Annotated in this window: 102 protein-coding genes (2 of these 102 cut by a window edge); 36 read left to right on the forward strand and 66 right to left on the reverse strand. The window is 70.3% G+C overall.

Annotated features, from left to right (window positions below):
- Together ypfH and HPF_RS22220 are read right to left on the reverse strand one after the other, a co-directional pair.
- Nucleotides 1-43: the beginning of an esterase gene (gene ypfH / locus HPF_RS22215; RefSeq protein ID WP_133157851.1), read on the reverse strand. Its footprint begins 602 nt before the window's first position; the window shows 43 of its 645 coding nt (coding positions 1-43); it begins with the start codon at nt 41-43; the stop codon falls past the left edge of the window.
- A 2-nt stretch (nt 44-45) separates the two neighbouring features.
- The gene (locus HPF_RS22220; RefSeq protein ID WP_133157852.1) at nt 46-864 is read right to left on the reverse strand and encodes a dioxygenase family protein; all 819 of its coding nucleotides are present in this window, start codon (nt 862-864) and stop codon (nt 46-48) included.
- Between the two features lie 149 nt (nt 865-1013).
- Here HPF_RS22220 and mnmA point away from each other — a divergent pair, with 149 nt between their 5' ends.
- Entirely contained in the window at nt 1014-2135 is a 1122-nt protein-coding gene (gene mnmA / locus HPF_RS22225) for a tRNA 2-thiouridine(34) synthase MnmA (RefSeq protein ID WP_133157853.1), read from the forward strand.
- 21 nt (nt 2136-2156) lie between these two features.
- Here mnmA and HPF_RS22230 read toward each other — a convergent pair whose 3' ends face one another.
- From HPF_RS22230 to HPF_RS22245, 4 genes are all read right to left on the reverse strand, one after another.
- Nucleotides 2157-3134 (reverse strand): Bug family tripartite tricarboxylate transporter substrate binding protein, encoded by a 978-nt coding sequence (locus HPF_RS22230; protein ID WP_133157854.1) that lies wholly within the window; start codon nt 3132-3134, stop codon nt 2157-2159.
- 90 nt (nt 3135-3224) lie between these two features.
- On the reverse strand, nt 3225-4406 hold the full coding sequence (gene tcuB / locus HPF_RS22235; protein ID WP_133157855.1) for a tricarballylate utilization 4Fe-4S protein TcuB: 1182 nt from the start codon (nt 4404-4406) through the stop codon (nt 3225-3227).
- Complete coding sequence (tcuA, locus tag HPF_RS22240) at nt 4393-5805, reverse strand: FAD-dependent tricarballylate dehydrogenase TcuA (protein WP_133157856.1); 1413 nt, start codon at nt 5803-5805, stop codon at nt 4393-4395. The genes tcuB and tcuA overlap by 14 nt, the downstream gene beginning before the upstream one ends.
- Before the next feature lie 105 nt (nt 5806-5910).
- Nucleotides 5911-6885: a LysR family transcriptional regulator gene (locus HPF_RS22245; protein WP_133157857.1), complete on the reverse strand. Its 975-nt coding sequence runs from the start codon at nt 6883-6885 to the stop codon at nt 5911-5913.
- 114 nt (nt 6886-6999) lie between these two features.
- Here HPF_RS22245 and HPF_RS22250 point away from each other — a divergent pair, with 114 nt between their 5' ends.
- Entirely contained in the window at nt 7000-8748 is a 1749-nt protein-coding gene (locus tag HPF_RS22250) for a SulP family inorganic anion transporter (protein ID WP_133157858.1), read from the forward strand.
- Between the two features lie 15 nt (nt 8749-8763).
- On the opposite strand, the gene HPF_RS22255 is transcribed toward HPF_RS22250, so the two are convergent.
- A complete protein-coding gene (locus tag HPF_RS22255; protein WP_207959240.1) occupies nt 8764-9498 on the reverse strand; it encodes a class I SAM-dependent methyltransferase in 735 nt (244 codons plus the stop codon).
- Nucleotides 9495-10130 carry an MBL fold metallo-hydrolase gene (locus tag HPF_RS22260; protein ID WP_133157859.1) on the reverse strand — a complete coding sequence of 212 codons (636 nt, stop codon included), beginning with the start codon at nt 10128-10130 and terminating at the stop codon, nt 9495-9497. Before HPF_RS22260 ends, HPF_RS22255 begins: the two co-directional genes overlap by 4 nt.
- Nucleotides 10131-10327: 197 nt before the next feature.
- Between HPF_RS22260 and HPF_RS22265 the strand changes: the two genes are divergently transcribed.
- From HPF_RS22265 to HPF_RS22280, 4 genes are all read left to right on the forward strand, one after another.
- Nucleotides 10328-11638, forward strand: coding sequence for a sigma-54 interaction domain-containing protein (locus tag HPF_RS22265; protein ID WP_133157860.1), 1311 nt, complete (start codon nt 10328-10330; stop codon nt 11636-11638).
- 90 nt (nt 11639-11728) lie between these two features.
- Nucleotides 11729-17704, forward strand: coding sequence for an alpha-2-macroglobulin family protein (locus HPF_RS22270; protein WP_133157861.1), 5976 nt, complete (start codon nt 11729-11731; stop codon nt 17702-17704).
- Complete coding sequence (gene pbpC / locus HPF_RS22275) at nt 17701-19920, forward strand: penicillin-binding protein 1C (RefSeq protein WP_207959242.1); 2220 nt, start codon at nt 17701-17703, stop codon at nt 19918-19920. Before HPF_RS22270 ends, pbpC begins: the two co-directional genes overlap by 4 nt.
- A gap of 45 nt (nt 19921-19965) precedes the next feature.
- Complete coding sequence (locus tag HPF_RS22280; RefSeq protein ID WP_066156953.1) at nt 19966-20745, forward strand: DUF4395 domain-containing protein; 780 nt, start codon at nt 19966-19968, stop codon at nt 20743-20745.
- A gap of 33 nt (nt 20746-20778) precedes the next feature.
- Here the strand turns inward: HPF_RS22280 and HPF_RS22285 are convergent, their stop codons facing one another.
- The 3 genes from HPF_RS22285 to ssb form a co-directional block, all read right to left on the reverse strand.
- On the reverse strand, nt 20779-22098 hold the full coding sequence (locus HPF_RS22285) for a DUF3422 family protein (RefSeq protein ID WP_066156957.1): 1320 nt from the start codon (nt 22096-22098) through the stop codon (nt 20779-20781).
- 49 nt (nt 22099-22147) lie between these two features.
- On the reverse strand, nt 22148-23392 hold the full coding sequence (locus tag HPF_RS22290; RefSeq protein WP_133157862.1) for a sensor histidine kinase: 1245 nt from the start codon (nt 23390-23392) through the stop codon (nt 22148-22150).
- Nucleotides 23393-23529: 137 nt separating this feature from the next.
- Nucleotides 23530-24030 carry a single-stranded DNA-binding protein gene (gene ssb / locus HPF_RS22295; protein WP_066156964.1) on the reverse strand — a complete coding sequence of 167 codons (501 nt, stop codon included), beginning with the start codon at nt 24028-24030 and terminating at the stop codon, nt 23530-23532.
- 161 nt (nt 24031-24191) lie between these two features.
- Here ssb and HPF_RS22300 point away from each other — a divergent pair, with 161 nt between their 5' ends.
- Nucleotides 24192-25571, forward strand: coding sequence for a chloride channel protein (locus HPF_RS22300; protein ID WP_084397366.1), 1380 nt, complete (start codon nt 24192-24194; stop codon nt 25569-25571).
- A 15-nt stretch (nt 25572-25586) separates the two neighbouring features.
- On the opposite strand, the gene HPF_RS22305 is transcribed toward HPF_RS22300, so the two are convergent.
- Entirely contained in the window at nt 25587-26771 is a 1185-nt protein-coding gene (locus HPF_RS22305) for an MFS transporter (protein WP_066157172.1), read from the reverse strand.
- Nucleotides 26772-26901: 130 nt separating this feature from the next.
- Here HPF_RS22305 and uvrA point away from each other — a divergent pair, with 130 nt between their 5' ends.
- Entirely contained in the window at nt 26902-29958 is a 3057-nt protein-coding gene (uvrA, locus tag HPF_RS22310; RefSeq protein ID WP_133157863.1) for an excinuclease ABC subunit UvrA, read from the forward strand.
- 3 nt (nt 29959-29961) lie between these two features.
- Here uvrA and HPF_RS22315 read toward each other — a convergent pair whose 3' ends face one another.
- The 6 genes from HPF_RS22315 to HPF_RS22340 all read right to left on the reverse strand — a co-directional run bounded on the left by HPF_RS22315 (nt 29962) and on the right by HPF_RS22340 (nt 35920).
- Nucleotides 29962-30786, reverse strand: coding sequence for a MipA/OmpV family protein (locus HPF_RS22315; RefSeq protein ID WP_066156969.1), 825 nt, complete (start codon nt 30784-30786; stop codon nt 29962-29964).
- 69 nt (nt 30787-30855) lie between these two features.
- Entirely contained in the window at nt 30856-31485 is a 630-nt protein-coding gene (locus HPF_RS22320) for a glutathione S-transferase family protein (protein WP_066156971.1), read from the reverse strand.
- A 13-nt stretch (nt 31486-31498) separates the two neighbouring features.
- On the reverse strand, nt 31499-32338 hold the full coding sequence (gene pyrF, locus HPF_RS22325; protein WP_207959244.1) for an orotidine-5'-phosphate decarboxylase: 840 nt from the start codon (nt 32336-32338) through the stop codon (nt 31499-31501).
- 9 nt (nt 32339-32347) lie between these two features.
- Entirely contained in the window at nt 32348-34546 is a 2199-nt protein-coding gene (locus tag HPF_RS22330; protein ID WP_133157864.1) for a CotH kinase family protein, read from the reverse strand.
- Nucleotides 34543-35367 carry a polyphosphate polymerase domain-containing protein gene (locus HPF_RS22335; RefSeq protein WP_133157865.1) on the reverse strand — a complete coding sequence of 275 codons (825 nt, stop codon included), beginning with the start codon at nt 35365-35367 and terminating at the stop codon, nt 34543-34545. Before HPF_RS22335 ends, HPF_RS22330 begins: the two co-directional genes overlap by 4 nt.
- On the reverse strand, nt 35357-35920 hold the full coding sequence (locus HPF_RS22340; RefSeq protein ID WP_127805747.1) for a DUF4956 domain-containing protein: 564 nt from the start codon (nt 35918-35920) through the stop codon (nt 35357-35359). Before HPF_RS22340 ends, HPF_RS22335 begins: the two co-directional genes overlap by 11 nt.
- Nucleotides 35921-36061: 141 nt before the next feature.
- Between HPF_RS22340 and HPF_RS22345 the strand changes: the two genes are divergently transcribed.
- The gene (locus tag HPF_RS22345) at nt 36062-36949 is read left to right on the forward strand and encodes a DMT family transporter (protein WP_127805746.1); all 888 of its coding nucleotides are present in this window, start codon (nt 36062-36064) and stop codon (nt 36947-36949) included.
- 1 nt (nt 36950) lies between these two features.
- Here the strand turns inward: HPF_RS22345 and HPF_RS22350 are convergent, their stop codons facing one another.
- From HPF_RS22350 to tsaB, 4 genes are all read right to left on the reverse strand, one after another.
- Nucleotides 36951-37718 carry an alpha/beta fold hydrolase gene (locus HPF_RS22350; protein ID WP_066156988.1) on the reverse strand — a complete coding sequence of 256 codons (768 nt, stop codon included), beginning with the start codon at nt 37716-37718 and terminating at the stop codon, nt 36951-36953.
- An 85-nt stretch (nt 37719-37803) separates the two neighbouring features.
- Nucleotides 37804-38670: a uracil-DNA glycosylase gene (locus HPF_RS22355; protein WP_133157866.1), complete on the reverse strand. Its 867-nt coding sequence runs from the start codon at nt 38668-38670 to the stop codon at nt 37804-37806.
- Complete coding sequence (rimI, locus tag HPF_RS22360) at nt 38667-39236, reverse strand: ribosomal protein S18-alanine N-acetyltransferase (RefSeq protein WP_133157867.1); 570 nt, start codon at nt 39234-39236, stop codon at nt 38667-38669. Before rimI ends, HPF_RS22355 begins: the two co-directional genes overlap by 4 nt.
- Entirely contained in the window at nt 39233-39985 is a 753-nt protein-coding gene (gene tsaB / locus HPF_RS22365) for a tRNA (adenosine(37)-N6)-threonylcarbamoyltransferase complex dimerization subunit type 1 TsaB (protein WP_207959246.1), read from the reverse strand. Before tsaB ends, rimI begins: the two co-directional genes overlap by 4 nt.
- A 45-nt stretch (nt 39986-40030) precedes the next feature.
- Between tsaB and dacB the strand changes: the two genes are divergently transcribed.
- Nucleotides 40031-41659 (forward strand): D-alanyl-D-alanine carboxypeptidase/D-alanyl-D-alanine endopeptidase, encoded by a 1629-nt coding sequence (dacB, locus tag HPF_RS22370; RefSeq protein ID WP_133157868.1) that lies wholly within the window; start codon nt 40031-40033, stop codon nt 41657-41659.
- 19 nt (nt 41660-41678) lie between these two features.
- On the opposite strand, the gene HPF_RS22375 is transcribed toward dacB, so the two are convergent.
- The 4 genes from HPF_RS22375 to purE form a co-directional block, all read right to left on the reverse strand.
- Nucleotides 41679-41924 (reverse strand): hypothetical protein, encoded by a 246-nt coding sequence (locus HPF_RS22375; protein ID WP_066157000.1) that lies wholly within the window; start codon nt 41922-41924, stop codon nt 41679-41681.
- A gap of 108 nt (nt 41925-42032) precedes the next feature.
- Entirely contained in the window at nt 42033-43037 is a 1005-nt protein-coding gene (locus HPF_RS22380) for an L-threonylcarbamoyladenylate synthase (RefSeq protein WP_133158213.1), read from the reverse strand.
- A gap of 11 nt (nt 43038-43048) precedes the next feature.
- Entirely contained in the window at nt 43049-44284 is a 1236-nt protein-coding gene (locus tag HPF_RS22385) for a 5-(carboxyamino)imidazole ribonucleotide synthase (protein WP_133157869.1), read from the reverse strand.
- 4 nt (nt 44285-44288) lie between these two features.
- A complete protein-coding gene (purE, locus tag HPF_RS22390) occupies nt 44289-44777 on the reverse strand; it encodes a 5-(carboxyamino)imidazole ribonucleotide mutase (protein ID WP_066157005.1) in 489 nt (162 codons plus the stop codon).
- A 153-nt stretch (nt 44778-44930) separates the two neighbouring features.
- Between purE and trxA the strand changes: the two genes are divergently transcribed.
- On the forward strand, nt 44931-45899 hold the full coding sequence (trxA, locus tag HPF_RS22395; RefSeq protein ID WP_133157870.1) for a thioredoxin: 969 nt from the start codon (nt 44931-44933) through the stop codon (nt 45897-45899).
- Nucleotides 45900-45905: 6 nt separating this feature from the next.
- On the opposite strand, the gene HPF_RS22400 is transcribed toward trxA, so the two are convergent.
- Nucleotides 45906-46874, reverse strand: a complete 969-nt coding sequence (locus HPF_RS22400) for a Bug family tripartite tricarboxylate transporter substrate binding protein (RefSeq protein ID WP_133157871.1) — start codon at nt 46872-46874, stop codon at nt 45906-45908.
- A 57-nt stretch (nt 46875-46931) separates the two neighbouring features.
- Complete coding sequence (locus tag HPF_RS22405; protein ID WP_133157872.1) at nt 46932-47861, reverse strand: dihydrodipicolinate synthase family protein; 930 nt, start codon at nt 47859-47861, stop codon at nt 46932-46934.
- Nucleotides 47862-48038: 177 nt separating this feature from the next.
- On the opposite strand from HPF_RS22405, the gene HPF_RS22410 reads away from it, so the two are divergent.
- Nucleotides 48039-48998 (forward strand): LysR family transcriptional regulator, encoded by a 960-nt coding sequence (locus HPF_RS22410; protein ID WP_133157873.1) that lies wholly within the window; start codon nt 48039-48041, stop codon nt 48996-48998.
- Here HPF_RS22410 and mgrA read toward each other — a convergent pair.
- From mgrA to HPF_RS22460, 10 genes are all read right to left on the reverse strand, one after another.
- Nucleotides 48958-49998 (reverse strand): L-glyceraldehyde 3-phosphate reductase, encoded by a 1041-nt coding sequence (mgrA, locus tag HPF_RS22415; RefSeq protein ID WP_127805736.1) that lies wholly within the window; start codon nt 49996-49998, stop codon nt 48958-48960. The two genes, HPF_RS22410 and mgrA, sit on opposite strands and share 41 nt — an antisense overlap.
- 109 nt (nt 49999-50107) lie before the next feature.
- Nucleotides 50108-51016, reverse strand: a complete 909-nt coding sequence (locus tag HPF_RS22420) for a phosphoribosylaminoimidazolesuccinocarboxamide synthase (RefSeq protein WP_133157874.1) — start codon at nt 51014-51016, stop codon at nt 50108-50110.
- 105 nt (nt 51017-51121) lie between these two features.
- On the reverse strand, nt 51122-52186 hold the full coding sequence (gene fba / locus HPF_RS22425; RefSeq protein WP_066157026.1) for a class II fructose-bisphosphate aldolase: 1065 nt from the start codon (nt 52184-52186) through the stop codon (nt 51122-51124).
- A gap of 85 nt (nt 52187-52271) precedes the next feature.
- Nucleotides 52272-53705, reverse strand: a complete 1434-nt coding sequence (gene pyk / locus HPF_RS22430) for a pyruvate kinase (RefSeq protein WP_079367332.1) — start codon at nt 53703-53705, stop codon at nt 52272-52274.
- A 47-nt stretch (nt 53706-53752) separates the two neighbouring features.
- Nucleotides 53753-54973, reverse strand: a complete 1221-nt coding sequence (locus HPF_RS22435) for an alginate O-acetyltransferase AlgX-related protein (protein WP_133157875.1) — start codon at nt 54971-54973, stop codon at nt 53753-53755.
- A 2-nt stretch (nt 54974-54975) separates the two neighbouring features.
- Complete coding sequence (locus HPF_RS22440) at nt 54976-56379, reverse strand: MBOAT family O-acyltransferase (RefSeq protein WP_133157876.1); 1404 nt, start codon at nt 56377-56379, stop codon at nt 54976-54978.
- Nucleotides 56376-60845, reverse strand: a complete 4470-nt coding sequence (locus HPF_RS22445) for a class I SAM-dependent methyltransferase (RefSeq protein WP_165961758.1) — start codon at nt 60843-60845, stop codon at nt 56376-56378. The genes HPF_RS22440 and HPF_RS22445 overlap by 4 nt, the downstream gene beginning before the upstream one ends.
- Nucleotides 60832-62298: a methyltransferase domain-containing protein gene (locus tag HPF_RS22450; RefSeq protein WP_133157878.1), complete on the reverse strand. Its 1467-nt coding sequence runs from the start codon at nt 62296-62298 to the stop codon at nt 60832-60834. Before HPF_RS22450 ends, HPF_RS22445 begins: the two co-directional genes overlap by 14 nt.
- Nucleotides 62299-62302: 4 nt before the next feature.
- Complete coding sequence (locus tag HPF_RS22455; RefSeq protein ID WP_133157879.1) at nt 62303-63085, reverse strand: CmcI family methyltransferase; 783 nt, start codon at nt 63083-63085, stop codon at nt 62303-62305.
- 81 nt (nt 63086-63166) lie between these two features.
- A complete protein-coding gene (locus HPF_RS22460; RefSeq protein ID WP_164868382.1) occupies nt 63167-63604 on the reverse strand; it encodes a MarR family winged helix-turn-helix transcriptional regulator in 438 nt (145 codons plus the stop codon).
- Between the two features lie 65 nt (nt 63605-63669).
- Here HPF_RS22460 and HPF_RS22465 point away from each other — a divergent pair, with 65 nt between their 5' ends.
- Complete coding sequence (locus HPF_RS22465; RefSeq protein ID WP_133157880.1) at nt 63670-64419, forward strand: siderophore-interacting protein; 750 nt, start codon at nt 63670-63672, stop codon at nt 64417-64419.
- A 14-nt stretch (nt 64420-64433) separates the two neighbouring features.
- Here HPF_RS22465 and HPF_RS22470 read toward each other — a convergent pair whose 3' ends face one another.
- Nucleotides 64434-64913, reverse strand: a complete 480-nt coding sequence (locus tag HPF_RS22470; RefSeq protein ID WP_066157184.1) for a MarR family winged helix-turn-helix transcriptional regulator — start codon at nt 64911-64913, stop codon at nt 64434-64436.
- A 126-nt stretch (nt 64914-65039) separates the two neighbouring features.
- Here HPF_RS22470 and HPF_RS22475 point away from each other — a divergent pair, with 126 nt between their 5' ends.
- The gene (locus tag HPF_RS22475; RefSeq protein ID WP_133157881.1) at nt 65040-66077 is read left to right on the forward strand and encodes a cupin domain-containing protein; all 1038 of its coding nucleotides are present in this window, start codon (nt 65040-65042) and stop codon (nt 66075-66077) included.
- A 19-nt stretch (nt 66078-66096) separates the two neighbouring features.
- Nucleotides 66097-66798 carry a fumarylacetoacetate hydrolase family protein gene (locus HPF_RS22480; protein WP_133157882.1) on the forward strand — a complete coding sequence of 234 codons (702 nt, stop codon included), beginning with the start codon at nt 66097-66099 and terminating at the stop codon, nt 66796-66798.
- A 48-nt stretch (nt 66799-66846) separates the two neighbouring features.
- Here HPF_RS22480 and HPF_RS22485 read toward each other — a convergent pair whose 3' ends face one another.
- From HPF_RS22485 to HPF_RS22515, 7 genes are read right to left on the reverse strand one after another with little or no spacing between them, the layout of a single operon-like run.
- The gene (locus HPF_RS22485; RefSeq protein WP_133157883.1) at nt 66847-67284 is read right to left on the reverse strand and encodes a bacteriohemerythrin; all 438 of its coding nucleotides are present in this window, start codon (nt 67282-67284) and stop codon (nt 66847-66849) included.
- Complete coding sequence (locus tag HPF_RS22490) at nt 67281-67865, reverse strand: hemerythrin domain-containing protein (RefSeq protein WP_133157884.1); 585 nt, start codon at nt 67863-67865, stop codon at nt 67281-67283. The genes HPF_RS22485 and HPF_RS22490 overlap by 4 nt, the downstream gene beginning before the upstream one ends.
- Before the next feature lie 4 nt (nt 67866-67869).
- A complete protein-coding gene (locus tag HPF_RS22495) occupies nt 67870-68274 on the reverse strand; it encodes a ribonucleotide reductase subunit alpha (protein ID WP_133157885.1) in 405 nt (134 codons plus the stop codon).
- Nucleotides 68275-68299: 25 nt separating this feature from the next.
- Nucleotides 68300-68926 (reverse strand): nitroreductase family protein, encoded by a 627-nt coding sequence (locus HPF_RS22500; RefSeq protein ID WP_243721647.1) that lies wholly within the window; start codon nt 68924-68926, stop codon nt 68300-68302.
- A 3-nt stretch (nt 68927-68929) separates the two neighbouring features.
- Nucleotides 68930-70192 carry an NnrS family protein gene (locus tag HPF_RS22505; protein ID WP_243721648.1) on the reverse strand — a complete coding sequence of 421 codons (1263 nt, stop codon included), beginning with the start codon at nt 70190-70192 and terminating at the stop codon, nt 68930-68932.
- 26 nt (nt 70193-70218) lie between these two features.
- Nucleotides 70219-72666, reverse strand: a complete 2448-nt coding sequence (locus HPF_RS22510) for an adenosylcobalamin-dependent ribonucleoside-diphosphate reductase (RefSeq protein ID WP_133157887.1) — start codon at nt 72664-72666, stop codon at nt 70219-70221.
- Nucleotides 72663-73859, reverse strand: a complete 1197-nt coding sequence (locus HPF_RS22515) for an NAD(P)H-dependent flavin oxidoreductase (RefSeq protein ID WP_241559792.1) — start codon at nt 73857-73859, stop codon at nt 72663-72665. The genes HPF_RS22510 and HPF_RS22515 overlap by 4 nt, the downstream gene beginning before the upstream one ends.
- A 356-nt stretch (nt 73860-74215) precedes the next feature.
- Between HPF_RS22515 and ubiU the strand changes: the two genes are divergently transcribed.
- The 10 genes from ubiU to HPF_RS22565 all read left to right on the forward strand — a co-directional run bounded on the left by ubiU (nt 74216) and on the right by HPF_RS22565 (nt 82720).
- Nucleotides 74216-75214, forward strand: a complete 999-nt coding sequence (gene ubiU, locus HPF_RS22520) for a ubiquinone anaerobic biosynthesis protein UbiU (RefSeq protein WP_133157888.1) — start codon at nt 74216-74218, stop codon at nt 75212-75214.
- Between the two features lie 2 nt (nt 75215-75216).
- Entirely contained in the window at nt 75217-76140 is a 924-nt protein-coding gene (gene ubiV, locus HPF_RS22525) for a ubiquinone anaerobic biosynthesis protein UbiV (RefSeq protein WP_133157889.1), read from the forward strand.
- A gap of 4 nt (nt 76141-76144) precedes the next feature.
- Nucleotides 76145-76762, forward strand: coding sequence for a PAQR family membrane homeostasis protein TrhA (gene trhA, locus HPF_RS22530; RefSeq protein ID WP_133157890.1), 618 nt, complete (start codon nt 76145-76147; stop codon nt 76760-76762).
- A 16-nt stretch (nt 76763-76778) separates the two neighbouring features.
- Nucleotides 76779-77282 (forward strand): ubiquinone anaerobic biosynthesis accessory factor UbiT, encoded by a 504-nt coding sequence (ubiT, locus tag HPF_RS22535; protein WP_079367432.1) that lies wholly within the window; start codon nt 76779-76781, stop codon nt 77280-77282.
- Nucleotides 77269-77673 (forward strand): putative zinc-binding protein, encoded by a 405-nt coding sequence (locus tag HPF_RS22540; protein ID WP_133157891.1) that lies wholly within the window; start codon nt 77269-77271, stop codon nt 77671-77673. The genes ubiT and HPF_RS22540 overlap by 14 nt, the downstream gene beginning before the upstream one ends.
- The gene (locus HPF_RS22545) at nt 77654-78253 is read left to right on the forward strand and encodes a UbiX family flavin prenyltransferase (protein WP_079367315.1); all 600 of its coding nucleotides are present in this window, start codon (nt 77654-77656) and stop codon (nt 78251-78253) included. The genes HPF_RS22540 and HPF_RS22545 overlap by 20 nt, the downstream gene beginning before the upstream one ends.
- Nucleotides 78250-79734: a 4-hydroxy-3-polyprenylbenzoate decarboxylase gene (ubiD, locus tag HPF_RS22550; RefSeq protein WP_133157892.1), complete on the forward strand. Its 1485-nt coding sequence runs from the start codon at nt 78250-78252 to the stop codon at nt 79732-79734. Before HPF_RS22545 ends, ubiD begins: the two co-directional genes overlap by 4 nt.
- A gap of 28 nt (nt 79735-79762) precedes the next feature.
- The gene (locus tag HPF_RS22555) at nt 79763-80566 is read left to right on the forward strand and encodes a type IV pili methyl-accepting chemotaxis transducer N-terminal domain-containing protein (RefSeq protein ID WP_066157089.1); all 804 of its coding nucleotides are present in this window, start codon (nt 79763-79765) and stop codon (nt 80564-80566) included.
- A 176-nt stretch (nt 80567-80742) separates the two neighbouring features.
- Nucleotides 80743-81690, forward strand: a complete 948-nt coding sequence (locus tag HPF_RS22560) for a radical SAM/SPASM domain-containing protein (protein WP_133157893.1) — start codon at nt 80743-80745, stop codon at nt 81688-81690.
- A 7-nt stretch (nt 81691-81697) separates the two neighbouring features.
- Nucleotides 81698-82720 (forward strand): phosphopantetheine-binding protein, encoded by a 1023-nt coding sequence (locus HPF_RS22565; protein WP_133157894.1) that lies wholly within the window; start codon nt 81698-81700, stop codon nt 82718-82720.
- A gap of 17 nt (nt 82721-82737) precedes the next feature.
- Here the strand turns inward: HPF_RS22565 and HPF_RS22570 are convergent, their stop codons facing one another.
- The 3 genes from HPF_RS22570 to HPF_RS22580 are packed head-to-tail and all read right to left on the reverse strand — an operon-like array spanning nt 82738 to nt 85678.
- Nucleotides 82738-83439, reverse strand: a complete 702-nt coding sequence (locus HPF_RS22570) for an anaerobic ribonucleoside-triphosphate reductase activating protein (RefSeq protein ID WP_241559754.1) — start codon at nt 83437-83439, stop codon at nt 82738-82740.
- A complete protein-coding gene (gene nrdD, locus HPF_RS22575; protein WP_133157895.1) occupies nt 83429-83620 on the reverse strand; it encodes an anaerobic ribonucleoside-triphosphate reductase in 192 nt (63 codons plus the stop codon). The genes HPF_RS22570 and nrdD overlap by 11 nt, the downstream gene beginning before the upstream one ends.
- A gap of 36 nt (nt 83621-83656) precedes the next feature.
- Complete coding sequence (locus HPF_RS22580; RefSeq protein WP_133157896.1) at nt 83657-85678, reverse strand: ribonucleoside triphosphate reductase; 2022 nt, start codon at nt 85676-85678, stop codon at nt 83657-83659.
- A 215-nt stretch (nt 85679-85893) separates the two neighbouring features.
- Between HPF_RS22580 and HPF_RS22585 the strand changes: the two genes are divergently transcribed.
- The gene (locus tag HPF_RS22585; RefSeq protein ID WP_133157897.1) at nt 85894-87186 is read left to right on the forward strand and encodes an acyl-CoA dehydrogenase family protein; all 1293 of its coding nucleotides are present in this window, start codon (nt 85894-85896) and stop codon (nt 87184-87186) included.
- Between the two features lie 12 nt (nt 87187-87198).
- Here the strand turns inward: HPF_RS22585 and HPF_RS22590 are convergent, their stop codons facing one another.
- Complete coding sequence (locus HPF_RS22590; protein WP_133157898.1) at nt 87199-87966, reverse strand: hypothetical protein; 768 nt, start codon at nt 87964-87966, stop codon at nt 87199-87201.
- A 130-nt stretch (nt 87967-88096) separates the two neighbouring features.
- On the opposite strand from HPF_RS22590, the gene HPF_RS22595 reads away from it, so the two are divergent.
- Nucleotides 88097-88981, forward strand: a complete 885-nt coding sequence (locus HPF_RS22595) for an AraC family transcriptional regulator (RefSeq protein ID WP_133157899.1) — start codon at nt 88097-88099, stop codon at nt 88979-88981.
- Here the strand turns inward: HPF_RS22595 and HPF_RS22600 are convergent.
- Nucleotides 88944-89978 (reverse strand): LLM class flavin-dependent oxidoreductase, encoded by a 1035-nt coding sequence (locus tag HPF_RS22600; protein ID WP_133157900.1) that lies wholly within the window; start codon nt 89976-89978, stop codon nt 88944-88946. The genes HPF_RS22595 and HPF_RS22600 overlap by 38 nt on opposite strands.
- A 149-nt stretch (nt 89979-90127) precedes the next feature.
- Here HPF_RS22600 and HPF_RS22605 point away from each other — a divergent pair, with 149 nt between their 5' ends.
- The 3 genes from HPF_RS22605 to HPF_RS22615 are packed head-to-tail and all read left to right on the forward strand — an operon-like array spanning nt 90128 to nt 92090.
- Nucleotides 90128-91228, forward strand: a complete 1101-nt coding sequence (locus HPF_RS22605; protein WP_133157901.1) for an alkene reductase — start codon at nt 90128-90130, stop codon at nt 91226-91228.
- 44 nt (nt 91229-91272) lie between these two features.
- Complete coding sequence (locus tag HPF_RS22610) at nt 91273-91683, forward strand: SirB2 family protein (RefSeq protein ID WP_079367306.1); 411 nt, start codon at nt 91273-91275, stop codon at nt 91681-91683.
- Nucleotides 91680-92090 carry a YbaN family protein gene (locus tag HPF_RS22615; protein WP_133157902.1) on the forward strand — a complete coding sequence of 137 codons (411 nt, stop codon included), beginning with the start codon at nt 91680-91682 and terminating at the stop codon, nt 92088-92090. The genes HPF_RS22610 and HPF_RS22615 overlap by 4 nt, the downstream gene beginning before the upstream one ends.
- A gap of 33 nt (nt 92091-92123) precedes the next feature.
- Here the strand turns inward: HPF_RS22615 and HPF_RS22620 are convergent, their stop codons facing one another.
- Complete coding sequence (locus HPF_RS22620) at nt 92124-93053, reverse strand: LysR family transcriptional regulator (RefSeq protein WP_066157125.1); 930 nt, start codon at nt 93051-93053, stop codon at nt 92124-92126.
- Nucleotides 93054-93181: 128 nt separating this feature from the next.
- Between HPF_RS22620 and HPF_RS22625 the strand changes: the two genes are divergently transcribed.
- On the forward strand, nt 93182-94138 hold the full coding sequence (locus tag HPF_RS22625) for a Bug family tripartite tricarboxylate transporter substrate binding protein (RefSeq protein ID WP_079367304.1): 957 nt from the start codon (nt 93182-93184) through the stop codon (nt 94136-94138).
- Between the two features lie 7 nt (nt 94139-94145).
- The gene (locus HPF_RS22630; RefSeq protein WP_133157903.1) at nt 94146-96182 is read left to right on the forward strand and encodes a 4-oxalomesaconate tautomerase; all 2037 of its coding nucleotides are present in this window, start codon (nt 94146-94148) and stop codon (nt 96180-96182) included.
- A gap of 5 nt (nt 96183-96187) precedes the next feature.
- Here HPF_RS22630 and HPF_RS22635 read toward each other — a convergent pair whose 3' ends face one another.
- The 5 genes from HPF_RS22635 to HPF_RS22655 form a co-directional block, all read right to left on the reverse strand.
- Complete coding sequence (locus HPF_RS22635) at nt 96188-97381, reverse strand: phosphoglycerate kinase (protein ID WP_133157904.1); 1194 nt, start codon at nt 97379-97381, stop codon at nt 96188-96190.
- A 103-nt stretch (nt 97382-97484) separates the two neighbouring features.
- Nucleotides 97485-97649 (reverse strand): rubredoxin, encoded by a 165-nt coding sequence (locus tag HPF_RS22640; RefSeq protein WP_133157905.1) that lies wholly within the window; start codon nt 97647-97649, stop codon nt 97485-97487.
- A gap of 33 nt (nt 97650-97682) precedes the next feature.
- On the reverse strand, nt 97683-98438 hold the full coding sequence (locus tag HPF_RS22645) for a cytochrome b/b6 domain-containing protein (protein ID WP_133157906.1): 756 nt from the start codon (nt 98436-98438) through the stop codon (nt 97683-97685).
- A 16-nt stretch (nt 98439-98454) separates the two neighbouring features.
- The gene (locus HPF_RS22650; RefSeq protein WP_133157907.1) at nt 98455-98973 is read right to left on the reverse strand and encodes a diheme cytochrome c; all 519 of its coding nucleotides are present in this window, start codon (nt 98971-98973) and stop codon (nt 98455-98457) included.
- A 23-nt stretch (nt 98974-98996) separates the two neighbouring features.
- The gene (locus HPF_RS22655; RefSeq protein WP_133157908.1) at nt 98997-99410 is read right to left on the reverse strand and encodes a DUF1924 domain-containing protein; all 414 of its coding nucleotides are present in this window, start codon (nt 99408-99410) and stop codon (nt 98997-98999) included.
- Nucleotides 99411-99516: 106 nt separating this feature from the next.
- Here HPF_RS22655 and HPF_RS22660 point away from each other — a divergent pair, with 106 nt between their 5' ends.
- The 3 genes from HPF_RS22660 to HPF_RS22670 are packed head-to-tail and all read left to right on the forward strand — an operon-like array spanning nt 99517 to nt 101922.
- Entirely contained in the window at nt 99517-99870 is a 354-nt protein-coding gene (locus tag HPF_RS22660) for a PepSY domain-containing protein (protein ID WP_066159234.1), read from the forward strand.
- Nucleotides 99867-100529 carry a response regulator transcription factor gene (locus HPF_RS22665; RefSeq protein WP_079364861.1) on the forward strand — a complete coding sequence of 221 codons (663 nt, stop codon included), beginning with the start codon at nt 99867-99869 and terminating at the stop codon, nt 100527-100529. The genes HPF_RS22660 and HPF_RS22665 overlap by 4 nt, the downstream gene beginning before the upstream one ends.
- Nucleotides 100530-100536: 7 nt before the next feature.
- A complete protein-coding gene (locus HPF_RS22670; RefSeq protein WP_133157909.1) occupies nt 100537-101922 on the forward strand; it encodes a sensor histidine kinase in 1386 nt (461 codons plus the stop codon).
- Here HPF_RS22670 and HPF_RS22675 read toward each other — a convergent pair.
- From HPF_RS22675 to HPF_RS22685, 3 genes are all read right to left on the reverse strand, one after another.
- Nucleotides 101844-103658 carry a phosphoethanolamine transferase gene (locus HPF_RS22675; RefSeq protein ID WP_243721649.1) on the reverse strand — a complete coding sequence of 605 codons (1815 nt, stop codon included), beginning with the start codon at nt 103656-103658 and terminating at the stop codon, nt 101844-101846. The two genes, HPF_RS22670 and HPF_RS22675, sit on opposite strands and share 79 nt — an antisense overlap.
- 78 nt (nt 103659-103736) lie before the next feature.
- Nucleotides 103737-105092 carry a sensor histidine kinase gene (locus tag HPF_RS22680; RefSeq protein WP_084397502.1) on the reverse strand — a complete coding sequence of 452 codons (1356 nt, stop codon included), beginning with the start codon at nt 105090-105092 and terminating at the stop codon, nt 103737-103739.
- Nucleotides 105089-105820, reverse strand: coding sequence for a response regulator (locus HPF_RS22685; RefSeq protein WP_133157910.1), 732 nt, complete (start codon nt 105818-105820; stop codon nt 105089-105091). The genes HPF_RS22680 and HPF_RS22685 overlap by 4 nt, the downstream gene beginning before the upstream one ends.
- 98 nt (nt 105821-105918) lie before the next feature.
- On the opposite strand from HPF_RS22685, the gene HPF_RS22690 reads away from it, so the two are divergent.
- The gene (locus tag HPF_RS22690) at nt 105919-106641 is read left to right on the forward strand and encodes a phosphatase PAP2 family protein (RefSeq protein ID WP_066159246.1); all 723 of its coding nucleotides are present in this window, start codon (nt 105919-105921) and stop codon (nt 106639-106641) included.
- Here HPF_RS22690 and HPF_RS22695 read toward each other — a convergent pair.
- The 6 genes from HPF_RS22695 to HPF_RS22720 all read right to left on the reverse strand — a co-directional run.
- On the reverse strand, nt 106620-107630 hold the full coding sequence (locus HPF_RS22695) for an NAD-dependent epimerase/dehydratase family protein (protein WP_133157911.1): 1011 nt from the start codon (nt 107628-107630) through the stop codon (nt 106620-106622). The two genes, HPF_RS22690 and HPF_RS22695, sit on opposite strands and share 22 nt — an antisense overlap.
- Complete coding sequence (locus HPF_RS22700; RefSeq protein WP_133157912.1) at nt 107627-109348, reverse strand: ArnT family glycosyltransferase; 1722 nt, start codon at nt 109346-109348, stop codon at nt 107627-107629. The genes HPF_RS22695 and HPF_RS22700 overlap by 4 nt, the downstream gene beginning before the upstream one ends.
- Nucleotides 109332-110015, reverse strand: a complete 684-nt coding sequence (locus HPF_RS22705) for a TVP38/TMEM64 family protein (protein WP_133157913.1) — start codon at nt 110013-110015, stop codon at nt 109332-109334. The genes HPF_RS22700 and HPF_RS22705 overlap by 17 nt, the downstream gene beginning before the upstream one ends.
- Nucleotides 109999-110790, reverse strand: a complete 792-nt coding sequence (locus HPF_RS22710; protein WP_207959248.1) for a glycosyltransferase family 2 protein — start codon at nt 110788-110790, stop codon at nt 109999-110001. The genes HPF_RS22705 and HPF_RS22710 overlap by 17 nt, the downstream gene beginning before the upstream one ends.
- 111 nt (nt 110791-110901) lie before the next feature.
- The gene (locus tag HPF_RS22715) at nt 110902-111237 is read right to left on the reverse strand and encodes an AzlD domain-containing protein (protein ID WP_066159257.1); all 336 of its coding nucleotides are present in this window, start codon (nt 111235-111237) and stop codon (nt 110902-110904) included.
- Nucleotides 111224-111315, reverse strand: partial view of an AzlC family ABC transporter permease gene (locus HPF_RS22720; protein ID WP_066159260.1) — the 3' portion only. 646 nt of this gene lie beyond the right edge of the window; 92 of the gene's 738 nt are visible here — the last part of the coding sequence; the start codon falls outside the window, past its right edge — the gene reads right to left on this strand; it ends in the stop codon at nt 111224-111226. The genes HPF_RS22715 and HPF_RS22720 overlap by 14 nt, the downstream gene beginning before the upstream one ends.

Consider the following 111315-nt stretch of genomic DNA (forward strand, 5'->3'; position numbering starts at 1 on the left):
GCAGGACGAGGTCGCCCGCGGGCGCTTCGGTTCGGGTGTTCATGTTCAGGCCTCCACAGCGTCGGGCGCACCGGCAGGGAGGTTGCCGAACTGGAAGGCATCCATCGACAGCACACCGTGCGTGATGCCCCCTTCGATGCGCGTGGCCGGCACCTCGGCGCCCGCCGCACCGGCGGCCACCATCAGCGGCCACAGGTGTTCGGCCGTGGGGTGGGCGCGCTGGGCGTGCGGCGCCATCGCCATGGTCTGCTGCAGGCGCGCGTGGTCGCGGCCGGTCACCACGCCATTGATCCAGTGCGCGAACTCGAGCGCGTAGGTCTCGGCGTTCGCATCGGGCGCGTCGAAGCGCACCTCGTAGAGGTTGTGTGTCAGGCTGCCGGAGCCGATCACCAGCACGCCCTCCTCGGCCAGCGGTGCCAGCGCCTGGCCGTAGGCGTAGGCGCGCTCGCCGTCCAGCCGCGCGGGCAGCGAGACCTGGAACACCGGCACGTCGGCATCGGGCAGCAGGTGCATCAGCGGCACCCAGGCACCGTGGTCCAGGCCCCACTGCGGGTCGGCCTCGGCTTTGTGCCCGGCGGCGCGCAGCAGCTCGATGGCGCGCTGCGCCACGTCGGGCGCGCCAGGTGCCGGGTACTGCAGCTGGTAGAGCGCGGGCGGGAAGCCGCCGAAGTCGTGGATGGTCTGCGGGCGCGGCGTGGTGGCAACGCGCGGCTCGCGCGTCATCCAGTGCGGCGAGACGATGAGGATGGCCTTGGGCCGCGGCAGGGTCTGGCCCAGCGCGGTCAGCGCCGGCCCAGCCTGACCGGGGTCGATGGCGAAGGTGGGCGAACCGTGGGAGATGAAGAGCGTGGGCAGGCGGGACATCGCGGATTCCTGGTGGGTGGCGCCGGGAGTGGCGGCATGGGTTTCACTGTAGGACCGGCACCCGCCGCCATCGTTCGATGCCCTCGCCGGTCACGTTCCAATTTTTTGAAGCCGGGGTCGGCCGGAACACCCGCTGGGATAATCCACCCATGGCAAACAAGCAACGTGTGGTGGTCGGGTTGAGCGGGGGCGTGGACTCCGCGGTGAGCGCGCACCTGCTCAAGGAGCAGGGCTACGAGGTCATCGGCATCTTCATGAAGAACTGGGAGGACGACGACAACAGCGAATACTGTTCGTCCAACATCGACTTCGTGGACGCCGCCTCGGTGGCCGACGTGCTGGGCATCGAGATCGAACACGTGAACTTCGCGGCCGAATACAAGGACCGCGTGTTCGCCGAGTTCCTGCGCGAGTACCAGGCCGGCCGCACGCCCAACCCCGACATCCTCTGCAACGCCGAGATCAAGTTCAAGGCCTTCCTGGACCACGCCATGCGCCTGGGCGCCGAGAAGATCGCCACCGGCCACTACGCCCGCGTGCGCCTGAACGAAGCGACCGGCAAACACGAGCTGCTCAAGGGCCTGGACCCGCTGAAGGACCAGAGCTACTTTCTGCACCGGTTGAACCAGGCGCAACTCTCCAGGACCCTGTTCCCGGTCGGCGAGCTGCCCAAGACCGAGGTGCGCCGCATCGCGGCCGAGATCGGCCTGCCCAACGCGAAGAAGAAGGACAGCACCGGCATCTGCTTCATCGGCGAGCGGCCGTTCCGCGATTTCCTCAACCGCTACATCGCCAAAGAGCCGGGGCCGATCAAGGACCCGACGGGCCGCACGATTGGCCAGCACGTGGGCCTCTCGTTCTACACGCTGGGCCAGCGCCAGGGCCTGGGCATCGGCGGCGTGAAGGCCAAGGGTGCGCAGAAGGGCGGCAATGAGCACGAGCCCTGGTTCGTCGCGCGCAAGGACGTCGAGAAGAACATCCTGTGGGTGGTGCAGGGCCACGACCACCCCTGGCTGCTGGCGCCCAGCCTGCGCGCCGAGGATGTGAGCTGGGTGGCGGGCGAGGCGCCGGCGGTGTCGGCCATCGCCGCCAAGACGCGCTACCGCCAGAGCGACGCGCCCTGCTCGCTGGTCGTGGACGACACCGGCTTCACGCTGCGCTTTGCCGACCCGCAATGGGCGGTGACGCCCGGCCAGAGCGCCGTGCTGTACGACGGCGAGGTCTGCCTGGGCGGGGGCGTGATCCACACCGAGGCCGCGAACGCCCCCTGAGCGCGGCGGCCCGCGGCGTGATCAGTCCGCGGTGATCTTGCGGGCCTGGATGGTGGCGGCCCACTGGGCCGATTCCTTCTTCATGAAGGCCGCGAAATCGGCCCGCGTGGTGGGCTGGGGGGTCAACCCGTGGTGCATCAGGGCCTCTTTCACGCCCGGGTCGTTGAGCACCTTCACGATTTCCTGGTTCCAGCGGTCCAGCAGCGGCACCGGCGTCTTGGCAGGCGCCACGAAGGCGTACCAGTTCAGCGCCTCGAAGCCCGGGTAGCCGGCCTCGGCCACGGTGGGGATGTTGGGCAGGTAGGCCGGGCGCGTGAGACCGGTGGTGGCCAGGGGCACCAGCTTGCCGCTCTCGATGTGCGGCATGGCCGTGGGCGGCGCCGAGAAGTAGGCGGCGATGCGGCCGCCCAGCAGGTCCTGCAGCGCGGGCGCGCCGCCCTTGTAGGGCACGTGGACCATGTCGATGGCGGCGCGCTGGTTGAACAGCTCACCCGCCAGGTGCGAGGCCGAGCCGGGACCGGTGGAGGCGTAGTCCACGCTGCCGGGTTTCTTCTTTTCCAGCTGCACGAATTCAGCCAGCGTCTTCACGCCCACGCCCTTGTGCACGACCAGCACGTTGGGGAAGTTCACGCCGCCCGAAATAGGGGCCAGGTCGGTGAAGGGATCGTAGGCCAGCTTCATCAGGTGGGGCGCGATGGTCAGCGGACCGACCGAGCCGAACAGCAGCACCGAGCCGTCGGTCGCCGCCTTGGCAACGTACTGGTGCGCGATGTTGCCGCCCGCACCGCCCTTGTTCTCCACGATCACCGACTGGCCGATGTTCTCGCCCAGCTTCTTGGCGATCAGGCGCGCGGCGGCATCGGCCGCGCCGCCGGCCGCAAACCCCACCACCAGCGTGACCGGCTTCTTGGGCGGGAAGTCCTGCGCCTGGGCAAGGCCCGCCAGCGACAGGGTGGACAGGGCGAGCGCGGTGGCGCGCAGGAAGGCTCGTTTGTGCATGGCAAGGTCTCCTCGGTGAGGTTCGTGGGGTGGGGGAAAAGGGTGGGTGGCCGCGGCGGACCCGCCGCAGAGAGGGAACGAGGCGCCGGTTCAGTCGGCGCCCAGACCGATGGGGTTGGGCTGGCGCTTCTCGACCGCGTGGCGCAGCAGCGCGGCGGTGCGGAAGATGCCGTGGCCGAACTTGCCGTAGGGCATGGTGGCGAACAGGGCCATCACCGCGCCCAGGTGCAGGCACAGCGTCAGCGCCAGGGCGGGGGTGCCGCGCGCGGCCCACAGGGCCAGGCCGCTGGTGGCGGTGAGGAACAGCAGGGCGATGAAGCCGCGGTCCATGGGCTTCTGCGCGGCGTCGCCGTGCAGCGGGTGGCGGCGCAGGTTCAGCCGCCACAGGCCCGCCGTGCCGATGGCCAGGCTCAGGCCGCCCACGGCGCCCAGCAGCTTGGGCAGGCTGGGCAGGTCGTAGGGCGCGGGCAGGCCCAGCAGGTAGTGGTAGAGCGTGCCCACGCTGGTGGCGGCGAAACACAGCAGGAAGCCGTAGAAGGTGAGGTGGTGGTAGCGCCGGCGCGCCAGCGTGTGGGCGTCGTCCTCGTTGTGGCAGCCGTCGCCATGGCCACCGTCCAGGTACTTCAGACGCAGCACAGCACCGGTCGCCTCGGCCGTGGCGGGCGCCGACAGCGGCGCGCCGCTGGTGGCGGGCGTGATCTCACGCCAGAAGCGGCGCACACCCAAGCCCAGCGCCAGCGTGGCGAACCCGAACACCGGTGCGAACAGGCCCACCAGCAGGTTGTGCGGGAACAGGCCGTAGAAGTCGCTGCCCGGCGCGCTCCACAGCGCGCCCAGGCCCTGCCCCTGCAGCACCACGGCCAGCACCAGGAACAGCGCGAGGCCGGCGGCCAGCGCCAGCGACAGCGTGAGGCCCTGGCGCTGGTAGAGCCGGCCCAGCGCGGGCGGCCAGGCGTAGTCCGCATAGGTCTGGCCGCGCACCTGCGCCATGGCCTGCGGCACGTTCACCGCAAACTCGTGCGGCGGCGCGTACTGGCAGGCGTGCAGGCAGGCGCCGCAGTTGTGGCAGAGGTTGGCCAGGAAGTGGATGTCGGCCTGGCCGAATGCGAGCCGGCGCGTCATGGCCGGGAACACGGCGCAGAAGCCTTCGCAGTAGCGGCAGGCGTTGCAGATCTGCATCTGGCGCGCGACCTCTGTTTCGGGCGCGGACAGCACGACCTCGCCGTTCGCCAGGGCGCGGGCATCACGGGCCAGGGCTTCAAGCGTTTGCATGGCGCGCTCCTTTCAGCACGGCCTGCGCGGCCTGGGTGCCCGCGATGCGACCGAAGGCGGTGCCGATGCTCATGCCCACGCCCGCGGTGTAGCCCTGCCCCAGCACGTTGCCGGCCATCATCTCGCCGGCCACGAAGAGGTTGGCGCTCGGCCGTCCGCCGAAGTGCACCGCCGCGGTCTCGTCGGTCTTGAGGCCCAGGTAGGTGAAGGTGACGCCGGGCTTGAGCATGTAGCCGTAGAAAGGCGCGGTGTCGATGGGCCGCGCCCAGTGCGTCTTGGCGGGAGCCACACCCTCGGTGTGGCAATCGTCCAGTGCGGTGTGGTCAAAGGTACCGACGCGGCAGGCGGCGTTGTAGTCGTTCAGGGTCTGCATGAAGGTGGCCTGATCGAGGCCGAGTTTCTGCGCCAGCTCAGGCAGGGTGTCGGCCTTCACGCCGGCGAACACCGGCGGCATGAATCGGCCGATGGCCTTGGCGTCGATGATGGAAAAGCCCACCTGCCCCGGCTGCTGTGCCACCAGGCGGCCCCAGATGGCGTAACGCTTGGGCCAGAAGTCCTCGCCCTCGTCGTAGAAGCGGCGCGCCTCGCGGTTGACCACCACGCCCAGCGACACGCAGTCGATGCGGGTGCAGATGCCGCCGTCGTAGAGCGGCGCGCGCGCGTCGATGGCGACCATGTGGGCCTGCGTCGGGTCGCCGATGGCATCGGCGCCCAGGTCGAGCAGTTGCTTGAGCAGCACGCCCTGGTTGAAGCGGGTGCCGCGGATCAGGAAGTTGTCCGAGGGCCATTCGCCGCGGGCGTTCTGGCCCCAGGCCTCGCGCAGCCAGTCGCGGTTTGACTCGAAGCCGCCGGCCGCCAGCACGCAGCTGCGCGCGGTGATGCGCTCGCCCCGGACCCAGGCGGCCACGAAGCGGTCGCCGTCCAGCTCGATGCGGTCCACCGGCGATTCGTAGCGCACCTGCACACCCAGGCGCTCGGCGCTGCGGAAGTAGGCGTTGACCAGGGCCTTGCCACCGCCCATGAAGAAGGCGTTGGTGCGCGCCGTGTGCAGCGCGCCCGAGAGCGAGGGCTGGAAGCGCACGCCGTGGCGCACCATCCAGGGCCGGCAGGTGGCCGAGGCGCGGATCACCAGCCGGGCCAGCGCCTCGTCGGTCTTGCCGCCGGTGACCTTGAGCAGGTCCTGCCAGAACTCCTCTTCGGGGTAGGCGTCCACCAGGACGTCCTGCGGCGCGTCGTGCATGCAGCGCAGGTTGCGGGTGTGGGCGGAATTGCCGCCGCGCCATTCACGCGGCGCGGCTTCGAGCAGCAGCACACTGGCCCCGGCTTCGCGCGCCATCAGCGCGGCGCACAGGGCGGCATTGCCGCCGCCGATCACCAGGACATCGGGGTCCTTTGACATGGGTTTCCTTCGTGTTCTCTCGGGGAGCGCCGGAGCCGATCCGGCGCGTGAAGAACTGTAGGAAGACCGTCGCCCGCTGTGCAGCGGGCCCCCGTCATGGGGGTATCACGGGATGTGATGGGTGTCGGGCAGTGCCGCGAGCGCAGAGGCGCCGGACCAGCGGCCCTCGCCCAGCAGGGTGCGCACGCAGTCCTTGAGCACCACGCGCGCGGCCAGCGCGGCCGGCGACAGCTCGTCGTCGGACAGGCTGCACAGCAGGTTCACGCGGCGCGCGGGAGCGTCGCTGATGCGCGCGCACTGGAAGCGCTGCGCCGCGTCCGGGTAACGCCCCAGCGCCGCCCAGGGCTGCAGCGTGGCGCCCAGGCCCGCGTCCACCGCGGCCATGACCATGGCCAGCGAATCGACCTCCAGCACCACGCTGGGCGCAATGCCGGCACCCGCGAAGGCCGTGTCCAGCGTGCTGCGCAGGCCGTGCGGCCCGGTGGGCAGGATCAGCGGCACCCCGGCCAGGTCGGCGATGGCGATCTCGGCCGGCAGGTGCGGCGCGCCCGCGCGCTGCACCAGGAACAGGTCTTCCTCCAGCAGCGGCATCACGCTCCAGCCGCGACCGCCGCCATCCTGCCGGGTCTGGTGCAGGCGGGTGTCGAACAGCACTGCGAGGTCGAGCTGGCGCGCGTTCAGCATGGCCGTGAGGTGGCCCGACATGCTTTCGACCATGTGCAGGCGCACGTCGGGGTAGCGCTCGCGCATGGCCTGCATCAGCGGCAGGCCCAGCACCGCCGAGGTGGTGGGCGCCAGCCCCACCGACACCGAGCCCGACAGGCGCGCCTGCTGCGCGGCCCGCGTGGCCTGCTCGGCGTGGCGCAGGGTCAGCTGGGCCTCGCGGAAGAAGGCCACGCCCGCCTCGGTGGGCGCCACGCCGCGCGGCGTGCGGTGGAGCAGTCGGGTGGCGAGTTCGCTTTCCAGTCGCGTGATCTGCTGGCTCAGGGCCGACTGCACCAGGTCCAGGTCGGTCGCGGCGCGGCTCATCGAGCCCAGCTCGACGATGCGCACGAAGTACCGCAGCTGACGCAGTTCCATGGGGAGGCCTGTGGTGGTGGTTCGCCCGCCGGGGCGGCGCGGGGTTCGGGGTGGCCGCCAGTGTATCGGCCGTCCCTGAAAATACCGCCACCACCACCCGCTCCGCCTGCCCGCATGCGCTCCACCCTCACCGACTGGTTCCCCATCCTCCGCTGGGGCCGGACCTACAACCGCCCGCTGCTGGCCGCCGACATCACGGCCTCGGCCGTGGTCACGCTGCTGCTGATCCCGCAGAGCCTGGCCTACGCCATGCTGGCCGGCATGCCGCCGGTGACCGGGCTGTACGCCAGCATCGTGCCGATGGTCATCTACGCGCTCATGGGCAGCAGCACGGTGCTGGGCCCCGGGCCCTCGGCGCTGCGCTCCATCATGTCGCTGGCGACGGTGGGCACGGTGGTGGGCGCGGGCAGCGCCGACTTCATCGCCGCGAGTGCGGTGCTGGCGGTGATGGTGGGCCTGGCCCTGCTGGTGATGGGCGCGCTGCGCATGGGCTTCATGGCCAGCTTTCTGAGCCAGCCGGTGCTCTCGGGCTTCATCACCGCCTCGGGCCTGCTGATCGGCATGAGCCAGCTCAAGCACGTGCTGGGCATGCCCCTGAGCGGCGACGACGTGCCCGGCTTCGCCCGCAGCCTGGCCGCACACTTCGGTGAGGTCCATGGCCTGACCCTGGCCGTGGGCCTGGGCGCGCTGGCGCTGCTGTGGGCGGCCCGGCGCTGGCTCAAGCCCCTGCTGTGCCGCCTGGGCGTGCCGGCGGTGGCGGCGGACCTGGCCGGCAAGGCCTCGCCGCTGCTGGTGATCCTGCTGTCCATCGCGCTCACCACGGCCCTGGGCTGGCCGCAGCAGGGGCTGGCGGTGGTGGGCGAGATTCCACAGGGCCTGCCCAGCCTGGTGCTGGCGCCGCTGCTGGAGCTGCCGACGTCCACCGTGCGGGCGCTCATGGTGCCGGCCCTCCTGATCGCGGTGATGACCTTCATCGAGCAGATCTCCATCGCCCAGGGCATGGCCGCCAAGCGGCGCGAGCGCATCGACGTGAACGCCGAGATGCGGGCCATGGGCGGCGCCAACCTGGCGGCCGGCCTGACCGGCGCCTTCGCCGTCGGCGCGAGCTTCTCGCGCACCTCGGTGGTGGCCGAAAGCGGTGGCCGCACCCCGGCGGCCGGCATCATCACCGCGGTGCTGCTGGCCTTCACGGCCCTGTTCCTCACGCCCTGGCTGCACGACCTGCCCATGGCCGTGCTGGCCGCGACCATCCTGATCTCGCTGGGCTCGCTGATCGACTTCCGCAGCTTCCCGCTGAACTGGCGCTACGCGCGCGCCGACTTCGCGGCCCAGGCCCTGACCTTCTCCGTCACGCTGCTGGTCGACCTGGTCACCGGCCTGACCGTCGGCGTGATCGCCTCGCTGGCGCTGCACATCTGGCGCAGCAGCCGCCCGCACATCGCCGTGGTGGGCAACGTGCCCGGCACCGAGCACTACCGCAACGTGCTGCGCCACCAGGTGGTGACGCGCCCGCACATCCTGGGCCTGCGGGTGGACGAGAGCCTGTTCTTTGCCAACGCGCGCCACCTGGAAGACCGCATCACCGCCGAGCTGGCCGCCCACCCCGGGGTTCGCCACGTGGTGCTGCAGTGCACCGCGGTGAACGACATCGACGCCAGCGCGCTGGAGAGCCTGCGCAGCATCCACCGCAACCTGCAGGACGCCGGCGTGCGGCTGCACCTGAGCGAGGTGAAGGGCCCGGTGATGGACCGCCTGCACCGCAGCGACTTCCTGGAGCGGCTCTCGGGGCAGGTGTTCCTCACGCACCACCAGGCCATCCGCGCGCTGAACGAGCCGGCGCAGGACCCCGCGGCCCAGATCTGAGCGGCCGCCGCCGCCTCAGCGCCTGCGGCGCAGCAGGCGCACGTGCAGGGGGCGCACGAAGCGGGCGCCGTCCGCGCCGAGGTGCGGCTCGAAGGCGCGGCGCACGCGGGCTTCGAGCTCCGGCGTGATCTGGTGGTCGGCAAAGCTCGGGTAGAGCATGCGCTGGGCGAAGCTGGGCCAGTCGGGGTAGTGCACCGGCTGGGCGAACCGGCGCTCGGCCACCGCCTCCCATTGATTGCCGTTGACCAGCGCGCGGTCCAGCGCGGCCTGGGCGGCGGCCCGCACCACGCCCTCGTCGTTGTAGAGGCGCACGATCTCATTGAGGGCGCCGCCGTAAACCGGCTCGCTCACATAGAACCAGCCGCCCGGCCGCAGCACCCGCGCCACCTCGGCCAGCGCGCGGTCCATGGCGGGAATGGGCACGTGGTGCAGCGACTTGAGCATGAGCGCGCCGTCGAAGCTCTGGCGCGCAAAGGGCACGGCCTCGGCGCTGGCGGACAGGAACTGCAGCCGCTCCCGGGGCTGCGACAGGTTCTTCGCGTGCTGGACCGCATCGACCTCCAGACCCACCACCTCGCTGTCCGCATGGCGCTCCAGCAGCCCGCGCGCCAGCCGCGCGTTGCCGCAACCCAGTTCGATGATGCGCTGGCCCGCCAGCGGCACGAGTTCGGACAGCAGGTCCAGCTCGTTGTCGAGCAGCGGGAAGTGGTCGGGGTTCGGGCCGCAGGGGGGCTGGTGGTGGGTGTTCATGTCCGGCGGTGCAGAGGTTTCGGGCCCACACGGGCGAAGAACCCGTCGCGGGTGAGACCGGCGAAGTGGGGACTCCAGCGCCGCTGCTCCAGCACCGTGGTCACCGCCCGCGCCCGGCGCTCGTGGCCCGCGAACAGCAGGGTCTCGTCGGGCAGGGTGAAGATGCGCTGCTGCACGCTGTCCCACAGCGCCGCCGGCAGGGCCGGCCGGGGCTGCCACGGGCAGGCGTCGGCGGTCAGCAGGTCGCCGCAGAACATGCGGTCCTGCCAGAGGTAGCTCTGGCAATGGGCGGTGTGTCCCGGCGTGTGCAGCACCTGCACGAAGCCCGCGCCCAGCGGCAGCCGCTCGCCGTCGGCCACGCTGCACACGCCCTCGCGCCGGGCGCCCTGCACCACCGGCGCCCCCAGGTGCAGCAGTCGCCCGAATTCGCCGGGCGGCTGGTCATCGTGGCCGTGGTGCTCGTGGGTGCGCAACACCCAGCGCAGGCGCAGGCCGGCCTCGTCCAGCAGGGCCATCAGCACCGGCCGGTCGCCGCTGCGCGGGTCGACCAGGGCGGCTTCGTGCGCCGCTTCGTCGGCCAGCAGGTAGCTCAGCGCACCGCTGTGTTCGTCGTAGAGGATGCGCAGGCTCATCGGGGTTCGGGTCGGGTCCGGAGCACTCAACCTTCCAAGATCCATGCCAGCCGCGCCCGGCCCGCCAACGCCTTTGCCAACAAGCACTTGCACGCGCTGGCACGCCACAGCTGGCCCGGCGCAACGCCGCCGGGACTGCCTTGTCTGCCAGATCTGGCAGACAATCCCGGATACCCCCCACCCCAGCGGGTCCATCCATGAAACCCCTGCCCGAACTCACCGCCTTCCTCGAAGGCCTGCCCGAGCCGCACATCCTGTTCGACGCGCAGTACCGCATCCTGGCGGCCAACGCCGCCTACCGACGCCAGTTCAGCCCCGAGCGCAGCGTGGTCGGCCGGCACTGCTACGAGGTCTCGCACCATTTCGCCGTGCCCTGCGACCAGGCCGGCGAGTCCTGCCCGCTGGCGCAGTCCCGGATCTCGGGCCAGCGCGAGCGCGTGCTGCACCTGCACCACACGCGCCGCGGCGAGGAGTACGTGAACATCGAGCTCTCGCCCCTGCCGGGCGCGGACGGGCAGCCGGCCTTCTACGTGGAGAAGATGGAGCCGCTGCGGGTGGCCCAGGGCCAGCCGGCGGCGCAGGGCCTGATCGGCCGCTCGCCCGCCTTCCAGCGCATGCTCGGCCTGGTCGCGCGGGTGGCGCCGGCGCCGGCCACCGTGCTGCTGCTGGGCGAATCGGGCACCGGCAAGGAACTGGTGGCGCGCGCCATTCACGAGGCCAGCCCGCGCGCCAGCAAGCCGCTGGTGCCGGTGGACTGCTCCAGCCTGCCCGAGACGCTGTTCGAATCCGAGCTGTTCGGTCACGAGCGCGGCGCCTTCACCGGCGCGGCCACCGCCAAGGGCGGCCTGGTCGAGGCGGCCAGCGGCGGCACGCTGTTCCTCGACGAGGTGGGCGACATCCCGCTGGCGATGCAGGTCAAGCTGCTGCGCCTGCTGGAGACCGGCATGTACCGGCGCGTGGGCAGCACCGAGCCGCGCCACGCCGACATCCGGGTGATCTCGGCCACCCACCGCGACCTCGACCGCATGATGGCCGAAGGGCGCTTCCGCGAAGACCTGTACTACCGGCTCTCGACCTTCCCGATTCCTCTGCCGCCGCTGCGCGAGCGCGCGGGCGACCTGGCCCTGCTGGCCGAGGCGCTGCTGGAACGGGTGGCGGCCCCACGCCGCCTGCGCCTCGCGCCGGCCGCCCTGCGGCTGCTGGAGGCGCAGCCCTTTCCCGGCAACGTGCGCGAGCTGCGCAACCTGCTGGAGCGCAGCGCCCTGCTGTGCGACGGCGAGGTGATCGAGGCCTCGCACGTCGACGAGGCCATTGCCATCGGACGGCGGCCAGGCCAGGCCACGACCGGGCCGTCGGCACCGGCCACGGCCGGCGACACGGTGCGGGCCGCCAGCCGCGAGACGCTGCGCGCCATCGTCGCCGAGCACCGGGGCAACCGCGCCGCGCTGGCGGCCAAGCTGGGCATCAGCGAACGCTCGCTCTACCGCAAGCTCAAGTCCCTCGACTGAGCACGGCGGGGGGGGGGGCCACTGAGACTGCCCATGCCGGGGCATCTGCGTTAGGCTCCACCCCATCCAAACAGGGGTCGGGGTGGCGGCATGGTGTTCGGGTTGCGCGGTGCGCTGGTGGGTGTCGGTCTGGCGGCGGCCGGCGGTGCGTGGGCGGTGCAGATCACCGGCCTGAGCCCGCAGGGCGAGGTGGCCAGGGTGCGGCAGGTGGTGGCGACTTTCGACGCCCCCGCAGTGGCCTTCGGCAACCCGAACGCGGTGGCGCCGCTGCAGCTGAGCTGCAACGAGCCCCAGGCCTCGGCGGGCACCGGTCGCTGGCTCAACGAGCGCCGCTGGGTGCACGACTTCCAGCAGATGCTGCCGCCGGGCGTGAAGTGCACGCTGCAGGTGGCGCCGGGCTTCGTGGCGCTGGATGGCCGGCCGCTGACCGGCCCGCAACGCTTTGCCTTCGAGACCGGCGGTCCGGTGGTGCGCCAGAGCGTCCCGTCCGACGGTCAGACCATCGAAGAAGGCCAGTACTTCCTGCTGCGCTTCAACGGCGCGGTGTCGCCCGAGAGCGTGCAGGCCCACGCCTGGTGCGGCATGGACGGGCTGGGCGAGCGCATAGCGGTGAAGCTGATCACCGGCGCCGAGCGCGAGCAACTGGTGAAGGCGCGCGGCTGGAACCGCCAGGACGTGCCCGCCGACCAGGTGGTGGCCCTGGCCTGCCAGCGCCAGCTCACGCCCGCGGCCAAGGTGAAGCTGGTGCTGGGCAAAGGCGTCGCCACGCCGAACGGGGTCGCGACCCGGCAGGACCAGCGCCTGAACTTCACCGTGCGCGAGCCCTTCAAGGTCACGTTCAGCTGCGAGCGCGAAAACGCGCAGTCGCCCTGCCTACCGCTGCGCGGCATGTCGCTGCGCTTCAACGCCCCGGTCACCGCCCAGCAGGCGCTGGACATTCGGCTGCGGCCCGCCGCTGGCGGCGAGGCGCGGCAACCCAAGCTGGAAGACGGCGCGCAGGGCGACGACGCGGTCGACGGCGTGGACTTCGCGCCCACGCTGACCGAGAAGGCCAGCTACACGGTCGAGCTGCCCCAGGGTCTGGTCGACGCCTCGGGCCGCGCGCCCGCCAACGCGAACCAGTTCCCGCTCAAGGTGTCGACCGGCCTGATGCCACCGCTGGTGAAGTTCGCGGCCGCGCCCTTTGGCGTGGTCGAGCGGCTGGCCGAACCCGGCGGTGCGGCGCTGCTGCCCATCACCGTGCGCAACGTCGAGCCCGAGCTCAAGGCCCTGGGCCTGTCGGTCAGCGGCAGCAAGGTCAGCGACCTCCGGCTCTCCAGCGACGCCGAGATCATTGCCTGGTACCAGCGGGTCGCCACGTTCCACGGGGGCACGGTCGAGCGCAAGCTCGCAGCCCAATGGACGAAGACGCCGCTGCCCAAGGTGATCGACAAGGACAACGGGGACTGGGTCGAGTCGCGCATGCTCGGCCTGTTGCAGGGCCTGCCGAACGTGAAGCCGCTGGATCTGCCCCAGGCGGCGGCGGGCGACCCGCGCCCGATGGAGGTGGTGGGCATTCCGCTGCAACCGGGCTTCCACGTGGTCGAGATCGCCTCGCCGCGGCTGGGCCGCTCGCTGCTCGACGAGCGCCACGGCGAGGGCCGCACGATGTACGTGCGCAGCTCGGCGCTGGTGACCAACCTGGGCGTGCACTTCAAGCTCGGTCGCGAGAACGCGCTGGCCTGGGTGACCACGCTGGACAAGGGCCAACCGGTCGCGGGCGCGGCGGTGCAGGTCTCCGACTGCCGCGGCAAGCCGGTCGCCAAGGGCCAGACCGACGCGCAGGGTGTCGTGAAGCTCGACGGCATCCCGGGCCGGGCGCCCGTGTGCCAGAACGGCGAGGCGGACGAAGGCGACTACGGCGGCGCCTGGTTCGTCAGCGCACGCGCGAAATCGGCCGACGGCGTGGACGACCTGGCCTTCACCTGGAGCGACTGGAACCGCGGCATCGAGGCCTGGCGCTTCGACCTGCCGACCGGCGACCTCGCCAGCGCCACGCAGCGCGCCCACACCGTGCTCGACCGCGCCCTACTGCGGGCGGGCGAGACGCTGTCGATGAAGCACTTCCTGCGCACCGAGGACATGAAGGGCCTGCACGTGCCCGAGCTCAAGAGCGGCGAACTGATCATCACCCACCAGGGCAGCGGCCAGGAGTTCCGCCAGCCCGTGGCCTGGCGCAAGACGCCGACCGGCGGCCTGAGCGCGACCAGCGAGTTCGCCATCCCGCCCTCGGCGCGGCTGGGCGTCTACACGGTGCAGCTCTCGCAGTCGCTGGGCCGCCAGGGCACCGAGATCCTGGACAGCGCGCAGTTCCGGGTCGAAGAGTTCCGGTTGCCGGTGCTGCAGGGCCAGCTCAGCGCCAACGACAAGAAGCCGCTGGTGGCGGCGACGGCCACGCCGGTCGACCTGCAGGTGAGCTACCTCTCGGGCGGCGGCGCGTCCAACCTCGCCACCCAGGTGTCCGCACTGATGCGCCGCAAGCCGCTGTCCTTCCCCGGCTACGAGGGCTTCAGCTTCGAACCCCCGCGCGCCAGCAACCGCGTGCAGGAAGGCCGTGACGAGGGCGAGGACGGCGCCGACGCGGCGCAGAAGCTGGTGGCCGACAAGCTGCCGCTGACGCTGGACAGGAACGGCCGCGGCCGCACCGAAATCAAGGACCTGCCGGCGGTGACATCGCCGCAGCAACTGCTGATCGAGGCCAGCTATGCCGACCCCAACGGCGAGACCCAGACCCTGCGCCACGTCACCACGCTCTGGCCCGCCGCCGTGGTCGCGGGCATCAAGACCGAAGGCTGGGTCTCGACCCGGCAGCAGGCGCGCTTCCAGGCGCTGGCGCTGACGCTGGACGGCAAGCCGGCGGCCAATGTGCTGCTGGAGGTGCGCGCCTCGGTCCGGACGACGACCACCACGCGCAAGCGCATGGTCGGCGGCTTCTACACCTACGACAACAAGACCACCTCCAAGGACCTGGGCAGCGTCTGCTCGGGCAAGAGCGACGCGCGCGGCCTGCTGCTGTGCGAGGCCGAACTCGACGACGCGGGCGAGGTCGAGCTGACCGTGGTGGCCAAGGACCGCGAGGGCCACGCGCACCAGAGCGCCGCCTCGGTCTACGTCACGCGCCAGGGCGAACTCTGGTTCGGCGGCGAGGACCACGACCGCATGGACGTGGTGCCCGAGAAGAAGCGCTACGAACCCGGCGAGACCGCGCGGCTGCAGGTGCGGATGCCGTTCCGCTTCGCGACCGCCCTGGTCAGCATCGAGCGCGAGGGCATCCTCGACACCAAGGTGGTGCAGCTCAACGGCGAAGACCCGACCATCGACCTGAAGGTCGAGCCCGGCTGGGGACCGAACGTGTACGTGAGCGTGATGGCGCTGCGCGGCCGGCTGCGCGAGGTGCCCTGGTACAGCTTCTTCACCTGGGGCTACCAGGCACCGCGCGAGTGGTGGACCGCGTTCTGGTACGAGGGCAAGGAATACGTGGCGCCGACCGCGCTGGTCGACCTGAGCAAGCCGGCCTACCGGCTGGGCGTGGCTGAGCTGAAGGTCGGCACGGCGGCGCACGAGATCAAAGTCAGCGTCGCCACCGACCGCGAGGCCTACCCGGTGCGCGGCACCGCACAGGTCAGCATCCAGGCCAGGCTGCCCAACGGCCAGCACGCGGCCCACGCCGAGGTGGCGCTGGCGGTGGTCGACCAGGCCCTGCTGGAGCTGGGACCGAACGACAGCTGGGACCTGCTGGCCGGCCTGTGGCAGCGGCGGAACTGGAGCGTCGAAACGGCGACCGCGCAGATGGAAATCATCGGCCGGCGCCACTACGGCCGCAAGGCGATATCGGCCGGCGGCGGCGGCGGCCACAGCCCCACGCGCGAACTGTTCGACACCCTGCTGCTGTGGCAGCCCTCGGTGGTGCTCGATGCCCAGGGCCGCGCCACGGTGAAGGTGCCGCTGAACGACGCGATCAGCAGCTTCCAGGTGGTGGCCATCGCCGATTCGGGCCCGGGCCTGTTCGGCACCGGCCAGGCCAAGTTCCGCGCCACCCAGGACCTGCAGATCATCAGCGGCCTGCCGCCGCTGGTGCGCGAGGGCGATCGTTTCATGGCGCAGTTCAGCCTGCGCAACACCACGGCGCAGCCGATGAAGGTGAACGTGAGCGCCCGCGCCACCCTGGTCGAGACGCCCGCGCAGACAGTCGAGATCCCGGCCGGTGAAACCCGCGAGGTGGCCTGGGACGTGACGGCCCCGGTGCCGCTGGGTCTGGGCCGCTTCGAGGCGCTGCTGTGGGAGGTCACGGCGCAGGACCAGAACGGCCAGGCGCGCGACGCGGCCAAGTTCAGCCAGCGCGTGCTGCCGGCCGTGCCGCTGACGGTGCGGCAGGCCACGCTGGCCCAGCTCGACGGCCCGCTGACGGTGCCTGTCGCGACCCCGGCCGACGCCCTGACCGACGCCCAGGGCGCGCTGCGCGGCGGCCTGCGCATGAGCCTGCAACCCACGCTGGCCGAGGGTCTGCCGGCGGTGCGCGAGTGGTTCGTGAACTACCCCTTCGCCTGCCTGGAGCAGAAGACCTCCAAGGCCATCGGCCTGCGCGACGCCAGGCTCTGGCAGACCGTGCTGGCGCAGCTGCCGACCTACCTGGACAGCGACGGCCTGGCGAACTACTTCCCGCCGCGCGATGGTGACCGCCCCTCGGGCAGCGACACCCTGACCGCTCACCTGCTGTCGGCCACGCACGAGGCGGCGTCGCTCGACCCGGCCTGGACCCTGCCCGATACGGCGCGCGCGGCCATGCTGCGCGGGCTGGAGAACTTCGTCACCGGCAAGATCGAGCGCGGCTTCTGGAGCCCGCGCCAGGACCTGAACCTGCGCAAGCTCGCCGCGGTGGAAGCGCTCTCGCGCCACGGCCGGGCCAATGCGCGCCTGCTGCAGAGCGTGGAGATTGCGCCCAACCAGTGGCCCACGCACGCGGTGATCGACTGGATCAACGTGTTGCGCCGCGTGAACGACATCCCCAAACGCGACGAGAAGCTGGCCGAGGCGAACAACATCCTGCGCGCGCGGCTGTCGTACCAGGGGGCCAAGCTGGTGTTCAGCACCGAGGCCGACGACCAGTGGTGGTGGCTGATGCACAACGGCGACACCAACACCGCGCGCCTGCTGCTGGCCATCATGGACGACCCGGCCTGGAAGGACGACATGGGCCGCATCGCCAGCGGCTTCATCGGCCGCCAGCAGCGCGGCGCCTGGCAGACCACCACCGCCAACCTCTGGGGCGGGCTGGCGCTGCAGAAGTTCTCGGCGCGGTTCGAGGCCGTGCCGGTGACCGGCAGCACCCGCGCCGCGCTGGGCGCCGCCAGCGCCGCGGTCGACTGGAGCAAGGTTTCGCGCGCCGATCCCAAGGCCCCCGTGGCCGCGGGCTTCGCCACCGTCGGCCCCGCCAAGGCCGACCCCAACGTGCCCACCGGCCCGTGGCGCAACAACGCCGCCACCCTCGCCTGGCCCAAGGACGGCGCCGCGTCCCTGGTGGTGCAGCACCAGGGCAATGGCAAGCCCTGGGTCACGCTGCAGGCACTGGCGGCCACGCCGCTGAAGGCGCCGGTCTCGGCCGGCTACACGGTGACCAAGACCATCACACCGGTCGAGCAGGCCGTGGCCGGCCGCTACAGCCGGGGCGACGTGCTGCGCGTCACGATCGAAGTCAACGCCAGCACCGACATGACCTGGGTCGTGCTCAGCGACCCGATCCCGGGCGGAGCCACCCTGCTGGGCAGCGGCCTGGGCCGCGACTCGGCCATCGCGACCGCGGGCGAGAAGCGCTCGGGCAGCGGCTGGCCGGTGTTCGAGGAGCGCAGCTTCGAGGCCTTCCGCAGCTACTACGACCACCTGCCGGCCGGGCGCTTCAAGACCGAGTACACGGTGCGGCTCAACAACGTGGGCACATTCGCGCTGCCGCCCACGCGCATCGAGGCGATGTACGCGCCCGAGACGTTCGGCGAGCTGCCCAACGCGCCCATGAAGGTAGAGGCCAAGTGAGACGCCGGGCGCTGCTGGTGGTGTTGCTGACCGGGGGCTGCGCGCTGCCGGCGGCGGCTCTGCCCAGCTTCGCCGAGGTGAAGGCCGCGCACCCGACCTCCGAGACCCGTTTCCTCGACCGCCACGGCGAGCTGCTGCAGCGCCAGCGCACCGACCCGACGGTGCGCCAGGGCGCCTGGGTCGCGCTGCCCGAGGTCTCGCCCGCGCTGCGCGGTGCCCTGGTCTACAGCGAGGACCGGCGCTTCTACGAACACAGCGGGGTCGACTGGCAGGCCGTCGCGGCCGCCGCCTGGGGCAACCTGTGGAACACGCGCACGCGCGGCGCCTCCACCCTCACCATGCAGCTGGCCGGCCTGCTGGACAGCGACCTCAAGGCCGGCGCCAACGGCCGCCGCTGGACGCAGAAAGCCGGGCAGGCGGTGTGGGCGCAGTGGCTGGAGACGCGCTGGCGCAAGGACCAGATCCTGGAGGCCTACCTCAACCGCGTGCCCTTCCGCGGCGAGATCGTCGGCGTCGACGCGCTCGCGCGCAGCCTGTTCGCCAAGGCGCCGCACGGGCTGAACGCGGACGAAGCGGCGATCACCGCCGCCCTGGTGCGCGCGCCCAACGCCGCGCCCGAGCGCGTGGCCGCACGCGCCTGCGAGGTGCAGCAGGCCATGGCGCGTGCCCAGGGTGCGAAGGCCGACTGCCTGTCGGTGCGGCTGCTGGCCGGCAGCGTGCTGCGCGACCGCCGCTGGGCCGCCAGCGAGGGCGACGCCCCGCACGCGGCGCGGCGTGCGCTGGCGGAATGGCGCCAGCAGGCCGGCACGCGCGCGGTGCCGGCACAGGTCCGCACCACGCTCTGGGCGCCGCTGCAGCGCGAGGCGCAGACCCTGCTGCAGCGCCAGCTGCGCTCGCTGCTGGGGCGGCGCGTCGAAGACGGCGCGGTGGTGGTGCTCGACAACACCAGCGGCGAGGTGCTGGCCTGGGTCGGTTCGTCGGGCCTGCTGAGCCAGGCGGCCGAGGTCGACGGCGTGACCGCGTTGCGCCAGCCCGGCTCCACGCTCAAGCCTTTTCTCTATGCCCAGGCTCTCGCCGAGAAGCGCCTGAGCGCGGCCTCGCTGATCGAGGACGCGCCGACGCACATCCCGACCGCGGGCGGCCTCTACATCCCGCAGAACTACGACCGGCACTTCCGCGGCTGGGTCTCGGTGCGCACCGCGCTCGCCTCCTCGCTGAACATCCCGGCCGTGCGCACGCTGGCCATGGTCTCGCCCGAGGACTTCGCAGTGCAGCTGCTGCGCCTGGGCCTGCCGCTGCGCGAAAGCGGCGACTACTACGGCCTCGGCCTCGCGCTGGGCAGCCCCGAGGTGAGCCTGCTCTCGCTGGCCAACGCCTACCGCACGCTGGCCAACCAGGGCCGCCACGCACCGGTCGCGCCGCTGCTGGCCGGCCCGCGCCTGGCGGTGCGCAGCGAGGCGGTGCTCGACCCCGGCGCTGCCTTCATCGTGGGCGACATCCTGTCCGACGCGAATGCGCGGGCCGCCACCTTCGGCACCGACAGCCTGCTGGCCACCCGCGTCTGGACCGCCGTGAAAACCGGCACCAGCAAGGACATGCGCGACAACTGGGCGGTGGGCTGGTCGCAGCGCTACACGGTGGGCGTCTGGGTCGGCAACGCCAGCGGCGCGCCCATGGGCGACGTGAGCGGCACCACCGGCGCGGCGCCGGTCTGGGCCGGCCTGATGCGCTGGCTGCACGAACGCCAGCCCAGCCGCGCGCCGACACCGCCGGCCGGCGTGGTGGCGCAGGCCGTGCGTTTCGGCCAGCAGCTCGAACCCGCGCGGCGCGAGTGGTTCATCGCCGGCACCGAACAGCCGCTGTTCGCCCTGGGCACGGACAGCGACAGCGGCGCGCCGGCACTGCGCCCGCGCATCCTCAGCCCGGCCACCGGCACCATCCTCGCCATCGATCCCGACATCCCGCCCGCCCACCAGCGCCTGACGCTCCGGGCCGAGGCCGGCCACGTGCGATGGCGCATCGACGGTCAGCCGCTGGGCAAGGGCCAAGAAGTGGCGTGGATGCCCTGGCCGGGCAAACACCAGATCGAACTGCTCAACGCCCGCGGCGAGGTGCTGGACCGGGTGCGCATCGAGGTTCGTGGGGCGGGGGTGCGTCCCACCACGGCCACCCCACGCCGGCCCCCCGCCAGAAACCCGGTGGCGGGAACGTCCTGATCGGTCTAGAGTTCCAGGTATCCATTCAAATATCAGGATGCATGCATGAAAAAACTTGAAAACAGCCTGTTCGCCTTCGGTGAGCAGGTCGAGGGCTACCCGGTCCGCGTCGTCAACGAGCGCATGGTCCGCGCCGCCGCCGGCCTGCTGTTCTTCCCGGCCGTGGTGTCGTTCATGCACTCCTTCCTGCTGGGCAACTTCCAGTACACGCGCCTGTTCATCATCGTGTTCCTGGTCGACATGACACTGCGCATGCTCAACCCGCGCTGGGCGCCGAGCATGATCGCCGGCGGCTGGATCGTGCGCCACCAGGCACCGGAATGGGTGGGCGCGCCGCAGAAGCGCTTCGCCTGGGGCCTGGGCCTGCTGCTGGGCCTGGCCATGCTGTACCTGATGGTGTTCAACCGCTACATGGGGCCGCTGAACATGCTCATCTGCGGCAGCTGCCTGCTGCTGATGTTCTTCGAGACCGCCTTCGGCATCTGCCTGGGCTGCAAGCTCTACAACCTGTTCCACAAGGAGCAGGCCCAGCTGTGCCCGGGCGGGGTGTGCGAGCTGCCGGCGCAGAAGAAGGGCTGGGGCCTGCCGCTGCCGCAGGCGGCCGTGCTGCTGGCCTTCGCCGCCGTGCTCGTGGCGGCCAAGGGCTGGGTCGACCGCACCGGCCCGCTGCAGGGCTTTGACGACATGGCGACGCTGGAAGAGATGGGCCTCAAGCCCACGCCGGGCGAGACGTCAGCGGCCGACGCCGAACGATGCCAGGTGCCGGCCTTCGCCAAGGCCATCGGCCATGAGACGCTGTGGAAGCAGCACAACGGGTGCAGCTGAACGCCCCGCGCCGCCCCAGGTTGGCGCAGGGGCTCAATGATCCGCGTGCAGCTTCTCGTGGATCTTCTTCGTCGTCCACCAGACCGACCACAGCACCAGCGGAATCGCCGCGCCGGCCAGCAGCTCCGGCTTGATGGGCAGGCCGATCTCCTTGCCCGCCTTGCCGAGGTAGAGGATCAGGCTGATCACGTAGTACGAGATGGCCGCGATCGACAGACCTTCCACCGTGCTCTGCAGGCGCAGCTGCAGTTCCTGGCCCCGGGTCAGCTTGGCCAGCAGCTGCTGGTTCTGCACCTCGGTGGCGATGTCCACCCGCGTGCGCAGCAGGGCGCTGGTGCGGGTGATGCGCTCGGACAGCGAGGCCAGGCGCTGCGCGGTGGCCTGCACCGTGGCCATGGCCGGTGACAGCCGGCGCTGCATGAACTCGCCGATCGTCTGGGTGCCCGGCACCGGCTGCTCGCGCAGTTCGGCGATGCGCTGCGCCACCAGGCCGTCGTAGGCCCGCGTGGCCGAGAAGCGGTAGGCGTGCTCCGCGATGGCGCGCTCCACCCCCGCGGCCAGCGACACCAGGGTGTCGAGCAGGCTCTGGTCGGTGGCGCTCTTGCTCTCCAGATGGGCGGTGATGTCGGCCAGCTGCGCCTCGCAGCGCGAGAGGAACGGGCCGAGCTGCTTGGCCACCGGCAGGCCGCGCAGGGCCAGCAGGCGGTAGGTCTCGATCTCCAACAGGCGCTGCGAGATGCGGCCGGCCCGGGTTTCGGTGGTGTCGGGCGGCGCCACCACCAGGATGCGTTCGTAGCCGGACTCCCGCAGCATCAGGTCGGTGATCACCATCGAATGGGACTGGTTGCCCATGAGCGAGGCCACCACGGTGTGCTCACCCAGCCAGGTGCGGCCCTGCGCCAGGGCCTCGTGCGGGTCCGCCAGGTCGCCGTGCAGCATCACCAGCTTGATGGCCGCGATCGTGCGCCCGGGGATGCCGGCCAGCCAGTCGGCCGGCAGCACGATGTGCGAGAGCAGCTCGGGGTCGCGGGCGCCCAGCTGCGCGCCTTCGGGCAGCGGCTGCACCAGCGAGTAGCGGGTGAATTCGGTGTGGCGTTCCCACTTGAGCGTGTAGCCCGGCAGCCGCAGGCGCAGGAAGCTGCCACTGAGCTGCTCGGCCTGCAGGTCCTGCTGGCCCGGCAGGCGGCGCAGGTGCGCCAGCTCCTGCTCGCGGCTCACGCCGTCGTTGGTCACGGCGATGAACACCACCAGCGCCGGCAACCGGATGCGCGCTGGCGGGCGGGCATGCACCTCGTTGTGCAGCATCTCGCGCAGGGGGTCGTTGGTTGGCAGCAGGGGTTGGGCGGTGTCCATGGCGCGATTGTGCCGAAACCCCTCTGTCACCCGGCCCGGCACAGGCGGCTCAGCCCCGGGTCTGCGGCGGTCTGGGCAGCGACACCACGAACCGCGCACCCTCGTTGGGGCGGGCGTGGAAGCCGATCTGCCCGCCGTGCCGCCGGACGATGCCCAGGGCGTTCGCCAGCCCGATGCCGTGCCCGGGGTAGTCGCTTTCGGCATGCAGCCGCTGGAAAACGCCAAACAGACGGTCGGCGTGCTTCATGTCGAACCCGATGCCGTTGTCCTCGACCGCGATCTCGTCCATGTCGATGCCAGCGCTGCAGGTGACCGAGACCCGCGGGCTGGGGTGCTTGCTGCTGTACTTGATCGCGTTGCCCAGCAGGTTCTGGAACACGATGCGGATGAGCGCCGGATCGGCCCACACCCTCGCCTCGTCAGGCCACTCCAGCAGCGGCGCCCGGTCGGCGCCGCCCACCAGCTGGGCGGCGATGTCCGCGAGCAGCGCCGGCAGGTCGACCCACTGGCAACGGGGCTCGGCCTGGCGGTTGCTCGAGTAGTCGAGCAGCGCCTCCATCATGACCGCCATCTTCGACCCCGCCTGCAGCACGGCCTCGACACAGCTTCGGGCTTCGGGGTCCTGGCCGACGCTGTCCAGTCCGAGCATCAGCTCGCCGTAGCCCATCATGTGCCGCAGGGGCGTGCGCAGGTCGTGCGAAATGGAGTAGGCAAACGAGGCCAGCTGCCGGTTGGCCTCTTCCAGATGGGCCGTCTGCCGGGCGACCTCCTGGGTCAGCGAGGCCGACAGGGATTCGAGCCGCTGCTCGTAGCGCATGCGGTCGATCTCGACCCCGGCCCGCGCCGCATGCATCTGGACCAGCGCCCGCAGCTCCGCGGAGTCGGGCAGCAGCTTGTCGTCCAGCAGCACCAGCAGCCCGATGCCCTGGCCCTGGGTGTCGAAGATGGGTGCCCCCAGGTAGCTGCTGACGCCCATCTCCTTGAGCAGCGCGTCCTCCGGGAACTCGGCACAGACGTCGCCGGAGTAGACGCACATGCCTTTGCCGACGATGCTTTCGCAGGGAGAGCCCGACAGGTCGTAGCTGAAGTTGGGCGAGAGCGCGCCGCCGATGGCGGTGGCCAGGGAGTGGACCGTCTGGTCCTCCCCCGGGCCGATGACCCCCACGAACACGTACCGGACGCCCAGCAGCCGCCCGAGCCGGGACACCATGTTCTCGCAGCAGCGCAGCCCGACCGAGGTGTCGCCGGCCAGCTCGAGCAGGCCCTGCCGAAGCACGTGCTGTTCCTGATGCATGCGATGACCCAAATGAAGCCTGTTACCTCGGCAGTTCGCCCCCGGACTTGAACCCTGATACGGCGCCGAGCCGACAAAAAAGCCCGCACCCCGGAGAGGGAGCGGGCCTGGTGAGCGGTGGGGCCGTCTCCTTCGAATCAGAACGGGATGTCGTCGTCCATGTCGTCGAAACCACTGGCCGGACGGGCGGCCGCCGGAGCGGGGGCCGGTGCCGGACGGGGCGCGGGCGCCTGGCGCGGCGCGGCGGCCGGACGGCTGTAGCCGCCACCACCACCGCCCTCGTCGCCACCGCCCATGCCTTCGCGGCCGCCGAGCAGCTGCAGTTCGGTGGCGATGATGTCCACGGTGTTCTTTTCCACGCCGGTGGCCTTGTCCACATAGGTGCCGTACTTCAGGCGGCCTTCGACGTAGATCGGGCGGCCCTTCTTGACGTATTCGCCGGCGATTTCGGCCAGGCGGTCGTAGAAGGTGACGCGGTGCCACTGGGTGTCTTCGATGGTCTCGCCGCTGTTGCGGTCCTTGCGCCGGCTGGAGGTGGCCACGCTCACGTTGGCCACCGCCTGGCCCGAGGGCAGGTAACGGATTTCGGGGTCGCGGCCGCAGTTGCCGACGAGGATGACTTTGTTGACGGATGCCATGGATGAACCCTGCTGAACTGGAACCAGGCGCCGCGACGGCGCCGGGGCGGTCGGACATTGTGCCGCAAGTGCCCTTCTTCCCCGCCGTCCGACCCGCGAAGACGACCTGTGAACTGAGATAAACCGGCCGGGGGCACGCTTGCTTCTACACTGCGGGGCCCATGAAAGGTGAGCCGGACTTTTTCCAGAACCTGCAGGACGAGCTGTCGGACGGACGGGGCTGGCTGGACCGGTCGATCGTGCTGGCCTATGCCGTTGCCGCCGGCCTGTGCGTGGTGATCTTCACCCTGATGAGCGAAACCGCCTTCGAGTGGTTCGCGCACCTGCATGCCCGGTCGCCCTGGGCGGTCCTGATCTGGACCCCGGCATTGACCGCCTTCATCGTCTGGGCCACACGCCGCTTCGCGCCCGGCGCCGCCGGCTCCGGCATTCCGCAGGTGATGACGGCCCTCGACCCCCACCTGCCACGCGACATGCGCCAGCGGTTCGTGTCGATCCGCCTGACCGTGGCCAAGATGCTGCTCGGCTCCATGAGCCTGCTCGCCGGACTGTCGGCCGGGCGCGAGGGGCCTTCCGTGCAGGTGGCCGCAGGTGTGATGCACAACGCGCGCCGCTGGCTGCGCCCCGGCTCGGGGATGAACGATCACGCCCTGCTGGTCGCCGGCGGGGCGGCCGGCATCGCGGCAGCGTTCAATGCGCCGCTGGCCGGCGTGGTGTTCGCCATAGAGGAACTGTCCAAGAAACTCGAGTCGCGCAACAGCGGCCTGATCATCGCGGCCATCGTCCTGGCAGGCCTGGTGAGCATTTCGGCTTTTGGCAACCTCAGCTATTTCGGTTCGGTGGCCGTGACCCGGCTGGGCTGGGGCGCCCTGCTGCCCGGCCTGTCGGTGGCCATCGCCTGTGGTGTGCTCGGCGGCCTGTTTGCGCGGCTGCTGGCCGCCTCGGCGGCGGGCATGCCCGACCGCTTCAGCGCCTTCCGCAAGCGGTACCCGGTGCGCTTTGCCGCCGGCTGCGGGCTGCTGATCGCCATCATCGGCCTGGTCACGGACGGCGCCACCTTCGGGGCCGGTGCCGAAGAAGTGCGGCACATGCTGGCCGGCGAGAGCGACGCGTCCCGTCTGTATGTGCTGCTCAAATTCGTCGCCACCTGGCTGACCACCTGGAGCGGCGTGCCCGGCGGCATCTTCGCGCCCTCGCTGTCCATTGGTGCCGGCGTCGGCCACGACATGGCCCAGCTGGTGGCGGGCGCGCAGTTCCAGACCCTGGCACCGAGCCTGATCGCCATGGGCATGGCCGGCTTCCTGGCTGCGGCCACGCAGGCGCCGCTGACCTCGTTCATCATCGTGATGGAGATGATCGACGGCCGTCCGATGGTGCTGAGCCTGATGGCCTCGGCCATGATCGCCAGCCTGATCGCGCGTCTGATCAGCCGCCCGCTTTACAGCACGCTGTCGGGGCTGATGATGCGGCCCCTGCGCGAAGCACAGGCCCGCGCACGGGAGGCGAAGGAAACCGCGCCCCCGCCGGACGGCGCCAGCTGAGTCCGGAACGGTGTTTCAGCCCTTCGGCGCGGGCGCCTTCATCGGCCAGGCCACCACGAACCAGACCAGCGTCGCCACCGCACAGGCGGCGAACAGGCCAGTCGGCCCCTGGGTGCGGGCCAGCCAGCCGCCGACGGCGCCGCCGACAAAGAAACCCACCGACTGCAGCGTGTTGTAGACCCCCAGCGCGGCGCCGCGCGCATGGGCCGGCGCCAGCTTGGACACGAGGCTGGGCTGGCTGGCTTCCATCATGTTGAAACCGATGAAGAACACGAACAGCAGGCCGCCCAGGGTCCACAGGCCCGGTGCTGCGCCGGCCACGGCCCACAGGCCCAGCTGCACCGCCAGGATCAGGCCGATGGACACCAGGAAGGCCGCGCGCAACCGGCCTTTGCGCTCCATGGGGAACAGCACGCCGCCCATGACCAGCAGCGAGGCCGCCACCGCGGGCAGGTAGACCTGCCAGTGGTCCGCCTTGGCCAGTCCGGCGTCCACCAGCAGCGCAGGCAGCGCCATCCACATGGCCAGTTGCACCGCGTGCAGCACGAACACCCCCAGGTTCAGGCGCAGCAGGCCGGCGTGGCGCAGCACCTCGCCCAGGCCGCCGCGCACCTGCTGCATGTCCGACGGCTTGTGAACCACCGGCTCGGGTGGTGCCACCCACAGCACCACGGCGATGCCCAGCAGCGCCAGCGCGCAGGTCATGGTGAAGATGCCCGAGAGGCCAACCCAGCCGGCCAGCAGCGGGGCGATCACCAGCGACAGCGCGAACATCAACGCGATGCTGGCGCCCACCATGGCCATGGCCTTGGTGCGCACGGCGTCGCGCGTGACGTCGGCCAGAAAGGCGGTGACCGCGGCCGAGATGGCGCCCGCGCCCTGCACCGCGCGGCCGACGGCCAGCCAGGTGAGGTCCGGCGCCCAGGCGGCGATGGCACTGCCCACCGCGAACAGCAGCAGGCCGGCGACGATGGTGCGCTTGCGGCCGAAGCGGTCGGACGCGGTGCCGAAGGGGATCTGGAGGAAGGCCTGGGTCAGGCCATACAGGCCCATGGCGAAGCCCACCCGCGCCGGATCGTCGCCGCCGGGCAGGCGGGCGGCCTCGAGCGCGAACACCGGCAGCACGATGAACAGGCCCAGCATGCGCAGCGCGAACACCAGGGCCAGTGAGGCGCTGGCGCGGCGCTCGTCGGGTGTCATGCGGGAGGAGTCGGTCGAATCCGGGGTGGCGGTGGTCGGGGACACGGCGGAATGTGCGGTCGAGGCAAAGGCGTGATTGTCGGTCATGGCGCGCCCCGGGGTTTGGCCGGGAAAGGACCGGCCTCTTATCATGTCGGGTTGCCCATCTGATGCCCCTCCCGTGGATTCCAAGCTCACCGCCCCCGCCGCCCACCCCACCGCCACCACCCTGTCGGTGCGCGGCGCGCGCACGCACAACCTCAAGAACATCGACCTGGACATCCCCAAGCAGTCTCTGGTGGTGATCACCGGTCTGTCGGGTTCGGGCAAGTCCAGCCTGGCGTTTGACACGCTGTACGCCGAAGGCCAGCGACGTTATGTGGAGAGCCTGAGCGCCTACGCCCGGCAGTTCCTGCAGCTGATGGACAAGCCCGACGTGGACCTGATCGAGGGCCTGTCGCCCGCGATCGCCATCGAGCAGAAGGCCACCAGCCACAACCCGCGCTCGACCGTGGGCACGGTGACCGAGATCCACGACTACCTGCGCCTGCTCTACGCCCGCGCCGGCACGCCCTACTGCCCGGACCACGACCTGCCGCTGGCCTCGCAGAGCGTGGCGCAGATGGTGGACACCGTCCTCGCATTGCCCGAGGGCACGAAGCTGATGATCCTGGCGCCGGTGGCGCGCGAGAAGAAGGGCGAGTTCGCCGACCTGTTCGCCGAGATGCAGGCCCAGGGCTATGTGCGCTTCCGCCTCAACGGCGAGGTGGTGGAGGCCGAGGCCCTGCCGGCACTGAAGAAAACCGAGAAGCACAACATCGACGTGGTGATCGACCGCATCAAGGTGCGCTCGGCCGACGAGGAAGGCACGAACCCGCAGCGACAGCGGCTGGCCGAGAGCTTCGAAGCCGCCCTGCGCCTGGCCGAGGGCCGCGCACTGACGGTGGACATGGACACCGGCGCGGAACAGGCGTTTTCGGCCAAGTTCGCCTGCCCGGCCTGCACCCACACGGTGGGCGAGCTGGAGCCGCGCCTGTTCTCCTTCAACTCGCCGCTGGGCGCCTGCCCGGCCTGCGACGGCATCGGCCACACCGAGGTGTTCGACCCCGAGCGCGTGGTCGCCTTCCCCACACTCAGCCTGGCCAGCGGCGCCATCAAGGGCTGGGACCGGCGCAACGGCTACTACTTCGCGATGATCGAGAGCATCGCCGCGCACTACAAGTTCGATGCCGAGGCGGCCTGGGAAAGCCTGCCCGAGAAGGTGCAGCAGGTGCTGCTCTACGGCTCGGGCGAAGAAGAGATCAAGTTCAGCTACGCGCTGGAATCGGGCGAGCGCGCCGGCAAGAAGATCGCCAAGAAACACCCCTTCGAAGGCATCATCCGCAACTTCGAGCGCCGCTACCGCGAGACCGACAGCGTGGCCGTGCGCGAGGAGCTCGCACGTTACCGCAGCACCCAGCCCTGCCCCGAATGCGGCGGCACGCGGCTGCGCAAGGAGGCGCGCCATGTGTTCGTCGGTGAAGGCGAACAACGCCAGCCCATCTACAAGGTCAGCCACATCACCCTGGGCGAGGCGCTGGACTACTTCCGCCGCCTCGAACTGCAGGGCGCAAAAGCCGACATCGCCGCGCGCGTGGTGAACGAAATCCGCCAGCGCCTGAAGTTCCTCAACGACGTGGGCCTGAACTACCTGAGCCTGGACCGCAGCGCCGACACCCTGAGCGGCGGCGAGGCCCAGCGCATCCGCCTGGCCAGCCAGATCGGCAGCGGTCTGAGTGGCGTGATGTACGTGCTGGACGAGCCCAGCATCGGCCTGCACCAGCGCGACAACGACCGCCTGATCGGCACGCTGCAGCACCTGCGCGACCTGGGCAACACCGTGCTGGTGGTCGAGCACGACGAGGACATGATCCGCACCGCCGACCACGTGATCGACATCGGCCCCGGTGCGGGTGTGCACGGCGGGCGCGTGATGTCGCAGGGCACGCCGGCGGTGGTGATGGCCGACCCCAACTCACTCACCGGCCAGTACCTCAGCGGCGCGAAAGAAATCGCCGTGCCCACGCGGCGCACGCCCTGGCTGCCGGTCATCAAGCCCGAGGAGAAGGCCGACCCCAAGGCTTCGGCGGCCAAGTCCCGCTTTCCCATGAGCCCGGCCGCCGAACGCCGCGCCGAACGCCAGGCAGCGCACGAGGCCACGCTGGGCGCGCTTCAGGAAATCCGCGTGCGCGGCGCCAGGGGCCACAACCTCAAAGACGTGAGCGTGGCCTTCCCGGTGGGGCTGCTGACCTGCGTGACCGGCGTTTCGGGATCGGGCAAATCGACGCTGGTGAACGACACCCTCTACGCCGCCGTGGCGCGCACGCTCTACCGTTCGCACGACGAACCGGCCGAGCACGAGGCCATCGAAGGCATCGAACACTTCGACAAGGTCATCAACGTCGACCAGAGCCCCATCGGCCGCACACCGCGCAGCAACCCGGCCACCTACACCGGCCTGTTCACCGGCATCCGCGAGCTGATGGCCGAGGTGCCGACCGCGCGCGAACGCGGCTACGGACCGGGGCGCTTTTCCTTCAACGTGGCCGGCGGCCGCTGCGAGGCCTGCCAGGGCGACGGCGTGGTCAAGGTGGAGATGCACTTCCTGCCCGATGTCTATGTGCCTTGCGAGGTCTGCCACGGCCGGCGCTACAACCGCGAGACGCTGGAGGTCCAGTACAAGGGCCGCAACATCGCGCAGATCCTGGACATGACGGTTGAGCAGGCGGCCGAGTTCTTCAGCGCCGTGCCCACCCTGCACCGCAAGCTGCAGACCCTGCTGGACGTGGGCCTGAGCTATGTGCGCCTGGGCCAGAGCGCCACCACGCTCTCGGGCGGTGAGGCGCAGCGCGTCAAGCTGGCCCAGGAGCTGAGCAAGCGCGACACCGGCCGCACGCTCTACATCCTGGACGAGCCGACCACCGGCCTGCACTTCGCCGACATCGAGCTGCTGCTCAAGGTCTTGCACCAGCTGCGCGACGCGGGCAACACCATCGTCGTGATCGAGCACAACCTTGATGTGATCAAGACCGCCGACTGGCTGATCGACATGGGCCCCGAAGGCGGCTCGGGCGGTGGCACGGTGGTGGTGCAGGGCACGCCGGAAGACGTGGCGGCCTGCGAGGCCAGCCACACCGGGCGCTATCTGGCGCGCTTGCTCAGTCGCTGAGGATCAGCGCTTGCCGCGGAAAGCGATGCCGGCGCTGATCGAATGCGTGGTCTTGCGGCCCACCAGTGGGCTGCGCGAGGGCGCCGACAGCATGCGCGAGAGGTCCAGGCCACCGAACAGCACCCAGTGCTCGCTCAGCACATGGGTGTACTGCAGGCTGGTGCGCATGTTCTCCCAGCCACTGCTGAGGGTGAAGGGCGAACGCCCGACGCTCTGGGCCGTTTCGGGCGTGATGCCGTAGTGGGTCTGCAGGTAGGTCTCGTTGCCGTAGGTCGCGCCCAGCCCGAAGTCCCAGTAGCTGTGTTCCGTCAACGGGTGGCGGTAGCCGAGCCCGGCCGACAGCCGGGACCCGCCCCGCCGCCCCAGCAGGTCCTTGTCGATGCTGGTGCTCCAGCTCCAGCGCTCGCCCAGCGCCGAGCCGGTGGAAATGCGGGCGCGCAGAGTGGACGGAATGTCGGGCAGGCCGCGAAAGCGGGGGTCGCCACCGAAGTCGCGCCCGTTGTCCATGCGCAGGGAAGCGCCCAGGCGCCAGTCGTTGAAGATGCCGAAGTCGGCGCTGACCCCGGTTTCCAGTTCCTCCCGGCCCGCCTTGAGCAGGCTGGAGGCGCGGGAGCGCGACACCCGGAAAGGCCCCAGCTGGAAGGCCCACATGGGCTTGAAGTCGTAACGCACCGGTGCATCGCCGATGTGTCCGTTGCCGGACACGACCGAGGCGCCGATCAGGTAATCGCCTTCGATGGTGAGCCAGTCATCGTCGGCAGCGGACGCGGCGACGGCGGACGCACACAAAACCAGACCCAGGCCCGAGCGATGACAAATGGACAGCATGGGCGCAGATCATAGCCACCCAACATGAAGGGCCCCACGGATGCCCCGGCGGGGCGTCCGGCATTGGGTTCAGGCCCGTGCGGCGGGGCGCTGCGCGACCCGGTCGCGCCAGGCTTGCAAGGCGGAAAACCCTTGCTCGCCGGCGTTGAAGCGCATCAGTTTCGCGAACTCGATGGCACAGAACGCAGTGATGTCGGCGATGGTGAAGCGCTCGCCCGCCATCCAGGGCTGGCGCTGCAGCTCGGCATCAAGCCAGGCCGCGGTCTCGCGCAGCTTCTCGCCCTGCGAGCGGCCGAAGTCGGGGAACTGCGGCTGCTCCAGCGGCGCCAGGCCTGGGTGGGTGTGGCGCACGCAGTTGGCGATGGGCAGCAGGAAGTACCACTCGATGCGCCGGTCGGCCATCTCGATGAAGGCCCGCTCGGTGGCGTCCACGCCCATCAGGTTGGGCTCGGGGTGCTGCCCTTCGATCCAGGTGCAGATGGCCCGGGTTTCGGTCAGCACGCGCCCGTCGTCGAATTCCAGCGCGGGGATGCGCGCCAGCGGACTCTTGGCGCGGAAGGCGGCGCTCTTGTGTTCCTGGGCGTTGAGGTCGACGTTCACCAGTTCGATGCCGGCCGCGGCCAGGTCGATGCCCTTTTCGGCCAGGAACATCTGCACCCGGCGCGGGTTGGGGGCGCGCGGCGACACATAGAGTTTCATGGTCGCCCCCCGCTCAGGCTTTGGCCGCGTTCAGGACCTCGCGCGTGCGCAGCGCCTCGGCGCGCGCGGCGGCCGCAAAGTCGGTACCGCCCGAGGCGTAGAGCACGGCGCGCGAGCTGTTGACGATCACCGGGCCAGTGGTCGCCCCGCCCTGCGTGCGGTAACCGGCGCGGATCGTGGCCACCGCGTCGCCGCCCTGTGCGCCCACGCCGGGAATCAGCAGCGGCAGCGTCGGCGCAATCTCTCGAACCCGTTCGATTTCATCAGGATAGGTGGCACCGACCACCAGGCCGAGCTGACCATTGAGGTTCCACGGACCTTGCGCCAGTCGGGCGATGTGTTCGTAGACACGCGGGGTGCCTTCCGTGAAGGCCAAGAATTGGTTCTGCAGGTCGTCGCCACCGGGGTTGGAGGTGCGGCAGAGCAGGAAGGCACCCTTGCCGTGGTACTTCAGGTAGGGCTGCACCGAATCGAATCCCATGAAGGGCGAGAGCGTCACCGCGTCGGCGCCGTAGCGTTCAAACGCCTCGATGGCGTACTGCTCGGCGGTGCTGCCGATATCGCCGCGCTTGGCGTCCAGGATCACCGGCACCTGCGGTGCCACCGCCTTCATGTGCCGCATGAGTTTTTCGAGCTGGTCTTCGGCGCGGTGCGCGGCGAAGTAGGCGATCTGCGGCTTGAAGGCGATCACGGCGTCGGCCGTGGCCTCGACGATGGCGGCGCAGAAGTCGTAGATCTTCGAGGCGTCGCCCTTCATCGCCGCGGGGAACTTGGCCGGATCGGGGTCGAGGCCGACGCAGAGCAGGGACTGGTTCTGGCGCTCTGCCGCGCCCAGCATGTCGAGGAAGGTCATGCCCGAATTTTACGAACCCTGCGGTCGCGCGGCGGTGCCCGCCGGCTCGCAGGACGGGCCCAGCACGGGCCGCAGCACCAGCGGCTGGTCCACCACCAAGTCCAGCGAGGCCGCACGGACGCCCTGTCCCTGCCAGCCCTGGACGCGGCGGCACGGGCCTTCGAGCACCTCGATCTTCAGCGCCATGCCCTTGAAGTAGCGCAGCGTCACCGGCTGCGACGGATCGCCCTCGTGGCGCATACCGTTGACCTGCAGCACCGCGCCCGGCACCAGCGGCCCCAGCTGGATCGCCACCGGCGCCTCCAGCCCGAACAGCGACTGGAACTCCGCCAGTTGCGCCCCCACCCGCTGGCTGGCAAACCCCTTGACGTGGCGGACCGAGCGCTCCCAGGCCGCCACGTCGGCCGGCACGCGCCAGCGGTTGATGTGGTGCGGCACTTCGGTGGCGATCTCCCCGCGGTACTGGTCGACGAATCGGTGCACGCGCTCCGGTGCGAAGCGGGTGTTCAGCAGGTCCACATAGCGCTGCAGGAACCGCGCCCGGACCGCCGGGTCCTTCATCAGCGCGCGGAACAGCCGGGTGCTCCAGGCCAGGTCCGGCCGGCCGCGCGGCCCCTGCTCCGACAGCATGTCGGTGAGCTTGGGGGTGCCCGGCACGTGGAAGGAGGCGTCCATGTCGTTGGCCGGCCAGTGCCATTTGCGGTGTGCCTGGGCCCGCGGGGGCACCGAGGCCGACGGACGCACGCGCCAGGCCTGCATGTTGTTGAAGGGCCAGTCGATGTTGCCGACGTAGATCTGCGCGATGTGCAGGTCGATGTAGCTGGCCAGGTCCATCTCGGCCTCGGCCACCGGCCCCACCGGCCGGCCCGCCGCCGTGGCGGCCTCGATGCGCCCGATCAGGTCCAGCCATTCGGGCGCCATGCCCGGCTGCTCCTCGGTGACGCCGTAGTTGCGGCTGAGCTCGATGTCCGAATCCTTGACCCCGGCCAGCCCGGCGAAGTGGTCATCGCCCAGGCGCTCGCGCAGGTTGAACAGCCCCCAGTACTCACCGTTCACAAACACCGACACCGGTCGGCTGCGCGAGACCTCCAGGTGCAGACCGTCCAACACCCGGTGCAGCACGGCGTCCCGGAACAGCGCCCCTGTGCGGTCGTTGCCCGCGTTGCGCAGGATGACCTGCTTGGCCGGGAACGGCCGGTCCATGGTGCCGAACGCGTCCATGTCGTCCTGGCCGTAGCGCTTGCGCGCGTGCAGGCGCATGGACTTGTTGGTCGCCGCCCGGCTGAAGGCCCCGTGCACCCGCAGACCCGCCGACTGCGCGGCCGGCTGGGACTGCAGCCGGCCGTTTTCCATGCCCAGGTATTCGACGTGCACGGCACGCTCGGAGCTGTCGCCCTCGTCGCGCCAGTTGGCATCGGCCGTGCCCGCGGTGGCGGTGTGGTGCGGATGCCGTTCGCGCCAGGCGTCGAAGCGCCGCCCGGCCACCAGCACGCCCTGTTCGTAACCGAACAGGTCCTCGGGATCGGCCGTGAGCGCGACCACCGGCAGACCAAAACGCGCCGGGTTGCCGAAGAAGAAGCTGCGGGTCACGACGTGGCTGCGCTCGCCGCGCGGACCGACCGCCACCGCCCGCACCACCACGGCCCGGTCCACCTGACCATCGCTGGCGCGGGGGTGCACCAGCGCCTGCGCCGGGTCTGCACCCGCCCAGGCGTCGATCCCATTGCGCGAGTACTCCAGGAACTCGTCCCACACCCGCTGCAGCCCATAGGGGTCCGCGCCGGGGGGTGCCGGTGGCAGATGCGCCACCGGCTGGTCGCCGTAGCTGGTGGGGATGCGGGCGTAGCGGCCCGCGCCGCTCATCACGCGGGAGAGCTTGATCGGCCCGCGGTACGGCAGCGTCACCAGCCGCCCTTTTTCCAGCACACCGTCCTTGCTGCGCGGCGAGCGGCGGTAGGCGGTCTTGTACTGGAAGCTGCGCTCGTAGGGGAACTGCACGTAGGGCGTCGAACCGTCCAGCGTGTAGAAGATCGAGACCCCGGCGTCGGGGTGGTAGAGCTTGAGCTTGAAGGTGTAGGGATGGAACCCCGCCTCGTGCGAGAACTGCGGCGGGCTGATGATGTCGGCCGCCTGCGCCGGCCAGCAGGCACAGGCCAGCAGCAGCACCAGCCCGCGCAGGGCCTGGCCCAGACCGGTCAGTAACCTCATGCCGCCACCCCCGCCGCGGCCACCAACAGGGCGGCAGGCGCCACCGGCTGGCAGTCCAGCCGCCGGTGGTTGGCGCCGAAGCGGCTGGCACCGGTCCAGAGCCCGCACGCCAGCAGGCCGATGCAGTACTTGGACATCTGCGTCTGCGGCCGCAGGCCGGCATCGCGCAGCAGGCGGTCGGTCAGCGACATCGGCCGCGCCGACTTGACCTCGACGATCACGCTGCCCGTGCTCTGGTGGACCCCGGGTTCGGTGGCATGGCCGAACGACAGGCCGGTGTCGATGGTGACCCGGGTCTGGTCGCGCGCGTCGAACAGGGTGATGCGCCGGTAGCTCACGTCCAGCGTCGGCAGGAAGCAGCGGTCGGCCGCGGCGCCGGCGATCTGCCGGATGCGGCCGAGCAGGCCGCCGAAGTCGTCGCCGAGGTCCGACGGGTCGCTCAGGGGCACGCGCGACTTGGCGGTCGCCGCCACCCGGGTCTTTTCCTTGAGCTCGCAGAAGGCCAGGCCGCTGTCCTCGTAGCGCCGGATGCGCAGCTTGAAGCGGTTGGCCCGGCCCTGGTTGTGGGCCCGGAAGCACAGCAGGTCGGGCGTGTCGTAGTAGCGGCTCTGGTAGCCGTGCGAGCGCAGGCCGTCGATTTCCAGCACCGTGTGGCTGAAGCGCAGCACGTCGAACAGGCCGTCCAGCGCCGCCGGGTCCAGCACGTACTTGCGCTCCAGCCGCTTGAGCAAGGCGGCCTGCCCGTTCAGCTCGGCCAGGCCGATGGCGGCGAAGCCGGCCAGCCGGGACGCGGGGACGGCGCCCGGACGATCAGTACTCAACCTGCAGCTCCACGGTCTCGGTGATGCCGCACACCCGCACCAGCTGCACGCGCTGCGCCTTCAGCCCGGTCTGGCGGCCCACGGCCTCGACCACCGCGGCCTCGTCGCCCACGTCGAAGCTGCGGTCCATGTCCAGCTTGATGCGCGTGCTGCGCAACGGGCGGCTGAGCCTGGGGTGGTCCAGCACGTAAACCGAGGCCAGCATCGCCAGGATGATGATGAGCATCAGGCCGCGGTCGATCGCGTTGATGGCGAACAGCACCGCCATCGAGGCGCTGCCGAAGAAGTAGGCGATGTCCACCCGGGACAGCTGCTCGGAGCGCAGCGTGAACAGCGCCAGGATCGCGAACAGGCCAAAACCCGCCGCCAGCGAGAACTGCACGTCTGCCAGCACCGTGAGCACGGCGAACACGAACACGTTGAGCAGCAGGGCGGAGACCGCGGTGTCGCGGTTGTGGTGCCTTCTGTAATAAAGGCCAAACATCAGCACACTGGCTGCGCCCAGGTTGAGCGAGAACCGTGCGATGAATTCCAGATACCAGATGATTTCCATGGGCCGGCGGGCGTTGGTTGGACAACAATCACGACCGACCGGAGGCGTCGGATTCGGGCAAAGCGGACGATTTTATTAAATCCGCTTAAGAATCCGTTCCGCTTCATCGACAACCGCCCCCATCACCGTGATGCTCTGCACATGTCGCTTTCCCGCCAGCAACTCGTTCTGCTCGTCCTGCTCACCCTGGTCTGGGGCATCAACTGGCCGATCATGAAGTTCGGGGTCACCGGCTTTCCACCGCTGACCTTCCGCGCCCTGTGCATGTGGCTGGGGCTGCCGCTGCTGGGCGGCTTCCTGTGGCTGCGCCGCGTGCCCTTCACCATCGGTCGCGAACACTGGCCCGAGCTGGCCCTGCTCACCGTGTTCAACATGTTCTTCTGGCACACACTGGCGATCCTGGCGGTCCAGTCGCTCTCCAGCGGGCGCGCCGCCATCCTGGGCTACACCATGCCGGTGTTCTCGGCCGTGATCGGCGCGCTGTGGTTCGGTCAGCGGCTGGTGACGCGCGCCTGGGCCGGCGTGGCCGCCGCCGCGCTGGGCGTGGTGCTGCTGCTGTGGCACGAGATCACCACCCTCTCGGGGCGGCCGCTGGGCGTGGCGATGATGCTGGTGGCCGCCGCCACCTGGGCCGTCGGCACGCAGCTGATGCGCCGTACCCGCATCGCTGCGCCCACGCTGGCGATCAGCTTCTGGATGACGGTGGCGACCACGCTGTGGATGTCGACGCTGGCGCTGCTGTTCGAGCGCGGCCAGTGGCTGGCCCCCAACCCCGCGCAGTGGGCGGCCATCGCCTACAACGCGGTCGGCGTGTTCGCCTTCGCGCAGGTGGCCTGGCTGGTGCTGGCGCGCGAGCTGCCGCCCATCGCGTCCACGCTGTCGGTGATGTTCATCCCGGTGCTGGGCGTGTTCAGCGGCGCCTGGTGGCTGGGCGAGGTGCTGCACTGGCAGGACTGGACCGCCGTGGCGCTGGTGATGCTCTCGATCGCCACGGTGCTGTGGCCCGCCCGCTCCACCGCGGCCACCTGAGTCACATCGCCTTCATCAGGAAACGTTCGATGGACGTCGCGAGCGCGATCGGCGTCTCGTCCATCGGGTAGTGGCCGGCGTTGGCCATCACCTCCAACGTGGCATTCGGGTAGTGCTGCAGCCAGGTGGCCTTGCAGGTCTCGGCGCCCAGCGCCGGGTCGTGTTCGCCCGCGATCACCAGCACCGGCAGGGTCTGACCCTGCACCCGGTCCAGCACCGAGGTCTTGGCCCAGGCCACCAGGTAGTCGGCCACCGCGGTTTCATCCGAGTGCTGCAGCGAGCGCCGGGCCATGCCGTCGAGCCAGACGCCCGAGAGCCGGTTGCCGGTGGTCAGGTCGATGATGGCGCGGCGCGTGCCCACGTCCTTGGCCGCGGCCGAGAAGAAGGTCCAGCCCGCGTCGTCGAAAGGCACACCCGAGGCCGGCACCGGGGTCACGCCCACCAGGGCCTGCACCCGCTGCGGTGCGTCGGCCAGCAGCTGCTGGATCGCCAGCCCGCCCATCGAATGCCCGACCAGGGCAAAGCGGTCCCAGCCCAGCGCGTCGGCCAGCGCCAGCGCGTCCTGCGCGATCTGGGCCATGGTGTAGGGGCCGCCGCTGTCCTTGCGGTGGCCGTAGCCGCGCTGGTCGAGGAAGGCGTAGGTGAAGGCGTCCTTGTCCAGGTGCTGGACCATGGGGCCCCAGCCGCGGGCATGGCCGAACCAGCCATGCAGGCACAGCACCTTGCGCGGGCCGGTGCCGATGAGGGGGGCGTCGAAGAGCTGGGTCATGGGGGTCTCCCGTCGTTGGTGATGACCGCAGGATCGCGCGACCGGCGCGGGCCGCCAACCCGGGGGAACCCCTGCCCCCGGACCGTCAGAGGCCTTCGGCCGTCTCCATCGCCAGGCACAGGTCTTCCCAGGCCTTGGCCTTGTCGGCCGGGGTGCGCAGCAGGTAGGCGGGGTGGTAGGTCACGATCACCGGCACGCCCTCGTAGCGGTGCACGCGCCCGCGCAGGCGGCCGATGGGCTCCTCCGTCCGCAGCAGCGACTGGACCGCAAAGCGCCCCATGGCCACGATGATCTTGGGCTTCACCAGCGCCACCTGCCGCGCCAGGTAGGGCTCGCACTGTGCGACCTCCTGCGGCTGCGGGTTGCGGTTGGCGGGCGGGCGGCACTTGAGCACGTTGGCGATGTAGGCGCCTTTCGTGCCTTCGCCGCTGCGGGTGCGGCCGACGGCGCGCAGCATGTTGTCCAGCAGCTGGCCGGCCGCGCCCACGAAGGGCTCGCCCTGCAGGTCCTCGTTCTCGCCCGGCGCCTCGCCGACGATCATCCAGTCGGTCCGGGTGTCGCCGACACCGAACACCGTGTTGCGGCGCGTCTTGCACAGGCCACAGGCCTCGCAGCCGGCTACGGCCGCCTGCAGCGCCGGCCAGTCCATCTGCGCCACACCGGCCGGGCGCAGGCGCTCGGCGGCCGTGGGCGGGGCGGCCGGCGCAACGGCCGGTGCCGCAGGAGCCGCTCTTGGCGCGGCGGCTGGCGCAGGATGTGCGGGAGGACGGGGCTCGACCGGCGGGGGCGCCATCGGGGCGGACACCTCAGGCACCGGGGCCGGCGCAAGCTCCGCCGTGACCGCCTCGGCGCGCGGCGCCCAGACGCGCACGCCCATCTCGGCCAGCATGGCGCGCTGGCGCGCGTCCAGATGCGGCACGAACGAGGTGGCGTCGTCGTGGGCGTCGGTCATACACCGCCTCCCGGGCCACGGACCGCCAGGTCCAGGCTCATCACCACCGCGTCCTCGCGCTGCAGCCCCCCGGCCGGGTAGTACCCGCGGCGCAGCCCCACCTGCTGGAAACCATAGCGGGTGTAGAGCGTGCGCGCCGGTTCGTTGCCCGCACGCACCTCCAGCCAGAGCCACTGCGCGCCCTGGCCGCGCGACCACAGCACCAGGGCGTCCAGCATGAAGCGCGCCCAGCCCTGGCGCTGCTGCGCGGGCGCGACCGTGATGTTGAGCAGGTGCACCTCGTCCACGCCGGGCATGGCCACCAGGTAACCCAGCAGCACCCGGCCATCGCCACGCTTGGGGTGCGGCACCTCACCCGGCAGGGGCTCGGCCAGCAGCATCACGGCGGGGTGGCCGCTGGCCAGCGAATCGGCGAAATGGCGCCGCGACCAGGGATGGGCGTAGGCCGTCTTCTCGACCTCGCAGACTGCGTCCAGGTCGGCGTCCGTCATGGGCTCGAAGGCCACCCGGCGGCCGCGCTGGGGATCGGCGACCGCCGCAGGCCAGGGCGCAGCCAGGGCGGTCATGCCCGGCCCTCCCGCTCCAGCGTGGTGCGCGCAACCTTGTCGCGCACGTACAGCGGCAGCGCTTCGCGCGCGTCCACCGTGTGGCCCGCCGCCATCAGCGCCGGCGCCAGCGACAGCAGGGCCTGGGCCGTGGGCAGCGCGGGCTGCCGGGGGAGCGCCGGCAGGTCGAGCCGGTCGCGGTACACCTCGAACACATTGCCGGCCAGCAGGACGTCGCGCCCTTGGTCTGGCGCCACCCCACGCAGCCAGTCGCCCAGGTCCTGCGGGGCACACAGGCGCGGCGCCTGCAGCGGCCCGGTCCGCAACCCGTCGGGGCCGCAGGCGTACAGGGCCACATACATCTCGTCCATGCGGGCGTCCAGCAGGGCAGCGATCGCGGCGGGCACGGCCTGGCCGTCGGCGACCCGCTGCAGCCGGGCCGATTCGGCCAGCGCCAGCAGGGTGTCCACCGGCAGCACCGGCCGCCCTCCCGCGCCGTAGGCCAGGCCCTGTGCGACCGAACAGGCGGTGCGCAGGCCGGTGAACGAGCCCGGGCCGCGCCCGAACACGATGGCGTCCAGCGAGGCCAGCGACCAACCCGCCTGCGCCAGCAGCGTTTGCACGGCCGGCAGCAGCGTGGCCGAGGCCTGGGCCGCGCCCGGTCCTGTGAACGCCAGCGGCGTCTCGCCGGGCGCGCCCGAGCCCAGGGCCACCGACAGGGTGTCGGTGCTGGAGTCGATCGCCAGAAAACGCAGGTCGGAAACAGGCATTCGGGGGATTATCCGTGAGGGGCCCGGACCCATAATCGGCACTCCATGCGACACCCCCTGCACACCGCCCTGCTGACCGGCCTGCTGCTGACCCTGGTCAGCGGCGGTGCGCTCGCACAGGCGCAGGAACAGGAGCTGTCGGCCGACGAGTTGCGGCTCACCCCGGAGGCGGGCCTGCATGCCCCCGGCGCACCATCCGCCACCGCTCCTGCGGCCTTGCCAGCCGCCGGTCCGCGCGCCGCGGCACCCCAGCCCCCCGTGCAGACCGGCCTGCCACCGTCGGTGCTGGCGGCCCTGCAGCGCGCCCAGGTGCCCGCGGCGGCCATGTCGGCCCTGGTGCTGCCGGTCGGTGGCCCCGGTGCCGCCCGGGTGCGCTTCAACACCGAACAGCCGGTCAACCCGGCCTCGGTGATGAAGCTGGTGACCACCTACGCCGCGATGGACCTGCTCGGCCCCGATTTCACCTGGTCGACCCGCTTCTACACCGACGGCGTGGTGGACAAAGGCACGCTGCGCGGCAACCTCTACATCAAGGGCGGCGGCGACCCCAAGCTGGTGCTCGAACGCATCCAGGGCGCCTTCCAGGCGCTGCAGAACCTGGGGGTGGTGGTCGTGCTGGGCGACATGGTGCTGGACAACAGCGCCTTCGACCTGCCGCCGCGCGACCCCGGCGCCTTCGACGGCGAGGCGCTGCGGCCCTACAACGCCGGCCCCGACGCGCTGCTGGTGAACTTCAAGTCGGTGGTGCTCAAGTTCTTTCCCGACCCGGCCGCTGGCGTGGCGCGCGTGGTCAGCGAGCCGCCGATGGCCGGTCTGGCGGTGGACGCCACGCTGCCGCTGGCGCGCGGTGGCGGCTGCGGCGACTGGCGCGGCGCCATCGGCGCCCGTTTCGACGATGTCAACGCGATCCGCTTCACCGGCCGCTACCCGGTGGGCTGCGGCGACAAGGAGTGGCCGGTGGCCTACCAGGACCCGGCCAGCTACGCGGCGCGCGCCCTCGAAGGGCTGTGGCGCAACAGCGGCGGCGCGCTCACCGGCAAGGTGGTCATGGGCCCCACCCCGTCCCGCGCCCGCCTGCTGCACGAGGCCCGGTCGCTGCCGCTGTCGGAGATCATTGCGGACGTCAACCAGTGGAGCAACAACGTGATGGCGCAGCAGCTGTTCCTCACGCTGGGGCAGCTGGCGCCCGCGCGGGTGGATTCGATGACCGTGCCGCGCGGCCGGCTCACGCCCGAACGCCAGGGCCGGCTGGAGCGTTCGCGCGAGATCGTCGCGCGCTGGTGGAGAACCACCTTCGGCATCCGCCACACCGTGCCGGTGATGGAAAACGGCTCGGGCCTCTCGCGCATCGAGCGCATCACGCCCGAGGCCCTGGGCGATCTGCTGCTGCACGCGGCCCGCCACCCCCGCGGCGCGACCTTCGTCCAGTCGCTGTCGGTGGCCGGGGTCAAGGGCACGGCGGCCCGCGTCGGCCGGGAGCCGGGCAGCCCGGCCTATGGCAACGCCTGGCTCAAGACCGGCACGCTGCGCGACGTGACCGGCATCGCCGGCTATGTGAACGCGGGCAACGGTGGTCGTTACGTGGTGGTCGGGTTCATCAACCACCCGAACGCCATGGCGGCACGCCCGGCGCTCGACACCCTGGTCGAGTGGACCGCCGCCCTGCCCGACTGAAGCCGCCGCGGGTGGGGGTTCAGCCCAGCCACCAGACCAGTGCGGGCACGACACACACCGCCAGGACCACCAGCCCGATGCCCAGCCGGCGGTGGTCGCGGCGGGCGATCAGCGCGCGCGCCTTGCGGCGGTTGAGCGCAGCCAGCAGCAGGTCGTCGTCGCAGGTCTCGGCCTGCATGGTGCTGTAGTACTGGTGTCTCGTGGCGTCGTTGATGGCCAGACGGTCGTCGCTGACGCTCTGGAAAGCGAAGTGGTTGCGGTTCACGGCGGGCTCGCAGGTGGTTCGGCGGACGGAGGTGCAGGCGCCCTGACGGGCATCCTGCAGGGGCTATCGGCCGACCGCCGCCGAACTTGAGGGAAAGATTCGCCCGCGTCAGGCCGCGGCGCGCTGCAACCGGTCGCGAACGCCGTCCCACTCGGCGCCTTCGGGCGGCGTCTCGACCCAGATCAGCTTCACGCCGATGGCGTCCAGTTCGCGCAGCACCGCGAACAGCTCCTGCGCGCAGGCGGCGGCATCCGCCGGCATGCGGCGCTGCACCACGGCGCGGGCGGCCCGCTGTGTGGTGCGGGTGTACACGGCGATGTGCTTCGCGTCCTGGCCCAGTACGTCCAGCGCGGCCTGGATCTGCTCGCCCGACATCAGCCGCACCTTGGCGCGCGGCGCGTAGTGCGACTCCAGCGTGCCCGAGGCACGGGGCGCCGCCTCGTCGCGCTCGCGCAGGGGCTGACCGCAGGCGGCCTCGATCTGCGCCGGCGTGAGCATGCCCGGTCGCAGCAGCACCGGGTGCCCGCGCGAGCAGTCCACGATGGTCGATTCGATGCCCACCGGGCAGGCGCCGCCGTCGAGGATGAGCAGTTGTTCGTCGCCCAGCTCGGCGAACTCCTCGGCCACGTGCGCGGCCGTGGTCGGGCTGACACGGCCGAAGCGGTTGGCGCTGGGCGCCGCCACGCCCAGCACGCCATGGGCGCGCGCGGCTTTGAGCAGCGACTGCGCCACCGGGTGCGCCGGACAGCGCACGCCCACCGAGTCCTGGCCACCGGCCGCCACCGCGGCCACCTCGGGCCGGCGCGGCAGGATCAGGGTCAGCGGACCCGGCCAGAAGGCGGCCATCAGCGCCACGGCGAAGTCCGGCACGCTGTGCGCCAGCTGCGCCACCGACGCGCGCCAGTCGCCGGCTTCGGCCGGGGGGATGTGCACGATCAGCGGGTGGTCGCTGGGCCGGCCCTTGGCGGTGAAGATGCGGCTCACCGCGCTGGCGTTGCCTGCATCGGCCGCCAGGCCGTAGACGGTTTCGGTCGGCATGCCCACCAGGCCGCCCGCGGCCAGGCGCTGCGCGGCCTGCTCGATGGCCGCCGGATCGCTGGCGTTCAGGGTCAGGGGCACGGGATTCAGTCCAGCGCGGGCAGGCCGAGCAGGGCGAGGACTTTGGAAGCCGTCTCGCGCACCTGCACCACCGAGTCGCCGGTGATGTTCAGGTGGCCCATCTTGCGGCCCGGGCGGGCGCTGAGCTTGCCGTACAGGTGCAGATGGGTGCCCGGCAGCGCCAGCACCTGCGCCCAGGGCGGCGACACCGGCTGTTCGCTGGCGGCACTGCGCACACCATTGGGGTTGAACCAGAGGTCGCCCAGCAGGTTGACCATGATGGCCGGGCTGTGCTGGCGCGGCACGGGCAGCGGCAGGCCGGCCAGGGTGCGCACCTGCGCCTCGAACTGGGACATGTCGCAGGCGTTCTGCGTGTAGTGGCCGCTGTTGTGCGGCCGCGGCGCCATCTCGTTGACGATCAGGTCGCTGCCGCCCTGGCCATTGTCGACCACGAAGTACTCGACGCAGAGCACGCCAACGTAGTTCAGGTGGTTCGCAATCGCCACCGTGCTGGCCTGCGCGCGCGCCGCCAGATCGGCCGGCACCGCGCCCTCATACACCTCGGTCAGCGCCAGGATGCCGTCGCGGTGGGTGTTCTTCTGCACCGGGAAGGCGACCACCTGGCCGTCGGCGCCGCGCGCCACGATGACCGAGCACTCGCTTTGCAGCGGCATCAGCTTTTCCAGCACGCAGGGCACCCGGCCCAGCTGCTCCCAGGCGGCGGCGAGTTCTTCGCGGTTCTTCACGCGGATCTGGCCCTTGCCGTCGTACCCCAGGCGCGCGGTCTTGATGATGCCGGGCAGCAGGTCGGCCGGCACCGCCGCCAGCAGCTCGGACGTCTCGATGGCCGCGTAGGGCGCCGGGTAGACCCCGCTGATCGGGCCGCACTGCACGAAGTGGGCCTTCTCCTGGATGCGGTCCTGCGCCACGGCCACGCAGTTGGCCGAGGGCGCCACCGGGCGGTGCGCGCCCAGGGTGATGAGCGCGGGCGCCGGCACGTTCTCGAACTCGGTGGTGATGGCGTCGCAGCGCTGCATCAGCTGGGCCAGGCCCTGCTCGTCGTCGTAGGGCGTCTCGATATGGAAGTGCGCCACCAGGCCGGCCGGGCTGGCCGGATCGGGGTCCAGCACCGCGGTGAAGTAGCCCATGGCCTGGGCGGCTTGCACGAACATGCGGCCGAGCTGGCCGCCACCCATGACGCCCAGGGTCATCTGTTGGCCACGGTCTGACAGGGCGCCGGGCAGGAGGGGTTTGAGGCTCATGGGATCAGACAGGCAGGGTCATGTTGCGGGCCGCTTCGGTCTGCTCGGCGCGGAAAGCCAGCAGCCACTGGCGCAGCGCCGGGTCTTCGTTGGCCAGCAGGGCCACGGCGAAGAGCGCCGCGTTGGCGGCACCGGCGGGGCCGATGGCGAAGGTCGCGACCGGCACGCCCTTGGGCATCTGCACGATGGAGTGCAGCGAGTCCACGCCCGACAGCGCTTTGGACATCACGGGCACGCCCAGCACCGGCACCACCGTCTTGGCGGCGATCATGCCCGGCAGGTGGGCCGCGCCCCCGGCGCCGGCGATGATGGCCTTCAGCCCCCGGCCTGCGGCGGCTTCGGCGTAGGCGAACATGTCGTCGGGCATGCGGTGGGCCGAGACCACGCGCGCCTCGTGCGCGATGCCGAAGTCTTTGAGGATCTGCACGGCGTGCTGCATGGTGTCCCAGTCGCTGCTGGAACCCATGACGACGCCAACCAGGGGTGTGCTCATGGGGAAGGCTCTCGTGCGCGCCGGGCGGGCGCTGTTGGAAGGGGACTCGGGTGAAGCCGGAGCCCGCGGGCGGGCGGCTCCGGTAAAGTGCGGATTTTACGTTTCGCGCCACGCCGGCCGCCACGTCCCGCCCCCACACCACCGCTGCACGCCATGATCAACGTCACCGTCGCCAACTTCGAAGCCGAGGTCATCGAAGCCTCCATGCACACCCCGGTGCTGGTCGATTTCTGGGCCACCTGGTGCGGCCCCTGCAAGGTCATCGGCCCCATCCTGGAGAAGGTCGAGGCCGAGTACGGCGGCCGCTTCAAGCTGGTCAAGATCGACTCGGACCAGGAGCAGCAGCTGGCCGCGGCCTTCGGCATCCGCAGCATCCCGACCTGCGTGCTGCTCATGAACGGCCAGCCCGTCGACGGCTTCATGGGCGCCCTGCCCGAGGGCCAGATCAAGGCCTTCCTGGACAAGCACCTGCCCAGCGAGGACGAGCTGGCCGCCCTGGCCGAGGCCGACGAGGCACAGCAGATGCTGGCCAACGGCGCCGATGAGGCCGAGGCCGGCTCCGCGCTGGAGAAGCTGGCCCAGGCCGTGGCCCAGGCGCCCGACAACGACGACCTGCGTTTCGAACTGATCCGCCAGTGCATCAGCCACGGTCTGTTCGAACAGGCCGCCGGGGCGCTGGCGCCCACGCTCTCGCGCATCCCGGTGCCGCTGCGTTTTGACGCGCTGGCCCAGTGGCTCAACGCGTTGGAGTTCGTCGGCACCGACCCGCGCGGGCAGTGGCCGCTGGAGAAATTCGACGAGCTGATCGGCCAGAACAAGCGCGACTTCGAGACCCGCTTCGCCAAGAGCCGCGTGCTGATCGCCATGGGCGAATGGCCCGCCGCGCTCGAAGAGCTGCTGGAGATCATCATGCGCGACAAGAAGTGGGACGACGAGGCCCCGCGCAAGACCTACGTCGGCCTGCTCGAACTCATGACCCCGCCCAAGCCCAAGGCCGACCCGGCCGCGGCCGGCAAGAGCGCCGGCGGCATCGAGCTGGCGGGCAAGGCGGCGGTGCAGGAAGACCCGCAGGCGCAGCTGGTCTCGCAGTACCGGCGCAAGCTCAGCATGGCGCTGAACTGAGCCGCCTCACTCAGGCTTGAAGCCAGCCCCCTTGAGCAGCTCGGCGCTGCGGGTCACGTCGGCGGCCACGTACTTGCGGAATTGCTCGATGCTCTCCTGCACCGGCTCGATCCCCAGGGTGTCGAGGGCGCCCGATTTCGCCAGCTGGTCCACAGCCTTGTTGACGGCCTTGTTCAGCAGCTGCACCCGGTCTTCCGGCGTGCCCTTGGGCGCCCAGACGCCGTACCAGGACTCGTAGACCATGCCGGGATAGCCGCTTTCGGCCGCGGTGGGCACGTCCGGCACCACCTTGCTGCGGCGCGCCATGGTGGTGGCGATGGCCTTGACCTTGCCGCTTTTCGCCATGGCCTGGATCGAAATGATGGAATCCATCAGCAACTGCACATGGCCGCCAGCCACGTCGGCCAGCGCAGGCGCGGTGCCCTTGTACGGCGTCATGGTCAGTTTGAGGCTGCCCTGCTGGGCCAGCAGCAGCGTCGCCAGATGGCTGGGCGCACCCAGGGCCGGCACGGCGGCGGTCCACTTGTCGGGTTGTGCACGTGCGGCGTCCAGCACCTCCTTCAGGTTCTTCTGCGGTGCGCCGGGCGGAATCACCAGCATCAGCGGCGCCTCGCCCACGCGCGCCACCGGCGCGAAGTCGGCCTGCGGGTCGTAGGGCGGGTTGGCCAGTACCTGCCTGGCCAGCACGTGGGTGGCGGCCGAGAACAGCAGGGTCATGCCATCGGGCGTGGCCATCTGCACCGCCTTGCCGCCGATGGTGCCGCTGGCGCCGGCCTTGTTCTCGACGATCACCGACACGCCCAGGTCGGTCTGCAGCTGCCGGCCCAGCAGGCGCGCCGCCTGGTCCACCCCGCCGCCGGCGGCAAAGGGAACGACCAGTTTGAGCGTGCCCGACGGGAACTGGCCCTGCGCCTGCACCGGCGCCGTCAGCGACAGCCCCAGCGCCAGGGCGGCCATCCAGATCTTGGTCTTCATGCTTCTTGTCTCCACGGGTGGATGGTAGGCGCGCCGGCCCGGCGCGCCTGAGGAGTCTCACTGCGCCAGGCCCAGGCCTGCGGCGCGCATGGCGGCGGCGATTTCGTGCTCGGCGCCTTCGGCCAGCGGCAGCAGCGGGCTGCGCACCGTGGCGTGCTCGAGGATGCCGCGCGCCACCAGTGCCCACTTCAACGCCACCGAACCCTCCATGTGCGAGCCGCGGTGGTAGACGTTGGCGGTCACCGGCAGCAGGCGGTCGTGCAGTTCGCGCGCCTTTTTGTAGTCCTTGGCCTTGCCGGCCTTGATCATCTCGACCAGCGGCTCGGGCGCGATGCAGCCATAGCCCACCAGCGCGCCGTCCACGTCGAACATGGTGTGCAGCAAGTACTCGTCGTGGCAGGTCAGGATCTGCAGGTCGGGGCGCTCGGCGCGGATGACCGGGATCTCCCGGTCCCAGCGCTTCATGTTGCGCACACCGTTCTTCATGGCAAACACGCCAGGCAGGGCGGCAATGTCCAGTTGCGTTTCCAGGTCGTAGGTGCACTTGGTCGCGTCGGGGTACTGGAACAGGATCAGCGGCAGGCCGCTGGCCTCGTAGATGGCCTTGTACTTGTCCTGCGGTGCGCCCTTCTGGTAGCCGAAGCGCAGCCAGCCGTGCGAGGGATAGACCAGGCCGGCGGCAGCGCCTGCCTCCACGGCGCGCCGGGCTTCGGCGGCCGCCACCTGGGTGCCTTCGAGCGTGATGCCGGCGATGATGGGCAGCTTGTCGTCCACCGCCTTGCGGAAGGCTTCGATCACCTTGAACTGCTCGTCGCGTTCGAGGAAGGTGCCCTCGCCGGCGTGGCCAAGCACGGTCAGGCTCTTGACGCCGTCCACGCTGGCCAGCCAGCGGCCCAGGCGCTGGATGGCCGCGTAGTCGACGGCGCCGTCGCGGGTGAAGGGGGTCACGGGGGCGGGGTTCAGGCCGCGCAGATCAGGAGCTTTCATGGCATTTCCTCAGCAAGGGGTTCGTTCGGCACAGCCGCCGTGCTTTCTGCCCGGTGACCGCCTGGGCGGCGGGGCCCTGCAGGTCCGCCGCCGTGGAACGGACTGTCGGTCAACGCAACCCATAGCGGAACTGTCTGACGGTACATTTCAGACATACGTTTTCTGCATGTCACGTCCATGAATCCTTTGCTCTGGAAGCTGTTCCTCGACGCCGCCGAAACCGGCAGCCTGAGCAGGGTCGCGCTGCTGCACGGCACCAGCCAGCCGCATGTGAGCCGGCAGATCGCCGAGCTGGAGCAGCGGTGCGGCGGGCGCCTGTTCGAGCGCACCGGCCGGGGTGTCGCACTCACGGCCTTCGGCCAGCGCATCGCGCCCAAGGTGCGGGTCTGGCTGCGCAGCACCGAGCAGCTGGAGAACGACGTCCGCGCCACCGCCGGCCAGACCATGGGCCGCGTGCGCCTGGGCACCATCCCGTCGCTGGCCCACCCCTTCGTGAGCACGCTGTTCGCCCGCCTGCGCCAGCAGCACCCGCTGGTGCAGCTGAGCGTGCGCGAAGGCCAGGGCGCGCAGCTGGAGACCTGGCTGGACGACGGCAGCCTGGACCTGGCCCTGCTGTTCCGCCACGGCCAGCCCAACGGCAGCGACGCGCTGTCGCTGGCCGAGGCGCAGACCTACCTCGTCGGCCCGGAGGGCGACGCGGTGACCGCGAAACCGACGGTGAAGTTCAGGGCGCTGGACGGCCTGCCGCTGGTGGCCTTCTGCCGCCCCAGCAGCTGGCGCGACCAGCTGGAGCAGGTGGCGCGCCAGCGCGGCGTGCAGCTCAACGTGGTGCTGGAGGCCGATTCGCTCGCGCTGCAGCTGGGCATCGCCTCGCAGGGCGGCGCCTACGCGCTGCTCGGGTCCTACGCCATCGACGTGGCGCGCAGCCAGCACCGCTTCCAGGCCGCGCGCTTGCTGGACCCGCCCATCGTGCGCCACATCGCGCTGGCGCTGGCACGCACCGGCCCGCTCAGCCCGGCCACCCGCGCGGTGATGCAGGAGTCGCTGGCGCTCGCCCAGGAAATGTCGCTGGACCCGGCCCGGGCGGCGCCCGGCGTCACAGCCGCTGGTCGGTCGAAGGCTTCTTCCAGAGGTTGAGGCCGCCGTCCACCGCGTGCTGGTCGATGGCGGCGAGTTCGTCGGCGCTGAAGTGCAGGTTCTGCAGCGCGCCGACCAGCTCGGTGATCTGCTCGGGCTTGCTGGCGCCGATCAGCGCCGAGCTCATGCCCGGATGGCGCAGCACCCAGGCCACGGCCATCTGCGCCAGGCTCTGGCCGCGCGCCTGCGCCATGTCGTTGAGTGCGCGCACATGGATCAGGTTCTGTTCGCTCAGGTGTTCCTGCTTGAACGATCCGCCCCCGGGGCGGTGGATGCGCGCATCCTGCGGCACGCCGTTCAGGTACTTGTTCGTCAGCAGGCCCTGCGCCAGCGGGCTGAAGGCGATGCAGCCCATGCCCTCGGCCTGCAGGGTGTCGAGCAGCGCTTCCTCGACCCAGCGGTTGAGCAGGCTGTAGGACGGCTGGTGGATCAGCAGCGGCACGCCCATCTGCCGCAGGATGGCCGCGGCCTCGCGCGTCTTGCCGGCCGAGTAGCTGGAAATGCCCACGTACAGCGCCTTGCCCTGCTGCACCGCCGTGGCCAGCGCGCCCATGGTTTCTTCGAGCGGAGTGTCGGGGTCGAAGCGGTGCGAATAGAAGATGTCCACGTAGTCCAGCCCCATGCGCTTCAGGCTCTGGTCCAGGCTGGCCAGCACGTACTTGCGCGAGCCACCGCCCTGTCCGTATGGGCCGGGCCACATGTCGTAGCCGGCCTTGCTGGAGATGATGAGCTCGTCGCGGTAGGGCCGGAAATCGCGCCGCAGGTGTTCACCGAAATTGGTCTCGGCGCTGCCGGCGGGCGGGCCGTAGTTGTTGGCCAGATCGAAGTGGGTGATGCCGGCGTCGAAAGCGGTGCGCAGCATGGCGCGCTGCGTTTCCATCGGCGTGGCATCGCCGAAGTTGTGCCACAGGCCGAGAGTGATGCTAGGCAGCTTCAGGCCGCTCTTGCCGACGGTGCGGTAGGGCATGCGCTCGTAGCGCTGGGGGTGGGCGGTGTACATGGTGCGTCTCCTGGTGTTCGGTGACCGCACTCTACCCAGTAACCTCGCGGTAACCGGCACCACCGGCCGAACAACCCTTCGCCCCCGCCCCGGGGCGGGCCCCCGCAGGTCAACCCATCAGACGGGTCAGCGCTTCCTGGTACTTGGCGGCCGTCTTCTCGATCACCTCGCGCGGCAGGCGCGGTGCGGGGGGGGCCTTGTCCCAGGGCTGGCCGTTGACCTTGGCGGTCTCCAGCCAGTCGCGCAGGAACTGCTTGTCGAAGCTGGGCGGGTTGCTGCCCACGGCGTACTGGTCGGCCGGCCAGTAGCGCGAGGAATCGGGCGTCAGCACCTCGTCCATCAGCACCACGGTGCCGTTCTTGTCCAGGCCGAACTCGAACTTGGTGTCGGCAATGATGATGCCCTTCTTCAGCGCGATCTCGGCGGCGGCCTTGTACAGGGCAATCGCCTTGTCGCGGATCTGGGCGGCGATGTCGGCGCCGACCATTTCGACGGTTTTCTCGTAGGTGATGTTCTCGTCGTGCTCGCCCATCTCGGCCTTGGCGGCCGGGGTGTAGATCGGCTCGGGCAGCTTGGACGCGTTCTGCAGGCCTTCGGGCAGCGGCACGCCGCAGACCGAGCGGCTTTCCTGGTATTCCTTCCAGCCGCTGCCGGCCAGGTAGCCGCGCACCACCGCTTCCACCGGAATGGGCTTGAGGCGCTGCACCAGCATCGAACGGCCGGTGACCTGGGGCGCCTCTTCGGCCGAGACCACGCTCTCGGGCGCGTCGCCGGTGAGGTGGATAGGGCAGATATTCAGGCCCTTGGGGCCGAGCTGGTCGAACCAGAACAGGCTGAGCGTGGTCAGCAGCGCGCCCTTGCCGGGAATGGGCTCGCCCATGATCACGTCGAAGGCGCTGATGCGGTCAGACGCCACCATCAGGATGCGGTCGTCGCCCACGGCGTAGTTGTCGCGCACTTTGCCGCGTGCGAGCAGGGGCAGGGACTTGAGGGCGGAGGTGTGCAGGGCGGTGCTCATGATCGGTCGCGGAGAAAGTGACAGACAAGAAAAAAGCCCGGTGACCGAACAGTCAACGGGCTTTGAACCATTCCGGCAGATTATCGCAGGTCGGTCCCGGCGGGATCAGACCACCTTCTGAGCCAGCTCGCCGCTGGCGTAACGGGCGGCCATCACGGAGAGCGTCTCGCCCTTGATCTTGGCGCCCTGGCCTTCGCAGCCGAATTCCAGATAGCGCTGCTTGCACACCGCCTTGGCCGCTTCGCGGGCGGGTTTGAGCCATTCGCGGGCGTCGAACTTCTCGGGGTTCTCGGCCATGAACTTGCGCACCGCGCCGGTCATGGCCATGCGGATGTCGGTGTCGATGTTGATCTTGCGCACGCCGTGCTTGATGGCTTCCTGGATCTCGGCCACCGGCACGCCGTAGGTTTCCTTCATGGCGCCGCCGTACTGGTTGATGATGGCGCGCAATTCCTGCGGCACCGACGACGAACCGTGCATCACCAGGTGGGTGTTGGGGATGCGGGCGTGGATTTCCTTGACGCGGCTGATGGCCAGGATGTCGCCGGTGGGCGGGCGGCTGAACTTGTAGGCGCCGTGGCTGGTGCCGATGGCGATCGCCAGCGCGTCCAGCTGGGTGGCCTTGACGAACTGGGCGGCCTCTTCGGGGTCGGTCAGCATCTGGCTGTGGTCCAGCTTGCCTTCGGCGCCAATGCCGTCTTCCTCACCGGCGTCACCGGTTTCCAGGTTGCCCAGGCAGCCGAGTTCGCCTTCCACGGTCACGCCGGTCTTGTGGGCCAGTTCGACCACCTTGCGGGTCACGTCGACGTTGTAGTCGAAGCTGGCCGGCGTCTTGCCGTCTTCCATCAGCGAGCCGTCCATCATCACTGAGCCGAAACCCAGCCCGATGGCGCCTTCGCAGACCTTGAGGCTGGTGCCGTGGTCCTGGTGCATCACCATCGGGATGTGCGGGTACATCTCGGCGGCGGCCTGGATCAGGTGCTTGATGAAGGCTTCCCCGGCGTATTTGCGGGCGCCGGCCGAGGCCTGCAGGATGACGGGTGCGCCGACCTCGTCGGCCGCGGCCATGACGGCCTGCACCTGCTCCAGGTTGTTGACGTTGAACGCCGGAATGCCGTAGCCGTTGGCCGCAGCGTGGTCGAGCAGTTCGCGCATGGAAACGAGCGCCATGAGGATCCCCTAGTCAAAGTTGGTAACCGGTCTGTAACTCCAGGGATTTTAAGGCGCCCGGCCTTGCGTGCCGATGACAGGCGGTTCAGGCCGCCCGGCAGATCTTCAGCGTGTTGGTGCCGCCCGGCGTGCCCATGGGCTCGCCCACGGTGATGGCGTAGACGTCGCCCTTCTGCATCACGCCGCGCGCCTTCAGGTCGGCCTCGGCCTCGGCCAGCGCGGTGTCGCGGTCGGCGCTGGTGTCCACCAGCAGTGGCCGCACATTGCGGTAGAGCGTCATCTTGCGCTGCGAGGACAGCTTGGACGTGACCGCATAGATCGGCATGCGCACGCTGTGGCGGCTCATCCAGAGCGCGGTCGAGCCCGACTCGGTCAGCGCCACGATGGCCTTGGCCTTGAGGTGGTGCGCGGTGAACAGCGCGCCCATGGCTATGGCCTGGTCGATGCGGGTGAAGGTCGCTCCCACGAAGTCGTCTTCCAGCGGGTCGTGGTCGGTCTTCTCGGCCTCCTGGCAGATGGCGGCCATCTGCTGCACGGTCTCCAGCGGGTACTTGCCGGCCGCTGTCTCGGCGCTGAGCATCACGGCGTCGGTGCCGTCAAGAACAGCGTTGGCCACGTCGCTCACCTCGGCGCGCGTGGGCACCGGGTTGACGATCATGGACTCCATCATCTGTGTCGCGGTGATGACCACCTTGTCCATCTTGCGCGCCATCAGGATCATGCGCTTCTGCAGGCCCGGCACCGCCGCGTTGCCCACCTCCACCGCCAGGTCACCGCGCGCCACCATGATGCCGTCGGACACCTTGAGGATGTTTTCCAGTTCCGGGATGGCCTCGGCGCGCTCGATCTTGGCGATCAGGCCCGGCTTGTGGTTGTACTGCGCGGCGGCCATGTTGCACAGCTGGCGCGCCAGTTCCATGTCGGTCGCGTTCTTGGGGAAGCTCACGGCCACGTAGTCGGCCATCAGGCTCATGGCGGTCTTGATGTCCTCCATGTCCTTGGCGGTCAGCGCGGGCGCGGTCAGGCCGCCACCCTGCTTGTTGATGCCCTTGTTGTTGGACAGCTCGCCGCCGAGCTTGACCGTGGTGTGCACGGCGTCGCCGACCACCTTGTCCACCGTCATCACGATCAGGCCGTCGTTGAGCAGCAGGGTGTCGCCGGCCTTCACATCGCGCGGCAGCTCCTTGTAGTCCAGACCCACGCCGGCGATGTCGCCCGGCTCGGTGCGCGAGGCATCCAGCACGAAGGGCTGGCCGGGTTCGAGCATCACCTTGCCTTCGGCGAACTTGCCGACGCGGATCTTGGGACCCTGCAGGTCGGCCATGATGCCCACCTCGCGGCCGGCGCGCTTGGCGGCGGCGCGCACGAGGTTGGCGCGGTCGATGTGGTCCTGCGCCTTGCCGTGCGAGAAGTTCAGCCGAACGACGTTGACGCCAGACCGGATCATGGCCTCAAGCAGGGCGGGATCGCTGGACGCAGGGCCGAGGGTGGCGACGATTTTGGTGGCGCGCTGGGGCATGTGAGGTGTCTCCGTTGTAACTTGGTTTCAATTGTCCATGAAACGGGTTACTGGGTGGGTACAGGTTCCAGCAGCTCCCGGACCCGCGCCAGATACCGGGCCTGGTCGGCCAGCACCGTGCCTTCGTTGTACACGTGCAGCAACACGTCGGGCCGGAACTGGTCGATCACGACCGACCGCACGTGCCGGCGCTGCGCCGGACTGAGCCGGGACAGGTGGTTCATCGACAGGTACCAGACCTCGGCGAAATAGCGCGCCAGGGGTTCGGTGATGTTGTCGCCAAAGGAGTCGCCGATGATGACCAGCGTGGGCCGGCGCTGTCCCGCGGGCAGTTGCCAGGCCGACCGCACACGGGCGACCTGGAACAGCAGGGCGGCCTCGGCGGCGAACTCGGGGAAGCAGGCGGCGTCGTTGTGGCACACCAGCACCCGCCCGTCCGGATAGACAGGGACGAGGGTGGTGTCACGGCGCGCCACGCCGGGCGCCAATGCCCGCAGGTCGAACTCGGTCTCCCGCGGCTCCAGGGCCACGTCATAGCGGCGCGACAGACCCCACTGGCCTTGAGCCAGCCAGTCGGCGGCGACGGCCGCACCGTGAAAGTCCCAATGCAGGTTCCAGGGACGGTAGACCGGGTCCACCCCATCGACCTGGCGCATCGCATCAATGGGGTAGAACAGCCGGCCTGCGGTCTCGGGCTTCTGCGCCAGCCGATCAACCAGAGATTCGGCCGGCGGCTGACCACCGGCGCATTCCTCCTGCAACCAGCGGGGCAGCAAACGAGGCCGCAGACGCGACTTGTCGGGGACCATCATCAGGTAGCTCCGGGGCAGATCGGCATGGGTCGCGGCCAGCAGTTCCGCAACCCGCTGACCGACCACAGGCAGCTCAATGCGCTCGGCCCCGCACATCACCCGCAGCGCGTTGCCCGGAATGTCGCCGAACACGTTGTGGAACACCTCGCCCGCCTGACCGGGGACCAGGTCGGCGGACAGGAAATCGCCGAACACCTGGTGGCGCCAACGGTGGCTGGCCTCCAGCAGTTCGCCACGCAGGCCGAAATGGTCGCGCATCCAGGCCTGCATCCGCGCCGGCCAGGTGCTCACCTCATCCAGGGTGCCGGGCCAGCCCGGCGCCGGTGCGAGTGTCCGGTTTTCCAGCGGTGCCTCGTGCGGCGGCCGGAACAGGTGCACCAGCAGCGGCGTCAGCAGCAGGGCGCACCACAGCGCCAGCACCAGGGCATTTGCGCGGCGGGTCGGCAGGGCCTTCATGCTCAGAAGTGGAAGTAGAGGAAGGGGTTGTGGCTGCCGGACGCCAGGCTCGTGGCACTGAGGACCAGCACCAGCGTGAGAAAGACCCAGCGCACCGGGGCCCAGCGCGGGCGCACGAAATGCCGCCCACCGAACCAGCGCGAGAGGGGCAGCATCGATGAGAAGGCCAGCAACAGGACCAGCACCGTGTATCCGTCCAGGAAGCGGCCCGGGTGCATCGCACCTGCGGTGGCGGACGACCAGCCGGCCATGGCGGCATAGACCGTCCCGACCTGTGCGAAGTCCTCGGCGCGGAACATGGCCACGCCCGTCGTGAAGGCCAGCCAGGCGTAGATCTGCTGGCACACGCGGGGCCAGCGCGCCGTGATCCGGCCCAGCCCCAGCCGCTCCAGCACGATGAGTCCGCCGTTGTAGAGCCCCCAGCAGACGAAATTCCAGCCGGCCCCGTGCCACAGGCCGCAGAGCCCGAACACGATGAGGATGTTGGCGATGGTGCGGCCCCCGCCACGGCGGCTGCCGCCCAGCGGGGCGTACACATAGTCGCGCAGCCAGGACGAGAGGCTGATGTGCCAGCGGCGCCAGAACTCGCGCACCGACAGGGCGTGGAACGGGAAACGGAAATTGCGGGGAAACGAGAAACCCAGCAGCAGCGCCAGTCCGAGCGCCATGTGGGAATAGCCCGAGAAGTCCAGGTACACCTGGAACGCGTAGGCGATCGCGCCCAGCCAGGCCAGGGCGGTGGTCAGCGCCTGGCTCTCGAGCTGGTAGATCGCGTCGACCACGGCGCCCAGCGGGTTGGCCAGCAGCAGCTTCTGCCCCAGACCGATGATGAGCAGCTCCATGCCGAAGCGCAGGCGGGCCACGGTCCAGTGGCGCCGGATCAGCTGCCGCCGGATGGCGGCGTACCGGACGATGGGACCGGCCAGCAGGTGAGGGAACAGCAGGATGTAGTTGGTCAGCCGGGAGAGCTTGCGTTCGACGGGCAACTGGCCGCGGTAAATGTCGACCAGATAGGACATGGCGTGGAAGGTGAAGAACGAGATGCCCACCGGCAGGACGGGCACCGACCCGGGCTCGATGGACACCTGCCAGCCCAGGTCGTGCAGGGTGTCGGCCAGGAAACCGAGGTACTTGAAGGCCACGAGCAGCGAGAGCTGGAACAGCAGCGACACCACCAGCACCCAGCGCTGGCGGTCCCGGCGGTCTGCCTCGCGGCCGAGCGCGAGGCCGCCGAGGTAGCACCCGGCCAGCGACGCCGCCAGCACCCAGGCGTTCCGGAGTTCACCCCAGGCGTAGAACACGGCGCTGCCCACCAGCAACACCGCGTTGTGGCGGCCCGAGACCTGGTAGACCAGCAGGAATATCGGCAGGAAGTAGAAGAGGAACTCGACGGAACTGAAGATCATTCGTCGTGCGGCCGAACCGCCGTCAGCACGGCGAAGTCGGAGCCGATCTGACCTTCGGCCATGAGCCGGTCCTCGAGCGCGAAGAAGCGGTCGAGGTGGGCCATGTCTTCGGCACTGGACTCGCTGAAGTTCTGCGCGATGTCGCTCAGCCCGATGTGCAGCAGGGCCCCGCCCAGGTCGCGCCGGTCCAGCACGCGGAAGTGCTTCTCCAGCGTGGGAATGATCTGCGAGGAACGGATCGCCTCGGACGGATCGCAGGCGATCACGTCGGCCGCACGCGGACGCTCCCGGGGCCCCCGCACCACGCCGTTGGGCAGGCGGTGGTAGCGCTCGGGAAGGGTCTGCAGGAAGGCGTTCATGTGGGACAGCTGGGCATCGGTCCACTGGAAGCGGTCGGGCCCGACGTACTCGTGCAGATGGAAGATGCCGCCCGGGCGCAGCGCCCGCCGGACCATGCGGAACAGGCGGTCCAGGTCGTTGACGTGGTGGATCGACTGGAAGCCGACCACCAGGTCGCAGGACGCTTCGGGCAGCTCCAGCCGCTCCAGATCGGCCACGTGGTAGTGCAGCTGGTCCAGCCCCATGTCGGCGGCCCGTGCGCGCGCACCGGCAATCGCGCCTTCGGCGATGTCGTAACCATCGATCCGGCTGGCCAGCCCGATCTGCGCGAAACCGCGCTCCAGGGCCCCGAACCCGCAGCCCAGGCTGACCAGGCGCGGCACAGGGAGGCTCCAGCCCAGACGGGTCAGCGTGTCCTTCAGATGGATGTACACATCCGTGCCTTCTTGGCCGGTGGCCTTGTGGTGGAGGCGTGCCATGACCCTCGGATGCGCCATCCAGTTCATGCCCTGGATGTCCTGACGCTGCGACGGTGACACGCTCCAGGCCTCCGACACGCGCGCCTGTTCATTCCCGGGCGCCAGATCGACCGGCCGGCCCGACGATTCACACGCTTCGCGCAGCACGGCCCGCACCGTCGCGTCAAACGCCTGCGGAGCGCAGTCCCGCTCCACGGCCGCCAGCGCCGCCTGGCGGGTCTTCTGCCACAAGGCGGTATCGAAGTAGAGCCGCGCGCAGGCCTGGGCAAAATCCTCGGCGCTGTCCGCACCCAGCAGGGCACCCTGCCCGGCCCAGCCGAGCTGCGTCGCCACCAGTCCGCTGGCCACCACCGGCACGCCCTGCGCCGCCGCCTCCTGGACCTTGAGGGGGATGCCGGCCGCAAAGCGGGTGGGCGCGATGAACACGCGGGCCTGTTCATAGAAGTGCCGGATGTCCTCGACACGGCCATGGAACACCACCCGCGGTCCGCCCAGCGCCTGCTGGAGGCTCTCGCACGGGCTGCCCACGAGGTGGAGCACATAGCCTTCGCCGATCAGCTGGTCCAGCCGGGGCATGACCTCACGCACGAACCAGCACACCGAATCGGCGTTGGGTGAACCCTCCTCCGCCAACCGGCCGACAAACAGCAGGTGGCGCCGCTCGCTGTGGCCCTGGGGCGTGGGCTGCGCGGCAATGCCGTTGCCCAGCACCCGCACGTCCTGGCAGCCCGCCTGGCGGAACCGCTCGGCTTCGGCCTCGCTCACGGCGAAGACATGGCGGGCCGCCTCGGCCAGCTGCAGTTCGCGGGTCAGCGCAGCCGCGCCGTCTTCCTCCGGTGCCGGCTCGCCCAGCACCTGGGCACGCAGTGTTTCGCGGGTGGCGAAGATCGCCTCGGCGTCGTAGACCAGCGCGGTGCCGGGCAGGAAGGCGGGCACCTCCCGGCAGGCGCGGAGAAAGCGGTCCATGTTGTGCGGCCGGCTGACGATCACCGCGTCGTAGTACCCGCAGCGCTCGCGCAGGAAGTCGGCCAGTCCGTCGATGCCGCGACCGGCCATGATCTCCACCTCGCGCGGCAGCACCTCATAGGCCTCCACCAGGTCGACCTGCGGGCAGGTCAGCGGGTAATGGCTGACGAAGGCACCGGCTTCGTGCAGGCTGTGGACGAGCTGGCGCGCCCGCGGGAAACCAGAGCCCAGCGACGGGACGGGGATGCGGTCGTCGACCACCAGCACGCGCGGCTGCGTGGACGGGCGCTGGCGCGCCTCGATGGCGCGTGTTCCGTGGGGCCGGTGCCCCCGGGCCAGCACCTGGGCGTGGCGGTCGACGAAGACCGCCCGGTGCGCCTGCATGAGCCCCACCGCGGTCTGCTCACTCTCCGAACTGCCGAACTCGTAGTGCAGGATCTCGACCTGCGGCTCGTACACCACGGTGTGTCCGGCCTGGTGCAGGCGCATGCAGAAGTCGGTCTCTTCGTAGTAGGCCGGCGCGTACGCCGGATCGAACCCGCCCAGCGCCTCGAAAAGAGCACGCCGCACCATGAGGAAGGCCCCCGAGCAGTAGTCCACCTCGCGACGGAACTGGAACGCGGCGTCGTCCGGGTCCTCGCCCCGGCCGTATCCCGAGCAACTGCCATCGGCCCAGACGATGCTGCCCGCCTCCTGGAGGCGGCCGTTCATCAGCACCACCTTGCCGCCCACCGCACCGACGCGCCCCCGGCCGTCGAGCAGGGCCAGCGCCGCCCGGATCGATCCGGGTTTGAGCTGGGCATCGTTGTTGAGGAACAGCAGGTGCTCACCCCGGGCGTGGGTGGCCCCCAGGTTGGCCGCGCGCAGGAAATGCAGGTTCTCGTCCTGAGCCAGCACCCGGGCGCCGCGCACCCTGGCCAGCAGGGTGGCGGTGGCATCGGTGGATGCGTTGTCGATCAGGAGCACCTCGCAAGGGGCCTCGATCGCCTCCACCAGCGACGCCAGGCACTTGAACGTCAGTTCGGCCTGGTTGTGCAGCACCACGACGATGGAGACGCGGGGTGTTTCTGCGGTGGGCAAGTGCAGCTCGTGCCCGTCCTGCAGAAACCGCGCGAGCTCGTCCTGGCTGCGCTGGCGGAACGCCAGCTTGGCATCTTGCACCGCCGCGGGCGGCTCGACCACGACCGGGGCCGGGGCAGGCGTGGCCGGCCACGGCCGGTCCAGCGGCCTGAGGGGGAAGCCACGGTCCTCGTGTCGGCCGTGGACCTCGAAGTGGTACAGCGCATTGAGTCCGGCCTGCGCCACATCCGGGTGGGCCTCCAGATAGGCCCGGGTGGAGAACCAGGGCCCGGGGTCCCGGCCTTCCGACAGGCCGCCGAACAGCGCGTAGTGCACGGCGGCGTCGACCCCGGCGTCGGCCACATCGGCGTGGGCCGCCAGGTACCAGGCCGCGTCGAAGAATGCCGAGCGGCGCACGGTGTCGATCACCGGCTGCTGCGGGTCCGGTGGCTCGCGCCGGCCCAGCCGCCGCTGCAGCCGCTGCAGGACGCCCGGCCTGTCGGCGGCAGGCCCTCGCTCCGGGGGCGCGAGCAGCGTGGACAGCAGCTGGCGCAAAGCGGGCTCGGCGGTCTCCAGGGTCTGGGCCAGCGCGCGCTGCTGCAGCGTCAGGGTGGCGATGGTCTGGCGTGCTTCGGTCAGGCCATGCTCCACCAGCGCACGCTCCTGGCGCGCGGTTCTCATCTCCCCTTCCAGCCGGGCCAGCTTGCGCAGCGAGGCATCCCGCTGGCCAGCGTCCTGGCGCTGCGCCTGAACGGCCGCCCGCTCCCGCGCGAGTTCCCCGTCCAGACGCGCCACGGCGGCCTGCGCCCGGTCGCGCTCGCTGCTCACCTGGGCGCGCGCAGCGACCAGGGCGTCGACCTGCAGCGCGAAGGAACGCTCCATCTCACGTTCATTGGCGTGGCCAAGCCAGCGGGCGCCCGCCGCGGCGAAGCGCTCCCGGATGGCGACGCCTTGTGCCGTCGATGCGGCGTGGCACAGCTGCGCGACAGCCGCCGGCATGGCCCGCCCGGGGGCCACCACGCCCAGGCCGTTGCCATGCAGGAATTCGAAGTGGGGATGGCGGCCCGCCAGCTCGCTGAAGAAGCGGTGCACGCCGAAGTCGTCGCGGCGCACATTGGTGTCGTGGAACAGGACCACAGCGCGCTCGGACAGCTTGGGCCGCCAGGTTTCGTAGTCGTGTCGCACGGCTTCGTAGGTGTGGAAGCCGTCGATGTGCAGCAGGTCAATCGAGGCGTCGGCGAAGTGCCCGACCGCGGTGTCGAAGTCGGCCCGGATGAGTTCGGAGAACCCGCCGTAGTGGGCATCGTTGAAGGCCTGGACGTCGCGGTAGACGGCCTCGTCGAAAAAACCGGCATGTGCGTCGCCCTGCCAGCTGTCCACCGCGAAGCAGCGGGTGGGCAGACGGTGCTGCAGCACGGCGTCGCAGAAGGCGGCATAGGACACGCCATGGTGGGTGCCCAGTTCCACCAGCAGTCGCGGTTCGGTCGCCTGGACGATCCAGAACGCAAAAGGCACATGACCCCACCAACCGCTGGGTTGGCCCAGGCGCCGGGGTGTCCGGAAAAGGCTGTCCAGCGCAGGTGAGAGCAGTGGCTCCAGCAGGCTGGCGTCAGAATCGTGCATCGGGGTTCCTTGGTGTCGGTTGCTGCGGCGGCCAGGCGCGCCGCGCCACGACGGTGAACATCGGGACCATGGCGCCGTCGACATCCCGCTTCTGGTGGTGGATGCTGAGCCGCGCGTCTGGAAATCCCAGCAGCCCCAGGGACTGGATGACAAAGGCGGGCGTCAGTGCCCACCAGGTGTGCACCTGCGGGATCGCGGGGTCCGCCAGCAGGCGGCAGACCGGCAGATCCCCGAGGTTGGCGTCGTACACCTCGGTGACGATGAGGGTGTCGCTGACCCGGCGCGCCAGCTGCTCCATGACCGAGAACGGCGAACGGCAGTGCAGCAGCACCGATGCCAGCAGGCCGATGTCGAATGGCCCCTCCGATTCGGGCAGGGCGTCCAGATGCGCCACGATCAGCCGGACCCGGGAGGCGCGGGCGTGGTGCAGGTACTGGAACGACTGGCGCACCCCGGTGATGACGTGGGCAAACTCCTGGCGCCAGCCGGCAACGTCGAAACCGGGCACGGGGGCCACATCCCAGAGGTGCTCCATGGGCGGCTCCAGCGCCGTGACCCGGGCGCCCGCGGCCTCCATGTGAAAGCTCAGGAAGCCGCTGGCCGGCCCCACTTCGAGCACCGAGCGCCCTGCGAAGTCGACCCCGCCCAGATACGCATCCACGTTCGGGCGCAGGTCCCATTCCCCCTTCACCGACTCGCCGCCGGGAAGGTCCACCGAGTGGTAGAAGCGGCACTGCGACAACGCGGGCGGTTCCGCTGCTGCGGGTGTCGCAGGTGCAGCCGGCAAGGTGGCCGGCGCTGGCATGGCGACGCGCAGCGCCGCCGCTTCAGGAAGAGGTGCCGGATCGGACAGGCCCTGGACCAGGCTGCGGTGCTGCAGCCAGCGCTTGAGCGCGCTCTTGAGGTTCCACCAGGGGCCATGGTCGGGCTTGCGGCAGACCAGCACGGAGTCGTGCCAGACATCGCTGCCGTCGTCATGGCCCTCGTCCTGCCACTGGGTCTTCACCTGAACGGGATCGAGCTGGGCAAAACGGGCGAGGGACTCCATGCCGTCGGGGTAGAACCGCCAGCAATCCACCGGGTACCGGTGCTCCGGCCCGCTGGACGGCGCGATGACGATGCACAGGCCGCCCGGCCTGAGCACGCGGGCCACCTCGAGCATGGTGATCCACACGTAGCGGATGTGTTCGAAGGCCTGCCCGGACACCAGCACATCGACCGAGCCGCTGGCCACCTCGCGCCACGTGTAGGGCGTCTTGAGCACCAGGTCCACGTTGTCGCCGGGCACCATGTCCAGCCCGGTGTAGCGCCAGTTCGGGGAATCGAACAGGTCGCGGTACGAACCGTTCACGTCCTGGCTGCCCAGGTCGTGGATGACCAGCGGCTCCCCGCGACGCGCGCCCAGGTACTGTTCAACAAAAAGGCGCATCTTGTCGCGGGAACTCGTGTGCATGGATTCAGTCGGCGGGGGGATGGAGTCGGTACAGCCAGGCGTCGGGCCAGTAGGTGAGCGCCTCTTCAACAAAGGCCTCGTTGTAGAGCGCTGCGGGCCGGCGAAGCTCGAATTCGGGGTGTTCGGCCGCGTAGGCGCGCGCCGCCGCGGCCGGATTGTCCTCAAGCCAGTGCGCCTGGCCCCCGGGCGTGTCCGCGAGATGGGCCATGACACCGTCGGTCGCGACGATGTAGGAACCCGGTGTGACCAGCGGGCCGTAGGCGTCCAGTTCCCGGCGCACATGCGCCTTGCTGTGGTCGCTGTCGAGAAACACGAACACCGTCTGGCCCGGCCCCACGGAACGGCGCACCCGGTCCACCACCGCCGCAGAAGCCGAGTCGCCCTCGATCAGGGTGATGAGGTCACCCAGCGGGCAGGCGGCCACCGCCTCGCGCAGCGCCGGGGGTATCTGTATGTCGATCGAGATCACCCGCCCGCGCCCCAGCGCCCGGCACAGCGAGGCGAAGAAGACGGCGCTGCCGCCGCGGTTGACGCCGGTCTCGATGATGACGTCGGGACGCACGCTGGCGATCACCTCCTGCAGCCGCAGCACATCTTCCGGCAGCTGCCAGAGCTGGAAGCCCAGCCAGGAAAACGACTGCCAGTGCAGGAGGTTCCACTCCTGCCTGAGCCAGACCTGGGACACCACCCGGAAGGCCTCGGACGAGTACAGCGGCAGTCGCTTCGGGGTTTCATCGCCGGCCTGGTACTCCAGGGACTGGGCGTCGGTGTCGATGGTGATCTTCATGACGCTACTCTTTTTGGAGCGCGCAGTGTATCCGGGGCATCGGGTCCGCAGACGCCAGCGCGGCGCCCGCGCGCAACCTGCTCAAGGCCCGCCGTCTCGCAGGTTGTCCTGCATGTGGCGCAGCGCGCGCAGCAGCGCCTGCCGTTCCGGCGCCTCCAGCCCGCGGGCGGCCCGGGCCGCCACCTGGCGGCGGTGGCGCATGACGGACTCGTGCCGGTGCTGCGCCGCTTCGGTGGGATAGAGCCGGATCACCCGGCGGTCGTGCCCGTCCGGCCGTGCCACCAGCAGGCCCTTGTCCTTGAGCACCGCGATGAGGCGCGCCAGCTGGCCCTTGTCCCGCCCCGCGTGCTGCACCAGATCGGTCTGCGTACTGCCCGGGTGGCGCACAAAGAAGCCGAGCGCCCGCCCTTCCATCGGCCCCAGCCCATCGTCGGGCATGTGGCGCAGCAGCTGCGCGCGGGCCAGGTGCATCAGGTCGTGCACCGCCTCCATCAGATCGTCATCGGACAGCTTCGACATATTGGTTGACTCCATCAACTTGCTTTGACAGAATGGATGACATTATCAATCAATTCACCTATTCCATGTCCCATCCTGTTCCCACCGAGCACCCACCCGGCCCGACGCGCCGCGTGCGCCACGAACTGCTGCGCCGCGACGTGCGCGTGCGCCATGTCCGGCCGCTCGGCCCAGGCCTGCTGGCCGTGACCTTCGGCGGGCCGGCGCTGGCCAGCTTCGTCTCGCTCTCCTTCGACGACCACGTCAAGTTCATCTTCACCGACGCCGACGGACAGGAACACCGGCGCGACTACACGCCGCGCCATTTCGACACGGTCCGCCAGGAGCTGACCCTGGTGTTCGCGTTGCACGAAGGGGGCGCGGCCAGCGCCTGGGCGCAGCGCGCCCGGGCGGGCGACGCGGCGGTGATCGGCGGCCCCCGCGGCTCCATCGTCATTGCGGACGACCTGCCCTGGTACCTGCTGGCCGGTGATGCGACGGCGCTGCCCGCCATCGCGCGGCGGCTCGACGAACTGCCGGCGGGCACCCCCACCACGGTGCTGCTGCACACCCCGCACGAGCAGGACCAGCAGGCGCTGCCCCAGCGCCCTGGTCTGAAACTGCGCTGGTTGCCGTCCGGCGAGGCGCTGTGCGACGCCATGCGCACGGTGGACCTGCCCGCAGGCGACGGGTTTGTCTGGTGCGCGGGCGAAGCCGCGTGCATGGCGCGGCTGCGCGACATCCTGCTGAACGAACGCGGACGGCCACGCAGCCACGTCAAGGTCTCGGCCTACTGGAAGCCCGGCGCCAGCGACTTCCACCAAGACCTGGCCTGACGGGGCGTCAGGCACTATCGGCCGGCGACCTCGGCCGGTGCCCGGCTCAGGTCGTTGTTCTGCGTCACCAGCACCAGCAGCAGGCGCATGAACTCGGTGCGCTGGCGCGGGGTGAGCGGCGCCAGGATCTGCTCCTGCGCGCGCAGCATGGCGGGCACGGTGTCGGCCAGGCCCTGCTCGCCCGCGGGCGTCAGGAACAGCTGGCGCGCGCGCCGGTCCTGCGGCGACAGGCGCCGCTCCAGCCAGCCGCGCGCCTCCAGCCGGTCCACCACGCCGCCGGTGGTGGAGGTGTCCAGCGCGATGCTGCGCGCCAGCGTGCGCTGGTCGATGCCGGGCTGGTTGCCCACCACCTGCAGGGCGGCGTACTGCACCGGCGTCACGCCCAGCTCGCCCGCCTCCTGCAGAAAGATGCCGACCGAGATCTGGTGCAGGCGCCGGATCGCGTAGCCGGGCTGCTGGTCGATCTGGATTCCGGCGGGTTCGGGGGTGTCCATGGCAAACAGGGCAAGGGTGGTGGGCAACGGGGATCCGATGATTGACCCAGTCTAACCGCCCTCTTATCATCAGCACACTGATTATTAGCATGCGGCGGGAGCAGATCCGGCCCAAGGAGACAAGACATGAGCCACGCACTCGGCCGGCTGGAAGACCTGCCGCAGGACTACCGCGACGACCTGAAGAACCTCAACCTGGTGCCGCTGTGGCCCAGCCTGCGCGCCGTGCTGCCGTCGGGCGTGCCCACGCGCGCCACGCAGGCCGTGCACTGGCCCTACGCCACGCTCAAGCCGCTGCTGCTCAGGGCCGGCGAGCTGACCCCGATCGAGAAGGCCGAGCGCCGCGTGCTGGTGCTGGCCAACCCCGGCCACGGGCTGGAGAACATGAAGGCCAGCCCCGCCATCTACCTGGGCATGCAGCTGCTGCTGCCGGGCGAATGGGCGCCCAGCCACCGCCACACGCCCAACGCGGTGCGCATGGTGGTCGAGGGCGAAGGCGCCTGGACCACCGTCGATGGCGAGCAGTGCCCGATGAGCCGCGGCGACCTGATCCTCACGCCCACCGGCCTGTGGCACGAACACGGCCACGACGGCAGCGACCCGGTGGTGTGGCTGGACGTGCTGGACCTGCCGCTGGTCTATTACATGGAGGCCAGCTACCACATCAACGGCCCGCGCCAGACCGTCAAGCAAGGCAGTGGCGACCGCGCATGGACCCGGGCCGGCGTGGTGCCCACACAGGTGTTCTCGCGCAGCGGCAAGCGCTACCCGATGCTGCGCTACCCCTGGGTGGACACGCGCGCGGCGCTGCAGGCCATGGCCGCCAACCAGCCGGACCTCGACTGCGTGCAGGTGACCTACGTGAACCCCGAAACGGGCGATGACGCCGAGAACATCCTGGGCTTCTACGCGCTGATGCTCAGGCCCGGCCAGACACTGACATTGCCGGCGCGTTCGCCGGCGCAGGTGTTCCACCTGATCGAAGGCGGCGTCGACGTGTCCACCTGCGGCAAGACCTTCGGCCTGGTCGAGGCCGACACCTGCTGCGCGCCGGGCTACGAGCCGGTGACGCTGACGAACCGCCAGACCGACAAACCCTCCTTCATCTTCATCGCCGACGAGTCACCTCTTCACAGGAAGCTCGGTGTGTATGAGACCCGATGACTGTTCCAGAGACTGTCCGATGACTCAATACCTCTTCCCCCCGCCCGCCATCCCGTCCCTGCACATCCGTGGCCGCACCGAGCGCTTCCCCGTCAACCGCATCTTCTGCGTCGGCCGCAACTACCACGCGCACGCCGTCGAGATGGGCAAGCCGGTGGACAAGAGCGCCGAGCGGCCGTTCTACTTCACCAAGTCGCCGCAGACCCTGGTGGAGAGCGGCGTCACCGTCGCCTATCCGCCTGAGACGAAGAACTACCACTTCGAGATGGAACTCGTGCTGGCAATCGGCAAATCCGGCTTCCGCGTCAGCGCCGACAAGGCGCACGAAGTGATCTACGGCTACGCCGCCGGCCTGGACATGACGCGCCGCGACCTGCAGCTGTTGGCCCGCGACAAGGGCCGGCCCTGGGACCTGGGCAAGGACATCGAAGAAGGTTCGGTCTGCTCGGAGATCGTGCCGATGCAAGGCGTGGTGATCGGGCGCGGCACCATCGCGCTCGAAGTCAACGGGGCAACGAAGCAGTCGTCCGACGTCGACAAGCTGATCTGGAACATCCGCGAAATCATCGCCGACCTGTCGTTGTTCTATCACCTGCAACCCGGCGACCTGGTCTACACCGGCACGCCCGAGGGCGTGGGCGCCGTGGTGCCGGGCGACCGGATCACCGGCCGCGTCGAAGGCGTCGCCGAGGTCGCGCTGACCATCGGCCAGCCCGGGTGAGCGCCCAGCGACGGGCCGCGCACTGGCGCTGACCCGGGCGCCTGCGCCTCAGGTCGCCGGTGCCTGGGCCTGCACACGGCGGATGATCGGCATGTCCTGCTCCAGGATGTGCCCGATCAGCCAGCGGCGCAGGAAGCGTTCGAGGTCCAGGATCGTCAGCCGGCCCTGCTCCAGCTGCAGCTTCATGGCCGACAGCCGCTCCACAAAGCCGCTGTGCAGCCGCAGGTGCTGGGCGTGGGTGGTGGCGTCGGCCTGCTGGCGCAGCATCCACGCTTCCTCGTACCGGAAGTGGTAGTCCGCATAGGTCTGCAGCTGTGCAAGCACCTCGTCCAGCGCCGTCCCCGAATCGGCGGGCTGGATGCTGGCCACGCGCTGGAGCAGCTGGAAAAGCACCCGGTGCTGCAGGTCGATGGCCAGCACCCCGCTGTCCAGCCGGTCGTCCCAGACCAGCGGCCCGTCCGCGCCCTCGTCGGCACCAGGGTTCATCGGCCCCGCACCCTTCCGTCGGTGCGCCGGTGCTGCATTTCCTCGCCGATGGCGCTCAAGGCCGGGGCGTCCAGCAGGCCTTGCACCGCCGGGTAGACCAACGTCTCCTCCAGGCGGATGTGCTCGTCGTACTGGCCGGCAAAGCGGTCCAGCAGCTGCTCATCGCCGGGCGTCCAGCCGGCCCAGGAAGACGTTGCCGCAGCGTCGGCCACGGCCAGCAGACAGCGCCGCGCCTGGGGCCAGATCTCGCCCATGGCGACATGGTCGGCTTGCAGGCGGCGCACCGCCTGGCGCAGCGCCTCGTCGCCGCGCTGCAGCAGGAGCGGGAACACATGCAGTTCCTCGTCCTCGTGGTGCAGCGGCGCGGCCTGGTCGAAATAGCGCATGACATCGCGCGCCGCCTGGGCCGCCTGTTCGTCGTGGCCACGCGTGGCCAGGTGCTCGCGCAGCTTGCCCAGCAGCCGCAGCATGCGGTGCACCCGCTCGTGGCAGGCGGTCAGCATCTCGAACGGCTGCTCGAACCCCACCCCCGCCGCGTGCTGCCCGGGCTGCGTGATCTGGTGCAGGTGGATACCGGCCATTGGGTCAGTCCAGCAGCACCGCGCGGCCTTGCGGGTCGAACGGAATGAAGTTCTGGATGCGGCCCTGGCGGATGGACTCCACCATCTTCTGCAGCGGTGCATCGGCGTCGGCGCTGGTGGGGGGCTTGCCGGCGCTGCCCGACATGGCAGCGGCGAAGACCATGCCCCAGGGCTGACCGAAGCCGGCGGCCTCCTCCTTGAGCTGCTCGAACGAGGCCAGTTCGTCGGGGCTCTTGTCGACGCACATCTGCGGCACCAGCGCACCGCCCTGGCCTTTTTCGAAGGCCGCGCGTTCGGCAGGCGTGGCGTCGTCGGGCAGCTCGATGGCGGCGAACACCATCAGCAGGCGCTGGGGCAGGGGCTGGGCACGCGCGGCGGCGAGCAGGTCGTCAAAGTTGCTGATGTCCATGAAAAATCCGGTTCAGGAAAACGTGTCAGCCAGGGCCGACGGGGTTCAGGGTACTCACGTAGTCGGCCACCGCGGGGCGCACGACGGTCTTGCCGTGCGAGAGCGCGGTGCCGATGCTCAGGAAACACACGGCCTGCTCGTGCACGCCCAGGCCGAAGAAGCGGTGCAGCGCGGCCGAACGCACGGACTGCCCGGCCGTGAGCGCCGAGCCGTAGCCCAGGGCGGTGGCCATGAGCAGCACGTTCTGGGCGGCGGCGCCGGCCGAGATCAGCCGCTCGGCCAGGCCGATCTCGGCGTCGCCCTTGGTCTCGTCCACCACCAGCAGGGCCAGGAAGGGCGAGCGGAAACCTTTTTCGCGCGCCTTGGCGAGGTCGTGCGGTTCGGCCGCCGGGTCGCGCTCCAGCAGGGCCTGCACGAACACCTCGGCCAGCGCCCCGCGCTGGTCGGCGGGCACGGCGATGAAGCGCCAGGGCAGCAGGCTCCGGTGGTCGGGTGCGGAGGCGGCGGCCGCCAGGATGGTCTGCAGCTGCGCGGCGTCGGGGCCGGGCTCACCGAGGCGGAACGGCAGCACCGTGCGGCGCGCCGACATCAGCTCGGCCGCCAGTTCGGCCCAGTCGGCGGTGCCGACACCATCGGGTGCGCAGGTGTCCACGGTTCACCCCGGCCGGCCGTCGGCGCGCGGCCGGCCGAACCAGTTCGCCAGCCGCCCACCCCAGACCAGCACCACGCCGGCCCAGGTCAGAGCGGCCGCTGCCAGCCAGAGGCCGCTGCCGCCCGGCAGGGTGCCCGCGATGCGCAGCAGCACCGCCACCTGCAGCCCCCAGAACAGGGTCCACACCGTGGCGTCGGCCACCAGCGCGCGGCCGCTGTGACCGCAGGCCACACGCGTGACCATGGCCAGCATGGTGGAGCCGAGGAAGCCCATGGTCAGCGCGTGCAGCGCGCCCAGGCCCAGTGTGGGCACGCCCCCGGCGGCGAGCAGCCACTGCGACAGCCCCGAGAGCAGCAGCGACAGGCCGAACCAGACAAAGCCCACGTGCAGCATGGCCAGCAGGCGGATCTTCAGGCTCTGCACCAGGCCCCAGACCCAGGCCAGCCAGACCAGCACGCCGCCGATGCCCAGCTCCAGCGCACCGCGCAACAGGCGCCAGGCCGTGCCCTCGCCCCAGCCGGCGAGCATCAGCCACACCGAGGCGATCTCCAGCACCACGGCCGCCAGCATCAACCAGAGCACCCAGAACGGGCGCCAGACCTCGATCATGGGCAGCACGCCGGAGGTGAAGAAGGGAATCATGCGGTGGGCCACGGCCACGAAGGTGGCGACGATGAAGCCCCACAGCGCCGTGTGCACCAGGGCCAGCGCCACCGACCACTCGCCCAGCAGCAGCGCCACGCCGATGCCGGCGGCGCACAGCGCGCCCAGCGTGCCGCCCAGCGCCACCACGGTGGCGTGCACCCGGTCGGGCACGCGGCTGGCGCGCCACAGGCGCCAGAACCGCAGGTTCTGCGTCCCCAGGCCGGCCGCGGCCAGCAGGACGCCGGCCACCGCCACGTCCTGGTGCAGGTGCGCGCCTGCCAGCCACAGCAGCCAGCCGGCCACCTGCAGGGCCAGCGCGGGCGTGATGGCGCGGGCGTCCGGTGCGTCCACGCCCAGCCACTTGGGGCCGGCGGTGAACAGGAAACCGGCGAAAAACAGCGGCATGAAGCCCAGGGTCATGACCGCGGCGTGGGTCAGCGTGGGCGAGACCGCGTAGGACAGCCCGAACACGCCGCTGACGCGGTCGACCTGCACCACTGCCCACCAGGCGGCCGAGGCGATCAGCAGCAGCACCCCCGAAAAAAAGGCCAGCCGATGTGGCGCGCGCCACAGGCTGGCCCATTGCCAGGGCGTGGCGACCGGCGAACCCTTCGGACGCACCGGCAACGTCCCACGCCCCCCGACGCTCATCCGCAGGAACCCAGGTGCCCGCAGGAAGTGCAGTAGTCGCAGCCGTCCTTGCGGATCATGGCGTGCGCGCCGCACTCGGGGCACTTCTTGCCGGCCATGACACCCGAGGACATGCCCACCAGCTCCGGCGCGGCCGGGGCATGGGGCGTGGCGACCGCGGCGGTGTCGGTGTGCTGTTTGCGGCGGGCGATGATGTTCTGCAGCGCGAACGCGATGGCGGCCACCTCGGAGTCGTGCCACATCGGCACGTGGGTGCCGTCGGCCTTCTCGTAGGTGCCCAGGCGCACCGGGCCGCGGTCCCAGGCGACCTTGCGCATGTCGGACAGCGCCCGGCCCAGGAAGCCGCCGCGCGCGGCCAGCGACAGCATGCGCATGGTGGAGGTGATCCACTGCTGCGACTCGCCGTTCTGGCCCACGGGCATGAAGAACTCGATGGCGCGCTCGACCGTGCCCTTGCCGTCGGCGGCGGGCACCGGCAGGAAGGAAACCACGATGTACAGCGTCTTGTGGCCTTCCTGCGTCCAGTACTCGATCTTGTCGGCCACGGCCGAGAGCGCACCCTTGGGACGGCTCTCGATCACGGTGCGCATCGGGTCGACCGGCGCCACCACAGGCGCGGGGGCCGGCTTGGCCTCGGCCACCGGCGCGCCGGTGTCGAGCACCGAGCCCAGGATGGTGTTGGGCCGGTAGGTCGCCATGCCCTTGAGGCTGGCGCGCCAGGCCTGCAGGTACAGGTTCTTGAAGTCTTCGTAGGGGTAGTCGCCCGGCACGTTGACCGTCTTGGAGATCGCGGTGTCCACGAAGGGCTGCACCGCTTCCATCATGGCGATGTGCTCGCCGGCCGTCATGGCCAGCGCGTTGACGAAGTAGTCGGGCAGGGCGTCCACATCACCGCCGAGGTCGCGGTAGAGGCGCCAGGCGTGGTCTTCCACCGCGTACTCGCGGGTGGAACCGTCGTGCTCGCGCTTCTTGCGGCGGTACATCCAGGAGAACGGCGGCTCGATGCCGTTGGAGGCGTTGTCGGCAAAGGCCAGGCTCACCGTGCCGGTGGGGGCGATGGAGAGCAGGTGGCTGTTGCGGATGCCGTGCTTGCGGATGGCCTGGCGGATGGACTCGGGCAGGCGGCTGGCGAAGGTGCCGCGCTCCAGGTAGCCGTTGGCGTCGAACTTGGGGAAGGCGCCCTTTTCCTTGGCCAGCTCGATCGAGGCGCGGTAGGCCGCGTCGCGCATGTGCTCGGCGATCTGGGCGGCCACCTTGCGGCCTTCTTCGCGGTCGTAGCGCACGCACAGCATGGCCAGGGTGTTGCCCATGCCGGTGAAGCCCACGCCGATGCGGCGCTTGTCCTGCGCTTCCTTGCGCTGCTGCTCCAGCGGCCAGAAGGTCACGTCCAGCACGTTGTCCAGCGCCCGCACCTGGGTCGCGACGGCCTTCTCGAAGGCGGCGAAGTCGAACGAGGGCACACCGCCGAATCCGAAGGCGTTGCGCACGAAGTTGGTCAGGATGATGGGGCCGAGGTCGCAGCAGCCGTAGGACGGCAGCGGCTGTTCACCACAGGGGTTGGTGGCGGCGATGCCTTCGCAGTAGCGCAGGTTGTTGTCCTGGTTGATCTTGTCCAGGAACAGGATGCCGGGCTCCGCGAAGTCGTAGGCCGACTTCATGATGGTGTCCCACAGCTCGCGCGCGGACACGCTCTGGTAGACCCAGAGCCCGTCGGAGCGCTGGTAGGCGCCCTTGTCCATCACCTTGCTGCCGGGCTTCGATTTGTGCACCAGCTCCCAGGGCTGGTCGCCGGCCACGGCTTCCATGAAGGCGTCGCTCACGCCGACCGACACGTTGAAGTTGTTCCAGCGGCCGGGCGTGCGCTTGGCGGTGATGAAGTCCAGCACGTCCGGGTGGTCGATGCGCAGCACGCCCATCTGGGCGCCGCGGCGCGCACCGGCGCTCTCGACCGTCGAGCACGACTGGTCGAACACGTTGATGTAGCTGCACGGGCCCGAGGCCATGGAGTGCGTGCCCTTGACCTCGGCGCCGCGCGGGCGGATGCGCGAGAAGTCGTAGCCCACACCGCCACCGCGGCGCATGGTTTCGGCGGCTTCGCGCAGGGCTTCGTAGATGCCGGGGAAACCTTCGTCGTCGAAGCCCTGGATGCAGTCGCCCACGGGCTGCACGAAACAGTTGATCAGGGTCGCCTGGATGTCGGTGCCGGCGGCGCTCATGATGCGGCCGGCACCGATGGCGCCCGCGTACAGGTTGTCGAGGAACTTGGCTTCCCACTCGGCACGGATCGGCTCTTTTTCCACCGAGGCCAGGGCGCGGGCCACGCGGCGGTAGAGGTCGTCGATGCCGGTCTCCCCGGGTTTCAGGTATTTTTCTTCCAGCACATCGAGGCTGATCGGCTGGGGTTCCCGGAGATTCTGGGCTCCGGGTTGGGGGTCACGCTTCATGCAAGGGCTCCGGTTTTGAAGGCGTCGGATGGTACAGGCTCTGCCGGCAGGGCGCCGGTCACCATCCAGGACACCAGATCATGGACCGAACGGATGTCCTTGCCAAACGGGAGAGTACCCGCCCCGCGGAAGAACAGGCCCCGCTGCTGATCACCCTCCCAGGCGTGGGCCAATTGCTGGTCGATGCAGAACTGGCCCATGTCCGCCTTGCCATCCCGCAATCCGCAATGCGCCAGGCAGTCGAAGGCCATGTTGCAGCGGTCCTTCACGTGCGCCACGGCCTTCAGCTTGGGTTCCACGCGCAGGTATTTGTTGAGCCAATGTGTGCGCACACCTCGCGCGGGAAGCCCGGCCACGCTGATGAACTCCACCACATCTTCCGGCGTCGCGTTGGCCAGCACCTGCTTGAAGGCGAGGTCGGCGTCGCATTCCAGCGTCACCGCGAAGGCCGTGCCCATCTGCACCGCGCTGGCGCCCAGACCCTGCAGGCGGATGACGTCCTCGCGGCTGGAAATGCCGCCAGCGGCGATCAATGGAATCTTTCCTTCCAGCCCGGCCGATTTGAAAAATTCCAGGGACTGGGGGATGACGTTCTCGAAATTGAAGCGCGGGTCCTGCAGGTCGGCGACCTTGGCCGCGCCCAGATGTCCCCCCGCCAGCCGGGGGTGTTCGATCACGATGGCGTCGGGCAGGCGGCCTTTTTTCTCCCATTTCTTGACGATCAGCTGCACGCCGCGCGCGTCGGACAGGATGGGGATCAGGGCTGTTTCGGGGTGGTCCTTGGCCAGTTCGGGCAGGTCCAGCGGCAGGCCGGCGCCCACTACCACCGCATCGGCGCCGCTTTCCAGCGACTGGCGCACATAGATCTCGTAGGCCGACAGGGCCTTCATGATGTTCACCGCCACCATGCCGCGCCCCTGCGAAATCAGGCGCGCGCGCTGGATCTCGCGGTCCAGCGCCACCAGGTTGGCCGCGTTGATGCGCTCTCGCGCGTCGGGTTCCTTGCCACTTTCCAGGTGGCGGGTCTGGGCCATCAGGTCGGGGTGCAGGCGGCGCAGGTCCACCGACGACACGGTGCCCACCCCGCCCAGCGACGCCACGGCGCCGGCCAGGCCGCCCGCCGACACGCCCACGCCCATGCCGCCCTGCACGATCGGCAGCAACTCGCGGCCCCGCAGCCGCCAGGGGTGCATGCCGTTTTCGCCCGCCTGGCGCAGCAGCGCCCGCGCGCGTTCGGCGGTCTCGCCGTCTCCAGGCGCCACCGCCCCCATCACATCTCGTGCATTCATCGTCTGATTTCCCATAGGACGGCGCAAAAAACCGCTGGTGGAGACTACCGGCGACGGCGTCGCGCCGCCTTGTTCTGTGTCAAGAATTTCTGCGACGACCTGGGGAAAAACCCAGTCACCGGCAGGGTGATCCGGACCGACCGGTTTGCGCCAGATCAAGCCATGACGCCCTTGACACGGGTCAATCGCCGTCCGTCGGCTCGGGGCTAAGGTCGCGCCTTCCTTTCGCCGCCCGTCGGCCACCAACCCGTTCATTGCCCATGGATCTCGTCTGCCCCGCTGGCAGCCTGCCCGCCCTCAAGGCCGCCATCGACCACGGCGCCAGCTGCGTCTACCTCGGCCTGCGCGACGCCACCAACGCGCGCAACTTCGCCGGCCTGAACTTCGACGACGCCGGCATCGCCAGCGGCATCGCCTACGCGCACCAGCGCGGCCGCCAGGTCTTCATGGCCATCAACACCTACCCGCAGGCCGGCCAGCCGCAGCGCTGGCAGCAGGCGCTGGACAAGGCCGTCACCCTGGGCGTGGACGCCGTCATCCTGGCCGACCCCGGCCTGATGGCCTACGCGGTGCAGCGCCACCCGCAGCTGCGGCTGCACCTGTCGGTGCAGGGCTCGGCCACCAACCACGAGGCGATCAACTTCTACCACCGGCAGTTCGGCATCTCGCGCGCCGTGCTGCCGCGTGTGCTCTCGCTCGAACAGGTGCGCCTGCTGGTGCAGAAGACGCCGGTGGAGATCGAGGTGTTCGGCTTCGGCAGCCTGTGCGTGATGGTCGAAGGCCGCTGCGCGCTCTCGTCCTACGTGACCGGCGAATCGCCCAACACGCACGGCGTGTGCTCGCCCGCCAAGGCGGTGCGCTGGCAGGAAACCCCCAAGGGCCTGGAGTCGCGCCTGAACGGCGTGCTGATCGACCGCTACGCGCCCGGCGAGAGCGCCGGCTACCCGACGCTGTGCAAGGGCCGCTTCGACGTCGAGGACGACCACAGCTACTACGCGATCGAGGAACCCACCAGCCTGAACACCTTGTCGCTGCTGCCGCAGCTGGCGCAGATGGGCGTGCGCGCGATCAAGATCGAAGGCCGCCAGCGCAGCCCGGCCTATGTGGCGCAGGTCACCAAGGTCTGGCGCGAGGCCATCGACAGCTGCGCGGCCCAGCCCCAGCACTACACGCCCAAGGGCCAGTGGATGGCCGCGCTGGACCAGGTGGCCGAAGGCCAGCAACACACCCTCGGTGCCTACCACCGCCCCTGGAAATGACCATGCAACTCTCTCTCGGGCCGCTGCAGTACTACTGGCCGCGCAGCACGGTGTTCGATTTCTACGAGGCCATGGCCGCGACGGCGGTGGACATCGTCTACCTCGGCGAAGTGACCTGCTCGCGCCGGCACGAGCTGCGGCTGTCGGACTGGCTGGATGTGGCGCAGCTGCTGCGCGAGGCGGGCAAGACGCCTGTGCTCTCGACCCTGGTGCTGCTGGAGTCGGGCTCGGACGTGGGCGCGATGCAGAAGATCGCCGCGAACGAGGACTTCCCTGTAGAGGCCAACGACATGGGCGCGGTCGGTGCGCTGGCGGGACACAAGCCCTTCGTGGCCGGGCCGCACCTGAACATCTACAACGCGCCGGCGCTGCACTGGATGGCGGAACAAGGCGCCACGCGCTGGGTCGCGCCGCTGGAGATGAAGCGCGACGACCTCGCCCTGTTGCAGCGCGAGCGCCCCGCCGGCCTGCAGACCGAGGTGTTCGCGCACGGCCGCCTGCCGCTGGCGTTCTCGGCCCGCTGCTTCACCGCGCGCCACCGCAACCTGCCCAAGGACGACTGCCGCTTCAGCTGCATCGACCACCCCGACGGCCTGATGATGCAGACGCGCGAGCAGGCCGACTTCCTGGTGCTCAACGGCATCCAGACCCAGTCGGCCCGGGTGCACAGCCTGATCGACGCCTGGGACGATCTGGCCGCGCTCGGCGTGGACGTGGCCCGCATCAGCCCGCAGGCGCAGCACACGGCCGAGATCGTGGCGCTGTACGACGCGCTGCGCCGTGGAACCATCACACCCGCGGCCGCACGCGACGCGCTGCTGCCCCTGCTGCCGGCGGCGGGCGACGGCCAGCCCGACTGCAACGGCTACTGGCATGGCCGTCCGGGGCTGGACCGGGTCGAGCACCGCCACGCGGTCACCGCCTGACGCCATGGTGCACGGCGAACGTTTCAACAGCATCAGCCACCTGGTCGGCGTGTTCCTGGCCATGGCCGGTGCCGCGGTGCTCATCACCCAGGCCTCGCTGCAGGGCGATGCCTGGCGCATCGTGGCCTTCAGCATCTACGGTGCCATGCTCATCGCGCTCTACGGCGCCTCCACGCTCTATCACGCGCTGCGCGGACGCGCCAAGGCGGTGTTCCAGAAGCTGGACCACTGCAGCATCTACCTGCTGATCGCCGGCAGCTACACGCCTTTCGCCCTGGTGTCGCTGCGCGGCCCCTGGGGCTGGACGCTGCTGGGCGTGGTCTGGTCGCTGGCCGTGCTGGGCATCGCGCAGGAAATCTGGCTGGCCCGCGGCGCGCGGCGCCTGTCGCTGGCGCTGTACGTGCTCATGGGCTGGCTGGCGCTGGCCGCGGTGGTGCCGCTGTGGCAGGCGCTGGGGCCGGGCGGATTCGCCTGGCTGGCGGCCGGTGGCGCGCTCTACACCGGCGGCGTCGCCTTCTACGTGGCCGACGAACGCCTGCGCCACAGCCACGGCATCTGGCACCTGTTCGTACTCGGTGGCAGTGCCTGCCACTTCTTCACCTTCCTGCTCTACGTGGCCTGAGGCCATGCCGCCCACCATGACTGCTGCCCCATCCGACCGCCGCTTCACCGTGCCGCCCCCACTGGCCGGTCTGCTCACCCGCCTGCCGCCCTACCCCGGCTCGCTGCTGCTGGTCACCGGCCTGAACCTGGTGCTGGCGCGACAGCTGCCGGCCGACGTGGGCGCGCACCTGAACGGCCGGCGCATCCGCATCCAGGTGCGCGACGCCGGCCTGCGCTTCGACTTCCGCGGACAGGACGGCCAGTTCCGCGCCTGCGCGCCACAGCAGTCCCCCGACCTCACGCTGAGCGCGAACGCGCACGACTTCCTGCGCCTGGCCCGGCGGCTGGACGACCCCGACACCCTGTTCTTCAATCGCCGCCTGTCCATGGAAGGCGACACCGAGCTCGGCCTGGTGGTGAAGAACGCGCTCGATGCGCTGGAACTGCCGGTGTTCGAGCCCGCACAGTGGGCGCCGTCGGCCGTGTTCGCGCGGCTGCAGCGGCTGCGCCCTTTTGGTCCGCCCCATGGACCCCGCTGAACGCCGGGCGCTGCCCATCGTCTATTCCTGCTCGGGCTGCTCCAGCGCCGCGCAGCTGGCCAACCACGTCGCCGTGCGGCTGGACCGCACCGGCATTGCGGAAATGTCCTGCATCGCGGGCGTGGGCGGCGATGTGCCGTCGCTTATCAAGACCGCGCAATCGGGCCGCGCCATCGTGGTGCTCGACGGCTGCCCGCTCGAATGCGCGCGCCACTGCCTGCAGCGCCACGGCGTCAACCCCACCCAGCACCACCAGCTGAACCTGTACGGCGTGCGCAAGCGCCTGCACGAGGACTTCGACCCCGAGCAGGCCGAGGCCGTGCTGTTCCGCGTGCGCAGCGACCTGCAGAAGCTGCCCGCACCCGCACCCGATGAACCCACCCCCGACTGAAACACGCCGCCTGCTGGTGGCCATCACCGGCGCCAGCGGCGCGGTCTACGGCCTGCGCCTGCTGCAGGCGCTGCAGACCGTGTCCGACGTCGAAACCCACGCGGTGGTTTCCGACGCCGGCTGGCAGACCCTGCGCCACGAACTGCACGCCGACCCGCAGACGCTGCGCCCGCTGGTGCACACGCTGCACGACGCGGCCGACATCGGCGCCGGCCCGGCCAGCGGCTCGTTCCGCTGCGGCGGCATGGTGGTGGCGCCGTGTTCCATGCGCACGCTCGCGGCCATCGCGCACGGCCTGAGCGACAACCTGGTCACGCGCGCCGCCGACGTGATGCTCAAGGAGCGCCGCCGGCTGGTGCTGATGGCGCGCGAGACGCCGCTGCACCTGGGCCACCTGCGCAACATGACCGCCGTCACCGAGATGGGCGCCATCGTCTGCCCGCCGGTGCCGGCCTTCTACCTGCGGCCGCAGAGCGTGGACGACATCGTCAACGCCAGCGTGGCACGCGTGCTCGACCTGCTGGATGTACCGCACACGCTGAGCGAGCGTTGGGCGGGGCTGGAAGCCGAACCGGCATGACCTACAGGGACCTGCGCGATTTCGTCGCGCAACTCGAAGCCGCGGGCGAACTCAGGCGCGTGCGCGAACCGGTGTCGCCGCAGCTGGAGATGACCGCGCTGTGCGACCGCGTGCTGCGCGCCGGCGGCCCGGCCCTGCTGTTTGAAAACCCCACCGGCCACACCATGCCGGTGCTGGCCAACCTGTTCGGCACCACCGCGCGCGTGGCGCGTGCCATGGGCGTGGCCGACGTGGGCGATCTGCGCCGCTTCGGCGAGGTGCTGGCGCGGCTGAAAGAGCCCGAGGCGCCGCGCGGCCTGCGCGAGATGGCCGGCCTGGGCGATCTCGTCAAATCGCTCTGGCACATGAGCCCGCGCGAAGTACGGCACGCGCCCTGCCAGGCCGTGGTGATCGAGGGCGAGGACGTGGACCTGGCGCAACTGCCGATCCAGCACTGCTGGCCGGGCGACGTGGCGCCGCTGATCACCTGGGGCCTGGTCATCACCCAGGGGCCGCACAAGCCGCGGCAGAACCTGGGCATCTACCGCCAGCAGCTGCTCTCGCGCAACCAGCTCATCATGCGCTGGCTGGCGCACCGCGGCGGCGCGCAGGACTTCCGCGAACACGGCCGCCTGCACCCCGGCCAGCCCTACCCGGTGGCCGTCGCCATCGGCGCCGACCCGGCCACCATCCTCGGCGCCGTCACCCCCGTGCCCGACAGCCTGAGCGAGTACCAGTTCGCCGGCCTGCTGCGCGGCGCGCGCACCGAGGTGGCGCCCGCCATCGGCGTGCCGCTGCGCGTGCCGGCCACGGCCGAGATCGTGCTCGAAGGCCACATCCACCCCGACCCGGCCCACCCCAGCGGCTATCAGCACGCGCTCGAAGGCCCGTACGGTGACCACACCGGCTACTACAACGAACGCGCCGAGTTCCCGGTGTTCACGGTCGAGCGCATCACACGCCGGCGCGACGCGATCTACCACTCCACCTACACCGGCAAACCACCCGACGAACCCGCCGTGCTGGGCGTGGCGATGAACGAGCTCTTCATCCCGCTGCTGCAGCGCCAGTTCCCCGAGATCGTGGACTTTTACCTACCGCCCGAGGCCTGCAGCTACCGCATGGCCGTGGTCAGCATCCGCAAGGCCTACGCCGGCCACGCGCGGCGCGTGATGATGGGCGTCTGGAGCCACCTGCGCCAGTTCATGTACACCAAGTTCATCGTCGTGGTGGACGAGGACATCGACGTGCGCGATTGGAAGGACGTGGTCTGGGCCATGAGCACGCGCATGGACCCGGCGCGCGACAGCTTCACCATCGAACACACACCCATCGACTACCTCGACTTCGCCTCGCCCGTCAGCGGCCTGGGCAGCAAGATGGGCCTGGACGCGACCAACAAGTGGCCCGGCGAGACCAGCCGCGAATGGGGCCGCACGATGCACATGGACCCGGCCGTCACCGCGCGCATGGACGCGCTGGCCGAGGGCCTGGGGCTCTGACGTTTTCCGACCAACACCTGAACGAACCATGCAACGCCGTCACCTTCTGGCCCTGCTGGGCACCTCGCTGCTCGCCGGCACCGGCCACACCCAAAACACCCCGTCCGGCCCGGCACTGCCGCTGGGCACCGCCATCAACCGCGCCGGCCGCCTGCGCGCACTGTCGCAGCGCGTGGCCAAGCTGCACGTCCAGTCCACCCTGGGCGTGCTGCCCGAGCGCGCCAGCGATGTCATGCGCCAGTGCCGCCAGCTGATCGGGAGCAGCCTGGACGAGCTGAGACGCCAGCCCCTGAGCGCCGACACCCAGCCCCTGATGCCGCGCCTGCAGGGCCATGCCGAGCGCTTGCTCGTGCTCACGGCCGGCAGCGGAGCGCCGCCCCGCATCGACGACGTGGTGCGCTCGGCCGACGACATGCTCAAGTCCGCCGACGAGCTCACCACCGCGTTCGAGAAACAGAGCAAGCAGAGCGGCGCCCGGGTGGTCAACGTGGCCGGACGCCAGCGCATGCTGTCCCAGCGCGCCGCCCGCGCCCACTTCCTGCAGGCCGCCGGCGGCACCGCGGCGGCCGGCCAGGCGCAGCAGCTGGAGGCCGCCCGGCGCGAGTTCGACGAGGGCCTGACCTATCTGGCCAGCGCCCCCCTGTCCACCCCGTCGATCCGCCAGCAGCTGGAACTGGCGCGCGGCCAGTGGCTGTTCTTCGACCAGGCCCTGCGCAAGCCCGGCCAGGGCGATGCCCTGCAGACGGTGGCCACCACTAGCGAACGCATGTACGAGGTCATGGACCAGCTGACCGGCCTGTACGAGCAGGCGGTGCAGGAGCTGTACCGCTGACGTCGCGCGGGCTTCGTCTGGCAAACGGTGAGGCGCCAGACCTGATCCGGCTTGAGTCAGATCAAGCCATGGGCCATTGAGCCAGATCAACAGCGGGCCGATCGGCCACCACTAACGTTCGCGGACTTGGTCGGTTTCGCCACCAAGGCCCCGCCTTCCTGATCTAGGAGAACGCCATGGCCCATGCTGATCTTGAAAACATCGCAAGAACGCTCCGGCGGTTTCCGTTCCCGAAGAAGTTTGCCGTCGAGCTGTGCGCCGAGTGCAATCTGGCGTGTTCGATGTGCCACCACCCGAACATGAAGCGCCCCAAAGGCGTGATGCCCTTCGAGCTCTGGAAGAAGTGCGCCGACGAGATCGCTGCGACGGCGCCAGACACCGAGTGCTGGTTCTCTTTCTGCGGTGAGCCGTTGCTCGAACCCGCACTGCTGTTTCGCTGCCTGAGCTACGGCCGATCCGTCGGCCTCCAGTCGCTCAATGTCAACACCAACGGCATGTTGCTCACACCGGAGCTGGACGATGCCTTGCTGGATTCGGGCGTGCACCTGGTGGTCTTCGGCATCGACGGGTTCTCCAAGCAGTCCTTCGAAAAATACCGGGTGAAAGCCAACCGGGACGTGGTCTACGCCAACGCCGAGCGGCTGCTGGCCCGCCGCGATGCGCGCGGTCTGCCGGTCGCGATCCAGACGCAGTTCATCGTGATGGACGACAACGCATCTGAAGTCGATGCATACAAGGCGCACTGGCTGGAGCGCAATGCGGTCGTCAAGGTCCGCCGTCAGCTCAGCTGGGGCGGCAAGTTCGATACGGGCCTGGCCATCACGCCTGAAAACCGGATCCCCTGCCCATGGGCGATCACGATGATGCATGTCTTCTGGGATGGACGGATTCCGCGCTGCCCGGGCGACACCGAGGGCGAGGAAGGCGAAGGCAACGCGTGGCACGCGTCTCTGAGCGATCTCTGGGCCCGCCTGGGTGGCTATCGGGATCTTCATCTGGCACGCAGTTTTGACGCCCTGCCCGAGCGCTGCAAGACCTGCACGGACTGGATGACGGGCGCCGCCGAGCGTGTGCGGCCGGAATCCGGGGCGGTCCCCCTTGAGCCCGTCTGCTCGCGCGCGTGAGAGCGCCATGAAAGACGCTCTTTTCCTTTGTGGCGTGGGCAATGGCGAGGGCATTCGTCTGGCACTGACCGTCAACCGCACATCTCCGCGCTGGCAGAGGATCGTGCTGCTCGACGACGACCCGTCCAAGCACGGCACGACGCGTCTCGGCCTGGAGGTCGCAGGACCGATCAGCCATCTGGCCGGTGTGGATGCCAACTGCTCCGAGGTCGTGAACCTGGTCACCCGCACCACCGATGGGCGCGCCCGGGCACAGGAAAAAATCGGGCAGTACGGCATTCCGTTCACCTCGCTGATCCACCCCGGTGTCGACCTGTTCGGAGCAGAGGTGGCATCGGACGTGACCATCTACCCGCATGCGTCCGTTGGTGCCGAAGCCCGCATCGGACCAGCGTCCGTGCTGCTGATCGGAGCGGTGGCCGGTCACGGCGCCCGCATCGGCCGAGGCTGCGTGGTTGCGCCCAACGCCGTGATCAATGCCCGGGTGACGCTCGGGGACCGGGCGTACGTGGGCTCCAACGCCAGCATCCTGCCCGACTTGCGCATCGGCGCCGGAGCGACGATCGGAGCCAACTGCATGGTCTACACCGACGTGCCGGAAGGAGCGACGGCCATGGGCGTGGCCGCCCAGGTTCTGAGCGCAACACCTCACCACGCGCCGTCCGGTTCGATGGAAGCGCATGGCTTGCAGCCGGACTTTCCAGACGATCCGTCATCAAGCATCGCCGGCGCGGGCAGCGCCCACATCGAAGCCGTCATCACCAAGGCCCTTGTGCACGTGCTTGGCGCCGGAGAGCTGGACAGAAGCGGCAACTTCTTCGAGCTCGGGTGCAACTCGCTCAAGGCGCTGGAACTTGCACAGCATCTGCGCCCCCTGCTGGGGAGGGATGTGCAGGTCGTGGACATCTACCGCTTTCCCACCGCACCGGCGCTGGCCTCCTTTCTGACAGGTGGAGACCCAGCTGCGCTGGGCATGCGCCAGGCGCAGCAGCGAGCGGAAATGAGGCGCCAGCTGCGCTCGCGTGCGTGACCACCTGCGGCATGCGCTCAGCGGCACTCGAAGCGCTCGAAGCGCAAAGCCAGCGCCGCCAGGTCTGAAGCGTCCAGCACGTCCCGCGAGGACGCCGGGCCGCGGCAGGTCTGCAGCACCCAGTGGCGCACCGACTGTGCGGCCAGCTCATCGGCCAGGCGGAACAGGTCGTCGCGCCCGAACAGGCCGGCGTGCCAGGTGGTGCGGCACTCCAGGGCCACGCCGCTGTCCAGCAGCAGGCGCAGGCTGCGCGCGGCGCGCCCGGCACCCCCGCGCGCGCCGGTGACGGTGTCGTGCAGGTGCCGGGGCGCCTTGACGTCCAGCCCCACCCAGTCCAGGTGCGCCAGCGCCTGCGCCAGGCGCTGCGGGTACATGCCGCCGGTGTGCAGACCGGTGGCGTGGCCCATGGCCCGCGCCTCGGCCAGGGCGGGCACCAACGCCGCCTGAAGGGTCGGCTCGCCGCCCGAGAAGATCACGCCGTCGAGCAGCCCGCGGCGCTGCTGCAGGAAGGCCCGCACCGCCGGCCAGGACAGGGCACCGGGCACCGCCGCGTCCAGCAGGGCCGGGTTGTGGCAGTACACGCAGCGCCACGGACAGCCCTGCAGGAACACCACGGCCGCCAGCCGGCCGGGGAAGTCGATCCCGGTCAGCCGCGTCAGCCCGCCGATGCGCAGGGCGTCGGCCCCGCGCCGCACCGCATCCGACGCCTCAGGCGGCACGGCCGGGTTCGGCAAAGAAGCGCCGCTCGGCGTGTTCGCCCTGCTTGCCCCGGTTGAAGCTGCTCACCGGCCGGTGGTAGCCCATGACGCGGGTCCAGACCTCGCAGGGCTGGCGTTCGTCGTCGCGCAGGGCGACGTCCTGGGCAAGGGCGGGGACGGTGGCGGGTGTGGATGCGTTCATGGTGGTTTCCTTGTGGGGTGGTAGGAAGACGGTGTGTCAGGCCGCCTGCAGCTGGCGTTTGGCGGCCAGTTTCTCGGCGTCGCATTTCGGGCAGAACGGGTGTTCGCCGGCCAGGTAGCCGTGGGTGGGACAGATGGAGAAGGTGGGCGTGACGGTGATGTAGGGCAGGCGGAAGTTCGTCAGCGCCCGCTGCACCAGGGCGCGGCAGGCGTCGCCGCTGCTCAGGCGCTCGCCCATGTACAGGTGCAGCACGGTGCCGCCGGTGTACTTGCGCTGCAGCGGGGCCTGGCGCTCCAGCGCCTCGAACGTGTCGTCGGTGAAGCCCACCGGCAGCTGCGACGAGTTGGTGTAGTAGGGCTGCTCGGGTGTGCCGGCCTGCAGGATGCCGGGCCAGCGCTTGCGGTCTTCGCGCGCGAAGCGGTAGGTGGTGCCCTCGGCCGGGGTGGCCTCCAGGTTGTAGAGGTGGCCGGTCTCTTCTTGGAACGCGACGATGCGCGCACGCACGTGGTCGAGGAAGCGCAGCGCGAAGGCGTGGCCCTCGTCGGTGGTGATGTCGTGCGCGTCGCCGCTGAAGTTGCGCACCATCTCGTTGATGCCGTTCACCCCCAGGGTGCTGAAGTGGTTGCGCAGCGTGCCCAGGTAACGTTTGGTGTAGGGGAACAGGCCCTGGTCCATGAGGCGCTGGATCAGCTTGCGCTTGGTCTCCAGGCTCTGTTTGCCCAGTTCCAGCAGGCGGTCCAGCGCGGCCAGCAGGCCGGCCTCGTCACCTGCGTGCAGGTGGCCCAGGCGCGCGCAGTTCACCGTGACCACGCCCAGGCTGCCGGTCTGCTCGGCGCTGCCGAACAGGCCGTTGCCGCGCTTGAGCAGTTCGCGCAAATCCAGCTGCAGGCGGCAGCACATGGAGCGCACCATGTTCGGCTGCAGCTCGGAGTTGATGAAGTTCTGGAAGTAGGGCAAGCCGTACTTGGCCGTCATGTCGAACAGGCGCCGCGCGTTCTCGCTCTCCCAGGGGAAGTCGGGCGTGATGTTGTAGGTGGGAATGGGGAAGGTGAACACGCGGCCCTTGGCGTCGCCCGTGGTCATGACGTCGATGTAGGCGCGGTTGATCAGGTCCATCTCGGCCTGCAGCTCGCCGTAGCAGAACGGCATTTCCACACCGGCGATCACGGGCACCTGCTCGCGCAGGTCTTCGGGACAGACCCAGTCGAAGGTGAGGTTGGTGAACGGCGTCTGTGTGCCCCAGCGCGAGGGCACGTTGAGGTTGTAGACCAGCTCCTGGATGCACTGACGCACGGCCGCGTAGCCCATGCGGTCCTGTCGCACGTAGGGCGCCAGGTAGGTGTCGAAGGAGGAGAAGGCCTGCGCGCCCGCCCACTCGTTCTGCAGCGTGCCCAGGAAGTTGACGATCTGCCCGACCGCCGACGAGAGGTGCTTCGGCGGACCCGACTCCACCTTGCCCGGCACACCGTTGAGGCCCTCGTTGAGCAGGGTGCGCAGCGACCAGCCCGCGCAGTAGCCGCTGAGCATGTCGAGGTCGTGGATGTGGATGTCGCCGTCGCGGTGGGCTGCGCCGATCTCGGGCGTGTAGACGTGCGAGAGCCAGTAGTTGGCCGTGACCTTGCCGGCCACGTTGAGGATCAGGCCACCCAGCGAATAGCCCTGGTTGGCGTTGGCGTTGACGCGCCAGTCGGCGCGCGTGAGGTACTCGTTGACCGAGGCCTCGACGTCCACCAGGGTCTGGCGGTCGCTGCGCAGCTGGGCGTGCTGCTCGCGGTAGACGATGTAGCCGCGCGCCGTGCGCAGGTGGTTGGCCGCGATCAGGGTCTGCTCGACCACGTCCTGGATCTGCTCGATGGTCGGCGCCGCGCCATTGAAGCGGTGACCCAGCACCTTGACCACCTGCGCGCACAGCAGCTGCGCCTCGGCCCCGTCGAATTCCCCGCTGGCCTGCCCCGCGCGCGCCAGCGCGGAGCGGATCTTGTCGGCGTTGAAAGCCTCCCGAAGCCCCGAGCGCTTGAGCACCTCGCGCGGCCAGCTGGACACCATCGAATCGTTCATGCGAATCCTCCTTGGACACTACCTATGGTGTCTAAGGTACCCACCAAACACCATAGGTAGTTTGATTTGCCGCAAAGTCGGCTGCATCAGAAGGCCATCGCCAGCCCCTTTTTTCGCTCCGAAACGGCTTGACCTGCATCAAGCCCGTGACCGACCGGGGCCGGTGTGTCGCCCAGGTGCGGACGGCGCCCCGCAGCCGGGCGAACAATCCCGCCATGGACTTCGAACACAGCCCCCGCGCACAGGCGCTGCTGCGCCAGCTGGACCAGTTCCTGCTGACCTATGTGTTGCCGCACAACGCGGCCTGGCACCAGGCGGTGCAGGACGGGCAGTACCCGCCGCCCTTCCTGGAAGACCTCAAGACGCTGGCGAAAGAGGAAGGGCTGTGGAACCTGTTCCTGCCCGGCCTGCGCGCCGACGAGCCGGGCACGCGCCTGGCCAACCTCGACTACGCGCCGCTGGCCGAGGCCATGGGCAAAGTCAGCTGGGCGGCCGAGGTGTTCAACTGCAGCGCGCCCGACACCGGCAACATGGAACTGCTGCACCGCTTCGCCACCCCGTCGCAGCGCGAACACTGGCTGATGCCGCTGCTGCACGGCGAGATCCGCTCGGCGTTTGCGATGTCCGAGCCCGACGTGGCCTCGTCCGACCCGACCAATCTGCAGACCACCGTGCGGCGCGAAAGCGGCGAGCTGGTGATCAGCGGCCGCAAGTGGTTCATCACCGGCGTGGCGCACCCGGCCTGCCGGCTGCTGATCGTGATGGCGCGCAACGCCGACGGGGACGACGACGCCAGTGAGGATGCCCACCACCAGCACAGCATGGTGCTGGTGCCCATGGGCACGCCGGGGCTGGAGGTGGTGCGCAACATCCCGGTGGTGCACCACCACGCGCCCGAAGGCCATTGCGAAATTGTGCTGCGCGGCGTGCGCGTGCCGGCCGACCACCTGCTGGGCGACTGGGGCCACGGCTTCGCGATGGCGCAGGCGCGGCTCGGCCCCGGCCGGGTGCACCACTGCATGCGCACCATCGGCCAGTGCGAGCTGGCGCTGGCCCTGGCCACCGAGCGCGCGCTGGAGCGGCGCAGCTTCGGCCACCACCTGGCCGACTACGCCAACGTGCAGGAATGGATTGCGCACTCGCGCATCGAGATCGACCAGGCGCGTCTGCTGGTGCTGCGCTGCGCCTGGCTGCTGGACCACCCCGAACAGGCCGAGCCGCCCGCCGTGCGCGCGCAGGTCGCGGCGATCAAGGTGGTGGCCGCCGGCTTGCAGACCCGCGTGGTGGACCGCGCGATGCAGGTCTTCGGCGCCATGGGCCTGTCGCCCGACACGCCGCTGGCGCAGTTCTGGACCTGGGGCCGCGCCCTGCACCTGCTCGACGGCCCGGACGAGGTGCACCTGCGCAGCGTGGCGCGGCACGAGTTCGCGCAGGCGCGCGAGCGGCTGGGCTCGCTGTCGGCCTACTTCACGACGCCGGAGCAGATGCGCACGCCACCGAGGCTGTAACCGCGCCGGTGTTCAGCGGTCCACCTGGCCCGGCAGCGACAGGTCGCCCGACGCGACCTTGAACACCTGGGCCACACACAGCAGCGGGGCGTGCACGCTGGCGTTCACGCGCAGGGCCGCGGTCACGCCGTCAAACTTGGCGGCCTGCAGCGCCGACACGTTGTCGAAGGGCACGCGCACGCTCACGCTGCCGCGCGCGAACGAGGGACTCCAGCCGGGGCTGTCGATCAGCAGCGGCAGACCCGGCCAGGTCTTGGGCAGGCGCGGCCGGCTGCCTTCGGGGATGTCGACCACCTTGAGCGCGCCCTTGCCACAGGCCTCGTCCGGCTGCAGCACCACCCAGTGCGAGTGCCACACGCCGCCGTCGTTCTTCAGGTGACCGTCGCCGTTTTCGTCGAACAGCGGCGTGTCGTCGAAGTCGGGGTGGGCGGTGACGGCAAAGGCCAGGATGCCGGCCTGGGGCTCGAAGCCGACCTCAGCCGGGTCCAGGCTGGTGGGCCAGACGTAGGAGAACACCTTGCTGCCGGCCAGCTGGCCCGACTTCGTGGGCCGCGTGCGCCCGGCCTTGCCCGAGACCTGCATGTGGAACACCAGGGCGTTGTCCTCGGTGGTGATGCGGGTGTGCACCACGTCGAAGGGCGCGTGGACCGCTTTGGCCGGCGCGGTCGCGATGCCGCCGGTGTGGTCGTGGCCGCGGTCGGCCAGGGCCGGGCCGGCGGCGGCGAGGGCGGCCGCCAGCAGGGCGGTGTTCAGGGGGGTGTGCAGACGGACAGAACGCATGAAAAACTCCTGGGTTGGGGATGGAGGGCGGACCACCGGGCGGCGATCCGTGACACCCAGTGTCGGGTTGCGATCTGTTCAGATGGGATCATTTCGTACAGAATTCATACCCTTTCGTCCAAGCCCTGGCATGACCGTCCCGCCCCCGCCCATCGACCGCCTGTCCGGCCTGCTGGAGCGCTTTCCCGTGCGCGCCGAGCTGTCCTTCACCGGCACGCTCTGTGGGGTGCAGAGCTTCACGCCGCCGCCGGGCATGGGCTACCTGCACCTGCTGCGCCGGGGCACGCTCGATGTCACGCACCCGCCGCGGCAGGCTGTGCCGCTGCGCCTGCACCTGAGCGCGCCCGCGCTGCTGTTCTACCCGCGCGCCATCGCCCACCACTTCCACAACCCGCCCATCGAAGGCGCCGACTTCACCTGTGCGCAGCTGTGGTTCGAGGGCGGTCCGGCCCACCCGCTGGTGCGCACCCTGCCCGGCGCCATCGTGCTGTCGCTGGACGAGGTCGAGGGGCTGGGGGCTTCGCTGGAGCTGCTGTTCGCCGAGACCGCCCGTGTGCGCTGCGGCCACCGCCTGCTGGCCGACCGGCTGTTCGAGGTGGTGCTGATCCAGACGCTGCGCTGGCTGCTCGACCACCCGCGCGAGGCCGGCGTACCGCCCGGTCTGGTCACGGGCCTGTCGGACCCGCGGCTGGCGCGGGCCATCGTGGCCATGCACGACGCGCCCGGCGAGCCCTGGAGCGTGGAGCAGCTGGCGGTGGTGGCCGGCATGTCGCGCACCGGCTTCACCAGCCAGTTCCGGCAGCTGGTGGGCCAGACGCCGGCGGACTACCTGAGCGACTGGCGCATCGGGCTGGCCCAGACGGGCCTGGCACGGGGCAGCTCCATCAAGCAGCTGGCGAGCGAGCTGGGCTACGCCAACCCCTCGGCGCTGAGCCGCGCCTTCGCCGCCAAGACCGGGCACTCGCCGCGCGAATGGCTCAGGGGATCGTTGCCGCCGGCACCACCGGCTCACTGAGCCCCATCGCCTCGGCCGCGATGTCCAGCGAGCGCAGCCGCAGCGCGGGGTCGAACACGTCGCTCACCAGCATGAACTCGTCGGCCTGGGTGGCGTCGGCCAGCTGCTGCAGGCCGGCGCGCACCGCCTCCGGCCCGCCCACCACAGCGCAGGCCAGGAAGTCGGCGATGGCCGCGCGCGCCTGCGTGTCCAGCCGCTCCATGAAACCGTGCACCGGCGCCGGCAGCTGGCCGCGCCGGCCGGTGAGGATGCCCAGCACACGCTGGTAGGTGCTGCTGGCCAGGTATTCCGCCTCGTCGTCGGTGGGGGCGGCGATCAGCGGCACGCCGACCACGGCATAGGGCTTGTCCAGCGTCTTCGACGGCCTGAAGTTCTGCCGGTACATCTGCAGCGCCTGCAGCAGGTAGCGCGGCGCGAAGTGCGAGGCGAAGGCGTAGGGCAGGCCGCGCTCGGCCGCGAGCTGGGCCGAGAACAGACTCGACCCCAGCAGCCAGATCGGCACCTTGGTGCCGGCGCCGGGCATGGCGATCAGGCGCTGGCCGGGCTGCGGGTCGTCCAGCAGGCGCTGCAGCTCGGCCACGTCGCGCGGGAAGTCTTCTTCGGTCTCGACGCGGTCGCGGCGCAGCGCGCGCATGGTCAGCGGGTCGGTGCCGGGCGCACGGCCCAGGCCCAGGTCAATGCGGCCGGGGTGCAGCTCGGCCAGGGTGCCGAAGGCCTCGGCCACCACCAGCGGCGCGTGGTTGGGCAGCATCACGCCGCCGGAGCCGACGCGGATGCGCTGCGTGCCGCCCGCGATGTGGCCCACCAGCACGGCCGTGGCCGAGCTGGCGATGCCGCTCATGTTGTGGTGCTCGGCCAGCCAGTAGCGGGTGAAGCCCAGGCGCTCGACGTGCTGTGCGGTGCGCAGCGCGATGGCCAGCGCGTCGGCCACGGTGCCGCCTTCGCGCACGGCGACCAGGTCGAGCATGGACAGGCGGATGGAATGCAGAGGTTTCATGCGCGGGATTGTCCGCCTGTCGTGCGCGGTGTGCGGTCGCCGGCGCGATGGCCGGGGCACCGAAGGGATTTGTCGCCGGCCGGACCAGTCCCCCTGCCGGCCCGCGCTAGGCTGTGCGCCGTTTGTCCGTCTTACACACCGTTGTTCACATGACCACCCTCTTTGACCCCACCACCGCCGGCGACCTGCAGCTCGCCAACCGCATCGTCATGGCCCCGCTCACGCGCAACCGCGCGCCGAACGCAGTGCCCACCCCGCTGATGGCGACCTACTACACCCAGCGCGCCAGCGCCGGCCTGCTGATCACCGAAGCCACCGCCATCAGCCACCAGGGCCAGGGCTACGCAGACGTGCCCGGCCTGTACGCGCCCGAGCAGATCGCGGGCTGGCAGGCCGTGACGAGCGCCGTGCACGCGGCCGGCGGCAAGATCGTGACCCAGCTCTGGCACGTGGGCCGCGTCTCGCACAACGAGCTGCAGCCCGGCGGCGGCGCGCCCGTGGCCCCCTCGGCCCTCACCGCCAAGACCAAGACCGTGCTGCTCAAGGACGGCGTGCCGACCTTCGTCGACACCTCGGCGCCGCGCGCGCTGCAACTGGACGAGCTGCCGGGCATCGTGGACGACTATCGCCGCGCTGCGCAGGCCGCCATTGAAGCGGGCTTCGACGGGGTCGAGATCCACGCCGCCAACGGCTACCTGCTCGACCAGTTCCTCAAGACCGGTGCCAACCAGCGCACCGACGCCTACGGCGGCTCCATCGAGAACCGCGCGCGCCTGCTGCTGGAGGTGGTGTCCGCGGTGACCGAGGCCATCGGCGGCGGCCGCACCGGCATCCGCCTCTCGCCCGTGACGCCGGCCAACGACATCGTCGACGCTGACCCGCAGCCGCTGTTCGACCACGTGGCGCGCGCACTCGGCCCGCTGGGCCTGGCCTATGTGCACGTGATCGAAGGCGCCACCGGCGGCCCCCGCGAGCTGGCCGACCGGCCCTTCGACTACGCCGCGTTCAAGGCCGCCTACCGCGCGGCCGGCGGCAGCGGCGCCTGGATGGTCAACAACGGCTACGACCTGGCGCTGGCGCAGCAGGCCCTGGCCGACGGCGCCGACCTGGTGGCCTTCGGCCGCCCCTACATCGCCAACCCCGACCTGGTGGCGCGCCTGAAGGCCGGCGGTCCGTTCAACAAACCCGACAAGATGACCTTCTACGGTGGTGGCGCCGAGGGGTACACCGATTACCCCTTCCTGAACTGACGCAACCACGCTCCGCCGCTGCAGCCGCCTATGATGCGCGGACCATGCCCTCGCCCGAACTGATCGCCGCTCTCTACCCCACGGTGCGGTCTCTGCACATCACCCTGGTGACGCTCAGCGTCGCGCTGTTCACCGTGCGCGGTCTGGGCGTGCTGGCGGGGCAGGCCTGGCCCATGACGGGCTGGGCGCGCGGCCTGGCACCGGTCATCGACTCGCTGCTGCTGCTGGCCGGCGGCACGCTGTGGTGGCTGCTGCAGCTCAACCCCACGCAGAACCACTGGCTGCTGGCCAAGCTGGTGCTGCTGATCGTGTACATCGTGCTCGGCACGCTGGCGCTGAAACGCGCGCCCACGCGCGGCGCCAAGGCGCTCTGTTTTGTCGCCGCGCTGGCCGTGGTCGGCTTCATGGCCAGCATCGCCGTGGCACACCACCCGCTGGGCCTGTTCGCCTCATGAGCCAGGGCGACCAGGGCGCGGCGCCGGTCCACCACTCTCGCCTGGTGCGCGGCCTGCTCTGGGTCGCCGGCTCGGTGTCGCTGGTGCTGGGCCTGATCGGCGTGGTGCTGCCCGGCCTGCCCACCACGCCCTTCATCCTGCTCGCCGCCGCCTGCTACGCCAAGGCCTCGCCGCGGCTGCACGCCTGGCTGCTCAACCACCGGCTCACCGGCCCGATGCTGCGCGACTGGGAGGCGAACCGCAGCCTCACGCGGCGCACCAAGACCATCGCAGTGGTCTCGATGCTGGTGATGGTGAGCTTCTCGATCTGGAGCTTCCGCCACCGCTGGATCGCGCAGCTGGTGCTGGTGGTGCTGGGCGCGGTGGGCGCCTGGGTGGTGCTGCGCATTCCGACGCGCAAGCCCTGAAACTCCGCAGGCCCTGAGCCGCCGTTGGCCGTGTCAGGCCGCGGCCTTGCGCGCGCGCCGGCGCGGCTTGCCGGTCTGCATCTCGGCACAGAGGTTGTAGAACTCCTGCGCCGCTGGCGTGAGCACCGTCGAGCGGCGCTTGATCAGGCCCACCATGCGCTTGACCACCGGGTCCACCAGCGGCACGCTGGCCAGCAGCGGGTGGTCCTTGGCCGGCATGGCCATCGAAGGCACCACCGCCACGCCCAGCCCCGCCTCCACCAGACCGATCATGGTCGTGCCGTGCCGCGTCTCGTACAGGCTGTGCGGCTGCTCGGCCATGCCGGCCAGGGCCTGGTCCAGCAGCAGGCGGTTGCCCGAGACCTTGTCGGCCGCGATGTAGTCGTACTGCGCGAGTTCGGCCCAGCGCACCTGCCGCTTCTTCGCCAGCGGGTGGTCGCGCCGGCAGGCCGCCACGAACTGCTCCTCCACCAGCGGCTTGAACTCCACGTCGCCCTCCTGCGAGCCCACGAAGTTCAGGCCGAAGTCGGCCTCGCCGCGCGCCACCGCCAGCAGCACCGTGTTGGCGCTCTCGTCGATGATCTTCACGCGCACCCGCGGGTAGCGCTCGTGGTAACGCGCGATCACACTGGAGAGAAAGTAGTTCACCGCCGAGGGCACAGCCGCGATGGTGACCTCGCCCATGCGCGTGGCGGCCACGCCGCGAATGCCCAGCAGCGTGGTGTCCAGCGCGTCGAGGATCTGGCGCAGCTGGCGGTCGAAGTCGCGCCCCACCACCGTCAGGCTGACGCGCCGCGTGCTGCGCTCCAGCAGGCGCACACCCAGCGCCTGCTCCAGCTTGTCGATGCGGCGGCTGAAGGCCGGCTGCGAGATGTGGACCGATTCGGCCGCCTTGCGGAAGTTGCCGAGTTCGGCCACCGCGCGGAACGCCATGAGGTCGTTGAGATCGAAATGGACGGACATGGGAGGTGCTGGACACGGGGTTTCTGATTGATGCACATTGTGGATCAATCGATCCCAACTATGCAATTCACAGACATCTCCGGGCGACGGATCATTCGCCCACTTTCCCCAACACCGGAGACAAACCCATGAAGTCCACCCTCACCGCCATCGCCCTCGCCCTCACCGCCCTCACCAGCGCCGCCCAGGGCTTCCCCAGCAAGAACGTCACCATCGTCGTGCCCACCGCCGCCGGTGGCGGCAACGACCTGATGGCCCGCACCATCGCGCAGAAGCTGGCGCCCATGCTGGGCCAGAGCGTGATCGTGGAGAACAAGGCCGGCGCCAACGGCGCCATCGCCAGCGAGTTCGTGGCCCGCGCCGCACCCGACGGCCACACGCTGATGCTGGGCTACATCGCCACCCACGCCATGAACCCGGCGCTGCAGAAGCTGCGCTACGACCCGGTGACCGACTTCGAGCCGGTCGCCATGGTGGGCTACTCGGGCACGCTGATGGTGGCCAACGCCGCTGTGGGCGTGAAGGATGTGAAGGACCTGGTGGCCCAGCTCAAGGCCAAGCCCGAGCGCTACGTCTACGCCACCGCCGGCAACGGCACCGCGCCGCACTTTGCGGGCGAGCTGTTCAAGCTCAACGCGGGCGTCGAGATGATCGGCGTGCCCTACAAGGGCTCGTCGCCCGCGATCAACGACACCCTGGGTGGTCAGACGCAGTTCATGTTCCCCAGCCTGTTCTCGGCCCTGCCGCACGTCAAGGGCGGCAAGCTCAAGGCGCTGGCCATCGCCGGTCCGAAGCGCTCGCCGCTGCTGCCCGACGTGCCGACCATGAAGGAAGCCGGTGTCGACGGCGTCGAGGTGCAGCAGTGGTACGCGATCTTCGCGCCCGCCAAAACGCCGAAGGACGTGATCGCCAAGCTCAACAAGTCCATCAACGAAGTGCTGGCCGACAAGGAGGTCATCAAGCGCATGGAGGACCACGGCGCGGATGTCGAGACCAGCACGCCCGAGCAGCTGGGCAGCCTGGTGAAGACCGAGCTCGCCAAGTGGAAGAACGTGGTGGTCAAGGCCAGGATCACCGCAGACTGAGCACGCCATGTCCCTCTCCATCCCCTGCGTGCTGATGCGCGCCGGCACCTCGCGCGGGCCGTTCTTCCTGCGCGACTGGCTGCCCGAAGGCGACGAGGCGCGCGACCAGGCGCTGATCGGCGCCATCGGAGCGTCGGACCCGCTGCAGCTCGACGGCCTGGGCGGCGGCAGCACGCTCAACAGCAAGGTCGCCATCGTCTCGCGCTCCAGCGTGCCCGGCTGCGACCTGGACTACCTGTTCGCCCAGGTCGGCGTGGGCCACCGCTCGGTGGACACGCGGCCCAACTGCGGCAACATGCTCTCGGGCGTGGCGCCGTTCGCCATCGAACAGGGGCTGATCACCGCGCAGGACGGCAGCACCACGGTCCGCATCCACAACGTCAACACCGGCTCGCAGATCGAGGCCACGGTGCGCACGCCGGGCGGCAAGGTGAGCTACGACGGCGACGCGCGCATCGACGGCGTGGCCGGCACCGCAGCGCCCATCCTGCTGAACTTCCTCGACGCCTGGGGCGCGGTCACCGGCCAGGTCTTCCCCACCGGCCAGCGCATCGACACCATCGACGGGCTGGAGGTGACCTGCATCGACGCGGCCATGCCGCTGATGATCCTGCGCGCCATCGACCTCGGCCTCACCGGCCGCGAACGGCCGGCCGAGCTGGACGCCAACCCGTCGCTGCTGGCGCGCATCGAGGCGCTGCGGCTGGAAGCCGGCCGGCGCATGGGCCTGGGCGACGTGTCCAACAGCGTGGTGCCCAAGCCGGTGCTGGTCAGCGCGGGCGACTCACTGGACAGCATCACCTCGCGCTACTTCACACCGCACAAGTGCCACGCGTCGCACGCGGTCACCGGCGCCATCGGTGTGGCCACGGCGTTTGCTTTGCCTGGCACGGTGGCCAGCGGCATCGCGCGCCAGGCGGGCCGCCATGCGCTGGTGGTGCTGCACCCGGCCGGCCAGATCGATGTGGCGGTGGACATCGAAGGCGAAGGCGAGGCCATCGAGGTCAGGAGCGCCGCCCTGGTGCGCACCGCCCGCAAGATCATGCAGGGCATGCTGCACCTGCCGGGCTATGTGTTCCCGCCCGCGGCGGCGGTGCCCGGCAGCGTGGCGCCGTCGGCGTCCAGCGCGGTGCGCAACTTTCCGCAGCACGAGCTGCACATCATCGTGCCGACCAGCGCGGGCGGCGGCAACGACACCATGGCGCGCACGCTCACGCGCAAGCTGGGCCCCCTGCTGGGCCAGCCGCTGGTGGTGGACAACCGGGCGGGCGCCAACGGCAGCATCGCCGCCGAATACGTGGCCGCCGCCGAACCCGACGGCCACACCCTGATGTTCGGCTACATCGCCACCCACGGCATCAACCCCGCGTTGCAGAAGCTGCGCTACGACCCGGTGGCGGACTTTTCGCCGGTGGGCCTGATCGGCTATTCGCCCACGCTGCTGGTGGTGCCGGCGGCGCTGCCGGTGGACGATGTGGCCTCGCTGGTGCGGCTGCTGCGCGACGCGCCGGCGCCCATGGCCTACGCCTCGGCCGGCGAAGGCACGGTGCCGCACCTGGCGGCCGAGCTGTTCCAGCTGCAGACCGGCACGCGACTGACCCGCGCCGACTTCTCAGGCGCCGGGCCGGCGATCGCGGATGTGGCCAACGGCCTGGTGCAGCTGATGTTCCCGAGCCTGTTCACGGCCCTGCCCTACCTGCGCAGCAAGCGGCTGAAGGCCCTGGCGGTGGCGGGCACCGAGCGGCTGGCGGCCTGCCCCGATGTGCCGACGCTGTCGGAAGCCGGGGTGCCGGGTGTGGCCATGACCCAGTGGTACGCGCTGTTCGCGCCGGCCAAGACGCCGCACAGCGTCACGCGCCAGCTCAACACCGCGCTCAACACGGTGCTGCGCGACCCGGAGGTGGCGGCCCGCATGCAGGCCGAAGGCGCCCAGGTGCAGACCTCGACGCCGGGCGAGTTGCACGACCTGCTGCTCGCCGAGGGCGAGCGCTGGCAGGACGTGGTGCGTCAGACCGGCCTGCGCCTGAACATGGCCGCCGACTGAGCCGGTCAGGCCGCGCGGCGCGCGAGCACTTCAAACGCCGGCAGCGTCTTGCCTTCCAGCACTTCCAGGAAGGCGCCGCCGCCGGTGGAGATGTAGCCCACGTCCTTCTCGATGCCGTACTTGGCAATCGCCGCCAGCGTGTCGCCACCGCCGGCGATGCTGAAGGCGCTGGACTCGGCGATGGCTTGCGCGATCACCTTGGTGCCGTTCTCGAAGGCCGCGAACTCGAACACGCCCACCGGGCCGTTCCAGACGATGGTGCCGGCCTGCTTCAGTTTCTCGGCCAGCTTGGCCGCGGTCTTGGGGCCGATGTCCAGGATCAGGTCGTCGTCGGCCACCTCGGTCGCGGCTTTCACCGTCGCTTCGGCGTCGGCCGCGAAGGCCTTGGCGCAGACCACGTCCTCGGGGATCGGCACCTCGGCGCCGCGCGCCTTCATGGCGGCGATCACGGCCGTGGCCTCGCCCAGCAGGTCGGGCTCGGCCAGGCTCTTGCCGATCTTCAGACCCGCGGCCAGCATGAAGGTGTTGGCGATGCCGCCGCCGACGATCAGGCCGTCGACGTTTTTCGCGAGCGATTGCAGGATGGTCAGCTTGGTGCTGACCTTGCTGCCGGCGACGATGGCGACCAGCGGGCGCTTGGGCGCGGCCAGTGCCTTGCCGATGGCGTCCATCTCGGCCGCCAGCAGCGGGCCGGCGCAGGCGATGGGTGCCGTCTCGGCGATGCCGTAGGTCGTGCCTTCGGCGCGGTGCGCGGTGCCGAAGGCGTCGTGCACGAAGATGTCGCAGAGCTTGCCCAGCTTGGCGGCCAGCTCGGGCTTGTTCTTCTTCTCGCCCACGTTCAGGCGGCAGTTCTCCAGCAGCACCACCTCACCGGGGGCGACCGAGAAGTCGCCGTCGACCCAGTTGGCGACGACGCGGATGTTGCGGTTCATCAGCTGGCCCATGCGCGCGGCGACCGGGGTCAGCGAGTCTTCGGGCTTGAACTCGCCTTCGGTCGGGCGGCCCAGGTGGCTGGTGACCATCACGGCAGCACCGGCGTCCAGCGCCATCTGGATGGCCGGGATGCTGGCGCGGATGCGGGTGTCTTCGGTGATGTGGCCGGCGTCGTCCTGCGGCACGTTCAGGTCGGCGCGGATGAAGACGCGCTGGCCCTTGGCCTTGCCCTGGGCGCAGAGATCGGAGAAGCGGATGAATTGCATGATGAAGCCTCGGTCGGACAGCCGTGCTGCCGGATGCGGGAAGTCGCGGCGGGGCCGCGGGAAAAGGACCGGGGCAAATTGTAGGGAATGCGCCAGGGCCGGGTCACAGCTCCGCCATGACGAAATCGGACTTGCCCACACTGCACTCCGGGCAGAACCAGTCGGCCGGCACATCGGCCCAGCGCGTGCCCGGCGCGATGCCGTGATCGGGGGCGCCCGCGGCTTCGTCGTAGACCCAGCCGCACACCACACACATCCAGACTTTCATGTCGTTCCTCGCTTTCTTGCGTTGCTGCGTTCGTCAGTCGTCATCGCCGTGGTCCTGGGTCGCCATCTGTCCCCACGCATGGGTCGGAATCAGCCCCCTGGGCGACTGCTGCCACTCCCAGGCGCCGTAGGCCAGCACGGCCACCAGCATCAGGACCGCCAGCCAGACCCGGTTGTGCGGCACCGGATTCGGCCCGTGCCCTTCGAGGCGGCCGGTGAGCATGGGTGAGGCCATGTTCTTGCGCCGCAGCAGGCTCAAGGCCGCGATCAGGGCCAGGTGCGCCAGCACCACCATCAGCATGGCCTCGCCGAAGAACTCGTGCAGCTCGCCCAGCCAGTCCTCGCCGGGGAACACGCCCCATTCGTTGAAGGTGGCGTAGCCGGTCAGCGTCAGCGGCAGCACCAGCACCATCAGGGCCACCACGGCCAGCGCCATCAGCAGGTTCTGCCCCTGGCGCCAGTTGATCGCCGACAGCGACGCCGCCGCGCGCAGCGAGCGCAGCCAGGCGGGCGCGGCGGTCAGCTTGCGCCAGAGCAGGCCCATGCCCGCCTGGCGCGGACCGAAGAGGCCGTAGAGCACCCGGAAGACCAGCAGGCCGGCCAGGGTGTAGCCCAGGGTGACGTGCAGCATGCGCCAGCGTTCGCCGTCGGCCGTGAGGTAGGCGCCGAGAAAGCTCAGCGCGAACAGCCAGTGGAACATGCGCGTGGGCGCGTCGGTGATGCGCCGCACGGGGGCCGCGCTGGTCTGCGCCGCGCGGGCACCGGGGTTCAGTGAGGTGGAGACGTTCATGGTGTGCTCCCTGTGTTCAGTCGTGCCAGAAGCGGCGCAGGCCCAGGCTCACGCCGGCTGGCAGCCGGATGTTGTCGTCGTCGAAGTCGCCCCGGTCGGCGCCGGTGTGGCAGGCGCCGCAGTTGGCGGGGCTTTTGATGGCCGCGTGCTTCCACACCGAGGGCGGAATGTCGTCGTGCTTGCGCGCGAACCAGGCCGAGCGGGTGAGCCGGTCCTGCGGCGGCTCTTCGTTGACCCGCTTGTAGGTGCCGGCGTTGGCCTGCAGCCAGGTGGAGAGCTGCCGGACCGTGGCCTCGTCCAGCGAGGCGTCGGTGCCGTAGTGTTTGTCCAGGCCGGTCATGATGCGCTGCCACGAGCGCGCCGGCAGCAGGCCGGGCGAATAGGCGGTGTGGCAGGCCGCGCACTCGGCGGTGTAGGCCTGGGGCATGTCGCGCGGCATCCTGCGGCCGCCATCGGCATGCGCGGCGCCGAGCGCGGCCAGGCCCAGCAGGACGGCCAGACCGGGGCGGATCAGTCGTTTGGAGCGGGTGTTCATGGCGTGTCCTTGGCGATGGGGTGTCACTTCAGGCCGTTCAGGTAGGCCAGCACGTCGGCCTTTTCGGCGGCGCTGCATTCGCGCGAGAGCACGTCGTTGCAGTTGCGCTTGAACCACTTGTCGACCTTGGCGCTGTCGGTGAAGGCCTTGGCGTTGAAGGCCGGCGCCAGCGGTGCGATCACCTTGCCGGTGTTGGCGTGTTTGCCCTGCGCCGTGGGCGGCATGCCGTGGCAGGACGCGCACGACCATTCGCCGCCGTGCCTGGCGTTGAAGAAGGCCTGGCCCTTGCTTGCATTGCCCGGCGCGCCGGCCTGGGCGCTCCAGTGCTGCAGCTGGGCGGCGGCCGTGGTCTCGGCGGCCAGGGCGGTACCGGCGCACAGCAGCGACAGCAGCGACAGCAGGGCGGCGGGGAGGATGGACAGCGGGCGGAAGTTCATGGGGTCCTCGGTGGGTGTGGTGTGGGTGATGCTGCGACCCGCCGCTTGAACCAACCCTGAACCCGGTGTTCATCGCGCGTTCAGTTCGGCGGCGCACAATCGGCCCATGGCTTCTTCGACCCGCCACCTTTTCCTGCTCCGCGCTTCGACACTGGTGCTGGCCGCCGCGTTGTCGGCGGGCGCCGTGGCGCGCGACCGCGGCGACCACGAACGGGCCCGCGAGGCCTTGGTGGCGGGCCAGATCCTGCCGCTGCGCACGGTGCTGGAGCGCCTGGAGCGCGAACAGGCCGGCCAGGTGCTGGAGATCGAACTGGAGTCCGAAGGCCGGCGCTGGATCTACGAGGTCAAGCTGCTGCAGCCGGGCGGCCAGCTGCTGAAGCTGGAGGTCGACGCCAGCACCGGCGAGGTGATCGGGCGCCGCGAGCGCCCGCCACACCCGTCCCGCGGAGACGCGCGGTGAGGCTGCTGCTGGTCGAAGACGAACCGACGCTGCGCGCCCAGTTGCGCGAGGGGCTCATGGCCGCCGGCTATGTGGTGGACGAGGCCGACAACGGGCGCGACGCGCACTTCCTGGGCGACACCGAAACCTTCGACGCCGTGGTCCTCGACCTGGGCCTGCCGGTGCTCGACGGGCTGACCGTGCTCAAGCGCTGGCGCGACGCGGGCCGGTCCATGCCGGTGCTGATCCTGACCGCGCGCGACCAGTGGAACGAGAAGGTGGCCGGCATCGACGCTGGCGCCGACGACTACCTGACCAAACCCTTCCACATGGAAGAGCTGCTGGCCCGCGTGCGCGCCCTGATCCGCCGCGCCAGCGGCCAGGCCTCGCCGGTGCTGCGCTGCGGCCCGCTGGCGCTGGACACGCGCAGCGGCCGCGTCACCTGCGACGGCCAGCCGGTCACGCTCACCAGCCACGAGTACAAGGTGCTGGACTACCTGATGCACCGGCTGGGCGCGGTGGTCTCGCGCAGCGAGCTGACCGAACACATCTACGCCCAGGACTTCGACCGCGACTCCAACACCATCGAGGTCTTCGTCGGCCGCCTGCGCAAGAAGCTGCCGCCCGAGCTGATCGAGACCGTGCGGGGCCTGGGCTACCGCATGGCGGCCCCCTCATGAGGTGCTGATGCCCTGGCGCCGGGCCCTGTCGCTGCGGGTGCGCTGGCTGGCGGCCACGCTGGCCGCGCTGGCCGTGGCGCTGGTGCTGGCTGGCGTGTTCCTGCACAGCCTGTTCCAGGACCATGTTCTGCGCCAGTTCCAGACCACGCTCACACAGCAGCTGGACCAGCTCACCGCGCGGCTGGAGTTCGACGCCGCCGGCCAGGCCAGCATCGACCCGGCCCAGCTGTCCGACCCGCGCTGGCACCGCCCCTACTCGGGCCTGTACTGGCAGCTCGACGAGGTCGGTGCGCCCGCCGACGCACAGGGCGCGCTGCGCTCGCGCTCGCTCTGGGACGACCGGCTGCGCCCGGAGCCCGACGTGCCGGCCGACGGCCAGCTGCACGTGCACCAGGGCACCGGCCCGCGCGACGCGCCGCTGCTGCTGGTGGAGCGCACGGTGTACCCGGCCGACGCGCCGCAGCGGCGCTGGCGGCTGGTGGTGGCGGGCGACCTGCAGGAGGTCACCGCCGCCTCGGACCGTTTCGCGCGCGTGCTGGCGCTCTCGCTGCTGGGCCTGGGCCTGCTGCTGGCGCTGGCGGCGCTGGCCCAGGTGGCCGTGGGCCTGGCACCGCTGCGTGCGCTGCAGCGCGCGCTGACCGCCCTGCGCGAAGGGCGCACGGCGCGGCTGCAGGGGCAGTTTCCTGCCGAGGTGCAGCCGCTGATCGACGACTTCAACCGCGTGCTGGACCGCAACGCCGAGGTGGTCGAGCGCGCGCGCACGCAGGCCGGCAACCTGGCCCATGCGCTCAAGACCCCGCTGGCGGTGCTGGACCAGGCCGCCAGCCGCGCCGACGGCCCGGACCCGGCGCCGCTGGCGGCCCTGGTGCGCGACCAGGTGGGCCTGGCCCGGCGCCACATCGACTGGCACCTGGCGCGGGCGCGCGTGGCGGCCTCGCAGCGCCTGCCCGGCCAGCGCACGCCGCTGGCGCCGGTGCTGGCAGGCCTGCTGCGCGTGATGGCCAAGGTGCACGCCGAGCGGGCGCTGCGGCTGGACTGCGCCGACATCCCCGCCGACTGGGCCTTTGCCGGTGAAGAGCAGGACCTGCAGGAGATGCTGGGCAACCTGCTGGACAACGCCTGCCTCTGGGCCCGCACGCGGGTGCGGGTCGAGGCCCGGCTGGACGGCGGGCAGCTGCAGGTGGTTGTGGAAGACGACGGCCCCGGCATCGCGCCGGAGCAGCGCCAGGCGGTGCTGGCGCGCGGTGTGCGGCTGGACGAGGCCACGCCCGGCAGCGGCCTGGGTCTGGCCATCGTGGCCGACCTGGTGGCGCTCTACGGCGGCGCGCTGGCGCTGGAGGCCGGCAGCGCCGGCGGGTTGCTGGCGCGGATCAGCCTGCCCGCGGTCCGCTGACGGGTGCGGCGGCGGCCGGCAGCAGGCAGCAGGCAGGGTTCGAACAGGTTCAGGCCCGGCCGGCGCACCGCGGTCGAGACGTCCATCAGCCCCAGCACCGAATGGAACAGGTGGTCGTGCGAAACCGACTGCTCGGCGCGCTCGCGCAGGCAGTCGGTGCGCACGCCGCTGCGCTGCTGCATCCCCTCGGACAGCCAGGCCACCATGGGCACATGCGTCTGCTGCTGGGGCGCCAGCGCGTAGGGCACGCCGTGCAGGTAGAGGCCGTTCTCGCCCAGCGATTCGCCGTGGTCCGAGACGTAGAACAGCCCGGTATCGAAGCTGCCCTTGGTCGACTGGGCGCGCAGCCACGACAGCGCGTGGTTGAGGAAGCGGTCGGTGTAGGCGATGGAGTTGTCGTAGGCGTTGACCAGCTCCTCCTGCGAGCAGTCCGCCAGCGTGACGCTGCGGCACTCGGGCTGGAAGGGTTTGCGGTTGGCCGGCGAGCGCTTGTGGTACGCCGGCCCGTGGCTGCCCATCTGGTGCATGACCAGCACCACGCCACGCGCGCGGCGCTGCGGATCGAGCGCGGCGATGCGGGCGTCCAGCCCGTGCATCATGGCCTCGTCCAGGCACTCGCCGCCTTCGCACAGGCCGGGGATGGGAGCGTCCGCGATGCGCACCGTGGGCACGCGGTCGCACACGCCCTTGCAGCCGGCCTGGTTGTCGATCCACAGCACCGCCAGACCGGCGCGCTGCAGCACATCCAGCAGGTTCTCGCTGCGCGCGGTCTCGTCGCCACCTTCCTTGCGTGTGAGGGGCGAGAACATGCAGGGCACGGACACCTGGGTGCTGGTGCCGCAGGAACTGGCGCGGGGGAAGTTCACCAGACCACCGCGCGCGCGCCAGCCGGTCAATGACGGGGTGGTCGGGCGGCCGTAGCCGTTGAGGCTCCAGTTCTGCGCCCGCGCGGTCTCGCCCACCACCACCAGCAGCAGCGGCGGCCGGCTCTGCGCCGCATAGCTCGCCCCCAGCCGCGCATCCTCGCCCACCGGCAGCAGGGGCTGCGCCGCGTGCTGGCCACGCTCGGCCAGCAGCGTGCCCGAAGCCGCCAGGGTGTTCATGGGGTTGATCATGTAGCGCAGATCCTTGTGGCCGCGCATGAGGGAGGCCAGGCCCTGGTAGCCGGCCAGCAGGGCGACGGCGGCCACCGCCAGCGAGAGCGCCAGCAGACCGAGGTTGTGCCGCAGGCGCAGCAGCGCCGCCTGCGGTGCGGGCGGCGCCCGCCAGATCCACCACAGCGCCGGGCCGGCGATGGCCAGCAGGGCCATCAGCAGCGGCCAGGACAGCAGGTCCCGCACCTCGTTGGCATTGGTCTGCGCCACATTGGCCATCATGGTGCTGTCGATCACCACGCCGTACTGCCACATGAAGTGGCTGTTGAACGCGGTGGCCAGCACCAGCACCGTGGCCAGCGGACGGAACACGCGCGGCCAGTGACACAGCGCCAGCAGGGCCAAGGTGCCGGCGACCAGCACCAGCCCCAGGGTGAGCATCAGTCCTAGGCGGTGGTCGACGGTGGCGGTCAGGGCGGCCACGCGCTGCCACAGGGGCAGGTTGCCGGGCACGGCCAGCCACAGCGACAGCACCACCAGAAGGGTCAGCGGCCCGCGGGCGTCGCCGCGGACCAGCGACAGGCCGGTCACTCCCCGGCCGGGAACAGAAGAAGACAGCTGCATGGGAAACAGCGGGGACATCGCCCCGAATGTGGCACTGCCGGCAGTGTCTTTCGACGACGTTAAACGAACCTTATCGCGCGGCATCGCCCCGTCCCCTCAGGCGGGCCACCGCAGCGAAAAGCGCGTGGTCATCGGCGCCACCCCGTTGTCGCGCTCCAGCCGCGCGCCCAGCTCTTCGGCGATGCGCTCGACCAGGCGCAGGCCCAGACCCAGGCCGGACGAGGCCTGCGCCGCAGGCGCGGTCACGCCGGCGCGCTGGCCGTCGTCGCTCACCGACACGCCCTGGCCCCGGGCATCCCGCCACACCGACACCTCCACCTGCGTTCCCGGTGGCGTGTGGCGCAATGCGTTCTCGATCAGGTTGCGCAGCGCCAGCTCCAGCAGCATGGGCTGGACCTGGACACTGACCTCGCCCTGCTCCTGCACCAGCGACATCTCGTGGTCGCTTTCGTAGGCCAGCTGGGCGTGGGCCGAGATCAGGTGGGCGGCCATCTCGCCCAGCGCGGTGTCCTGCACCGCATCGCCGGCCTGCGCCTGCTGCCCGGCGCGCTGGGCGCGCGCCAGGTCCAGCAGCTGGGTCAGGATGCGGCCAGCGCGCAGGGCCTCCTGCTCCAGCCGCGCCAGCCGCTGCGGCGAGGGGTCGGCCTGCGCGGCGCGGGCCTGCAGCGTGATCGCGGTCAGCGGTGTGCGCAGCTCGTGCGCCACGTCCGAGGCGAACTGGCGCTCGCGCTGGGCCTGCGCCTGCAGGCCGTCGACCATGGTGTTGATCGCCGTCACCGTGCTGGAGAACTCGTGGAAACGGTGCTGCGTGTCCAGGCGCTGCCCGGCAAAGCCGTCGAGCGCGGCCACCTCGTCCGAGAGCTGATCCAGCGGGCGCAGGCCGCGGCGGATGGTCCACCACATCACCAGCGCCACCAGCGGCAGCAGGATCAGGGACGGCGAGGCCAGGTGCTCGGCGATGTCGCTGGCCAGCACATAGCGCTTCTTCAGGTCCAGCAGGGCCGCCACGCGGCGCTCGTGTCCATCGGCCCGGTAGGTCTCCACGTAGGCCCGCCAGTTGTGCGGCTCGCCATGGGCATCGCGGACCACCACCGTCACCAACCCCTTCTCGGGCAGCGTCGCCAGGTCCAGGCCGGCGACGAGCTGGTCGCTGTCGGTCACCAGGCGGCCGTTGTCCCAGACCAGGAGGGCCACGTCCTGCGCGTACTCGTGCACGTCCTCGCGCGGCACGGGCAGGGGGGCCGAGACCGGCCCTTGATTCCAGGACGCGGTGCCCAGCCAGAGCTGCGCCACCGCGACCAGGTGGCCGTCGGTGAACTTGCGCGTCTCGCGCAGGCTGGTGCTCCAGCCCACCGCCACCATCACCACCCAGACCGCCAACTGGGCCCCGAGGGTCCAGATCAGCAGGTGGCGCGACAGTGTGCGGCGTGTGGCGGGCAGCGGCAGTTTCACAGGCCTCCGGTGGTATCGGCCGGTTTCGCCGCGGGCGGCTCCTGGGGCACGAAGTAGCCCACGCCGCGCACGGTCTTGATCAGCGATTCGCCCAGCTTGCGACGCAGGTGGTGCACGTGGACCTCGATCGCATTGCTCTCCAGCCCCTCGCCGAAGCCGTACATCGCGGACTCCAGCCGCGCCTTGGACAGCACCTGCGGCTTGGCCTGCAGCAGGGTCAGCAGCAGGGCGAACTCCTTGCCGCCCAGCGCCACCGGCAGGCCGGCGCGTTCGACCGAGCGCGTGGCCGGGTCGACCACGATGTCGCCGTATTCGATCACCGGCTTGCTGCGGCCGCTGGCGCGCCGCAGCATGGCGCGCAGCCGGGCCAGCAGCTCGTTGGGGTCGAAGGGCTTGACGATGTAGTCGTCGGCGCCCTCGTCCAGGCCGAAGATGCGGTCGCTCACGCCGTCGCGCGCGGTCATGATCAGCACCGGCAGGTCCCGCTGCGGCAGGGAGGACTGGCCGGGCCGGCGATCGCTCTGGCGCCGCAGGCGGGTCAGCAGGTCCAGGCCGTCGCCGTCGGGCAGACCCAGGTCCAGCAGCACCGCGTCGAAAGGCTCGACGCACAGGGCCGTCCACGCCGACTCCAGCGTACCGCACACGTCCACCGCATAGCCGGCCTGCCGCAGCGACAGGCTCAGGCCGCTGGCAATACCGGGATCGTCTTCCACCACGAGTGCTCGCATGTTCTTCAGGACGGCGCAGGGCCCATCGGTCAAAGAATCCGAATTATCCCGGCACCCCTTAAGGCCCTCTTAAAGTCCGACGCCGAGCATGCGGCGCCATGTCCCCTCTCCGTCCCCCTGTTGTTTCCACCGCAAACGCCATCGCCCGCGCCTGGCTGGTGCTGCTGCTGCTGACCCTGGGCTGGGATGCCGCAGGCATGGACCTGCCGGTGATGAGCCAGATCGGGACCCCCACCGGCTTTCCGTGGCGCCACCACCCGCTGCTGGAAACGGTGCTGCACAACGGCGGGCGCCAGCTGGCCACGCTGGCCTATCTGCTGCTGTGGGGCTGGGTGCTGTGGCCCGCGGCCAGCGGCCCCTCGCGCCGCGAGCGCGGGACCGTGCTGGCGCTGGTCACCCTGTCGATGGTGACGGTGAGCCTGCTCAAGCAGGCCAGCCGGGCCAGCTGCCCCTGGGAGTGGAGCGCCTTCGGCGGCACCGCCGTCTACACCTCGCACTGGAACCTGCTGACCGGCGACGGCGGCACCGGCGGCTGTTTCCCGGGCGGGCACGCCTCGTCCGCACTGTCGTTTCTGGCGCTGTGCCTACCCTGGCTGTGGTCACCCGTGGCCGGGCGGCGCCGCGCCCCGGGCTGGCGCTGGCTGGCGGCCGTGCTGCTGGCGGGCGGCCTGGCGGGGGTGACGCAGACCCTGCGCGGCGCCCACCCGCCCAGCCACACCCTCTGGACCCTGGTCATCTGCAGCGCGATCGCGCTGGCCGGCTGGCGGATGGCGCGGCCCTGGCTGCGCGCAGACTCCATTCAGCGCCCGGTCACGCCGTAGTAGTCGACGTACCAATCCACGAACCGCTGCACACCGAGCCGCAGGTCGGTGCCGGCGCGGACGCCGAACTGGCTCTCCAGCCGCGAGGTGTCGGCCCAGGTGTCGGGCACGTCACCGGCCTGCATCGGCAGGAAGTTCTTGACCGCCTCGCGGCCGCAGGCGCGCTCCAGACAGGCGATGAACTCCATCAGCGGCACCGGGCCGTTGTGGCCCACGTTCAGCACGCGGTGCGGCACCTGGCCCTCGCCGGCCTGCGGCGGCTGCGCGGCCACCGCCAGCACCGCGTCCACCACGTCGTCGACGTAGGTGAAGTCGCGCCGCAGGTTCCCGTGGTTGTAGACGTCGATGGGCCGGCCTTCGAAGATCGCGCGCACGAACTTGAAGATCGCCATGTCGGGCCGCCCCCAGGGTCCGTAGACGGTGAAGAAGCGCAGCGCCGAGGCGGGGATGTGGTAGAGGTGGCTGTAGCTGTGCGCCATCAGCTCGTTGGCCTTCTTGCTGGCGGCGTAGAGCGAGATCGGCGAGTCCGTGACCATGTCCTCGCGCAGCGGCATCTCGCGCGCGGCGCCGTAGATGGAGCTGGACGAGGCATAGACCAGGTGCTTCACGCCGCTGTGGCGGCAGCCTTCGAGCACGGTGAGCATGCCGGCCAGGTTGCTGTCGAGGTAGGCCATGGGCTGCTCGACCGAGTACCGCACGCCCGCCTGCGCCGCCAGGTGCAGCACGAGGTCGTAGCGGCCGTCGGCAAACAGGCGCGCCACGCCATCGCGGTCGGCCAGGTCCAGGCGGTGGAAGATGAACCCCGGCCGCGCCAGCAGGCGGTCGAGCCGCGCCTGCTTCAGGGCCGGCTCGTAGTAGGCGCTCATGTTGTCGACCCCATCGACCTGCAGCCCCCGGTCCAGCAGGCGCTGGCTCAGGTGGTAGCCGATGAAGCCCGCGGCGCCGGTGACCAGCAAGCGCGGGGCGGGGGAAGAGTCCAGCAGGTTCATGGCAGCACGCCCTCGGTCACGGGGCGGTAGACAAAGCGGCGCAGGCGCTGGGGCGGTTCGCAGGTGGCGCGCATCGAGGCCGGGCCGTAAACCACCCACTCGCGCCGGTGGGCCTCGCCCAGCGACTCGGTCTTGGTCACGTCGAAGCAGCTGAGCTGGGCATCGGTCGGTGCCAGCAGGTGGCGGCCGGGCTGCTCCTTCATCCACTGCCAGGCGTTGCGCTCCTGCTCCTCCAGCGGCGCGAGGTAGCTGAAGTGGGTCAGCGGCCGGTGGCTGAACAGCAGGAACTGTTCCTTGAAATAGAGCAGACCCAGTTCCGACGCCGGGGGCAGGCGCTGCTCGATCTGCTCCATCATGGCCTGCGGCGTGCGGTGCGGGTCGACCTTGGGCCAGACCAGCAGCGAGACGAACACCCAGATCACCAGGCTGGTCGCGGCCAGCCGCTGCAGCAGGTCGCGGCGGCGGATCAGCACCAGCAGCACCAGCAGCGCACCGCCCATCGCGACCAGCGGCAGCGAGAGCGTGGTCACCGCGTCCGCGTAGTCGGGCACCTTGCGCAGCAGCTTGTCGGGCGAGACCTTCAGCGCCACACCCAGCCCGGCCAGCGCCGCGGCGATCAGCAGCAGCAGACCCTGGAAGAACACGCCGGTGCGCGCAGCGGCCACGCCAGCCTGCACCCGCACCCAGAGCGCGCCCACCACCAGCGCCAGCATGGGCAGCGCCGGGAACATGTAGACCTCGCGCTTGCCCGAGCTGATGGAGAAGAACAGCAGCACCAGCCCCACCCAGGCCAGCAGCACGCGCGCGCGCCGGTCCTCGCGCAGCAGCGCCAGCAGGGGCTTGAAGAACACCAGCAGCAGCACCGGCAGCGGGAACCAGACCGTGGGAATCGCCTGGGTGAAGAAGTAGTGCCAGGGTTTGACGTGGTGCCAGGCGTTGACGAAGCGCTCGCCGGTCTGGCGGAACAGCAGGTCGTTGCGGTAGGCCACCATGGTGTCGGTGCCGATGCTGTGCACCTGCCAGAGCATGGGCCCCAGCCACAGCGCGATCACCGCCAGCATCACCACCAGACCGGCGGCCAGACGCCAGCGCCAGACCTTCGCGTCGGCCCCTGCGGGGTTCTTCACCCACAGCGCCAGCGGAATGAGCATGAGCAGGGGCAGGAAGCCCACGCCCTTGGTCATGATGCCCAGCGCCATCGCGGCCCAGGCGGTGAAGTACCAGCCCCAGTGCGGGCCGGTGAAGAAGTGCCGCAGCAGGCCGTAGCAGCCCAGCGTGATCCAGAAGGTGACCACCGCGTCGATCTGCGCCGCCTTGCCCTGCAGCAGGAACTGCGGCGTGAACACCAGCACCAGCAGCGCGGCCAGCGCCACCTCGCGGCCCCACAGCCGGCGGCCGATGTCGAGCACCAGCAGCAGCGTGCCGACCGAGGCCAGCGCGCTGGGCAGCAGGAACGAGAGCTTGAGGTTGCCAATCAGCGCGAACGCGGCGGCGCTGAGCCACATGAACACCGGCGGCTTGTCCGGGTAGGGCTCGCCACCGCGCGTGGGAAACAGCCACTGGCCGCTCTCGACCATCTCGCGCGCCACCTGGGCAAAGCGCGGCTCGTCGGCCGGCCAGGGGTAGCGCAGGCCAATGCCCAGCAGCAGCACGATGGCGGTGGCGACCAGCCAGAACAGGGTCTGGCGGCGGATCGTTTCGTCAGTGGGCAGGTGCATGGGCGTGTTCTTTGCGGAACCGATGGAGCCGCTGCTTGAAACCGTGGTGGTAGAGGTACAGCCCCAGGCCGGTGGAGATCACCAGCATCACCAGGCTCATCCACAGCTGCGAGCTGTCGTGCAGCGCGATGCCCGAACCGGCGTAGGCGAACAGCAGCATCTGCGGCAGGTAGCCCAGCAGGCTGCCGAAGAACACGGCCACCGGGCGCAGGTCTGACAGCGCGGCGGCGATGTTGGTCACCAAGTTGCTGCCCACCGGGATCAGCCGGATCACGCAGATCCAGATCCAGGTGTCCTCGGCCAGCACGGCCTTGATCAGCTCGATCTTCTGCGCGTGCTTCTGCCGCACCCAGTCGAAACCCAGCTGGTGCACGGCCAGCATGGTCAGCATGGCGCCGAAGCCCGTGAGCAGGGTGCCGATCAGCCCGCCCTGCCAGCCGCCGAACAGGAAACCGCAGGAAAACGCCAGCACCTGGCGCGGACCGCCCAGCGCGGTGTAGACCACCGAGCCCAGGACGAACACCGGCCAGGCGATGGTCCAGTGCTGCTGGAACAGCTGCTGCAGCAGCACCTCCTCGGTCACCGGCCCCCACCAGCCCAGGTGCAGGGACAGGAAGGCCAGCGTCAGGACCGCGGTCAGCAGCAGGGGTTTAGTGAGACTCTTCATGCGCAGCGAGCGTGCGGACCTGCGCGATCACCGGGCGTTTGCCACGCCGGGTCAGCCACACCACCCCGGCCATGTCGACCAGGCCGACCCAGAGGCGGTTCCAGGCGTTGTACTTGGAGACGCCGGCCTGGCGGGCGCGGTGGTTCACCGGCACCACGCGGATGGCGCCGCCCAGGCGCAGCACCAGCGCCGGCAGGTAGCGGTGCATGTGGTCGAAATAGGGCAGCTGCAGCCAGGTGGCGCGCGGGATCAGCTTGAGGCCGCAGCCGGTGTCGGGCACCTGGTCGTTGAGGATCTTCTGCCGCACCGCATTGGCGATGCGCGACTGGAACTTCTTCCACTCGGTGTCCTGCCGGTTCTTGCGGTAGCCGGCGATGCAGAAGTGTTCGCCCTGCGCCTCGGTCTCGCGCGCGCTGCGCAGCAGGGCCGGCATGTCGGCCGGGTCGTTCTGGCCGTCGCCGTCGATGGTGATCAGGTAGCGGCCCCGCGCCTGGCGGGCCGCGCTCATGAGCGCCGTGCTCTGGCCCACGCTCTTTTCATGGCGGATCAGCCGGGCGGCCGAACCCAGCTCGGAGCAGCGCTGCAGGAACTCATCGCCCGTGCCGTCGTCGCTGCCGTCGTCGACCAGGACGATCTCGAAGCGGCACTCAGGCCGCAGCGCCGCCACCACCTCGGCCACCAGCGAGCCGATGTTGCCGGTCTCGTTCTTCGCAGGAATCAGCACCGACACCAGCGGCTCGGCGCCAGCGGCAGCCGCCGCAGCAAGTTCAGTCATGTCTGGAAATCCGTGGGGCGCAGCGGCCAAACGACGGATGGTCGCGGAAGCGCCTTAAGCACGCCTTAAGGTTGGTTTCAACCGGCGCTGCCGATTGTCCCACTCAGCGCCTCACCAGCCCAGACCGACGTGCAGCGGCAGGTAGACCGCCATGCCGGAGACGATGGTGCCCAGCACACCCTTGCGCCAGAAGAAATAGGCCGCGCCCACCACGGCGGCAAACAGCCGCGCATCCATCCAGGTCTGCACCAGCTGCCCCTGGCTCATCACGATCTCGGGCAGCACCACGGCCGACAGCGCGGCAATCGGCGCGTACTGCAGTCCGCGCTGGGCCCAGTGGGGCAGCGTCCAGGGCCGATCGGAGATGAGAAAGAAGCCGCGCGTGATCACCGTGACCACGCCGAGCGCGACGATGGTCAGCAGGGTGTACAGATCAATGTCCGGCATGTCCAGGCTCCGATGTCCTCGTGTGTTCGATCACCAGACAGATGGCCACCGCACTCGCGATCGCCACCAGGATGTTCA

Source organism: Hydrogenophaga pseudoflava, assembly GCF_004353865.1.
GTDB classification, from domain to species: Bacteria; Pseudomonadota; Gammaproteobacteria; order Burkholderiales; family Burkholderiaceae_C; genus Hydrogenophaga; species Hydrogenophaga pseudoflava.

Excerpts from the sequence above, each read along its gene's own strand:
- HPF_RS22470 (WP_066157184.1), bottom strand. The coding sequence starts at position 64,913 with ATGGACACCCCCGAACCCGCCGGAATCCAGATCGACCAGCAGCCCGGC.
- HPF_RS22555 (WP_066157089.1), top strand. The coding sequence starts at position 79,763 with ATGCAACGCCGTCACCTTCTGGCCCTGCTGGGCACCTCGCTGCTCGCC.
- HPF_RS22590 (WP_133157898.1), bottom strand. The coding sequence starts at position 87,966 with ATGCGTTCTGTCCGTCTGCACACCCCCCTGAACACCGCCCTGCTGGCG.
- HPF_RS22620 (WP_066157125.1), bottom strand. The coding sequence starts at position 93,053 with ATGTCCGTCCATTTCGATCTCAACGACCTCATGGCGTTCCGCGCGGTG.
- ssb (WP_066156964.1), bottom strand. The coding sequence starts at position 24,030 with ATGGCATCCGTCAACAAAGTCATCCTCGTCGGCAACTGCGGCCGCGAC.
- nrdD (WP_133157895.1), bottom strand. The coding sequence starts at position 83,620 with ATGAACGCATCCACACCCGCCACCGTCCCCGCCCTTGCCCAGGACGTC.
- HPF_RS22280 (WP_066156953.1), top strand. The coding sequence starts at position 19,966 with ATGAAAAAACTTGAAAACAGCCTGTTCGCCTTCGGTGAGCAGGTCGAG.
- HPF_RS22290 (WP_133157862.1), bottom strand. The coding sequence starts at position 23,392 with ATGCATCAGGAACAGCACGTGCTTCGGCAGGGCCTGCTCGAGCTGGCC.
- HPF_RS22515 (WP_241559792.1), bottom strand. The coding sequence starts at position 73,859 with ATGCACCCCTGGCGGCTGCGGGGCCGCGAGTTGCTGCCGATCGTGCAG.
- HPF_RS22545 (WP_079367315.1), top strand. The coding sequence starts at position 77,654 with ATGAACCCACCCCCGACTGAAACACGCCGCCTGCTGGTGGCCATCACC.
- HPF_RS22675 (WP_243721649.1), bottom strand. The coding sequence starts at position 103,658 with ATGTCCCCGCTGTTTCCCATGCAGCTGTCTTCTTCTGTTCCCGGCCGG.
- HPF_RS22220 (WP_133157852.1), bottom strand. The coding sequence starts at position 864 with ATGTCCCGCCTGCCCACGCTCTTCATCTCCCACGGTTCGCCCACCTTC.
- HPF_RS22635 (WP_133157904.1), bottom strand. The coding sequence starts at position 97,381 with ATGCAATTCATCCGCTTCTCCGATCTCTGCGCCCAGGGCAAGGCCAAG.
- ubiV (WP_133157889.1), top strand. The coding sequence starts at position 75,217 with ATGCAACTCTCTCTCGGGCCGCTGCAGTACTACTGGCCGCGCAGCACG.
- HPF_RS22265 (WP_133157860.1), top strand. The coding sequence starts at position 10,328 with ATGAAACCCCTGCCCGAACTCACCGCCTTCCTCGAAGGCCTGCCCGAG.
- dacB (WP_133157868.1), top strand. The coding sequence starts at position 40,031 with ATGCGACACCCCCTGCACACCGCCCTGCTGACCGGCCTGCTGCTGACC.
- HPF_RS22315 (WP_066156969.1), bottom strand. The coding sequence starts at position 30,786 with ATGCTGTCCATTTGTCATCGCTCGGGCCTGGGTCTGGTTTTGTGTGCG.
- ubiU (WP_133157888.1), top strand. The coding sequence starts at position 74,216 with ATGGATCTCGTCTGCCCCGCTGGCAGCCTGCCCGCCCTCAAGGCCGCC.
- HPF_RS22700 (WP_133157912.1), bottom strand. The coding sequence starts at position 109,348 with ATGCACCTGCCCACTGACGAAACGATCCGCCGCCAGACCCTGTTCTGG.
- HPF_RS22640 (WP_133157905.1), bottom strand. The coding sequence starts at position 97,649 with ATGAAAGTCTGGATGTGTGTGGTGTGCGGCTGGGTCTACGACGAAGCC.
- HPF_RS22435 (WP_133157875.1), bottom strand. The coding sequence starts at position 54,973 with ATGAAGGCCCTGCCGACCCGCCGCGCAAATGCCCTGGTGCTGGCGCTG.
- mgrA (WP_127805736.1), bottom strand. The coding sequence starts at position 49,998 with ATGTACACCGCCCACCCCCAGCGCTACGAGCGCATGCCCTACCGCACC.
- HPF_RS22270 (WP_133157861.1), top strand. The coding sequence starts at position 11,729 with ATGGTGTTCGGGTTGCGCGGTGCGCTGGTGGGTGTCGGTCTGGCGGCG.
- rimI (WP_133157867.1), bottom strand. The coding sequence starts at position 39,236 with ATGACCGCCCTGGCTGCGCCCTGGCCTGCGGCGGTCGCCGATCCCCAG.
- HPF_RS22260 (WP_133157859.1), bottom strand. The coding sequence starts at position 10,130 with ATGAGCCTGCGCATCCTCTACGACGAACACAGCGGTGCGCTGAGCTAC.
- HPF_RS22350 (WP_066156988.1), bottom strand. The coding sequence starts at position 37,718 with ATGACCCAGCTCTTCGACGCCCCCCTCATCGGCACCGGCCCGCGCAAG.
- HPF_RS22450 (WP_133157878.1), bottom strand. The coding sequence starts at position 62,298 with ATGCACACGAGTTCCCGCGACAAGATGCGCCTTTTTGTTGAACAGTAC.
- HPF_RS22475 (WP_133157881.1), top strand. The coding sequence starts at position 65,040 with ATGAGCCACGCACTCGGCCGGCTGGAAGACCTGCCGCAGGACTACCGC.
- HPF_RS22660 (WP_066159234.1), top strand. The coding sequence starts at position 99,517 with ATGGCTTCTTCGACCCGCCACCTTTTCCTGCTCCGCGCTTCGACACTG.
- HPF_RS22605 (WP_133157901.1), top strand. The coding sequence starts at position 90,128 with ATGACCACCCTCTTTGACCCCACCACCGCCGGCGACCTGCAGCTCGCC.
- HPF_RS22685 (WP_133157910.1), bottom strand. The coding sequence starts at position 105,820 with ATGCGAGCACTCGTGGTGGAAGACGATCCCGGTATTGCCAGCGGCCTG.
- HPF_RS22585 (WP_133157897.1), top strand. The coding sequence starts at position 85,894 with ATGGACTTCGAACACAGCCCCCGCGCACAGGCGCTGCTGCGCCAGCTG.
- HPF_RS22465 (WP_133157880.1), top strand. The coding sequence starts at position 63,670 with ATGTCCCATCCTGTTCCCACCGAGCACCCACCCGGCCCGACGCGCCGC.
- HPF_RS22255 (WP_207959240.1), bottom strand. The coding sequence starts at position 9,498 with ATGAACACCCACCACCAGCCCCCCTGCGGCCCGAACCCCGACCACTTC.
- HPF_RS22300 (WP_084397366.1), top strand. The coding sequence starts at position 24,192 with ATGAAAGGTGAGCCGGACTTTTTCCAGAACCTGCAGGACGAGCTGTCG.
- ubiD (WP_133157892.1), top strand. The coding sequence starts at position 78,250 with ATGACCTACAGGGACCTGCGCGATTTCGTCGCGCAACTCGAAGCCGCG.
- HPF_RS22630 (WP_133157903.1), top strand. The coding sequence starts at position 94,146 with ATGTCCCTCTCCATCCCCTGCGTGCTGATGCGCGCCGGCACCTCGCGC.
- HPF_RS22710 (WP_207959248.1), bottom strand. The coding sequence starts at position 110,790 with ATGACTGAACTTGCTGCGGCGGCTGCCGCTGGCGCCGAGCCGCTGGTG.
- trxA (WP_133157870.1), top strand. The coding sequence starts at position 44,931 with ATGATCAACGTCACCGTCGCCAACTTCGAAGCCGAGGTCATCGAAGCC.
- HPF_RS22245 (WP_133157857.1), bottom strand. The coding sequence starts at position 6,885 with ATGGAACTGCGTCAGCTGCGGTACTTCGTGCGCATCGTCGAGCTGGGC.
- HPF_RS22385 (WP_133157869.1), bottom strand. The coding sequence starts at position 44,284 with ATGAGCCTCAAACCCCTCCTGCCCGGCGCCCTGTCAGACCGTGGCCAA.
- HPF_RS22490 (WP_133157884.1), bottom strand. The coding sequence starts at position 67,865 with ATGGCCGGTATCCACCTGCACCAGATCACGCAGCCCGGGCAGCACGCG.
- HPF_RS22645 (WP_133157906.1), bottom strand. The coding sequence starts at position 98,438 with ATGAACGTCTCCACCTCACTGAACCCCGGTGCCCGCGCGGCGCAGACC.
- HPF_RS22600 (WP_133157900.1), bottom strand. The coding sequence starts at position 89,978 with ATGAAACCTCTGCATTCCATCCGCCTGTCCATGCTCGACCTGGTCGCC.
- uvrA (WP_133157863.1), top strand. The coding sequence starts at position 26,902 with ATGTCGGGTTGCCCATCTGATGCCCCTCCCGTGGATTCCAAGCTCACC.
- pyk (WP_079367332.1), bottom strand. The coding sequence starts at position 53,705 with ATGCCCCAGCGCGCCACCAAAATCGTCGCCACCCTCGGCCCTGCGTCC.
- pyrF (WP_207959244.1), bottom strand. The coding sequence starts at position 32,338 with ATGACCTTCCTCGACATGCTGGGCGCGGCAGAGCGCCAGAACCAGTCC.
- HPF_RS22485 (WP_133157883.1), bottom strand. The coding sequence starts at position 67,284 with ATGAACCCTGGTGCCGACGAGGGCGCGGACGGGCCGCTGGTCTGGGAC.
- HPF_RS22250 (WP_133157858.1), top strand. The coding sequence starts at position 7,000 with ATGCGCTCCACCCTCACCGACTGGTTCCCCATCCTCCGCTGGGGCCGG.
- HPF_RS22340 (WP_127805747.1), bottom strand. The coding sequence starts at position 35,920 with ATGGAAATCATCTGGTATCTGGAATTCATCGCACGGTTCTCGCTCAAC.
- HPF_RS22615 (WP_133157902.1), top strand. The coding sequence starts at position 91,680 with ATGAGCCAGGGCGACCAGGGCGCGGCGCCGGTCCACCACTCTCGCCTG.
- mnmA (WP_133157853.1), top strand. The coding sequence starts at position 1,014 with ATGGCAAACAAGCAACGTGTGGTGGTCGGGTTGAGCGGGGGCGTGGAC.
- HPF_RS22480 (WP_133157882.1), top strand. The coding sequence starts at position 66,097 with ATGACTCAATACCTCTTCCCCCCGCCCGCCATCCCGTCCCTGCACATC.
- HPF_RS22560 (WP_133157893.1), top strand. The coding sequence starts at position 80,743 with ATGGCCCATGCTGATCTTGAAAACATCGCAAGAACGCTCCGGCGGTTT.
- fba (WP_066157026.1), bottom strand. The coding sequence starts at position 52,186 with ATGGCGCTCGTTTCCATGCGCGAACTGCTCGACCACGCTGCGGCCAAC.
- HPF_RS22690 (WP_066159246.1), top strand. The coding sequence starts at position 105,919 with ATGTCCCCTCTCCGTCCCCCTGTTGTTTCCACCGCAAACGCCATCGCC.
- HPF_RS22455 (WP_133157879.1), bottom strand. The coding sequence starts at position 63,085 with ATGAAGATCACCATCGACACCGACGCCCAGTCCCTGGAGTACCAGGCC.
- HPF_RS22405 (WP_133157872.1), bottom strand. The coding sequence starts at position 47,861 with ATGAAAGCTCCTGATCTGCGCGGCCTGAACCCCGCCCCCGTGACCCCC.
- HPF_RS22285 (WP_066156957.1), bottom strand. The coding sequence starts at position 22,098 with ATGGACACCGCCCAACCCCTGCTGCCAACCAACGACCCCCTGCGCGAG.
- HPF_RS22595 (WP_133157899.1), top strand. The coding sequence starts at position 88,097 with ATGACCGTCCCGCCCCCGCCCATCGACCGCCTGTCCGGCCTGCTGGAG.
- tcuA (WP_133157856.1), bottom strand. The coding sequence starts at position 5,805 with ATGTCAAAGGACCCCGATGTCCTGGTGATCGGCGGCGGCAATGCCGCC.
- HPF_RS22610 (WP_079367306.1), top strand. The coding sequence starts at position 91,273 with ATGCCCTCGCCCGAACTGATCGCCGCTCTCTACCCCACGGTGCGGTCT.
- tcuB (WP_133157855.1), bottom strand. The coding sequence starts at position 4,406 with ATGCAAACGCTTGAAGCCCTGGCCCGTGATGCCCGCGCCCTGGCGAAC.
- HPF_RS22695 (WP_133157911.1), bottom strand. The coding sequence starts at position 107,630 with ATGAACCTGCTGGACTCTTCCCCCGCCCCGCGCTTGCTGGTCACCGGC.
- HPF_RS22230 (WP_133157854.1), bottom strand. The coding sequence starts at position 3,134 with ATGCACAAACGAGCCTTCCTGCGCGCCACCGCGCTCGCCCTGTCCACC.
- HPF_RS22305 (WP_066157172.1), bottom strand. The coding sequence starts at position 26,771 with ATGACACCCGACGAGCGCCGCGCCAGCGCCTCACTGGCCCTGGTGTTC.
- HPF_RS22420 (WP_133157874.1), bottom strand. The coding sequence starts at position 51,016 with ATGAGCACCGCCCTGCACACCTCCGCCCTCAAGTCCCTGCCCCTGCTC.
- HPF_RS22445 (WP_165961758.1), bottom strand. The coding sequence starts at position 60,845 with ATGCACGATTCTGACGCCAGCCTGCTGGAGCCACTGCTCTCACCTGCG.
- HPF_RS22460 (WP_164868382.1), bottom strand. The coding sequence starts at position 63,604 with ATGTCGAAGCTGTCCGATGACGATCTGATGGAGGCGGTGCACGACCTG.
- HPF_RS22320 (WP_066156971.1), bottom strand. The coding sequence starts at position 31,485 with ATGAAACTCTATGTGTCGCCGCGCGCCCCCAACCCGCGCCGGGTGCAG.
- purE (WP_066157005.1), bottom strand. The coding sequence starts at position 44,777 with ATGAGCACACCCCTGGTTGGCGTCGTCATGGGTTCCAGCAGCGACTGG.
- ubiT (WP_079367432.1), top strand. The coding sequence starts at position 76,779 with ATGACTGCTGCCCCATCCGACCGCCGCTTCACCGTGCCGCCCCCACTG.
- HPF_RS22330 (WP_133157864.1), bottom strand. The coding sequence starts at position 34,546 with ATGAGGTTACTGACCGGTCTGGGCCAGGCCCTGCGCGGGCTGGTGCTG.
- HPF_RS22540 (WP_133157891.1), top strand. The coding sequence starts at position 77,269 with ATGGACCCCGCTGAACGCCGGGCGCTGCCCATCGTCTATTCCTGCTCG.
- HPF_RS22670 (WP_133157909.1), top strand. The coding sequence starts at position 100,537 with ATGCCCTGGCGCCGGGCCCTGTCGCTGCGGGTGCGCTGGCTGGCGGCC.
- tsaB (WP_207959246.1), bottom strand. The coding sequence starts at position 39,985 with ATGCCTGTTTCCGACCTGCGTTTTCTGGCGATCGACTCCAGCACCGAC.
- HPF_RS22495 (WP_133157885.1), bottom strand. The coding sequence starts at position 68,274 with ATGGACATCAGCAACTTTGACGACCTGCTCGCCGCCGCGCGTGCCCAG.
- HPF_RS22655 (WP_133157908.1), bottom strand. The coding sequence starts at position 99,410 with ATGAACTTCCGCCCGCTGTCCATCCTCCCCGCCGCCCTGCTGTCGCTG.
- HPF_RS22715 (WP_066159257.1), bottom strand. The coding sequence starts at position 111,237 with ATGCCGGACATTGATCTGTACACCCTGCTGACCATCGTCGCGCTCGGC.
- HPF_RS22625 (WP_079367304.1), top strand. The coding sequence starts at position 93,182 with ATGAAGTCCACCCTCACCGCCATCGCCCTCGCCCTCACCGCCCTCACC.
- HPF_RS22510 (WP_133157887.1), bottom strand. The coding sequence starts at position 72,666 with ATGAAGCGTGACCCCCAACCCGGAGCCCAGAATCTCCGGGAACCCCAG.
- HPF_RS22565 (WP_133157894.1), top strand. The coding sequence starts at position 81,698 with ATGAAAGACGCTCTTTTCCTTTGTGGCGTGGGCAATGGCGAGGGCATT.
- HPF_RS22580 (WP_133157896.1), bottom strand. The coding sequence starts at position 85,678 with ATGAACGATTCGATGGTGTCCAGCTGGCCGCGCGAGGTGCTCAAGCGC.
- HPF_RS22355 (WP_133157866.1), bottom strand. The coding sequence starts at position 38,670 with ATGACCGACGCCCACGACGACGCCACCTCGTTCGTGCCGCATCTGGAC.
- HPF_RS22705 (WP_133157913.1), bottom strand. The coding sequence starts at position 110,015 with ATGAAGAGTCTCACTAAACCCCTGCTGCTGACCGCGGTCCTGACGCTG.
- HPF_RS22650 (WP_133157907.1), bottom strand. The coding sequence starts at position 98,973 with ATGAACACCCGCTCCAAACGACTGATCCGCCCCGGTCTGGCCGTCCTG.
- HPF_RS22410 (WP_133157873.1), top strand. The coding sequence starts at position 48,039 with ATGAATCCTTTGCTCTGGAAGCTGTTCCTCGACGCCGCCGAAACCGGC.
- HPF_RS22345 (WP_127805746.1), top strand. The coding sequence starts at position 36,062 with ATGTCGCTTTCCCGCCAGCAACTCGTTCTGCTCGTCCTGCTCACCCTG.
- trhA (WP_133157890.1), top strand. The coding sequence starts at position 76,145 with ATGGTGCACGGCGAACGTTTCAACAGCATCAGCCACCTGGTCGGCGTG.
- HPF_RS22400 (WP_133157871.1), bottom strand. The coding sequence starts at position 46,874 with ATGAAGACCAAGATCTGGATGGCCGCCCTGGCGCTGGGGCTGTCGCTG.
- HPF_RS22440 (WP_133157876.1), bottom strand. The coding sequence starts at position 56,379 with ATGATCTTCAGTTCCGTCGAGTTCCTCTTCTACTTCCTGCCGATATTC.